81 protein-coding genes and 2 pseudogenes are annotated in these 90194 nt (G+C 67.4%); 54 read left to right on the forward strand and 29 right to left on the reverse strand.

The annotated features are described in order from the left end of the window. Positions 1–160 (forward strand): annotated as a pseudogene (locus GORHZ_RS31710) (isopenicillin N synthase family oxygenase); the annotation flags it as partial. A gap of 199 nt (positions 161–359) precedes the next feature. Next, entirely contained in the window at positions 360–584 is a 225-nt protein-coding gene (locus tag GORHZ_RS30925) for a hypothetical protein (RefSeq protein WP_157205232.1), read from the forward strand. Positions 585–1636: 1052 nt separating this feature from the next. On the opposite strand, the gene GORHZ_RS16775 is transcribed toward GORHZ_RS30925, so the two are convergent. Together GORHZ_RS16775 and GORHZ_RS16780 are read right to left on the reverse strand one after the other, a co-directional pair. Continuing rightward, positions 1637–2476 carry a hypothetical protein gene (locus GORHZ_RS16775; protein ID WP_157205233.1) on the reverse strand — a complete coding sequence of 280 codons (840 nt, stop codon included), beginning with the start codon at positions 2474–2476 and terminating at the stop codon, positions 1637–1639. Between the two features lie 326 nt (positions 2477–2802). Beyond that, entirely contained in the window at positions 2803–3369 is a 567-nt protein-coding gene (locus tag GORHZ_RS16780) for a hypothetical protein (protein ID WP_006334928.1), read from the reverse strand. Between the two features lie 936 nt (positions 3370–4305). Here GORHZ_RS16780 and GORHZ_RS16785 point away from each other — a divergent pair. Further along, positions 4306–5114 (forward strand): annotated as a pseudogene (locus GORHZ_RS16785) (pseudouridine synthase); the annotation flags it as partial. Positions 5115–5202: 88 nt separating this feature from the next. Here GORHZ_RS16785 and GORHZ_RS16790 read toward each other — a convergent pair. Continuing rightward, a complete protein-coding gene (locus GORHZ_RS16790; RefSeq protein ID WP_006334932.1) occupies positions 5203–7515 on the reverse strand; it encodes an ABC transporter permease in 2313 nt (770 codons plus the stop codon). After that, positions 7515–8207: an ABC transporter ATP-binding protein gene (locus GORHZ_RS16795; protein WP_006334933.1), complete on the reverse strand. Its 693-nt coding sequence runs from the start codon at positions 8205–8207 to the stop codon at positions 7515–7517. Before GORHZ_RS16795 ends, GORHZ_RS16790 begins: the two co-directional genes overlap by 1 nt. An 887-nt stretch (positions 8208–9094) precedes the next feature. On the opposite strand from GORHZ_RS16795, the gene GORHZ_RS16800 reads away from it, so the two are divergent. The 5 genes from GORHZ_RS16800 to GORHZ_RS16815 are packed head-to-tail and all read left to right on the forward strand — an operon-like array spanning position 9095 to position 11828. Further along, complete coding sequence (locus GORHZ_RS16800) at positions 9095–9382, forward strand: hypothetical protein (protein ID WP_006334934.1); 288 nt, start codon at positions 9095–9097, stop codon at positions 9380–9382. A gap of 1 nt (position 9383) precedes the next feature. Next, positions 9384–10322 carry an alpha/beta fold hydrolase gene (locus GORHZ_RS16805; protein WP_006334935.1) on the forward strand — a complete coding sequence of 313 codons (939 nt, stop codon included), beginning with the start codon at positions 9384–9386 and terminating at the stop codon, positions 10320–10322. Continuing rightward, entirely contained in the window at positions 10295–10465 is a 171-nt protein-coding gene (locus GORHZ_RS31715) for a hypothetical protein (RefSeq protein ID WP_006334936.1), read from the forward strand. Before GORHZ_RS16805 ends, GORHZ_RS31715 begins: the two co-directional genes overlap by 28 nt. Then, entirely contained in the window at positions 10462–10998 is a 537-nt protein-coding gene (locus tag GORHZ_RS16810) for a GNAT family N-acetyltransferase (protein WP_006334937.1), read from the forward strand. Before GORHZ_RS31715 ends, GORHZ_RS16810 begins: the two co-directional genes overlap by 4 nt. Next, complete coding sequence (locus tag GORHZ_RS16815) at positions 10995–11828, forward strand: esterase/lipase family protein (RefSeq protein ID WP_157205234.1); 834 nt, start codon at positions 10995–10997, stop codon at positions 11826–11828. Before GORHZ_RS16810 ends, GORHZ_RS16815 begins: the two co-directional genes overlap by 4 nt. A 95-nt stretch (positions 11829–11923) precedes the next feature. On the opposite strand, the gene GORHZ_RS16820 is transcribed toward GORHZ_RS16815, so the two are convergent. Beyond that, positions 11924–13102: an ROK family protein gene (locus tag GORHZ_RS16820; RefSeq protein ID WP_006334939.1), complete on the reverse strand. Its 1179-nt coding sequence runs from the start codon at positions 13100–13102 to the stop codon at positions 11924–11926. Positions 13103–13247: 145 nt separating this feature from the next. Here GORHZ_RS16820 and zwf point away from each other — a divergent pair, with 145 nt between their 5' ends. The 9 genes from zwf to GORHZ_RS16865 all read left to right on the forward strand — a co-directional run bounded on the left by zwf (position 13248) and on the right by GORHZ_RS16865 (position 24549). After that, the gene (gene zwf / locus GORHZ_RS16825; protein ID WP_006334940.1) at positions 13248–14726 is read left to right on the forward strand and encodes a glucose-6-phosphate dehydrogenase; all 1479 of its coding nucleotides are present in this window, start codon (positions 13248–13250) and stop codon (positions 14724–14726) included. Beyond that, entirely contained in the window at positions 14723–16555 is a 1833-nt protein-coding gene (gene edd / locus GORHZ_RS16830; protein WP_006334942.1) for a phosphogluconate dehydratase, read from the forward strand. Before zwf ends, edd begins: the two co-directional genes overlap by 4 nt. A gap of 31 nt (positions 16556–16586) precedes the next feature. After that, complete coding sequence (locus GORHZ_RS16835; RefSeq protein WP_006334944.1) at positions 16587–17198, forward strand: bifunctional 4-hydroxy-2-oxoglutarate aldolase/2-dehydro-3-deoxy-phosphogluconate aldolase; 612 nt, start codon at positions 16587–16589, stop codon at positions 17196–17198. Positions 17199–17428: 230 nt separating this feature from the next. Beyond that, positions 17429–18544 (forward strand): T6SS phospholipase effector Tle1-like catalytic domain-containing protein, encoded by a 1116-nt coding sequence (locus GORHZ_RS16840; protein WP_006334946.1) that lies wholly within the window; start codon positions 17429–17431, stop codon positions 18542–18544. A 324-nt stretch (positions 18545–18868) separates the two neighbouring features. Then, entirely contained in the window at positions 18869–19948 is a 1080-nt protein-coding gene (locus GORHZ_RS16845; RefSeq protein ID WP_006334947.1) for an SDR family oxidoreductase, read from the forward strand. 32 nt (positions 19949–19980) lie between these two features. Beyond that, positions 19981–22038: a DUF8754 domain-containing protein gene (locus GORHZ_RS16850; RefSeq protein ID WP_006334949.1), complete on the forward strand. Its 2058-nt coding sequence runs from the start codon at positions 19981–19983 to the stop codon at positions 22036–22038. 126 nt (positions 22039–22164) lie between these two features. Then, a complete protein-coding gene (locus tag GORHZ_RS16855) occupies positions 22165–23136 on the forward strand; it encodes a pirin family protein (RefSeq protein WP_006334956.1) in 972 nt (323 codons plus the stop codon). 2 nt (positions 23137–23138) lie between these two features. Next, positions 23139–23579, forward strand: coding sequence for a MarR family winged helix-turn-helix transcriptional regulator (locus GORHZ_RS16860; RefSeq protein WP_006334958.1), 441 nt, complete (start codon positions 23139–23141; stop codon positions 23577–23579). A 163-nt stretch (positions 23580–23742) separates the two neighbouring features. Further along, on the forward strand, positions 23743–24549 hold the full coding sequence (locus GORHZ_RS16865; RefSeq protein WP_006334960.1) for an alpha/beta fold hydrolase: 807 nt from the start codon (positions 23743–23745) through the stop codon (positions 24547–24549). A 70-nt stretch (positions 24550–24619) separates the two neighbouring features. Here GORHZ_RS16865 and GORHZ_RS16870 read toward each other — a convergent pair whose 3' ends face one another. The 3 genes from GORHZ_RS16870 to GORHZ_RS29545 all read right to left on the reverse strand — a co-directional run bounded on the left by GORHZ_RS16870 (position 24620) and on the right by GORHZ_RS29545 (position 27483). Beyond that, positions 24620–25201, reverse strand: coding sequence for a class F sortase (locus GORHZ_RS16870; RefSeq protein WP_006334962.1), 582 nt, complete (start codon positions 25199–25201; stop codon positions 24620–24622). 26 nt (positions 25202–25227) lie between these two features. Next, the gene (locus GORHZ_RS16875) at positions 25228–25878 is read right to left on the reverse strand and encodes a hypothetical protein (RefSeq protein ID WP_006334964.1); all 651 of its coding nucleotides are present in this window, start codon (positions 25876–25878) and stop codon (positions 25228–25230) included. 138 nt (positions 25879–26016) lie between these two features. After that, positions 26017–27483 carry an RNA polymerase sigma factor gene (locus GORHZ_RS29545; protein WP_169330679.1) on the reverse strand — a complete coding sequence of 489 codons (1467 nt, stop codon included), beginning with the start codon at positions 27481–27483 and terminating at the stop codon, positions 26017–26019. Between the two features lie 262 nt (positions 27484–27745). Between GORHZ_RS29545 and GORHZ_RS31720 the strand changes: the two genes are divergently transcribed. After that, positions 27746–27889, forward strand: a complete 144-nt coding sequence (locus GORHZ_RS31720; protein ID WP_245551448.1) for a hypothetical protein — start codon at positions 27746–27748, stop codon at positions 27887–27889. Further along, positions 27877–28122, forward strand: coding sequence for an SDR family oxidoreductase (locus tag GORHZ_RS30140; RefSeq protein WP_245551449.1), 246 nt, complete (start codon positions 27877–27879; stop codon positions 28120–28122). Before GORHZ_RS31720 ends, GORHZ_RS30140 begins: the two co-directional genes overlap by 13 nt. Positions 28123–28428: 306 nt before the next feature. Here GORHZ_RS30140 and GORHZ_RS16885 read toward each other — a convergent pair whose 3' ends face one another. Genes GORHZ_RS16885 through GORHZ_RS16905 form a run of 5 tightly spaced genes read right to left on the reverse strand, consistent with a single transcriptional unit; the run spans position 28429 to position 31766 of the window. Continuing rightward, positions 28429–28647 carry a ferredoxin gene (locus tag GORHZ_RS16885; protein WP_006334973.1) on the reverse strand — a complete coding sequence of 73 codons (219 nt, stop codon included), beginning with the start codon at positions 28645–28647 and terminating at the stop codon, positions 28429–28431. Continuing rightward, positions 28647–29906 (reverse strand): NADH-ubiquinone oxidoreductase-F iron-sulfur binding region domain-containing protein, encoded by a 1260-nt coding sequence (locus GORHZ_RS16890; RefSeq protein ID WP_006334974.1) that lies wholly within the window; start codon positions 29904–29906, stop codon positions 28647–28649. The genes GORHZ_RS16885 and GORHZ_RS16890 overlap by 1 nt, the downstream gene beginning before the upstream one ends. Beyond that, a complete protein-coding gene (locus GORHZ_RS16895) occupies positions 29903–30478 on the reverse strand; it encodes a ferric reductase-like transmembrane domain-containing protein (RefSeq protein ID WP_006334980.1) in 576 nt (191 codons plus the stop codon). Before GORHZ_RS16895 ends, GORHZ_RS16890 begins: the two co-directional genes overlap by 4 nt. Further along, positions 30475–31482: an FAD:protein FMN transferase gene (locus tag GORHZ_RS16900; RefSeq protein ID WP_083877334.1), complete on the reverse strand. Its 1008-nt coding sequence runs from the start codon at positions 31480–31482 to the stop codon at positions 30475–30477. The genes GORHZ_RS16895 and GORHZ_RS16900 overlap by 4 nt, the downstream gene beginning before the upstream one ends. A gap of 2 nt (positions 31483–31484) precedes the next feature. Then, positions 31485–31766: a hypothetical protein gene (locus GORHZ_RS16905; RefSeq protein ID WP_006334983.1), complete on the reverse strand. Its 282-nt coding sequence runs from the start codon at positions 31764–31766 to the stop codon at positions 31485–31487. A gap of 840 nt (positions 31767–32606) precedes the next feature. Between GORHZ_RS16905 and GORHZ_RS16910 the strand changes: the two genes are divergently transcribed. From GORHZ_RS16910 to GORHZ_RS16930, 5 genes are all read left to right on the forward strand, one after another. Then, positions 32607–33422, forward strand: coding sequence for an SDR family oxidoreductase (locus GORHZ_RS16910; RefSeq protein WP_040532346.1), 816 nt, complete (start codon positions 32607–32609; stop codon positions 33420–33422). Positions 33423–33463: 41 nt separating this feature from the next. After that, a complete protein-coding gene (locus GORHZ_RS16915; RefSeq protein WP_006334986.1) occupies positions 33464–34726 on the forward strand; it encodes an acyl-CoA dehydrogenase family protein in 1263 nt (420 codons plus the stop codon). Beyond that, on the forward strand, positions 34723–35775 hold the full coding sequence (locus GORHZ_RS16920; RefSeq protein WP_006334987.1) for a phosphotransferase family protein: 1053 nt from the start codon (positions 34723–34725) through the stop codon (positions 35773–35775). Before GORHZ_RS16915 ends, GORHZ_RS16920 begins: the two co-directional genes overlap by 4 nt. A 4-nt stretch (positions 35776–35779) precedes the next feature. Further along, entirely contained in the window at positions 35780–36415 is a 636-nt protein-coding gene (locus GORHZ_RS16925; protein WP_006334988.1) for a TetR/AcrR family transcriptional regulator, read from the forward strand. A 134-nt stretch (positions 36416–36549) separates the two neighbouring features. Then, the gene (locus tag GORHZ_RS16930) at positions 36550–39990 is read left to right on the forward strand and encodes a hypothetical protein (RefSeq protein ID WP_006334994.1); all 3441 of its coding nucleotides are present in this window, start codon (positions 36550–36552) and stop codon (positions 39988–39990) included. Between the two features lie 21 nt (positions 39991–40011). Here GORHZ_RS16930 and GORHZ_RS16935 read toward each other — a convergent pair whose 3' ends face one another. After that, positions 40012–41514: an AMP-binding protein gene (locus tag GORHZ_RS16935; protein ID WP_006334996.1), complete on the reverse strand. Its 1503-nt coding sequence runs from the start codon at positions 41512–41514 to the stop codon at positions 40012–40014. 14 nt (positions 41515–41528) lie between these two features. Continuing rightward, positions 41529–42488 carry a phosphotriesterase family protein gene (locus GORHZ_RS16940; protein ID WP_006334998.1) on the reverse strand — a complete coding sequence of 320 codons (960 nt, stop codon included), beginning with the start codon at positions 42486–42488 and terminating at the stop codon, positions 41529–41531. Positions 42489–42671: 183 nt separating this feature from the next. On the opposite strand from GORHZ_RS16940, the gene GORHZ_RS16945 reads away from it, so the two are divergent. Further along, positions 42672–43262, forward strand: coding sequence for a histidine phosphatase family protein (locus GORHZ_RS16945; protein ID WP_006335000.1), 591 nt, complete (start codon positions 42672–42674; stop codon positions 43260–43262). Between the two features lie 29 nt (positions 43263–43291). On the opposite strand, the gene GORHZ_RS16950 is transcribed toward GORHZ_RS16945, so the two are convergent. The 3 genes from GORHZ_RS16950 to GORHZ_RS16960 form a co-directional block, all read right to left on the reverse strand. Beyond that, positions 43292–43909, reverse strand: coding sequence for a GreA/GreB family elongation factor (locus tag GORHZ_RS16950; RefSeq protein WP_006335002.1), 618 nt, complete (start codon positions 43907–43909; stop codon positions 43292–43294). Between the two features lie 81 nt (positions 43910–43990). Continuing rightward, positions 43991–45070 (reverse strand): HNH endonuclease, encoded by a 1080-nt coding sequence (locus GORHZ_RS16955; protein WP_006335004.1) that lies wholly within the window; start codon positions 45068–45070, stop codon positions 43991–43993. A gap of 2 nt (positions 45071–45072) precedes the next feature. Further along, positions 45073–45708, reverse strand: coding sequence for a TetR/AcrR family transcriptional regulator (locus GORHZ_RS16960; RefSeq protein WP_006335006.1), 636 nt, complete (start codon positions 45706–45708; stop codon positions 45073–45075). A 106-nt stretch (positions 45709–45814) separates the two neighbouring features. Between GORHZ_RS16960 and GORHZ_RS16965 the strand changes: the two genes are divergently transcribed. The 10 genes from GORHZ_RS16965 to GORHZ_RS17010 all read left to right on the forward strand — a co-directional run bounded on the left by GORHZ_RS16965 (position 45815) and on the right by GORHZ_RS17010 (position 56595). Next, positions 45815–47236: an NAD(P)/FAD-dependent oxidoreductase gene (locus GORHZ_RS16965; protein WP_006335008.1), complete on the forward strand. Its 1422-nt coding sequence runs from the start codon at positions 45815–45817 to the stop codon at positions 47234–47236. A 131-nt stretch (positions 47237–47367) separates the two neighbouring features. Then, positions 47368–48624 (forward strand): lipase family protein, encoded by a 1257-nt coding sequence (locus GORHZ_RS16970; protein ID WP_006335010.1) that lies wholly within the window; start codon positions 47368–47370, stop codon positions 48622–48624. A 325-nt stretch (positions 48625–48949) separates the two neighbouring features. Continuing rightward, positions 48950–49474 (forward strand): MSMEG_0572/Sll0783 family nitrogen starvation response protein, encoded by a 525-nt coding sequence (locus GORHZ_RS16975; RefSeq protein WP_006335011.1) that lies wholly within the window; start codon positions 48950–48952, stop codon positions 49472–49474. Positions 49475–49512: 38 nt separating this feature from the next. Continuing rightward, entirely contained in the window at positions 49513–50412 is a 900-nt protein-coding gene (locus tag GORHZ_RS16980; protein ID WP_006335012.1) for a carbon-nitrogen hydrolase family protein, read from the forward strand. Then, positions 50405–50719, forward strand: coding sequence for an MSMEG_0570 family nitrogen starvation response protein (locus GORHZ_RS16985; protein WP_006335013.1), 315 nt, complete (start codon positions 50405–50407; stop codon positions 50717–50719). The genes GORHZ_RS16980 and GORHZ_RS16985 overlap by 8 nt, the downstream gene beginning before the upstream one ends. After that, positions 50716–52002, forward strand: coding sequence for an MSMEG_0569 family flavin-dependent oxidoreductase (locus GORHZ_RS16990; protein ID WP_006335028.1), 1287 nt, complete (start codon positions 50716–50718; stop codon positions 52000–52002). The genes GORHZ_RS16985 and GORHZ_RS16990 overlap by 4 nt, the downstream gene beginning before the upstream one ends. A 19-nt stretch (positions 52003–52021) precedes the next feature. Then, complete coding sequence (locus GORHZ_RS16995) at positions 52022–53077, forward strand: MSMEG_0568 family radical SAM protein (protein ID WP_006335031.1); 1056 nt, start codon at positions 52022–52024, stop codon at positions 53075–53077. 1 nt (position 53078) lies between these two features. Continuing rightward, positions 53079–54512, forward strand: coding sequence for an MSMEG_0567/sll0787 family protein (locus GORHZ_RS17000; RefSeq protein WP_006335033.1), 1434 nt, complete (start codon positions 53079–53081; stop codon positions 54510–54512). Between the two features lie 135 nt (positions 54513–54647). Further along, a complete protein-coding gene (locus GORHZ_RS17005; RefSeq protein WP_006335034.1) occupies positions 54648–55496 on the forward strand; it encodes a carbon-nitrogen hydrolase family protein in 849 nt (282 codons plus the stop codon). A 4-nt stretch (positions 55497–55500) separates the two neighbouring features. Further along, positions 55501–56595 (forward strand): MSMEG_0565 family glycosyltransferase, encoded by a 1095-nt coding sequence (locus tag GORHZ_RS17010; RefSeq protein ID WP_006335035.1) that lies wholly within the window; start codon positions 55501–55503, stop codon positions 56593–56595. 131 nt (positions 56596–56726) lie between these two features. On the opposite strand, the gene GORHZ_RS17015 is transcribed toward GORHZ_RS17010, so the two are convergent. Next, positions 56727–57917 carry an alkaline phosphatase family protein gene (locus tag GORHZ_RS17015; protein WP_040532336.1) on the reverse strand — a complete coding sequence of 397 codons (1191 nt, stop codon included), beginning with the start codon at positions 57915–57917 and terminating at the stop codon, positions 56727–56729. A gap of 74 nt (positions 57918–57991) precedes the next feature. Here GORHZ_RS17015 and GORHZ_RS17020 point away from each other — a divergent pair, with 74 nt between their 5' ends. Beyond that, entirely contained in the window at positions 57992–61471 is a 3480-nt protein-coding gene (locus GORHZ_RS17020; protein WP_006335037.1) for a DEAD/DEAH box helicase, read from the forward strand. A gap of 53 nt (positions 61472–61524) precedes the next feature. On the opposite strand, the gene GORHZ_RS17025 is transcribed toward GORHZ_RS17020, so the two are convergent. Continuing rightward, positions 61525–62004: a 5' nucleotidase, NT5C type gene (locus tag GORHZ_RS17025; RefSeq protein ID WP_006335038.1), complete on the reverse strand. Its 480-nt coding sequence runs from the start codon at positions 62002–62004 to the stop codon at positions 61525–61527. Between the two features lie 450 nt (positions 62005–62454). Between GORHZ_RS17025 and GORHZ_RS17030 the strand changes: the two genes are divergently transcribed. Beyond that, positions 62455–62958, forward strand: coding sequence for a nuclear transport factor 2 family protein (locus GORHZ_RS17030; protein ID WP_006335039.1), 504 nt, complete (start codon positions 62455–62457; stop codon positions 62956–62958). Positions 62959–62970: 12 nt separating this feature from the next. Here the strand turns inward: GORHZ_RS17030 and GORHZ_RS17035 are convergent, their stop codons facing one another. Further along, a complete protein-coding gene (locus tag GORHZ_RS17035) occupies positions 62971–64173 on the reverse strand; it encodes a DUF1295 domain-containing protein (protein ID WP_006335040.1) in 1203 nt (400 codons plus the stop codon). Positions 64174–64733: 560 nt separating this feature from the next. Between GORHZ_RS17035 and GORHZ_RS17050 the strand changes: the two genes are divergently transcribed. Next, complete coding sequence (locus GORHZ_RS17050; RefSeq protein WP_006335041.1) at positions 64734–65129, forward strand: VOC family protein; 396 nt, start codon at positions 64734–64736, stop codon at positions 65127–65129. Continuing rightward, positions 65126–65767, forward strand: coding sequence for a DUF3558 family protein (locus tag GORHZ_RS17055; RefSeq protein ID WP_006335042.1), 642 nt, complete (start codon positions 65126–65128; stop codon positions 65765–65767). The genes GORHZ_RS17050 and GORHZ_RS17055 overlap by 4 nt, the downstream gene beginning before the upstream one ends. A gap of 19 nt (positions 65768–65786) precedes the next feature. On the opposite strand, the gene GORHZ_RS17060 is transcribed toward GORHZ_RS17055, so the two are convergent. From GORHZ_RS17060 to GORHZ_RS17080, 5 genes are all read right to left on the reverse strand, one after another. Continuing rightward, a complete protein-coding gene (locus GORHZ_RS17060; protein ID WP_006335043.1) occupies positions 65787–67550 on the reverse strand; it encodes a SulP family inorganic anion transporter in 1764 nt (587 codons plus the stop codon). Positions 67551–67909: 359 nt separating this feature from the next. Continuing rightward, the gene (locus GORHZ_RS29550; protein WP_051998975.1) at positions 67910–68206 is read right to left on the reverse strand and encodes a hypothetical protein; all 297 of its coding nucleotides are present in this window, start codon (positions 68204–68206) and stop codon (positions 67910–67912) included. 47 nt (positions 68207–68253) lie between these two features. Next, on the reverse strand, positions 68254–69129 hold the full coding sequence (gene hypB / locus GORHZ_RS17070) for a hydrogenase nickel incorporation protein HypB (protein WP_006335045.1): 876 nt from the start codon (positions 69127–69129) through the stop codon (positions 68254–68256). A 2-nt stretch (positions 69130–69131) separates the two neighbouring features. Continuing rightward, on the reverse strand, positions 69132–69521 hold the full coding sequence (locus GORHZ_RS17075) for a hydrogenase maturation nickel metallochaperone HypA (RefSeq protein WP_006335046.1): 390 nt from the start codon (positions 69519–69521) through the stop codon (positions 69132–69134). Positions 69522–69525: 4 nt separating this feature from the next. Then, positions 69526–70581, reverse strand: a complete 1056-nt coding sequence (locus GORHZ_RS17080; protein ID WP_006335047.1) for an AraC family transcriptional regulator — start codon at positions 70579–70581, stop codon at positions 69526–69528. A gap of 180 nt (positions 70582–70761) precedes the next feature. Here GORHZ_RS17080 and GORHZ_RS17085 point away from each other — a divergent pair, with 180 nt between their 5' ends. Genes GORHZ_RS17085 through hypE form a run of 12 tightly spaced genes read left to right on the forward strand, consistent with a single transcriptional unit; the run spans position 70762 to position 83567 of the window. Beyond that, complete coding sequence (locus tag GORHZ_RS17085; RefSeq protein ID WP_006335049.1) at positions 70762–71376, forward strand: DUF1641 domain-containing protein; 615 nt, start codon at positions 70762–70764, stop codon at positions 71374–71376. After that, positions 71376–72347 carry an NADH-quinone oxidoreductase subunit B family protein gene (locus GORHZ_RS17090; RefSeq protein WP_006335050.1) on the forward strand — a complete coding sequence of 324 codons (972 nt, stop codon included), beginning with the start codon at positions 71376–71378 and terminating at the stop codon, positions 72345–72347. Before GORHZ_RS17085 ends, GORHZ_RS17090 begins: the two co-directional genes overlap by 1 nt. Positions 72348–72396: 49 nt before the next feature. After that, on the forward strand, positions 72397–74028 hold the full coding sequence (locus GORHZ_RS17095; protein ID WP_006335051.1) for a nickel-dependent hydrogenase large subunit: 1632 nt from the start codon (positions 72397–72399) through the stop codon (positions 74026–74028). Further along, positions 74028–74894: a hydrogenase maturation protease gene (locus GORHZ_RS17100; protein WP_006335052.1), complete on the forward strand. Its 867-nt coding sequence runs from the start codon at positions 74028–74030 to the stop codon at positions 74892–74894. Before GORHZ_RS17095 ends, GORHZ_RS17100 begins: the two co-directional genes overlap by 1 nt. Next, positions 74895–76232: a tetratricopeptide repeat protein gene (locus GORHZ_RS17105; protein WP_006335053.1), complete on the forward strand. Its 1338-nt coding sequence runs from the start codon at positions 74895–74897 to the stop codon at positions 76230–76232. It abuts the gene before it with no gap. A gap of 3 nt (positions 76233–76235) precedes the next feature. Further along, a complete protein-coding gene (locus tag GORHZ_RS17110; RefSeq protein ID WP_006335054.1) occupies positions 76236–76595 on the forward strand; it encodes a hypothetical protein in 360 nt (119 codons plus the stop codon). Next, positions 76595–77506, forward strand: a complete 912-nt coding sequence (locus GORHZ_RS17115; RefSeq protein WP_006335062.1) for a NifU family protein — start codon at positions 76595–76597, stop codon at positions 77504–77506. The genes GORHZ_RS17110 and GORHZ_RS17115 overlap by 1 nt, the downstream gene beginning before the upstream one ends. Beyond that, complete coding sequence (locus GORHZ_RS17120; protein WP_040532340.1) at positions 77485–78723, forward strand: NHL repeat-containing protein; 1239 nt, start codon at positions 77485–77487, stop codon at positions 78721–78723. The genes GORHZ_RS17115 and GORHZ_RS17120 overlap by 22 nt, the downstream gene beginning before the upstream one ends. After that, on the forward strand, positions 78720–81134 hold the full coding sequence (hypF, locus tag GORHZ_RS17125; RefSeq protein WP_006335068.1) for a carbamoyltransferase HypF: 2415 nt from the start codon (positions 78720–78722) through the stop codon (positions 81132–81134). The genes GORHZ_RS17120 and hypF overlap by 4 nt, the downstream gene beginning before the upstream one ends. 3 nt (positions 81135–81137) lie before the next feature. Continuing rightward, on the forward strand, positions 81138–81410 hold the full coding sequence (locus tag GORHZ_RS17130) for a HypC/HybG/HupF family hydrogenase formation chaperone (RefSeq protein WP_006335075.1): 273 nt from the start codon (positions 81138–81140) through the stop codon (positions 81408–81410). Continuing rightward, entirely contained in the window at positions 81407–82513 is a 1107-nt protein-coding gene (gene hypD, locus GORHZ_RS17135; protein ID WP_006335076.1) for a hydrogenase formation protein HypD, read from the forward strand. Before GORHZ_RS17130 ends, hypD begins: the two co-directional genes overlap by 4 nt. Continuing rightward, a complete protein-coding gene (gene hypE, locus GORHZ_RS17140; RefSeq protein WP_006335077.1) occupies positions 82506–83567 on the forward strand; it encodes a hydrogenase expression/formation protein HypE in 1062 nt (353 codons plus the stop codon). Before hypD ends, hypE begins: the two co-directional genes overlap by 8 nt. A gap of 4 nt (positions 83568–83571) precedes the next feature. On the opposite strand, the gene GORHZ_RS17145 is transcribed toward hypE, so the two are convergent. Further along, complete coding sequence (locus tag GORHZ_RS17145) at positions 83572–84288, reverse strand: GNAT family N-acetyltransferase (RefSeq protein ID WP_006335078.1); 717 nt, start codon at positions 84286–84288, stop codon at positions 83572–83574. A gap of 164 nt (positions 84289–84452) precedes the next feature. Between GORHZ_RS17145 and GORHZ_RS17150 the strand changes: the two genes are divergently transcribed. Further along, entirely contained in the window at positions 84453–84752 is a 300-nt protein-coding gene (locus GORHZ_RS17150) for an SHOCT domain-containing protein (protein WP_006335086.1), read from the forward strand. Positions 84753–84757: 5 nt separating this feature from the next. Beyond that, positions 84758–85447 carry a sulfocyanin-like copper-binding protein gene (locus GORHZ_RS17155; RefSeq protein ID WP_006335087.1) on the forward strand — a complete coding sequence of 230 codons (690 nt, stop codon included), beginning with the start codon at positions 84758–84760 and terminating at the stop codon, positions 85445–85447. A gap of 7 nt (positions 85448–85454) precedes the next feature. Here GORHZ_RS17155 and GORHZ_RS17160 read toward each other — a convergent pair whose 3' ends face one another. Then, positions 85455–86978: a wax ester/triacylglycerol synthase family O-acyltransferase gene (locus GORHZ_RS17160; RefSeq protein ID WP_006335089.1), complete on the reverse strand. Its 1524-nt coding sequence runs from the start codon at positions 86976–86978 to the stop codon at positions 85455–85457. 168 nt (positions 86979–87146) lie between these two features. On the opposite strand from GORHZ_RS17160, the gene GORHZ_RS17165 reads away from it, so the two are divergent. Continuing rightward, positions 87147–87896 (forward strand): esterase/lipase family protein, encoded by a 750-nt coding sequence (locus GORHZ_RS17165; RefSeq protein ID WP_006335091.1) that lies wholly within the window; start codon positions 87147–87149, stop codon positions 87894–87896. A gap of 91 nt (positions 87897–87987) precedes the next feature. Here GORHZ_RS17165 and GORHZ_RS17170 read toward each other — a convergent pair whose 3' ends face one another. Further along, positions 87988–90090 carry a 3-hydroxyacyl-CoA dehydrogenase NAD-binding domain-containing protein gene (locus GORHZ_RS17170; RefSeq protein ID WP_006335093.1) on the reverse strand — a complete coding sequence of 701 codons (2103 nt, stop codon included), beginning with the start codon at positions 90088–90090 and terminating at the stop codon, positions 87988–87990. Positions 90091–90194: the final 104 nt, after the last annotated feature.

The raw sequence follows: 90194 nt of genomic DNA on the forward strand, positions 1-90194 counted from the left end.
GCGGGCACCGCGGGCAGGGGAGTACCAAGGCCCGCGCTACAGCATCGCGTTCTTCGCCCAGGCCAACACCGACGCGATGATCGACAGCCCCAAGGGCAAGTACCCGTCCATCACCGCAGGGGACTACCTGACCCAACGAGTGACCGCGAACGCACTGTGACACAACAGTTCTCGAGCAGTCCCCGGAGTCGGTACACCGACTCCGGGGACTGCAGCACCAGCCACAGCGGAGCTCACAGGCCACGTCGCAGCCCACGGGTGAAGGCGGAGACGCGTGTCGCTGCGATGACCACCGTCGAGGTTCTCGAGCCACCGCGAGGGTTGTCACGTTCGCCCCGGCTGTGCGCAGCACCCCGCCGATGCTGATCGCCGTGATTTTGACGGAGAGCGCGATCGCCGTGAGTGGCATCTGCACGCCCTTGACCAGGCTCATGCCTTCGCCGCCGGTGGTCTGCGATGTCACGGTGCACGGTGAGAGCGCCCAGCGGTTTGCTGATCTGGCTGCCGATGGAGCCGCGGACGCACCGAAGCGCCGAGATCACGCGCCTAATCTCGCGCATCCGCCGGCAGATCGCTGGCCGTGACGTGACGATTCGCCGGGTCAAGGCGCACTCCGGTCACGGACTGAACGAAAACGGCTGACCGCCTCGCACCTCGCGATCGCCGCTCGACGCAACACGATCGCCGATGTACCCACGGCCACCCGCACCGTGACCGCCGGAGAACAGTGTCGCCGACCGGACCGTCACCACAATGCCGACAGCCCGACAGCAGGCCAATGACCGGGGACGTCGGCCCGCCTCCATCTACTGCATTATCACCGCTTCTACTTGACAGAAGGCGAACTTATCGGGCACGAGGTCCTGCACGGCCCGATGTCGGGGATTCTACGGACGTTTATGGGGCGGCTCCCAAACCGCCCGGGATCTGCTCATCCGGGCGCTGCGCTGAACCCCGGTCCAGTCCGGCCGGGGTGGCGGCGGCTGGCCCCTGCCGGGTGCCACTGCGGTGTTCTATACTGGTGTGGTCGCGGTGAAGAGCCGCGGAAGTGAGGCCGGGAGCCCGCACGTTTTGCGTGGTCGCCCGGTCTTTGCGCTGTCTACGAGACCTCGATCACCTCGATGACACCGTCGTCCGCGAGTTTGCGCCGGTGCCCGTGGCCCGACGGCCCACGCGAGGATGTCAGCCGCCCAGAGCAGCTCATGGGAGCGCGGTGTATCAATGACAACCTGGATGCGGTCGTGTATCCCGGCTTGGGCCAGGACTCCCACGACCGCAGTGTGGTCCTCTCGGTCCTGGGAGCAGGACTCGATAAGAATCCGAGTCGCCTTGAGCTCGATCGCTTTGGCGGCAAGGGTTTGCAGTAGTTCGGTGCGTACGTCGCGTTCGCGGCGGCCGCGGAGTGCACCAATGAACACGACAGCGGTCGTGATTGGCTGTTTGCGTAGGAACTCGGCGAGGATGCGATCGCGACTCTGTTTGCTCTCGGAATGCATGTGGACACGGTCGCGGTTGGCCGGTTTGAGCGCGCGTAACACCCGTCTGGATTGTGCGAGGTCGCCGGACGCCACGGCGGCGGCCACCAAGATGTAGTTTGCGCCGCGGGTCTCATCAACGAAGATCTCGACAGTGGACACTATCGATCTCCTCCCGGGGAGGCGACGCGTTTCTGGCCGTGTGACTTCGCGGTGCGCTGCAGCTCGGCACGATGGGACGTGCTGAACGGATCGCGCAGTGCGCGATGGTAGATCGGGCGCAGCACCCCCGCAGGAAGTCGAGCCGATCCCTTCCGCTGCACCTGTACGTCAAGCAGGCCAGCGGCACCAAGCTCTCCGTAGCCGCGCTCAGCGGTTCGTTCACTGATCCCATACCACCGCTGCGCCCGTTCGACCGCCATGCTGAACGTTGGCCGCTGTTTCGACTGTGTCTCTTTGAGAATGATCAGCAGCATTGTCTTACCGGGGAGATGGAGCCGGTCACTGTATCCCGCCGTCCAAAACTCATGGGGCAACGTGAAAAAGCCTTCCTTGACCGCGGCATTACTCCCAGGCCGGAACCATTCTGAGCCATCGGCGGATTCGTGCAGCGGCGCGATGACGGTCTTGGGGCCACTGCGTGAGCGTGTCACCAGCCGCATCTCCTCGAGCACCCGAAACGTCCGCGACACTGTCGAGGTACTGCAGGGCGTACGAGTGCTCAACAGATTCGCCCACGCACCCAACGGGAGCGGTTCCTCGGTGAGATGAATCGGCTGAAGTGCATACAGCAACAGCAATGCGTCCAGAGCGCGTTCCTGGCGAGACGTGACAAACTCGGCGAGCTTCGCGGACCGTGACGGTGCGTCGTCCTCCCGCTGCACGAGGACGTCGCGGATGGGGACGTAGCCGCGCTTGCTGTCGGCGAGTAGCTCGGCCACCGCCTCGGTGGGACTGGGCGCCTGCTGGTCCTGCAGGCCAGCAAATGGATCGAAACTCACGGCTCTGAAGGTAGCAGCCCAGCGTGACCATGCCTGCATGAAATTCGGCGGCAAATTGCTCTGTCAGGTGCCATCGTAGAACACTCAAATACCTACTAGAAACACCACTCTGAAACTTCTGTGAAACGTCGACCTAGAAGCGGCCGGCGACAGATCGACCCCCATCCCAACGCCCTGGGCAATGCGCCTTCAGGAACTCGTCGACGGTGTGTGGGGGTTCTGCGCGGGGGCGAAAGCGGCGAACCTGCCCTACGTTGGGAACCTGCCCTACGTGGACGGGGCCGCCATGGCCTGCCAACCACATCACCGGCACCGCGCCATTTCGCTCAGTGCGCCTGTTCGAGTTTGTCGAGAACTTCTGCGGCGACCTTGACCATGAGGTCGCAGAGACCGAGCAATGGCAACGCGCCCACCCCTGGAAGATCGATGGCTTCCGTATATCCGGCTAAGGCTTCGTAGTCCCATCGATTCGAGTGCGATCCATTCAATGGGCGTAACAGCCGCTTGGTCGCGACGACCGCGCCGTCAGTGAGGACAACGCCCTTCGCTGCGCCCATGAACGAGTGCGTAAGTGGCTCGCTAATCGGGTCGAACGTGACCTGCCCGCTGTAGTTGACGACATGAAAAGCGCGGTGTTTGTCGATGTTCGCGAGTTCGCTGAGGGCATGTATGGTCGCGTGGCGGGGGTTTCGGATGTTCTTCGCCGCAAATGGTTGAACCGACTCGATTGCATCCCGGAACTCTGCCGTAATCCACTGTTGAGCGGGAGGCTGGCCGCGCCAGCTGCTCCATTGGTGCTGGGTTTCGCACACAGGAAAACTCACTGCCTGCGCTTCACGAGGTGTGAGGTTCAACCGTGATGAGACGTGGAAGTAGATTGCGTGATCGAGCACAGCACGCAGATTGGTTTAGGACGTCCCCGAACACCACAGCCCAGCTCGCAGCGGGTGGTTCCTCTTTGACATGGACTCGAAGCTCGGCGATCACGGTTGATGAATCGAACGGATCATCGCGCTGCCGCATCGAGAAGCTGTAGACATCTTTGGCCCGGAAGTCCTCGACATCGGCATGAAGCTGGTCACGATGCGCACGCGCACGGTCGAGTTTGGCACGAGCGCTGGGAGCGAAGCTGGTCGATGACACAAACCGAGTATCGGTGGTTAGCTGCCGGCCACCTCGGGATCGACACCCCGAATCAGTGCCCGTCCGCTAACGCCGGTCGACGAAGTCGTTCCGCTGAGAACGAATGTGAGACCGAAGTGGACATCGAGCCCGGCTCTGGCGGCATGCTCTCAAATGAACGTCACCGAGTCTCAAATAGCCGGCTGGGCCATAGCGAAATGACGACCACAGCAGTTTATGGCCCGTTCGCGTCGTGGCCGACCGGCTGAAGACTACGGTGGAGGTCGGGGTCGGGGTTGATATAACGCGACGTTATCGGGCCCGGCGGTTCTTCTCGGTGTCACGATCCTCCCCATCCCGTCCCCGGGCTACGCACCCCAATCGCTCCCGACGGTACCCACCTTGTCTTGATCAGCGACGACCGTCGATTCGCGCTCTGCACAATCAACTTCCACTGCCGGGCGACCCCTGGCCGTCGCACATTCTCAGCCACGCCACCTGACGGCCAGGCATCCGCGCTTCGATCTGCGCCCCATGTGCGCGCACCCCCAACACACCCGGCGGGTGCGAACCTGGTGGCCGCCCCGCCTACGGCAAACGCCACGGCCATATCCGCCTCCACCCACCGCGGCGGCGATCCCCACTCATCTTGCTCTTGACCTGAGAGTGCCCCGACGACGCGACCCGGCCGGGCAATTGCTGGTGAGATGATGACACATATGCCCATGTCCGCACCGCTGCCCGTTAAGGAGAGCGTCGGACCGACGCGACTGCGCGTCCTGATGTCCGGGCCGTGGGCGACGATCGCCGAATACATGGTCGCGACGTTCGACCACCTGGACGCCGACGACCTCTACCCACGGTTCGACGCCGACGAGGTGGGGGGCGTCGACGGTAGCCCGATCGATCGCGCCACGGCACTGGGTGCAGACGAGTTCGTCTGGTATTACCGTGATCTGCGGGTGGAGGAGCCGATGCCGTTCGGCGAGGAGATCCTGCACCTCGACGACGATCTCGTGGTGATCGACAAGCCGCACTTCCTCCCGACCACCCCCGGCGGACGGTACTTGCGCGAGTCCGCGCTCGTGTGGTTGCGGATCTGCCTCGCCAATCCGGACCTTATGCCCATCCATCGCCTCGACGCGCGACCGCCGGCCTGGTGATGTTCTGGGCCCGTCCCGCGGCGCGCGGCGCATATCAATCGCTGTTCGAGAAACGGCGGGTCGCCAAGGTTTACGAGGCGGTGTCGGCGCGGCCGCCCGGGTGAGTTCCGGACGAACCGACGCTGGCCGGGCACGTCGTGCTCGTCGTCAACCGAAATCACATCGAGGTTCGCCGCGGCGAGTTGCGGGTCGTGGTCGACGACTCCCGGGAACCGAACTCCGTTACCGTGGTCGAGGTGCAAGGGGCCGGGGTGAGCGCCTCCGGACGTGCTGTGCTGCACACGATCCTGCGGCCGCACAGCGGACGGATGCGCCAGTTGCGCGTGCACCTGGCGGTTCTCGGCATCGGTATCAGATCCTGGGCGACTGTTTCGGGGTGCTGAGGCGGCAGAACATGAGCAACGCTCGGGCGGGATTCGTTCCGAGGTCAGCCGCGTTCGGCTATCCGATGAATCTGGCTCGGACGGTGGTGGCAATGTCGAGCCGCATCACTTGCCGGGTGGCGTAGAGCGCGGCCGCGACGGTCAGCACGAGGGCTGATGCGATGACGACGGTGAAGTCGGACGGTTCGGGGTGAACGCCTATGCGGAACCAGGCTTCGCCGATTCTGGCGGCGAGCGGCCAGGCCAGCAGCAGGCCGGCGGGGATGGCCAACGCCGCCGCGATCACGCCCTGCGCGAGGGCTTCCGTCACGAGGATCGTTGCGAGGCGCGCTCGACCGTAACCGAGCGCACGCAGAGTGGCGAACTCGGCCTGTCGGTCGAGCAGGGACAGAGCAAGGCTGGAGACCAGGAACAGGGCGCCGACGCCGAGACTGATGGCGAGCAGCACGTTGATGAGGCTGGTGAGCTCGCGCACCAGATTGTGCATGCCCGATCGGGCAGCGGCAAGGGTGGTGACGCGCGCGACCGCAGGAGAAGTGCTGAGGGTGCGGGTTGTCGCTTCCGGTGCGGTGAGGTACAGGGAGTTGGACTGACCGGGTAGCCCGAGCACGGCGGCGGCATCGGTGTAGGTCGCGTAGACCTGGGTGGCCGCGATAGTACGTGCGATCCCGCTGACGGTCATCTGCCGGGATCCCGTCGATGTGGTGAGCGTGACGGGTTGTCCTACACCCAGCTGCAGGGAGGAGGCGGTCTGTTCAGTGATCATGACTTGACTTGCCGCGGGTGGCAGCCCGGAGGTGAGCTGGGGCCGCTGCAGCTGCGGGACCGGGGGCAGCCCGACCACGATCGCATCCGCCTTGCGGTCGTGCGCCTGCAACAGCGCGGGTCCTGTCACGACGGGTTCGACGGCGGTGGCGCCGGCGTCGCGCGCCACTCTGGTCGCCGCGGCGGTGGTCATCGGGTGGGCGAGGTCTGCGGTCGCGGTCCATGCCTGACCCGCGAAGGACTGGTCGACTGTCTGGGTGGTGGAGCCGATCAGCACGTTCAGTGACGCGCCTAGCCCGATGGCCCCGGCGAGGCTGACCACGGTGGCCGCGGTGAGCAGTGGTCGGCGGGTCAGCGACCTGGTGGCATAGCCGACTTCTGGTCCTGCCGCACCGCTCGCCCCGGCCAGCCAGGGCGGCAGGGCGAATTGAACGGCGGGGTCCCCGCGCATGGCCTGTGTGGGCGCCAGCCGCATGAGCGTCCACGCGGGCAGCAGCGCCGAGGCGAGGGTCGCGCCGACCGCGACAGCGGCGACTTCGCCGAGCAGAGCGGGGCTGTACGTCGCCACAATGGTGGGAAACCCGACGGCCGCTGCATAGGTGTGGGCGACCACGACGGCGATGCCGATGGTCACAGAGATCGCGACCGCCGCCCCGGGTAGCGCCAGCACTGCAGCGGGCAGCAGCGCGGTCGCCAAGACGGTGCGTCGCCGGTAGCCGATGGCCAGGAGTGTGCCGAGTTCGCGTCGCTGGGCGTGCACGATGCGGCGCAGGCTCAGCCCGATGAGCAGGAAGCCGACCAGTGCGAAGACGCCGCCGATGACCGGGACGAACAGGCCGAAGCTGCGGAGGTCGGCATTGGTGAACCGCAGGCTGTACTGCTGGTCCCGGGGCGTGAGCTTGGCGACGGGCAGGCCGTCGGCGAGCGATTGCGCGCTGCCCGGAGGGATTGGGTGGGGTAGGTCGAGGATGAGGTCATTGACCTGCCCGCCGGTGGCGGTGACGTCTGCGAGCGCGTTCTTGGGAAGGAAGACGACCGCCAGCGAGCCGGGTTGGGGGATCAGGTATTCGGGGTTCGCAGTGGCCATCAGGTACTCGGGGGAACGGGCGAGCCCGCGCACCCGGACGGTGAGCGGGCGGCCGGCCAGGACGAGGTCGAGTGTGTCGCCGAGATGCAGGTCGGCGTGGCCGGCGTAATCCGCCTCGACGACTGCGCCGAGCGGGTCGGTGGGGTCGAGCCCTTGCCCGTCCGTGATCGCCAGACGGTTCAGGCGTGCCTGCGGGTCCATACCGACCACTTCGGCCGCAGTCTGATCAGCGCCGCGAGCGACAAGCCCGTCGATGATGAGCCGGGTCTCGGCAACCGTGGCCGATGCCGCACGCGCTCGTGTGATCAGGTCCTCCGCGGGAACGGTCCGGCTCAGCCGGACGTCCAGGTCGGCCAGTGCCTGCCCGTGGTAGAAGGCGTCGCGGCTGGCCTGCACGTCCTGCAGTGCGAGCGCGATCCCGCCGGCCGTGCCAATCCCGGCGCCGATGACCAAGATCAGCAGCAGCGCCCGGATGCGCATCGCAGCGACGTCGCGCATCGCCTTGCGCAGCAGCAGCATCACGGCTCCGTGACCGCCGTTACGTGCCCGTGTTCGAGGCGCACGGTTCGATCCGCCACGGCGCTCACCGTCGGGTTGTGGGTGACCAGCACGACGGAGACCTCGGTGTCCTCGGTGAGTTTGCGCAGTAGCCCCATCACTCGCGCTCCGGAGTCCTCGTCGAGGTTGCCGGTGGGTTCATCGGCGAGCACGAGTGCCGGACCTTTGGCCAGGCCGCGGGCGATCGCGACCCGCTGCTGCTCGCCGCCCGACAGCTGGGCGGGGAACTTGGCCGTGGCATCGGCGAGGCCCACGTTGTCCAGCATGTGGCGGGCTCGCTCGTCCGCGTCGTGCCGACCGACCCCGGCGACGGCGAGACCGGCTTTGACGTTCTCCAGCGCAGTCAATGTCGGCAAGAGATTGTAGAACTGGAAAACGAAGCCGATCGAGTGCGCCCGATAGGCTGTCAGCCGTCGACGGTCGGCAAGCATCAGATCCACACCGCACGAGCGCACCGCGCCTGCATCGGCGCTGTCGAGCGCCCCGATGATGTTCAGCAGCGTCGTCTTGCCGCACCCGGACGGGCCCGTGACCGCGACCAGTTCTCCGCTGGCGATGGTAAGCGTCACGCCGTCCAGCACGACCTGCTCCCGCTGTCCGGTTCGGTATGCCTTCCGTACCTGGTCCAGCACGACCAGCGGTTCACTGACCATCGCAGGCACTCCAGTCTTGCGCCGGTCGAGCCGGAGTCAGGCCACTTCGCGCAAACTCGACTGTGCACGAACCCACTCGATCGGTGAACACTTCCAGCACCGATTCAGGAATCCGGTGCAGCGCGGTCCAGACGTCACCCGGCTCCCCATACCGAGTCGGGCCGGGCCCGTACGGCCCGGGTACACCCCGGAACAAGTCGCGCACGAGTTCCCGAGCGAACGCCACAGCTGCACGCGGTGGCAGACACACCCGGGTTGCCTCACGAGCCGGCACGGTGATCCGTGACACACTGCCAGACTGCATCGAGTGATCGCTCACCCGCAATACCTCGGGTCCAGGCCGCCGACGGTGTGCTCACCGAGGGCGAGCTGATGTCGATCTCCGGGACCACGTCGCAGCAGCGACCTTCCTCGGACACGAAAGCTGGCGGACAGACCCGACAGCTCAGCCCGGCAAGCGCAATGCTCCGCTCGCGCAAGCCCGAATCAGCGAAGCAGCGTTTGCCAAGTATCGGGACCGTTGGGACCTACTCGACCATTCGACTGCCGACGCCCCCGTTCTCCTGGATGAGGAGTTGCTCAAGTGGATCAGCGTCGAGCGCGTTGGGCTGCCGACCGGACACCCCTGGCTTGCGAAAACGACGATCTGACTCCTTGAGTTCGGCACCGGCGCGTGGCGTTCCTGGCACCTGGCTGAAGCCCGTGTTAAGTGAATCATCGTTTCGTACCATTCGTGCGGAGTCGCTGCCGGAGCCGTGCTTGAGGTGAGAGCATGGGCACGACGCGGTAACAGGAGTCAGGCAGCAATCGTGACCGCGAGTGGTGTCTGATTTCAGGTGACGGGGCACCGGACTGCGGCGGTTACGACCAGACTGACAGGACGGATGATGGCTGTGCTCAACCTTCGGGGGCTATACGGCCAGCTGGAGATACGGTTTACCCCGGTGGTGGAGACGGTGGTGCATTCCGATGAACTCGCCGCCGCGACCAAGGTCATCGGCGTCGTGCGCGGGGGGATCGGTGCACGTGTGGACGCGGTGGCTGCGTCGCTGCTACACGCGGTGAACTTGCCGGCCGGTTCCGATGTCCGCAAGCTGCGGCGCCAGATCGGTGATCTGGACTACGAGGTTCGTCGACTGCGCCGTGACCTCATCGAGCGGTCCGAGGATAAGTGACATGCCCGCGATACCTGATCCCCGCAGTGCTCTCGATCGCGTCAAGCAGGAAATCGAGCGTAACGGGCTACGGGCCCGCAACGGCATCAAGATGGCTACCGGTGTCGGCACTCCACGTGTGGGTGTGACCCCACGCGACGCGGTGTGGCGCGACGGCCGGGCGCAGCTTTTTCGCTACCGCAACGACGACATCAAGCACCGCACACCGCTGATGATCGTGTTCAGCATCATCAGCAAGAGCTACATCCTCGACCTCACGCCCGGGAACAGCTTCATCGAACACCTGTTGAAGGCCGGCTTCGATGTGTACCTACTCGACTGGGGCGTGCCCGATGAACGAGACACGCGTAACCGGTTGGAGTACTACGCCGATGCTGCCATTCCGGCCGCGATTCGTGAGGTCTGTGCGCGTTCCCGCGTGGACGAGGTCAATGTGCTCGGCTACTGCTTCGGTGGCAACCTGACCTTGCTGCACGGGGCACACCACCCGGATGCACCGATCCGCAGTCACACCGTGGTGGCCTGCCCCGTCGACTACTCGGAGATACCGTTCCGCGGAGCACTCTACGAGTCGGATTCCGCCATCGACGATGCGATTGGCGAGGACGGCAATATCCCACCCAATGTCATGTACAGCGCGTTTCGCTCGTTGAAACCGACCTCCGAATTGACCGGATACGTGGATCTGCTGGACCGGTTGTGGAGTGACGAGTATGTGGCCGCCTACCAGGCCGTCAACGGGTGGGTCGCCGACCACATCCCGCTACCCGGGGAGGTGGCCCGGCAGATGCATTCCATGCTGGTTGCCGAGAATGCCTTCATCACCGACCGATTGATGCTGGGCGGGACCGCATCCATCTCTCCGATATCACCGTGCCGTTCCTGTCGGTCGTGGGTGAGAAGGACCACGTCGTGCCGCCGGCCTCCTCGACGCCATTGATGGATCTGGTCGGTTCGTCCCAGAAGACCGAATTGCTTCTCAAAGGCGGGCATATCGGCCTGGTGGTCGGGCGCACCGCTGCGAAAACGACGATTCCTACGATTATCGAGTTTCTGATCAAGCAGAGCGAGGCAGCCGAATGACCATTCGCCCGTTGACACCCGAGGACGCCGACGCATTGGCCCTCCTGTTCGGCGGCCTGTCCGAACACGACGTCACCGTCCTGCGTGAGGATGTGACCGATCCGGCATCGGCAGCCAGGCTCGCCCAAGAACCGGGTATGCGGTGGATCGACATCAACGAGGACGGCCGGATCGACGGCTACGCCGCGATGACCCGTCTACCCGGCTGGTCAGATCATGTGGGGGAGCTGCGGCTGGTGGTCGACAGCAAAGATCGCGGTGCCGGGGTGGGCCGTCGGTTGGTGCAGCACGCGCTTCGCGAAGGATTCCGCGCAGGACTCTCGAAGGTGGTGATCGAACTTGCCACCGATGAGGACCGGGTACTGGACATGTTCGGTTCGCTCGGTTTCACCGGTGAGGCCCTGCTGCGCGATCACATCCGCGACCGTGACGGCCGGCTCCGCGATCTGATCGTTCTTGCCCACCACGCGCAGGCCGGACTGGAAAATCTCGACGTCGTCGGCCTGACGGACGAACTCACGAACGGAGCATGATGAACATCACGGCAACGGATAGATTGTCCTCGGTCAAGCCGCCGCGTCGTCTACTGGCCTACACCGAGTACGCCCGATCCAGTTGGGAACTGGGCGCGCTCGCGTACACCTGGCCCACGCTGCTACACGCACCCTTGGGCGACCAACCTGTGCTGGTGCTACCCGGCCTGGGGACCTCGGGCCTGAGCACCGCACCGCTGCGGCACACCCTCCGCGCGCTCGGCCACTCCACCCACAGCTGGGGACTCGGCGTGAATATCGGGCCCAGCCGACGGATCTTGATCGGGATGCGGGCCAAAGTCGATGAGCTGGCAGATCAGTATGGCCAGCCGATAACGTTGATCGGTTGGAGTCTGGGCGGGATCTTCGCCCGCCGACTCACCCGCGAAAACCCCAGTCTCATACGACAGGTGATCACTCTGGGCAGTCCGTTCAAGTTGGTCGGACACGAGCAGAGCAACGCCTCGCCGCTGTATAGGGCGTTCTCGCACCGACACATCGAAGACCTCGACTTTCCGCTCGAACGCGCGGACGGGCCGTTGCCGGTTCCGGCGGTGGCGCTGTACAGCCGGCTCGACGGAGCGGTGCCGTGGCAGGTGTGCCGCGACCCCAATCCGACGGCCGAGAACATCGAGGTGCTGTGTAGCCACCTCGGCTTCGGGCACAGTCTGCCCTCACTGTGGGCTGTGGCCGACCGTCTCGCCACCGGTTTCGACAGCTCCGGGGCGCGCGCACCCTTCGTCCCACCGGCCTGGCTGCGGTACGCCTACCCATCAACGCCGGCCGTGGATAATGCGGCCCCGGCGCTCCGCCGCGTCGAGTCTGCGTGAGGCCCGTTCGTCAAGTGTGGTGATCGCCCGGTGGCCGGACGATCGGAACACTGCGTACGTGCAGATCACCCTCGCGTCGGTGGCTGCCGGCAGTCTCACGGGAGCGTGGCGTCGACGACGGCCGGGCTGAGAACGTGGTCGAGAATCAGTGCCGCGCAACCGATGACGCCGGCCTCGTCGCCGTGGGTGGAGGGCAGTATCTGCAGTTCACGGGTCGCCAGGGCGATGGCGTTGGCGTAGACGGTTTCCCGTAGCCCTGCGACGAGGATGTCGTAGGCCTTGGCCATGTCGCCCGCCAGCACCAGGGCCGCGGGGTTGAGCAGATTGACGGCGCCGCTGAGTACTTCGCCGATATGTCGCCCGCTTTCGCGGATGAGTTGGCGTGCGTGCGGATCACCGGCCAGTGCGAGGTCGACGAGTTCACGGATATGAGCGATGTCGCGGTCGTGTTCGCGCATCGCTCGCACCAGAGCCCAGCCCGAGGCGACGGTTTCCAGGCAACCGGTGTCCCCGCATCGGCATACCTTTCCGGCGGCCTCCGGGATCTTGGTGTGGCCGAATTGTCCTGCGCCGCCGACCGCTCCGCGCTGCAGCACTCCACCGGCGACGATGCCGGCGCCCAAACCGGTGGAGGCTTTGATGAGCAGCATGTCGTCGAATCGGTCGCGCTGCCCGCGTCGTTCCGAGAGCACGATGACGTTGGCATCGTTGTCGAGCCGTATCGGGGCGGTGGTGATCGACTGCAGGAAGGGCGTCAGTGGCACGCCATCCCACCCACTCATCGCCGGCGAATCGAGACTGCATACTCGGGCACTGTCGGCACTGCCCGGGATGCTGAGACCGACACCCCGGATCTCGTCGGGTCGCCGTCCGGCGTCCTCGAGTAGCGCCTCGAGGCGCTTGACGAGGTCGGGCATCAGTTCGTCGGGCCCCGTACCGATTTCTTGGTCGATGTCGACCGACGTCAGTACCTGACCCGACAGATTGCACACGGCGAGCTGGGTTCGACTCCGACCGATCGCGGCCGCCAGCACGACCCCGGCATCGGCGTTGAAGGCCAGCCGCGAGGGCGGTCGCCCCCCGGTCGACTCGGTGTCGGGGAGTTCGAGCACGAGTCCGGACGCCTGTAGGGCCGACAGCCGTGCCGTGACCGCTGTTCGAGACAGCCCGGTGACCCGGATGATATCGCTGCGGGTCGCCACGAGACCGTCGCGGACCAGCGCAAGCACGTCGCCGGCGGTCGCTGCCGCTTTTGTCGAGCGTGACATGCGCATAAGGGTCATTCAACCAAGCGGTGGTGGTGTCAACAACTTGCCACTCCTACTTTTGTAAACAGAAATACATAAGTTCGGTTGCCAGGACGCCGAACTACCCGTAGCGTTCCCCACGTCAGCCCCGACAACTTCAGGAGAAAAACCTATGTCGAGTGCGAATCCTGTCGCACCATGCGACTTCGTTGTCTTCGGCGGAACCGGCGACCTGGCCGTCCGCAAACTCCTCCCCGCTCTCTACCTGCGCGACCGCGACGGCCAACTGCCTGCCGAAACACGCATCATCGCGGCGTCGCGGGCCGGGCTCGACCACGTCGGCTACCGCGACAAAGTACGGGGAGAGCTGGGCCGATTCCTCGACGCCGACGCGTTGGACCCACTCACACTGGATCGATTTCTCGCGCGATTGCACTACGCGAGTGTCGATGCCGCCGCCCCCGACGAGTGGGATCAGCTCCTTCAGCTGTTGGACCAGCCGACAGACAGGGTGCGGGTCTACTACCTGGCCTGCGCACCGAACCTGTTCGGTCCCATCTCCCGGCATCTGGCCGCTCACAACCTCGTCGACGAGACCTGCAGAGTGGTCCTGGAAAAGCCCATCGGCCACGACCTGGCCTCCGCCCGCGACATCAACGATGCGGTGGGTTCGGTCTTCGACGAATCCCAGATCTTCCGGATCGACCACTATCTGGGCAAGGAGAGCGTGCAGAACCTCCTCGTCACCCGATTCGCCAACACGTTCCTCGAGCCACTGTGGAACTCCAGTTGGATCGACCACGTCCAGATCACCGTGGCCGAGTCCCTCGGGGTGGGCAGCCGCGCCGGGTACTACGACCAATCGGGCGCCCTGCGTGACATGGTGCAGAATCACCTGCTCCAGGTGCTGTGTCTGGTGGCGATGGAACCGCCCACCTGCATCGATCGCGAATCCGTCCGCGACGAGAAACTCAAAGTGTTGCAAGCGCTCAAACCGTTGAGTCACAACGACGTCGGCACCCTCGCCATCGCCGGGCAATACGTCGCCGGATTGGTCGACGGGGCGGCGGTACCCAGCTACCGAGACGACGCCGAGAACCCCGACAGCCTCACGGAGACCTTCGTTGCCCTGAAAGCCGAAGTGCGCAACTGGCGCTGGTCCGGAGTGCCGTTCTACCTGCGTACCGGTAAACGGATGGAGCACCGCAGCTCCGAAGTCGTCATCCAGTTCAAACCGGTTCCCCACCCGATGTTCCCCGGCAGCGACGGCGACGCCGAACCCAACAAGCTGGTCATCCAGCTGCAGCCGGAAGAAGGCATGCGCCTGTTCATGACGGCCAAGGAGCCCGGCCCCGGCGGCATCCGGCTCAAGCCGGTATCGCTGGACCTCAACTACGTCAACGCTTTCCAGCGCCGCTCCCCCGACGCCTACGAAAGGCTGCTGATGGACGTGGTGCGTGGCGATCCGACACTGTTCATGCGCCGCGATGAGGTCGAGGCGGCCTGGGCGTGGGTCGAACCGATGCTGGTGGCGTGGCGAGCGCAAGAGCGCGGCCCGCGTCGCTACCCCGCCGGCACCAACGGCCCGTTCGAGGCGACCACACTTCTCGAACGAGACGGTCGCACCTGGCACGAGGGGGCAGCTCTGTGACCACTATCCATCCAGCCCTGGCCGCGGTCACCGATCGCATCCGGACCCGCAGCGCCGAGTCCCGCGCCACCTACCTGCGCCACATCCGCGCCGCAGCCGACCGCGGTCCGGCCCGCAGTCGGCTGGCGTGTGCCAATCTCGCCCACGGCTTCGCCGCCACCGGCGCCCAGGACAAGGCAGCCATACGGGAACTGGTCAAACCGAACGTCGCGATCGTGTCGTCGTACAACGACATGCTGTCGGCACACGCACCGTTCGAGACCTTTCCCCACCAACTCAAACAGGCCGTCGTCCAGGCGGGTGGCATCGCACAGTTCGCCGGCGGCGTCCCGGCCATGTGCGATGGCATCACCCAGGGCCGCCACGGGATGCAGCTGTCGCTGTTCAGCCGGGACGTCATCGCCATGTCCACCGCGATCGCACTGTCACACGACATGTTCGACGCCGCACTGATGCTCGGTGTATGCGACAAGATCGTGCCCGGAATGCTCATCGGTGCACTGGCCTTCGGCCACCTGCCGACCGTGTTCGTTCCGGCCGGGCCGATGACATCGGGGCTGCCCAACAGCGAGAAGTCGCGCGTCCGCCAGCTCTACGCGGAGAACAAGGTCAGCCGCCAGGCGCTGCTGGATGCCGAGGCGGCGTCCTACCACGGCAACGGGACCTGCACGTTCTTCGGCACCGCCAACTCCAATCAGCTGCTGATGGAAGTCATGGGTCTGCACCTGCCGGGATCGAGCTTCGTCAATCCCGGCACCCCGTTGCGCAACGCCCTGACCTCTGCGGCCGGCGCGCAGGTCACCGAGCTCACCGCACTCGGCGACCACTACACCCCGGTCGGGGAAATGATCGACGAACGCGCCATCGTCAACGGCGTCGTCGCGCTGCTGGCCACCGGCGGCTCGACCAATCACACCATGCACCTGGTCGCCATCGCCCAGGCCGCCGGCATCGACCTGCGATGGGAAGACATCTCCGACCTGTCGGCCACCGTGCCGCTGCTGGCACGCATCTATCCCAATGGCAGCGCCGACGTGAACCACTTTCACGCCGCCGGCGGTCTCGGCTTCACCATCACCACGCTGCTCGAGGCCGGATTGCTCCACGAGGACGTCGCCACCGTGGTCGGGCAAGGGCTGCACCGCTACACCGAGGAACCGGTCCTCACCGACGGCACCGTCGAGTGGCGCGAGGGCACCGCCGTCAGCCATGACACGACAGTGCTGCGCGGCACCGACGACCCGTTCGCCAAAGATGGCGGATTGAAAACCCTCACCGGCAATCTCGGCTCGTGCGTGATCAAGACCTCCGCCGTCGCCGACGAGCACCGAGTGATCACCGCACGCGCGGCGGTCTTCGACGACCAAGCCGACTTCCTCTCCGCGTTCGACGCCGGTGACCTCGACCGGGATCTCGTCGCCGTCGTCCGATACCAGGGGCCACGTGCCACCGGGATGCCCGAGCTGCACAAACTCACTCCCGCGCTCGGGGTCCTCCAGGACCGCGGCCGGCGGGTGGCCCTGGTGACCGACGGCAGGATGTCGGGCGCCTCGGGCAAGGTCCCCGCGGCCATCCATCTCACTCCCGAAGCCGCCGCGGGCGGGCCACTGGCCAGAGTCCGTGACGGAGACATGATCACCGTCGACGCCACCACGGGCACCCTGACGCTACACGTCCCCGACGACGAACTCGCCGCACGGACCGCCACCGGCCGAGCCCTCTCGACCCCCGAGATGGTCGGAACCGGACGCGAGCTCTTCGCCAGCATGCGGGCGGCCGTCGGACCCGCCGATCGGGGCGCCAGCATCTTCCCCACCTACGTCGCCTGAGAACCGTCGCTTGAGAACCCAGGAGAACACCATGAGCAAATCGCTACTGAACTTGTCCCCGGTCATCCCCGTCGTCGTCATCGACCACGTCGAGGACGCCGTGCCGGTCGCCCAGGCGCTGGTCGCGGGCGGAATACCGATCATCGAACTGACCCTGCGTACGCCGGTGGCACTGTCGGCGATCGAGCGGATCGCCGGCGAGGTGCCTGAGATCTACGTCGGCGCAGGCACCATCGTGGACGCCGACCAAGCCAAACGCGCCGCCGAAGCCGGCGCCCAGTTCCTGGTCTCCCCGGGCAGCACACCCACGCTGCTGTCGGCGATGACCGACACCGGACTCCCACACCTGCCCGGCGTGTCCACGGTCTCCGAGGTCCTGACGGCGATGGAGTCCGGCTACACCGAACTCAAGTTCTTCCCCGCCGAGTTCGCCGGCGGCGTCGACTACCTGAAGGCGATTCGTGGTCCGATCCCCGACGCCCGGTTCTGTCCCACGGGCGGCATCACCCCCGCACTCGCCCCCCGCTACCTCGAACTGCCCAACGTCGGTTGCGTGGGCGGCTCCTGGATCACGCCCAAAGACGCTGTCACAAGCAAGAACTGGGCGCGCATATCGGAGCTGGCCGCTGCGGCCGTGGCATAGGACAGTTCACAGGCCGGTGGGCACCCTGCTGCTGGGCTGGCTCGAAGCCGTTAGCACCTGTGCCCCAACGAGTTTTGTGAGCGGCACCGTCTGGGAGCGTCGTCCCGGACCAGCACACTGTCGCGCTGGCTTGAGATAGTCCGTCGGTTGTTCGCTCGACGCGAGTCGGTGGGTTGCTTCGGTATTATCTGCAGGTCAAGGGGGCCATGCCGAGCAGAGAGCCGAGCGCAATGCCCAAGCGTCTAGTCGTATGCTGTGACGGAACCTGGAACACTTTCGGTCAGAAGAACCCGACCAATGTGGTCAAGATCGGCAAAGCGGTGAGAGTCGGTGTCCGCGACGGTGTCGAACAGCCGAAGCCGCTCTACGTCGCCGGTGTCGGTACCAAGTGGTGGGAAAAGATCGGCGGTGGCGCAGCGGGATTCGGCCTATCCAAGAACCTCAAGGAGGGGTACCAAGACATCGTTGGCGTGTTCGAGCCGGGTGATGAGATCTTCCTGTTCGGGTTCAGTCGGGGCGCTTACACCGCGCGAAGCCTTGCGGGTTTCATCCGTAACTGTGGAATCCTCAAGCGAGAGCATCGGAATCGACTTGAAGAGGGCTTCGCCCTCTACCGGGACCGGACGGACGAGACCAAGCCTGATGCGCAGAAGTCGATCGAGTTTCGTGCGAAGTACTCGCACGAGAGCGGTATCCGGTTCATCGGCGTGTGGGACACGGTCGGGTCACTCGGGATTCCGATCAAAGGCCGTCTGGCGGATAAAGTCAATCAGCGCTGGGCATTTCACGACGTCAAGCTGAGCAACAGTGTCGAAGCCGCCTACCACGCTCTCGCCATCGACGAGAAACGCGGTCCATTCGAACCGACCCTGTGGAAACCAATGCCCGGCCGGAAGGAGACCCAATCTCTCGAGCAGGTGTGGTTCTCCGGAGTCCACTGCAACGTCGGCGGTGGTTACGCGTCGAGTGAACTCAGCGACATTCCGCTGATCTGGATGATGCAGCAGGCGCGGAATCATGGACTCGTTCTCGCCGACGATCCTGACGAGACGTTGCCGGCTTCCGGGTCGAGAGCGACGCCGCTGGTGATTGCCGACGTTGTCGCGGGCTACCTCGCAAAGACGAACGCCTTCGCCAAACTCGACGAATCGCGGAAAGGTTTGTACAAACTCCTCGATCTGGTCCATCGACCATTGGGAGCCACCGACGTGGCGAGCGAGCATGCGGCGTCGAGCGCAATCCGGCGCCTTGAGATCGACCCCACCTACCGGCCGACGAAGCTCGTCGAATACCGAGACCGCAAGGGCGCCGTGCGGGCCGTCGACTATCGCCCCAAAGAGGACTGATCGACCCGGAGGGTCGTCGCCGGCATTGCTGGCTCATCCACTGCTCTGCGTCGATGGTGAACCCGGCGTCGCGGAGTCGGTCGTACGCGTCGCCCATGGCCACCGCCCGTCGTCGGCACACCCGCCCGCTTGGGATTCGTATTCGTGCACCGGTTCCTCATCCGGCTCGGGAAGCACAGTCACACCACCCGACCCGCAGAAAGGGTCGAAGGTCCCACCACCGGATGCCAAGAAGGCCGATCCCAACCGGTGCTCGCCGCAATAGAGTTGCAGGTAGCGGCGCTGCACAGGATGCCGCACGGCTTGGCGAGGAGGCGGCTGACCATGTCGACGGTGTTGATGACGGGATTCCCCGGCTTTCTGGGATCGGCGCTGCTGCCGCGGGTGCTCGCCCGACGGCCCGGGTCGACGATGCTGTGCGTGGTCCAGGATCGTCACCTCGCCACCGCGCGCGACCGGCTCGCCGGGATCGAGAAGGCTCACCCCGACGTCGCCGGGCGCACGGAACTCGTCGTGGGCGACATCACCGTGCCCGACCTCGGCCTCGGCTCGAATGCCGCGACAGACATCGACGAGGTGTGGCATCTCGCCGCCGTGTACGACCTGGCGGTACCGCTCGAAATCGCCCAGAAGGTGAACGTCGAGGGCACCGCGAACGTCATCGCTTTCTGCCGGTCGCTCAGCGGTCTGCGCCGACTGCAGTACGTCAGTACCTGCTATGTCAGCGGCCGCTACGACGGGGAGTTCGGCGAGGACGACCTCGACGTCGGCCAGGAGTTCTACAACCACTACGAATCCACCAAGTTCGAGGCGGAGAAACTGGTCCGCGCCGCGATGGCGGACGGATTGCCGGCAACGATCTACCGTCCTGGCATCGTCGTCGGCGACTCGACCACTGGTGAGACGCAGAAATACGACGGACCGTACTTCGTCGCGGAGTTCCTGCGCCGCCAGCGGCTACCCATTGCGGTGCTGCCGTCCGTCGACGCGACGGTGCGGACCTCGCTCGTGCCGCGCGACTTCGTGATCGAGGCGATGGACGAGTTGTCGGTGCACGAGTCCACCCTCGGCCATACCTACGCGCTCACCGACCCCGACCCGCCGACCGGGCTCGAGGTCGCGGAGATCTTCGCGCACCACCTCGGCAAGCGACTGGTCTTCGTCCCGGTGCCGCTGGGTGTCGTGCGGAGCGCCCTCGGCAATGTCCCAGGCATGCAGTGGGCGCTCGGCATGCCCGCCGAGACGATCGACTACTTCTCCACCCGGACGACATACTCCGCGAAGAACACCGTCGCCGAACTCGAGGGAACCGGCGTCGAATGCCCACGGTTCGCCGACTACGCCGACCGGCTGCTCGACTTCATGATCGCGCACCCCGACATCGGCTCGGCCGCCATGGTCTGACGTCATCGCCACCCTCACAGGATCGAAAGAACATGGTCGCCACCACCTCTGGACTCATCGCCAACGTCAGCCTCGCGTCGTCGCACTACGACTACGACGTGACCGAGACGTTCCTGCACCACACCTTCCGCATCGTCCGGCAGGGCACCGACGGCAACCTCGCCGACGCCGAGGCGTTGGCCCGGTCGTGGCAGGAGCGCGGCGCCACCGTGGTCGCGGTGACCGGAATCCGGGAGGCGCGTGCGGCGGGCCTCTACGACGGTGACCTCGCCGCCGTCAAGAAGGTCAAGCGCGCGGTGACCGATGCGCGCGTGACTGACGGTCACCGGCTGCGGGATGTCCTGCAGGAGTGGGCTATTCGACACGTCCAGTCCGAGATGCCCGGGTTCTTCGACAATGCCCGCGTCGCGGTGCTCGGTGGGGTCAACCACGACCGCACGGTGCGTATCCTGCGCGAGTTCACCGACAACATGACCATCGCCGACCCGCTGCTGCGCTTCGACATCCCGGCTCGGCTTGACGCGTTCCCCGCCCTGTCGATGACCGCGGACGTCGGGATGATGCCGTTGCAGCTGCTGCCTGATCAGATCAAGTCCCACATCGGGATTCCCCAGTTCGTTCACAACCGCCTGATGGCGCGCTCCGCCGCCCGGGAAGCCGATGTCGTGGTGGCCACCTATGAGGAGCTGACCGGCTTCGGCCTCGAGGATCTCGCCGGCAAGACCCTGGTGACGTCATCGATCGACGAGGAACGGCTCGCCGAACTTGCCTCGCGCGGTGTGGACATGGTGATCGACGCGACGCCGCAGCCGTTCGCGGTCACCGTCAACGCCGGCGTCCTCGAGGCGCTGATGATCGCCTCGGTTCCCGAGTCTGCCGTGCTCACGAACGACGATCTGCTCGAGATGATCACGTCTGCCGGCATCGAGCCCCGGATTCTGTTTCCGAACGGCCCGAAACGCAAGAGCCGGTTCGCGTTCGTCATCCACCCGCTCTCGCAGGAGTTCTTCAAGAAGGTGCAGCCGCTGCGGACGATCACCGACGTGACGCCCGCCGTGGTGACCGACACGATCGAGAAGATGCTCGCCTACGCGCCGCCGTTCGTCTACAGCCACATCACGGGGATCGTCTCCCCGACCGGGGCCGAGGCCGAGGGCTGGCTGATCAGCGTCGGCGGCACGCCGAAGGAACTCATGGCGCACAGTCCCGAGTTCACCTACGCGCGGTTGCTCGCGGCCGCGGAAACGGCGAAGAAGCTCGGCGCGCAGATCATGGGTCTCGGTGCGTTCACCAAGGTCGTCGGGGACGCCGGCGTCACCGTCGCGATGAAGGCGCCGCTGCCGATCACCACCGGAAACAGCTACAGCGCCTCGGGTGCGTTGTGGGCCGCCCACGACGCGCTCGACCGCCTCGACCTCGCCGAACGCGACGACGAAGGACGGATGCAGGGTAAGGCGATGGTCGTCGGCGCGACCGGATCCATCGGGTCGGTGTGCGCGCGCCTGCTGGCGCTGGCCTCCGACGAACTCTGGCTCGTCTCACCGGAATCGGCGAAGCTGCTCGAGCTCAAGAGCGATATCGAGCACGACCACCCGCGCGCCAAGATCCACGTCGCCGCGACACCGGACGCGCAACTGCCCGATATGGACCTGATCGTCACCGCGACCTCCGGAGCGGGCAAGCGTGTGCTCGACATCATGGCGGTCAAACCGGGCTGCATCATCACCGACGTCGCCCGGCCCCTGGACCTGCCGCCCGAGGACGTCGCCAAACGCCCCGACGTACTCGTCATCGAATCGGGCGAGATCGAACTGCCCGGCAAGGACGTGCACCTCGGTGACATCGGGCTGCCACCCCACGTGGCGTATGCGTGCCTCGCCGAAACCGTCGCGCTCGCGCTCGAGGGCCGCTACGAGACCTTCACCGTCGGCCGGAACATCAGCTGGGAGAAGGTCAAGGAGATCTACCAGATCGGGCTCAAGCATGGCATGAAGCTGGCGGCGATCTCCGGCGTCAACGGGGTGTTCACCGACGAGGACATCGCGCGGGTCCGGGAGTTGGCGCTCGAGCGGCGGGCGGCCCTCGACTGAATCGCAGCCGAGCGATCCCGTCACCGACCCGGATCGGTGGTGGCATCGTCGTGCCGGGAATAGCCTCGTTGCAGATCCCGTTGAGCGTCATATAGCTCAAAATTGAGCTACCGAGAGGAGTTCGCCATGCCCGCCGTGACCGCCGACACCTTGACCCTGCCCCGAGTGCGCGCCGCAGCGCCCGAGGACACCGAACGCCCGGTGAAATCGGTGACCACCGGCCCCCGCGGCTTCGAGGGCGAGGGCTTCCCGGTGGTGCGGGCGTTTGCCGGGGTCTCCACCGCCGACCTCGACCCCTTCGTCCACATGGACCAGATGGGTGAGGTCGACTACCCGCCCGGGGAGCCGAAGGGCACTCCCTGGCATCCGCACCGCGGGTTCGAGACGGTCACCTACATCATCGACGGCCGCTTCCAGCACCAGGACTCCACCGGCGGCGGCGGACTCATCGAGAACGGTGCCACCCAGTGGATGACCGCGGGTGCCGGAATCCTGCACATCGAGACGCCGCCGGCCGAGCTCGTCGAGTCCGGCGGGCTCTTCCACGGCATCCAGCTCTGGGTGAACCTGCCCGCCGCCGACAAGTTCCTGGCACCGAAGTACCAGAATCTCGAAGGCGGGCAGGCTGGTCTGGTGACCACCGACGACGGTGGTGCGCTGATCCGCATCGTCGCCGGCGACATCGACGGTCACACCGGGCCGGGCTCCACGCACACGCCGATCACCTTTGCCCACACCACCGTCGCGCCCGGCGCACGGATGTCCATCCCGTGGCGCCAGGACTTCAACGCGCTCGTCTACGTGTTGTCGGGCCGCGGCACGGTCGGCGCCGAACAGCGGCCCATCCGGCAGGGGCAGCTCGCCGTCTTCGGTTCCGGTGACCGGATCACCGTGACCGCCGATTCCGGACAGGACTCCAACCGCCCGGCGCTGGAATTGCTCGTCTTGGGTGGCCGGCCGATCCGTGAACCGGTGGTGCAGTACGGGCCGTTCGTGATGAACACCCGACAGCAACTCGTCGAGGCGATCGAGGACTACCAGGCCGGTCGCCTCGGTGTCATCCCGCCGGATGCGCTGATGCCACACACCGTCCGCTGATCGTGCCCACCGATCCCCGGATGGCGGCGTGGCGTCCGTTCGTCGAGACGACCGCGCGACTGCAGACCCTGCTCGACGCCGAGTTGCGTGCGGCGGTGGGAATGTCGATGTCCGACTACAACATTCTGCTGATCCTGCACGAGGCGAGCGGGAATCGTCTGCGGATGCGTGACCTCGCCGACCACATGATCTTCTCGACGTCGCGGCTGTCGTATCAGATCGACACGATGGCCCGGAAAGGCTGGCTGTGCCGCGAACGGGCGCCCGAAGACCGACGCGGCAACTACGCCGTGCTGACCGACGCAGGCCGTGAGGCCTTCGCGGCGGCGGCCCGCATCCACGCCGACAGCGTGCAGCGACACTTCCTCGACGCCATTTCGGCCGATGACGGAAAAGCGCTACGTCACATCATGATCCGTTTGTCCGAGCACCTGGATGCGTGATCGCGACGGTACATCCGACCCGAGCGGGACCACACCGTGGCCGAAGCCCGTAAGGACTCGACGAGGACACGGTTCGTGAGGCCGATGACGAATGCGGCGACCGACGAACCTCGACAGCGCCCGAGGGCAGTGGGACCATTGAGGGACGCCCATGGAGGTCGCGATGCGCAAGGAACCATTCGGTCCACGCCACATCGACACACCGGACGGCACCAGGATAGCCGTCTGGAATGCAGGTGCGGGACCACCCCTGTTACTGGTGCACGGGTCCATGTCCGACCATCACCGCTGGCGGATCACCGAGTACCTCGCAAAGCACCGCACGGTGTACCTGATGGACCGGCGCGGACATGGCGGCAGTACGGACGGCCCCGACTGGTCCCCGGATCGTGAGGTCGACGACGTCGTCGCGGTGACCGACGCCCTGGCCAAACACGCGGCCGGCCCGGTCGATGTGCTCGGTCACTCGCTCGGCGGCTACCTGGCGCTGCGCGCCGCCGCCCACACACCGAACGTGCGCAAGCTGGTGCTCTACGAACCGGCGATCGTCGAGTCGCCGCAGCCGGCGAAGTTGGTGGCCCGGATGCAGTCGGCCGTCGACGCGGGCCGCTATGAGGACACCGTGGAACTGATGCTGCGCGAGGTCCTGCACATGCCGGAGAAGGAGATCACCGCGCTGAAGGCGCAGCCGAGCTGGACGGCGCGGGTGGCCACCGCCCCGACGTTGCCACGGGAGGAGAGTGTTGCCCTGGTCCTGGCGCCGGGAGAGGCGGCGGCCGTGCGAGCACCGACGCTGCTGATCCGCGGCGGCGACAGCCCGATGTTCCTGCAACAGGCGATCGACCGGGCCGCCGGGTCGATCCCCAACTCGCATGTGGTGACCCTCGAGGGTCAGCAACACATCGCCGATCAGACCGATCCCGAGACGTTTGCGGCCGTGGTCCTCGAATTCCTGGTCGGACCGCGATGAGCCGGGGCATCGGACAGATGCCCCGGCTCACCGTAGAGGGAATCGTTATTCAGTTGTGGCGCTCCTCCTTTCAGCTGAGCAATGATGCGTAGACCAGGTAGTTGTCCTGGGTGGCCCGACCGTCGACGACGAAGCAGGTGACCAGGATCAGCCGACCGGGCACCGCGCGCCAGACCTCGTCGTAGTGGTCAAGGTTGTGCTTGTCGTAGGTCGCGGTGGCGTCGACCCGGTAGACCCGGGTCCCGGCGGTCGTGTCCAACCGGATCTGCGCTCCCGGCTGCACCCGGTGTAGGGGACTGAACACTCCGTCACCGTTGTGGATCGCGTGTCCGGCCAGATAGACGGTGTCCTCCGAACCGGGCGCGCCGCGTTCGGTCCACCACCAGGCGTCCTTCTCGGTCGGCGGGTCGATCTCGTCCCCGCTCCCGACGATGGGCTTCACTGCCGCGTCGATCTGCACCGACGGCACCCGCACGTGGATCGGATCGCCGATCGCCGCAGTCCGCTCGGAAGACGGTTGGGTCGAGCCGGACAGGATCTGGGCAGGCTTCACCGACGACCCGTCGCTCCGGCCGCACCCGGTGAGCAGCAGCAGCACTCCGGCCGCGGCGAGCAGGATCGCGAGCGCTGTGGCAATTCCGCGTGACTTCATGGCTTCTCCCGACGATGACCGGTCGTTCACTTGATGGGCCGACGGAACACCGCGACCGCCGTACCGCCGGCGATGATCAGGCCGATCCCGCCGCCGACCAGACCGGCGCCGGCGACCGACTGCTCGTCCCCGGTGTCGAAGGTGGGACGATCCGACGACACGGGCTCGGGATCCTCGGTCTCCGGAAGAGGCGTCGTCGTCTGATCGCAGGTGTCGTCGGCCTCGCACGGCGGGCAGATGCCCGTACCCTCCTCGACGTCACACAGCACGACCGGGCAGTCGGGGTCTTCCTCCGGGTCGCACGGTGGGGTCGGGCAGTCGGGATCCACCTCCGGATCGCACGGTGGGGTCGGGCAGGTGTTGGTGACCTCGCACGGGTCCACGGGCGGTTCGTCGTCGTCGGTGCCCAAGTCGCCCGGACCGCCGTGACCGGGGTCCACCGGGTCGGCGGGCGGAGGTAGGAAGTCATCGGGATTCGCCGGATCGGGATCGGGCGGCGGCGGCAGGATGTCCCCGGGGTCCGCCGGCGGCGGGGTGACGGTGCCGACGCTGAGGCCCGGCTCGAATTGCCGGGCGGGACTCTCGGCGAGAGCGATACCGGCGCCGGGGCCGATGAGTGCGGCGGCGACGGCGGTTCCCAGAAGGATGTTTCGTGCGGTGTGGATGGCGATGTTCATGGCTGGCTCCTGTGGTCCTGTTGGCCGAGCTGTTTCGGCCTTCAGAGGTAGGAGTCAGCCGCACCCGGAGGTGCAACAACTTCTGTGAAAGAAATCGAGAAAAGCGCGAAGTCGCAGGTCAAGGCCGCCCGAAGGTGGTCAGTTGACTCGCGGTGGCGTCGGGGATGTGATCGGAGCGCACGCCGGCAGACAGCTGCGGAGTCCCGGATCGAACGGCGGCACCCGAGGATCGGGTAGGACGGGATCAGGCAGGACGGGGTCGGGCAGGACGGGATCGGGCGGCGCGGGATCGGGCACCTGCGGTGGCGACACCGGTGGCGTCGGCTCCTCGGGCACGGGTTCGGAGATCACCGGCTCCTCGGGCACGGGCTGCTCGGAGACAGGTTCCTCGGGCGACACCGGGTCCCCCACCGTCGGTGGCGTTCCCGGAACGACGAGTTCGGGTGTCGTCGCGATGCCGGGTGGCTCGATCAGCGGGGGCGCGGTGGTCGTCGACGAACTCGACGGGGTGGACAGCGTCGTCGACGCATCATCGACGACGGGTTCAGGTAACGGGTCGCTGCCGCCGACGGTGAGGGCTGCCGCCGCCAGCACTCCACCCGCCACCACCAGCGCCACAATCGCCGCGGTCGCCCACATCCACCAGCGGTGCCCCGCACGCTCGGCGGTCGGGTAATCCCAGGCCGCCCGCCCGCCGATCACCGTCGGCGAGGCGTCGGCGTGTTCGGGCTGCGGCTCGCCGCCCGCGGTGACCGGTTGCGGAACCATCGTGGCGGCCCGGGCGTCCCCGGCGTGCTGGGAGTACGCGACCAGCACCGGCTCGGCGTCGCTGAGCACGCGGTCGCGCAGCACGATCGGTGCCGCGATCAGCGGGAGCGCCACCAGAATCGCCGCGGGCGTGAACCGCCTGCGTCGTTCCCCTGTGCACACCGCGCAGCTGTCGACATGCTTGGCGATGCGTTTGCGCCACAACGGTGTGAAGACACCATCCCAGTGGCCGAGCAACTCGGTGAGCTCGTCGCAACCCTCGCCACCCGCACGGGCAACCAGCAACGTACCGAGGCTGCGTTCCAATGCTTTTCGGCTACGCGACGTCAACGCCGTCACGTGGGAGGGTTTCACCCCGAGGACCGCGGAGATCTCCGCGTTGTCCAGGTCGTGACGCAGACTGAGCTCGACGATCTCGCGGTCCTTCGGCGAGAGCCCATCGAGCGCAGAGCGCACCAACTCCTGCACCTCCCGACGATGGAGATCGTCGTCGGGGTCGTCACCGGCGGCCTGGTCGTGCCAGTCCTCGAACGCCGTCTCCCGCTTGTCCCCGCGCAGCATCCGCAGGCATTCCGAACGGACGATCGCGTACAGCCACGGACGCAGCCGTGACGGGTCGCGCAGCTGATCGATGCGGGCGACGGCCACCAGGAAACTGTCGTGGGTGACGTCGGCGGCCCGCTCGCGACTGCGCACCATCGAATACGCGAAGGTATGCAGCGCGGGCCCGTAGCGGTCGTAGGCGGTGGCGAGGGCATCCATGTCGCCGCCGCGCAGCGCCGCAACGATCACATGGTCCGGCGGGTGGTTGCCACCGGTGTCGAGTGGTGCGGACATCGCGGTCTCCTGGGACTCGTATCCGTGCAGGTCATGGTAGTCGGCATCCGCATACCGGCCAACGACGGCGCACGCCATCGCCGCCCGCTATCGGGGTGCTCACCTACCGGAGTCACGAGAACGGCTGGATGCAACAACTTTTCGGCAGAGAGTTCGGCTGCCGTGCGAAAACGAGCGGGTCATCTACTCGATCGACGCGTCCGCACGGTTCCCGAGAGTCCGAGGCCGTCGATGTGATCGGACGCCGAGCGATGATCGACGAATGCCACGCACCAGCTTGTTCGACCTGATGCAGCGACGCGCCCTGTTGCCGAGCGGCTTCGAGCGCGTGCTCACCGGTCGCGGCCGCGACATCACGGCCTCACAATTGTGGTCACCAGTGCGTCGTCGGGGATGGGTCGAGTAGCCGCGCGTGCGCTCGCATCGCGCGGTGCTCACGTCATCGGGGTGGCTCGCCGCGGGAGTGAATTGCGTTGGCTGGCACAGGACGTATCAGCGCACGATGCAGCTGAACTACTCCACCGCTGTGACCTGATTCGGAAACCGTCACAAGAGGAGATCGTACACCGCGTTGAGAATGTTACGAATGAACTCTGCGATCACAATCAACATGGGAACCTCCCTTCGGCTCGCGGTTGATCGTGTCTTTTGAGTCTAGGGCATGTCTCCCAATTCCCTTTGCGGGTCTTGGCGGCTCGTTGGCCCTCTGGCGGCGTTGTCGTCGGTCACGATAGCTGCCGCTATCGCTCCCTCCTCCGCCTTGCCAGAGAACCAACGACTCCGCCAATACCTTGCAGAAGAATTGGGAGACACGCCCTAGTGGCGTGGCTCGGAAATAGGTGACTGGTCTCCTGCGTCCGATAGGCGGCTGGCTGCGTTGCCGTCGGTCAGAATGCGCCGCTATCGCCAACTTTTCGGCGCCGGGGGGAAGAAGCCGCGAGTCATCTACTCGATCGACAACGCCTGCAGGGGACATACGCTGACCGCGCGGCCGGCATGTGCCCGATCCCCCGGGGCGATGACCGGCTCGCGGGTACCGTCGAGCGGCACCGGATAGCCCCATTGATCGCGGGTCACGGTATGGGGGAGAAGCTCGGCGCACAGGCCACGGCCGTCGCAGCGGGTCCAGTCGACGTGCAGGTGCGGTGCGGTGCGGGTGGTCATCAGCGGTGTCCTCTTCCTCGTGCGATACACCGGCCGCGGGCGTGGGCGTCGACGTCGCGGGCGAACACCCGCAGCGCCGAGCGGACCATCCGCGCGGTCCCGTCTGGATGGCTGCACGCTCCGCGTTGGTCGATCGTCGCGGCCAGCCGGGCCACCGTGTTTGCGCGGGCCGGACCACCGATGACCAGCAGATCGTGGGTGGCGTCGGCGAGGGCGGGCAACCCGAACATGCACGGGCCGCACTGTCCGGCGCTTTCGCCGGCGAGGTGATCGACGATCCCCGCAGTGACCGCGAGCCCGCATTCGTTGCGCCGCAGATAACGGATGATGCCGGCGCCCGGTGCGGCACCGACGGTGCCCAGCGACGCCTGCGACAGCGCCAACGACCCGATCCGGCCCGGATGAACCCAGGTGCCGTGGAAGCCACCGACGAGAACACCGGACACCACGTCGGGCGGCAGGTCCTCCACCATCGACAGGATCGTGGCGAGTGGGGTTCCCAGCGGAGTCTCGACGACGCCGTGGATGCCCGTTGCGCCGCTGAGGGTGACGATCATCGTGCCCGGCTCGTCCGGGGTCCCCGCCGATCTGAACCAGTCCGACCCGAAGCGGGCGATCGTTGCGAGATGGGCCAGGGTTTCCACGTTCTGCACGACCGTCGGCCGGCCACGCAGTCCCGAGACCGCTAGTGGTTGGCGCCGGTCGCGGGGAATCCCGACGCCGCCGTCGAGGCGATCGACCACGGCGGATGCCTCACCGTCGACGAAGCGGTCGCCGCTGCCGACGACGGTCACCTCGGTCTTATCCCATCCGGTGGCGACGCGGTGGCCGACGATCGCTTCCAGGCGTTCGACGAGGGCGGGTGGTGTGTACAGGTAGCAGGTGGTGGCACCGACCGCCCGCGCGGCGGCGGTGAGTCCGTCGAGGACGAGATGGGGAGACCCGGTGAGCAGCGCGATGTCCTTGCGGCTCAGGGGCTCTCCCTCGGCGCCGTTGGCGACGGCGACCGGCCGACGACGTCGGGTCGCCGCCTCGCGGGTGACCGCGAGTTTGCGTCCGACCGGAAACGCCGCTCCGCCACGGCCGGTCAGTCCCGCGGCGGTCGCCACGTCGATGAGGGAGCCGTCGGTGACCGGCAGCGGGCCGTAGATCTCGTGATGGCGGGCGAGGTCGTCGCCGGCGCCGGTCAGGAGCCGATGTCGCGTCGAGGTCATGATCGAGGGTGGTGGGGGAGGGGCGATGCGTTCGGTGCTGGTCATCGAGGGATCGCCTTTCCGACGGGTTGCATGCGTGTCTGCTGGTATTCGGCGAAATCCGTGCGGAGCCGAACCGTCACCGCTGCGCCGACGACGAGTGCGCACACGGCGCACACCGTGATCATCCACAGCTGCCCGACGTCGGTGCCGCTGCCCAGCGTGTGGACGAACGCCAGTGGCCAGAGCGCATAGGTGGCCCAATGCAGGGCTCGGAACGTGTTGGGGCCCAGACGGTTGCGTAGCAGGCTCGACACGATGACCACGATGAGCAGGTCGAGCGCCAGGGTGCCCAGACCGACCCACAGCCCGCGATACGCCGATCCGAACGGCAGGATCGCGTCGATCAGATTCACCTGCGCGTACGGGTCGATGATCATCGTGCCGACGTGGAGTGCCACGAGCAGCGTCGAGGTCAGCGCGGCGAACTGGTGCACCGACTGCACCGCGAACCTCGGCAGCCCGAACAGGGTGCGACCGGATCGGGTGGCGATGCCGAGCGCCACCGTGATCGTCAGCAAGAGCAGGGCGGTGATCCCGGTGCCGCGTCCCAGCGCCCACAATGCCTCGTTGATCATGCCGCGGCCTCGCTTTCGTTCGGCCAGCCGCCCAGGGTCACGACCGTGCGGTCGCGCCCGACGAGACGGGCGGGTAGACCGGTCTCGGCCAGCCACCGATGTCCCGCCGCACCTTTCACGATGCATCCGGTGGTCACGATGTTCGCCTCGACGCAGCGGGCCGCGACCGCGGTGACGGTGCGCCAGTGCGCGGGCGCCGGGCGGCCGGTGGCGGGATCGATGATGTGATGGTGTTCGGCTCCCGAGCGGTCCCGCCACCGCCGGTGCAGGGTGCTCGAGGTGGCGATCGCGCCCTCGCCCAGGATCGCGATCTGGGTCGCCGGTTCCCCGGGCCCGTCGTCGACGAGGATCTGCCAGCCGCCGTCGGGGGTGACGCCGCGGGCACTGATATCGCCACCCAGGTTCACCAGGACCCCGCATCCGAGGGCGTCGGCGACGGTGTCGGCGGCGCGATCGGCGGCGAAGGCCTTGGCGGTGGCACCGAGGTCGAGCAGGACGCCCTCGGGAACGGTGAGCATGTCACCGTGGCGGCGGATCATCCCCGCGTGTGCTCGTCGCGCGACGAAGCTGGGGCGGCCGACGGGGGAGGTGGTTGTGCCCGTGCGGAGGGCGTCGATGTCGCGGTCGTATCCCAGTAGCACGAGATGGTGTCCGACGGCGGGGTCGACCGCACCGCCGGAGAGCCGGGCTGCGTCGAGTGCGGTGTCGACCAGCGCGGCGAGGGTCGGGGAGATCCGTGTGGGTCGCCCGGCCCGGATCGACGGCGAATACAGTTCGGCGTCGTCACGAAACCGGCTGCATGCCCGGTCGACGTCGGCGAGCACCCGTTCGACGAGGATCTTCGCGGCGCCGGCATCGCCGGGCCGGGTGACGGTGACGGCGGCGTCCATACCCCAGACCCGCCAGGTGACGGTGGTGGTGTCGCTGGTGTGGGAGGGATGCGTGGTGTCGGAGGGCTGCGTGGTGTCGGAAGGCTGCGTGACGTCGCGAGGATTGGCGGTCATCATCAGCTCCCGCTGCTTTGACCGTGTGAGGAACCGAAGCCGGGCGAAACGGCCGGCGCCTGGTTATTCCACCCCTGAAAGGTGCCGCCCGAGTCGTCCGATGACGACTCGCCGTATTCCGCGGACCCGTCGGAACCCGTGGTGGTCACCGAGCCACCCGTCGTGCTGTGGTGTGTGTCGGCGTATGCGAGCGCCGACGTCGTGCCGACCACGGCAATCGCGCCGATGCCCAGGGCAACCGTCGCACCCTGCATGCGTCGGAACCCGGCGGTGCGTGTGTCCATGCTGTCTACCTTCGGTCGATCGTCGGAGTGTTCTCCGACTCGACTTCCAGCATCCGCAGCATGACTGTGAGATCGCTGAAGCCCAGCTACGAATCAGCCCTTGACGACAGCAGATCGGCGTGGGTGGCTCACCAGAGGAAGTTGTGCACCGCGCTGAGAATGTTGAAGACGAACTCTCCGATCAGTATCAACATGGGGCACCTCCCTTCGGCCATCGGGTCGATCCTGTCGTATGAGTGTAGTCCCGATCACAGGGCACGGCGACGTGATTAACCCGTTCAATCGACCCGCACAACGCACCTGTCGGGCTTGGAAGTGCTTGTGCAGCAGTATTTTCCGAACATAGGTCAAACGAACGAACGCGGCACCGCGCCGGGCCGTCGGCACATGCCGAACGGACCGCGGCCGCAGTGCCGCGTCTGATCGAGCTCGAGGTCAAGCGATGCCGTCCGGCCATCCACGCCGACGTCCGGGCGGAGAGGGGTTACTCGCTTGACAAATCGGACCGCTGGAGACCGGACTCACCAGAGGAAGCCCGCAACTGCGCCGAGAATTCCCTGGACCAACTGGGCAATAGCGTAAAACATGTGCAACCTCCCTCCGACGTGGTCGTGAGCCGATGTCGGGTGTCGCCACCCGCCCCATCGGGTCTCGCGATTGGGTTTTGGGGCGGCCGCCGTAACGGATCACGAGACCACCCGGTTAGGACATCGCCGCGTGTCAGACCCGCGTTACACGTCGCCGAGACTTTTTCGAGATCGGATCCCACCCAATCTCTTGAACTTGAAGGCGGATTCAAGTACGTTCGTGACAATTGATCCGCGACAGAGGGACGTGCTGATGCAGCTCGAGGGCAAAGTGGCCATCGTGACCGGAGGCGCCGGCGGTATCGGCGCCGCGCTCGCCACCGCACTCACGGAGAATGGTGCGCGGGTCGTCCTCACCGACATCGACAACACCTCCCTCGGGGCGATCGCCGCGCAGATCGAGACCACGTCCCCCGGAGCGGTCGCGTCGATCGCCGGCGACGCGTCCTCGGTCGATCACATCGAGGCCACCATCGACCTTGCCGAATCCCGGTTCGGGCCGGTCGATATGTACTTCGCCAACGCCGGCATCATGGGCGCGCCCTACCTGGCCCCCGACGATGCCTGGGCGACGACCATCGACGTCAACCTCATGGCCCACGTCCGCGCGGCCCGACGACTCGTTCCCGAGTGGATCGAGCGCGGCGGCGGCTACTTCGTCTCCACCGCGTCGGCCGCCGGGCTCCTCACCCAGATCGGATCGGCCACCTACTCGGTCACCAAGCACGCGGCCGTCGGCTTCGCCGAGTGGCTCAATGTCACCTACGGCGACCAGGGCGTGCGGGTGAGCTGCCTGTGCCCGATGGGTGTCGACACCAAACTCCTGCGGCCCGACGCGAGTCCTCACGAGGACGCGATGATCATGCAGCGTGCCGTCGAGACCGCCGGGAAGGTCCTGACCCCCGACGAGGTCGCCGAGATCGTGATGGCCGCCGTCGACGACGAGCGGTTCCTCATCCTCCCGCATCCGGAGGTGCTGGACATGTACCGGCAGAAGGGCGCCGACTATGACCGCTGGCTGCACGGTATGCGTCGCTATCAACGCAGCCTCACCGACTCCGCGTCGTGAGACGCGAAAGCACCCTTGACCGCAGACAGAAGGAGACACAGATGGATCTGCTCAACCCGTCCGCACGCAGCGAGTCCTATCGCGCCCGGCTGCTCGAGTTCATGGACGCCCACGTCTACCCGAACGAGGCGGTCTACGACCAGCAGATGCGGGAGTCGGCGGACCCGCACGCGACCCCGCCGATCCTGATCGAACTCAAGGCGAAGGCCAAGGAGGCGGGCCTGTGGAATCTCTTCCACCCGCACCCCGAGTGGGGTCCGGGCCTGTCGAACCTCGAATACGCCCCGCTCGCCGAGATCATGGGTCGCGTCGTATGGGCGTCGGAGGTGTTCAACTGCAACGCCCCCGACACCGGCAACATGGAGGTGCTCACCCTCTTCGGCACCGACGAGCACAAGGAGCGCTACCTCAAGCCGCTTCTCAACGGTGAGATCGCCTCGGCGTTCGCGATGACCGAACCCGCCGTCGCCAGCTCCGATGCCACCAACGTCGAACTGTCCATGGTCAAAGACGGTGACGAATACGTCCTGAACGGGCGCAAATGGTTCGCGTCCAACGCGGTCCGCCCGGACTGCAAGGTGCTCATCGTGATGGGCAAGACCGATCCGAGCGCCCCCACCCACCGACAGCAGTCGATGATGGTGGTCGCACCCGACGCCCCCGGCCTGACCATCGTGCGCAACCTGCCGGTGTTCGGTTACGTCGACCGCGAGAGCCACGGCGAGCTGATCTTCGACAACGTGCGGGTTCCCGCGAAGGACGTGCTCTCCGGCGAAGGCGAGGGATTCGCCATCGCGCAGGCCCGTCTCGGGCCCGGCCGCATCCACCACTGCATGCGCACCATCGGTATGGCCGAGCGCGCACTGGAACTCATGTGTGCCCGCGCGACGCAGCGGGTCACCTTCGGTCAGCCGCTCGCCGACCGCGCGAACATCCAGGACTGGATCGCCGAGGCACGCATCGACATCGAGATGGTGCGCCTGCTCACGCTCAAGGCCGCCGCCATGATGGACACCGTCGGCAACAAGGCCGCCGCCACCGAGATCGCCGCCATCAAGGTCGCCGCGCCCAACATCGCGCTGAAGATCATCGACCGGGCGATCCAGGTGCACGGCGGCGGCGGTGTCACCGACGACTTCCCGCTCGCGATGGCGTACGCGCACATTCGCACGCTGCGGCTGGCCGACGGTCCCGACGAAGTGCACAAGCGGGCCATCGCGCGTCGTGAGCTGCGGCCGTACCGCAGCGGCGCCGTGCCGGAGACCGTCGCCGGCGTCTCGGATCAGGCGCTCGTGTCCCGATGAACGACACGGCAGCGGCGTCGGGAGTGGTCCTCCCGGACACCGACATGTCGGCGCTGCGGGTGTGGCTGGGCGCGGTGGGCATCGAGCCGCGCGGCGAGATCACCGGTGCCCGTATCGGGTTCGGTCAGTCCAACCTGACCTACGTCATGTCCGACGAGGCGGGGGCGCGGTGGGTGCTGCGCCGCCCGCCCGTCGGACACCTGCTGGCCTCCGCCCACGACGTCGCCCGCGAGGCCCGCATCCTGTCGGCGCTTGCCGACACCGACGTCCCGGTGCCACGCATCTATGGGGTGTGTCGCGACGACACGGTGAGTCCGGTGCCGATCGTCGCGATGGAGTACGTCGACGGCACGGTGCTGTCGGACCGTCGGGCCGCGGAGCCCCTTCCGCTCGAGACCCGGCACGCGGTCGGCATCTGGATGACCGACACCCTCGCGCGCATCCACACCGTCGATCTCGACGCCGTCGGGTTGTCGGACCTCGCCAGCCACAAGCCGTACGCGCCGCGTCAGCTCAAGCGGTGGAGCACGCAGTGGGAGCAGTCCAAGACCCGCGAGATCCCCGAACTCGACGCGCTGACCAGGCGTCTGGCGGCCACCATGCCCGAACAGCATGAGACGACGCTGGTGCACGGAGACTTCCACCTGCGCAACGTCATGATCGATCCCGCGTCGGGGGCGGTCACCGCGGCGCTGGACTGGGAACTGTCCACGCTCGGTGATCCGCTCGCCGACATCGGCTCCACGCTCGCCTACTGGCCGGAGCCGACCGACGCGGTGCTGCTCGGCGAGCCGGTGGAGGTCATGGACGGCTTCTGTGATCGTGGCGAGCTGGCGCGGGCCTATCTGCAACGCACCGGGCGCGACCCGCAGGCATTGAAGTACTGGCATGCGCTGGGACTGTGGAAGGTGGCGATCATCGCCGAGGGCGTGTTGCGCCGCGCCCGGGACAATCCCGCCAATCGTGCCGCCGCCGGCGTCCCGACCCCGGCACATGTCGACGATTTCGTCGCACGTGCGGTCGCGGTCGCCGACGACGCGGGACTATAGGACGATGCCCCGCGAATCCGTCGACTCGACCAAGACGCCCGTCACCGCGCGCGGCGAACGCACCCGCGCCGCGCTGGTGGCGGCCGCCCGGACGGTGTTCGAGCGTGATGGATTCACCGATTCCCGGCTCACCGACATCACCGCGGAGGCCGGCTGCGCGACCGGGTCGTTCTACACCTACTTCGACAGCAAGGAGGAGATCCTCGACGCGGTGCTCGCCGCGGCGCAGGAGGACATGCTGCATCCGGGGCTGCCACATGTGGAAGCCGAGTTCTCCGACGACCCGGCCGCGGTGATCGAGGCCTCCAACCGGGCCTACTTCGAGGCCTATCGGCGTAACGCCCAACTGATGCTGGTGCGCGAACAGGTCGCCGGCATCAGCCCCGAGTTCCGCGAGATCCGGCGTCGACGGGGCCAGGTCTTCGTCGAACGCAACGCGCGCCGGATCCGCGAGCTGCAGGAACGCGGGCTGGCCGACCCCGACCTCGATCCGCTCGGGGCTGCCGCCGCATTGTCGGGGATGGTGTCGCGGATGGCCTACAGCGCTTTCGCCCTCGGCGACGACGTCGACATCGACGACTTGGTGTTCACCGCCACCCGACTCTGGGTCAACGGCATCGGGTTGCGCCGACCGGCCTGACGCCGGCACGCGGTGTGTCCCGTTGCCGGGTTCACTCATTCCCGGGCTTGTCGTTCACTCGGTCTGTCATTCACTGTGTGTAACCGTGCCGCGAAGTCTTTCGGCACCCGAATCCGGCTGCCAGAATTCGGTGCATGGCCACCGGGAATCCCCCACCGGTGCGGTCACCGCACGGTGGTGGCGAAAGCTCGTCGACTCTGAAGTGGACGAGTCGATACCTCTGGTGGCTGGCCCTGTTCATCGGCGTCGGTGCCTATATCGCGATGACCGAGGTCGACCGGATCATCGGTCGTAGCACCACGACTGGGGACCACGCGACGATTCGCGGAGTCGTCGGCCCCTCCGCGCTCGCCAACATCGACGGATGGTCGGCCTGGCGGGACGGGCCCGAGGCGATCTCGCAGATCCACGGCATCGTCGCTGCATTGATCGTCGCTCTTGCGGTGTGTGAGTTCGTGTTCGTCGTCTGCATCACCTATCTGCTCGCCCGGATAATCGTGACGGCGACATCGTCACCGGACCAGGCCGGCTACAGCCGCATCGCGGCCGGTTCGGTGGGAGTGTTCGCCGCCGCCGCACTCCTCGAGATCCTGCTGCTCGTCATCGCCTCCCGATTCGTCGCCCACGACGACACCGCGCACGGCTTGCACGTCGCGATCGCCGTCGTCGCGACATGCAAGTGGTTGGCCGTGGTCGCGGTGATACTCGCTGTCGCGCGGAACGACTTCTTCCGGCGTGTGGTTGTGCGCTCGGTCAAGAAGCAGGCCGAGTGCGTGTGGATTCAGCGGTTGTCGGTTGTCGTCGTCGTCCTGCTCGCGGTGATGAGCCTGCTCCCGGCCTCGGGAGCGCTCGACCAGATCCCCGATGCCCAACGACGTTGGCTGGGCACCGATTTCCGGTGGTCGTCGGCGCTGGTGATCCTGGTCGCCTACGGTGTCATCGCGGCCGGACTGTTCTTCATCGGGTCCTGGCGCGCCAACCTCGTCGGGATCAGGGTCAAGGACCACGGCATCCGCAACCGGTCTCCGGCGATGCTGTGGTTGTGGCTCATCGCCCCGACCGGTGTGCTCGTCGCCGCGATCGCGCTGCGCTGGCGGCACGGAGATCTCGTGGATGCCAACGTGGTGGCCTTCTTCGTGTTGTTCTTCGCCACGATAGCGGTCACCTCGGCCCTGATCCGGCTCGTCGAGCTGACGGGCCAGGAGGGTGCTGGACACCACGGCGTCATCGCTGCGGTCATCTCGGTCCCGATCCGGCTCGTCGAACTGTCGCTCGATGGTGATGTTCCACGGCGCCGCGTCATCAGCGCCATCGGCGTGGCGGTGTGGGGCGTGGCGCTGTCGGTGACGGCGATCGTGGTTGCGTGGTCGGGCGCCGAGCCGCGGTGGCGGGTCCTCGTGATGGTGATCCCGACGGTCATCGTGATCGCCGGGCCGGTCTACACGTTCTTCGCGATGCGGCACGAGGTCCGGGTGCAGGCCCGCGCGCGTGCCACCACGATCACCGGGAGCGATGTGCAGATCGTCGGAAACATCTGTGTCATCTTGTTTCTCGGGTTCGGCGCCCTCGGACTGATCCGAGCTTTCGCCGGACCGATCGCGCTCGACGCGGCCGTCGGGGGTGAGGCGGTGGCACCCCAGCGTGCGCAGGTGGCGTTCGGCGTCGCGGTGGTGTTCCTGATGGGTGTCTCCGCGCTCGCGGCGATCGCGTTGCGTCTGGACCCGTTCGCGGCCGGCTCCGACCGCGAGCCGTCGCACGCCATGATCCGTTTGGCACGGCGACTGCAACGAGCGCTCGCCGACGACGGTGCCCGACGCAAACTGCTCGTGGTTCTCGGCGTGCTCGTCGTCATCCCACTCGCGGCCTACGCCATCGCGCCGAGCGGAACCGCGAGCGCGTTCGGCATCATGGGCACCGTCACATTCGTCATCGGGGTGTGGCCGCTGTTGCTCGGTGTCATTATCGTCGGAATCCAATACCGAAGGCCACCAGAGATCTTCGCGGTCCTGTCGATGGAGGCCGCGCCGATCCTGTCGTTGGCGCTGGTGTTGATGGTCGTCGTCACCCTCACCGGGGGCGATCCCGATCTCCACCGGATCCACGCGCGCGACTATCAGGCCATGGCCGCTGGGGACACCCGCGCGGACCTCGATGCCGCGTTCACCGCGTGGGTCAACACCAACACCGACTGCGCCTACCAGATCGGGGCCGACGGGCAATCCGTTTCGGCGCGGCCCCTGGTTCTCGTCGCCGCGAGTGGTGGCGGCATCCGTGCCGCGGTGTGGACCGCGAACTCCATGGCGACGATGATGCGCAGCGCCGACGGCCCGGCGGGCAACGGGATCTGTGGCAGCGCAGCCAATTTCCTGTCCAGCGGAGTCAGTGGTGGCTCGGTCGGACTTGCCCTGGCCCGCGCCGAGACGGCCGACTCGGGCGATCCCTCCGACCCGAGCGGCGTCGCGAAGGCCGCCGACGAGATCCGGTCGGCGGCCACCACCCTCACCGATCCGCAGGCGCTGGCCGCCGGGCTGTCGTCGACGGTCGTCGGGGACACCGTGGCCAGCGCCACCGGGCTGCGCGCCCAGCGCCACGACGGTGCTCTCACCTGGAATGACCGGGCCGCGTTGATCGAAGACGGTTGGGAACACCAGATTCCCGCGCTGCGGGAGGACTACCAGTGGAGCCGGACCGGCGCTCCCACCGGAGCGCTGGTCTTCAACTCCACGTCGACCGGCGTGCACTGCCGGATGCTGATCAGCCAGCTGCGGCTCGGCGTGACGGCCCCGCAGACTCTGGGTGAGGACACCGACATCTCCGACTGTGTCACCGCAACCGGACAGCCCGCCATCTCAGTCGATTTCGCGGACGTGTTCCACGGCTGCGTGCCGACGATGTCGTGGGCGACCGCCGCGATGCTGTCGGCACGGTTCCCCTATGTCACGCCGTCGGGCCGGATCTTCGCGCCCGCCACCCAGCACACTGCGAACCCGGAGTGCCACGACAATTCGTGGCAGCTCATCGACGGGGGCTACGCCGACTCCACCGGCCTGGGCACCGTCGCCGACATCGCACCGGAGCTGGCGCAGATCATCGCGCGGCACAATGCTTCGGCGGGCGGCGACGTGCCCTACGTGATCCCGTATGTCGTCTATCTCGACGACGAGCCGCAGGTCGCCCGCCCGGTCGGGGCGCCCGGGGCGACCCCGGAGGCTCTGGTGCCGGTGGTCGGGCGCGCCGCGCAGAAAGCACTGGCCGGTAAGGAGAGCTGGGTGCAGCGCATCACCAACGCGTTCGACGAGGTGTGCGTGAATGCCGTCGCCGGCTCGTGTGAGGCCACCCGGGCCGCCCTGCGGTCACGGATGGACCGGACCGACGGTGAGACCACCTACGACGGGTCGGTCATCACCGTGGCACCCCGGCTGGTCCCGTCGGTCGAGGTGCCGCTCGGGTGGACGCTCTCGAGGCGCACCGTCGAGGCCCTGCGCCGGGCCGCCGGCACCGACCTGTGCACCACCGGCGATCCCGACCGCAGCCTCGGATTCGACACCCTCGCGGCCCTCGTCTGCCACCGATGAGTCGGCCCCGCGCACAGACGATCAGTGGGCGACGGTCCGCAACACCTCCCGGTCGATCGCCCGCTTGAGGATCTTGCCGGTGGCACCCTTCGGCAAGGCGTCCACGAACGCAACGATGCGCGGTACCTTGTAGGCACTCAAGCGCTCCTTGGCCCACTCCCGCAACGCATCCGGATCGATCTCCGCGCCGGATCGCGGCGCGATGACCGCCGCGATCTCCTCACCGTAGTGTTCGTCGGGAACACCCACCACCGCGGCCTCCACGATGTCGGGATGCTCGTAGAGCACCTCCTCGACCTCCCGTGGATAGACGTTGTAGCCGCCGCGGATGATGAGATCCTTCACCCGGTCGACGATGCGCACATTTCCCGCCACATCCATCGAGCCGAGGTCACCGGTCTTGAACCAGCCGTCGACGAGTTCGGCCGCCGTCGCGTCGGGCCGATTCCAATAGCCCTTCATCACCGTCGGGCCCTTGATGAAGATCTCGCCGACGACATCGGTCGCGACGACGCCACCATCAGGGTCACGGACCTCGACCTGCGTACCGGGCAGGGCCGGACCGACCGTGCCGACGACCGGAACGCCGTTCATGTCGTGGAAGGTTGCCGCACCGGCCGTCTCGGTCAGCCCGTAGCCCTCGAGGATCTTGCAGCCGAATTTCGTCTCGAACGCGCGGATCACCTCGGCCGGCAGCGCCGCACCACCCGAACCGGCCAGCCGCAGCGCGGTGAAGTCCTCCGGCGAGTACCCGTCGGCCACCTGCAGCATCGCGTTCCACATCGTCGGCACCCCACACGCGATGGTGATCTGTTCGTCGCGCAGCATATCGAGAAACGCGGTGGGGGAGAACGGACTCAGCAACGACAGACTGCACCCCTGCGACAACGCCGAGTTCATCACGATGGCCTGCCCGAACACGTGGAACAGCGGTAGCGCGGTGGCCCACCGGTCATCCGGCGTCACCTGCATCAGCTGCCGGAACGCGACCGGGCAGGCGTTGATGTTGGCCACCGTCAACTCCGCGCCCTTGGGTCTCCCCGTGGTGCCCGAGGTGTACAGGATCACCGAGATGGCGTCGTCGGCGCGGTCGACATAGGCCGGGATCGGCGCGTGATCGTCGGGCGTCTCGTGGAAGGGACGGATCTCGACGAAGGGCAGATCGGCGGATTGCGCACTGCGACGCGGATTCTCCGCGCACTCGTGCCAGGCGACGACCAGGGTCGTCCCGGAATCGTCGATCACGTAGTCGATCTCCGGCGACGTCGACATCACATTCATGGTGATGGTCGTCGCGCCGATCGTCTGCAGGGCGTAGTAGGCGATGACGAACTCGGCGACCGACGGGGCGATCAGGAGCACACGATCACCCTCGATCACGCCGCGCTCGGCAAACCCGGTGGCCGAATGGGCAATTCGGTCGCGAAGTTCGCCATAGGAGAGTTGCCGTCCGGCACTGCGGACGGCGACACGTTCCGGGGATTGTTCTGCGGTGGACCAGATCCCCGCGACAGTGTTGGCCATGGAGGTTCCTTCCGTCACTCGAAATACCGACGTGGAACATCGACGAGCATCGTATCGATGTCCTTGTCGCTGACACCGCGCTCGCGCAGAGCGGGCAGGACGTCCTCACTGATGTGGCGGTAGTTCCATTTCGGCACCGCCACAAGCTTGGCCTCCGGATCGAACCAGTCGATGAAGCAGGACGCGTCGTGGGCGAGTCCCATCCGATCCGCATAACCCCGCTCGCACAGCGCGGCAACGGTGTTGATGCGGTCCTCGAACGGCAACAGCACGTCGAGGCCGAAGCGATCCATGCCCAGGATCGACCCGGCGTCGGCGAGCTGCATCAGGTAATCGAGGTCCGTCGAATCACCGGAATGGCCGATGACCACCTTGGTCAGGTCCACACCCTCCTCGGCGAGGATCTTCTGTGCGACCAGACCCGACTGGGTGTGCGGATTGGTGTGCACGGTGATCGGTGCCCCGGTCTGCACATGCGCCTGTCCGACGGCCCGCATCACGCGCTCCACGCCCGGCGTCAGACCCTGTTCCTCGATCGCGCACTTGAGGAACGCGGCCTTGACACCGGTGTCGGCGATGCCCTCGGTGAGATCCCGGACGAAGAACGTCACGAGGGGCTCGGGTACGTCGAACAGCAGGCCCGGACCCGTGTAGTGGAACTGGAACGGGATGTCGTTGTAGGTGTAGAGGCCGGTGGCGACGACGAGCTTGAGGTCGATCTGCTCGGCGATCCGCTGGATGCGCGGAATGTAGCGGCCGAGACCGAGCACCGTCGGATCGAGGATGGTGTCGATCCCGAGGCTCTTCAGCTCCCGCAGGTCGCGGACCGCTTCGGCGATCTTCTCCTCCTCGTCCCAGTCGTACTGGTAGTTCTCGCGGTACTCCTCGCCGAGGACGAAGACATGTTCGTGGACGAGGACGTTGCCGAGATCGGCGGAGTCGACGGGTCCGGTGACGGTATTGACGGTGCTCATTCTGGTCCTTCACAAATCGGTCGCAATGTGGTCCAGGTCACTTGCAGCCGCCACTGTATTTGGGTATGAGTTCAAGTTCAAGTCTTGCGCGGACCGTGCACGACCCTTCTCCCGTTGCGGGCATGCGGTCGAGACCGTCACCCCAGGACTCGTGCCCCCGACCCCATGCGGTGAACTGGATGCATGGAACTGCTGCTCATCCGCCATGCCCAACCGTTCCGGCTGTCCGATCCCAACGGGGCAGACCCGGATCTCACGCTCGAAGGTGAGGAACAGGCAAAGCTCCTGGCGAAGGCGCTCGCCGACGGGCGCTACGGGCAGGTCGGGCACCTCGTCAGCAGCCCGATGCGCCGGGCCGCACAGACCGCGGGCTTCGTGCGTGACGCATTGGCCCTGGACCTCGCGCTCGATGAGCGGCTCGTCGAGCTCAACCACGGTTGGACGGTCTATGGCGCCTCGCACAATTACACCGACCGGCGCCTGGCCTTCGACGACATGAACAACGGGCGCCTCGGCGACAACGTCTTCGATCCGTTGCTCTTCCGCAGTCGGGTGGTCGAGGGTATCGAGTCGGTCGCCGAACGCGACGACGATACGGTGATCGCCGTCGTGTGCCACGGTGGTGTCATCAACGCCTACCTATCCCACATCCTCGGCGCACCCAAGATCTTCTTCGCCGATCCCTTCTACACCTCGGTGTCCCGGGTGCTGGCCCTCCCGGACGGGTATCGACAGGTGCTGTCCCTCAACGAGATCGACCACCTGCGGCCCTGAGGCCGGGGGGCCGATGCAGGCGACGGATCTCACCCGATCCGCACGATCGTCACCACCACCTCCCGGCCGTCGTGGTTGCGGTAGCGGATCGTCTGCCCCGGATGCTTGCCCAGCAGGGCCTGGCCCAGAGGGGATCTCGTCGAGCACTGGTTCGCCCGCAGGGCCCTGTCCCGGACGATCTCCAGCCGATCCGCGTCGCGCGTGTCCCCGCCGAAGTACACGTCGACGACGAGCCCGGGTGCGACGATGTGTCTTCCCAGGATGGAGTGGATCGTCGCCAGGGGTCGTCGCGCGGAGAGTTCGGTGAGTTCCCGGGCGAGTTCCCGACCGCGCTCGGTGGCCGCGCCGCGTCGCTCCACCGCGCTGTACAGCCCCTCGCTCTCGTCCGGGTCTGCCGCACGGCGTTCGGCGATGATCTCCCGGTCGAGCTCGTGGATGGACGCGGTGAGTCGGGTCAGCGCCCGCTCGAGTGCCCAGATGCGTGCATTGTCCGGAGACGAGTCCCACCGGGCCGGTGCGCGCCGGCCGTGAGATGCGAGTTGCTCGGTTCGCAGGGTCGTCACCTCGCCCAGGCGTTCGCGCCAGTGGTCGATGCCCGTGCCCTGTCCCGTGACGCCGTTCTGAGGTGCGCTGTGTCCGGTGGTCATCCTCGCCTTCCATCATCGATCCTGATGGCAGCAGGCTAGAACACGTGTCCGACAATTCGGACACATCGAACCGAACCCGGCTCAGGAACCGGGCCACACGAAGTCGATGCGCGACAGTGTCAGGATCTGGTTGCGCGCCAGCCAGACCGGGCTCCCCGCCGGCTGTGTCGCGTAGAGCCCGTGAGCCGCCGACACGACGCGGTCGAACTGGCTGGGCCAGTCGATCGAATCCGCGAGCTCGTCGAGGACGACTCGGCCACGGCCCAGGGCACGCCGCACATGGGTGTGGTCGGGAAGGAGATCGGATTTCGACGAGTTGCACGATTGGCACGACAGCACCAGATTCGACATACCGTCGAGTCCCACCCGCGACCACGGCAGTACATGATCGACATGGCGTTCGGTCCGCAGCCGAGCGTCGCAGTAAAAGCACGATGATCCGAAGGCCTCGGCCAGAATCGCACCCGGGCGCTGGAGCGAGATCCGATCCGTACCGAACAGGTGGAACGCGAGATCTGGGCCCTCGTCGAGCAACCCCCGGTTCATCCGGCGAACGTCATCGACCCACGCGAGCTGGAAGGCCGGCTTGAGCAATGGTGCCAACCGGGCCAGTGTGGTGCCGACACCTCCGAAGAGGTGGAATCGGTTGTCGTGCTGGGCAATCACTTGGGCCGAATCGGTGCCCATCCAGGAGTCGTCGTAGAGGAATCTCTCACTGCCGGTGTGGCGTCCGACGTTCTGCAGCAGCTTCAGCGGATAGCGAACCAGCTTGTGCTTCACCGTTGTGCGCGCCTGGAGGTAGGCATCGGGCGCCTGACGTTGGGCGACCTCCAGCGGCACGCGGCGCCGCGGTGTCTCGGTCGCCTCGCGCAGTCCGGTGACCGCCCTGAACACCACGCCGCGACCGTCATTGGACTGCCGTAATACGTGACCGTCGAGCGGCCGTAGCTGCCGCCAGTAGAGGTCCATCACCCGATGGGAGAGGTCGTCGAGGTCGATGGCGACGGGCTCGTCCGGATCGTCGGGCACCGACTCGACGGCAATGTCGAGCAGGGCGACCATCACCGCGAGCTTGTAGGTGGCCGTGCGCTGTCCGCTCTCGAGTACCGCGACGAGTCGCTGGCCGAGCGCCAACGGGTCGGAGGGTCCCGGCGGCGTCACCCTCACTCGGCGCCCGCGGTGATCGTCAACCAGATCGTGCGGGACAGCGCGGCGATCAGCTCATCGTCGGATGTGTCGGTTCGCGGGTGCAGGACATGTTGTGTCACAGTTCGTTCCACCATCCAGGTGAGCCCGGCGATGGAGGCGGAGGTGACCGAATCATCGACCCTTCCGGCCGCTCGCCACTCGTCGACACGACCCGATGCGAAATCGATGAACTCGTCGATGCGGCCGAACCAGAACCCGGCGACGTCCGCGTCATAGGCCGCGGCCTCTCCGAGCGCCCGCATCAGCGGCCAGTGCTTGCGGAACTCGGCGACCATGTCCCCGATGGCGCGGGCCACGCCGGCGACCCCGGCGTCCAGCGATGCGTCGTCGGCGAACCAGGAGGTCGGTGCCGCGAAGAACTCCGCCGATCCGACCTCCGCGACCTCGATCAGCACCTGGCTCTTGTTGGGGAAGTACTGGTAGAAGTTCGTGCGCGACATCCCGGATTGCTCGGCGATGCGCTGTACCGGCAATTCCGTGAACCGTTCGCCCGTCGCGAGCAACTCCTCGACGGCACCGAGAACCCGCTCGGTGACCTCGAGTCGATGTTCGCGGGCCTGCGCCGCCTGCGACCTGGTCACCGAAGCCATGCCGACGATGCTACGCGCCGCCCTTGACACCCACGTTGTACAGGCATAACGTCCTGTCTGACACGGTGTCGGACTGCGTGTCAGGGGTCGGCCGGGAGGAGCGGGTATGAGCTCAGCCGTCGAGCAGTTCGACACCGTCATCATCGGTGGGCGGTGCGCCGGTTCGGCCACCGCCATCGCCCTGTGCCAGCGGGGGCTGCGTGTGCTGGTCATCGATGCTGCACACTTTCCGTCCGACACGCTGTCCACGCACCTGCTGTGGCCGTCCACGCTGGCCGAGGTCGCGGCGCTCGGCGCGCTACCGGCCGTCGAGGCGGCCGGAGCGCCGCGGCTGCCGCTTGCTGAGGCGATCCTCGACGACATCGGCTGGCGGACAGGGTATTCGACGGTCTCCGGGATCGACTACGCGATGTGTCTGCGTCGTACCCACCTCGACGCTGCGCTCGTCCGCACGGCCATCGACGCCGGCGCCGAGGTCCGCGAACGGTGTCGTGCGACCGGCCTGGTCTGGTACGACGGTCGTGTGGTCGGGGTCCGCTATACCGACGATGACGATGTCGAGCACGAGGTCCGCGCGCCGATCGTCGTCGGGGCCGACGGTCGCAAGAGTTTCGTCGCCGAACAGGTGGGCGCCCGTACCCCGAGTCTCACCTCCACGAGTGGCCGCTCCTGTTACTACGCCTACTGGTCGGATGCCCGAACCGACTTGCGCCACATCGCCACCCAGTGGCGGGTCGGCCGCCTGCTCGGCGTCGCATTCCCGTGCGACGGCGGCGACCTGTTGTGCCTGCTGCAGCCGCCGACCGACCTCGACGACGAGTTCCGGGGACGCCGCGCCCAGGACGCCTACCTGCGCGGCATCGAGGCGATCCCGGGCCTGGCCCGTCGGCTCGACGGATGCGAACTGGTCTCCCGGGTGCGGTCCTGCACGGGGATCGAATCGTATTTCCGCCAGTCGTCGGGACCGGGTTGGGCGCTTCCCGGCGACGCGGGCCACTTCAAGGACCCGGTCACCGCGCAGGGCATCCGCGATGCGCTGCGCTACGGACGGTTGCTCGGTGAGGCCCTCGCACCGTGCCTGGGAGCCAGAAACGGTGTCGATCCCGACGCCGTGGATCGCGCCACCGAGCAGTGGGCCACCGACCGCGAACGCGACTGCATCGACATCTACCAGTGGACGAACTTCCTCGCCTCCGCGATGCCACCGTCACCGCTCGAATACGAGCTCTACCACCTCGCGCGACGGGACCCGGAGGTCGCCGGGGTCTTCGCCGACATCTACAACCGGGTTCAGCCGCCGGCCGCGATGATGCCGCCCCGCACGCTCGTCGGAGCGCTGACCCGGGCACTGCGGCGACCGGATTCCTCCGCCCGCGACGTCCTCGCCGACCTGCGCTTCCAGCAGCGGCGGATGCTCGGGGACTGGCGGGAGAAGCGGCGTTTGCTGCGGTCGGCCGACGAGATCGACGCGCCACTGCTCGGTGATGACGTCGAGGACGAGGATCGGGCAGCCCTTCTCGGGGTCTAGACGCACCTGCCGGGGGCCCGGAATGTCCTGACAACGTTCGTTGTTATATTTCTCTGAAGTGATCATTTGAGGTGGTGAAGATCGCGCTCATCGTTGTGCGCGAACACCGATGATCGCGTGCGGAGGTTTTGATGACGGCGAACGCGACACAGGTGTCGGTGACCCCGGCGGCAATAGGTCCTGTCCTGCCCGCGGAGGATCGGTTCTACGCAGCCCCGGCGGGCGTTGACGTGCTCGCGCCGGGTGAGATCATCCGCAGCCGCCAGGTCGATCTGAAGACCAACTGGGCGTCCCACCACCGCTCCGACGCCTGGCAGCTCCTCTACCGGTCGACCGACCTGCATGGCGAACCCAGCGTTGCGGCCACGACGATCGTGCTGCCCCGCAAGCGCACGGACGGTCCACTGCGGCTGTTGTCGTTCCAGTCGGCCATCGACGCCGTGACGACGTGCTGCTTCCCCTCCTACGCCCTGCAGACCGGAGCCCAGTCGGCGCACACCATCGTGCCGATGGAGTTCCTCGTCGTCCGGCGCGCGCTCGCCAAGGGGTGGGCGGTGTCCATCCCGGACCACGAGGGCATGCTCGGCGCGTGGGGTGCGCCCCGCGAACCCGGCTACCGCACGCTCGACGGTATCCGCGCGGCGATGGCCTTCGACGAGACCGACTTCTCGGCCGAGACACCCATCGGCCTCTGGGGCTACTCCGGCGGCGGGATGGCCACGGCCTGGGCGGCCGAGATGGCACCCTCCTACGCACCGGAGCTCGACATCGTCGGTGCGGTACTCGGCTCACCCGTGGGTGACATGAAATCGGCGCTGTTGCGCCTCAACGGCGGTCTGCACGCCGGCCTGCCGGTCATGGCGATTGCCGGGCTGCGGCGCGTCTATCCCGAACTCGACAAGGTGATCGTCGAACACGCCACCGACCACGGCCGAGAGAACCTCGCCGAGATCGAGAACCTGCCGACACTGCAGGCGATCCGACGGTTCGCTCACCACGACATCGGGAAATACCTCGACATGCCGCTCGCCGACGTGCTCGAACTGCCCGAGATGGTCGAGATGATGCGCGACCTCGAACTCGGCCACACCGCACCCACAGTGCCGCTGCTTGTGGTGCAGGCCGTGCACGACGAGATCATCAGCGTCGCCGACGTGGACCGGCAGGTCGAGCGCTACCGAGCCGGCGGAACACGGGTCACCTATGTGCGCGATCAGCTCAGTGAACACTATTCGCTGTTGCCGCTGTCCGGGCCGTTGGCGGTCGGCTGGCTGACCGACCGGTTCGAGGGCCGTCCGCAACAGGGCCGCGACCTCACGGCGATCGCCGGGCAGCGCAACCCGCGCGACCAGATCGCCCGACTGCGTCGGCGTCTGTCCGTGGCGTAACCCCAGGCACGGCACAAGACAAACGCGCACAAGACAAACGCGCACCCGCTCGGTTCGCGCGCAGGTTTGACGTGCGCGTTCACCAAACGGGTGGGCGTTTGCGCGACGCCGGCGCCCGACCGCTCCATGTTACAGAGATCGGGCGCTCAATTATTCCGCGCGTAACCACCACGTAATACGCTGGGCGTGAACTGAATGTCGTAGCCGAGCAGGGCTACTCACCTCGATCCACCGGATCGACCATATCGTTCGAGGCAACGTCGCCCCACCCTCAGCACCTGTTCCGGCGGGCCTGTGCCCGTCGCAGACATTCCAGGAGACCTCCGTGCCCTCATTCGACGACGCCATCACCGAGAACATCGCCAAGTCCCTCGCCGAGATCCCGCATCCGTCACTTCCCAAGGGCTCCAACATCTACGGCGGCACCAAGATCTTCCCCGACTACCAAGCCGAAGACGGCGAAACGTACTTCACACTGGTGCACGGCATCGCCCACGAATCGTCGGTCTCCTTCGTGGCGGTCCTGCAGGCCACCCGCGCGCTGCGCAAGGGCTTCGAATCCGCCATCTACTTCTACGGTCCCGGGGCCATCAACTGCCTTGCAACCCGCGGCTTTCCGAAGACGGGTGACTCCGGTTTCCCCGGCGAACAGAACATCAACGACTCGCTGGAGACCTTCATCTCCGAGGGCGGCACCGTCTTCTGCTGCCGCTTCGGACTCGCTCTGCACGGCGGCCGCGAGGAGGACCTCATCGAGGGCGTGATCCCGGCCCACCCGCTCGACGTGCAGGACGCGATCATCCACTACGCCCGCAAGGGCGCGATCATCAACTCGACCTACATGGTCTGACCCGCTGCAGCACAGACGATTCCACAGCGAGGCACACCATGACCAGAATCGCCGCGGTCGCGGCCAACTTCACCCGCGACCTCGAACAGAACTACGCGACCATCGCCGAATATGTGACCCGCGCCCGGGAGGACGGCGTCGAGTTCCTCGTCTTCCCGGAGGCGGCCATCGGCGGCTACCTGTCGTCGCTGGGCAACCACGGCGACACGGTGAAGAACACGACCCGTTCGCTGCCACCTGCCATCCGGCTCGACGGACCGGAAATCCAACGCGTGCAGTCGATCATCGGCGACATGCTCATCGCGATTGGGTTCTGCGAACTCGCGCAGGACGGTGAGACCCGCTACAACGCGGCCGCCGTCCTCGACGGCACGCAGATCTACGGCAGCTACCGCAAGGTGCACCAGCCGCTCGGGGAGAACATGTCGTACTCCTCGGGCACCGAGTACGGGGTCTACGACACCCCCGTCGGCCGCGTCGGCCTCCAGATCTGTTATGACAAGGCCTTTCCCGAGGCCGCGCGGGTGATGGCGCTCGACGGCGCCGAGATCATCGCCAGCCTCTCGGCGTGGCCCGCCGCGCGCACCGCCACCGCCGAGAACCTGCAGGAGGATCGCTGGACCTACCGGTTCAACCTGTTCGACACCGCCCGCGCCCTCGACAATCAGGTCTTCTGGGTGGCGTCCAACCAGTCCGGCACCTTCGGGTCGTTGCGCTACGTCGGCAACGCCAAAATCGTCGACCCGGGCGGTAACGTGCTGGCCACCACGCTGCTCGAGTCCGGGATGGCCGTGGCCGACATCGACATCCCCGCCACCTTCACCGCGATGCGCGGCGGCATGTTCCACTTGCGCGACCGCCGCCCCGACGCCTACGGTGCGCTCACCGAGCTCGACGCCACCGGGACCGGCAGATGGCGGGATCTCGCCCATGCCTGAGATGACGTTCACCGTCCGATGGCCCGACGGCGCTGTGCAGGAGTGCTATTCGCCGAGCCTGGTCATGCACGATCACCTCGACGTCGGCGGGTGCTACACCGTCGACGACTTCCGCTCCCGCGCCACCACCGCCCTCGACGAGGCCGCCGAACGGGTCCGCGCGAAGTTCGGCTTCGCCTGCACGTCAGCCGCCGCGACCGCCGACGACATCAAGAACACCGCAACGCGATACGACGCAGGGGCCCTCGTCGAGGTCCTCGCGATGCACCCACCCCTACCCACCGCATCCCCACTGGAGACATCATGAGCGCCACCGCTCATACCCCCCACATCCCGGTCGTCATCGTCGGTGCCGGACAGGCCGGACTCTCGGTCAGCTGGTATCTGGGCCGCGCCGGCATCGAGCACGTCGTGATCGAATCGAAGACCCCGACCCACGCCTGGGCCGATTCACGCTGGGACAACTTCACCCTGGTCACCCCGAACTGGCACTGCCGACTACCCGGATACGTCTACGAGGGTCCGGATCCCGACGGGTTCATGACCCGCGACGAGGTCGTGGAGTGGCTCGACGGGTGGCTGGACACCTTCACACCCCCGGTGCGCGAGCACACCACCGTCACCCGGCTGCGCCGGCCGAACGACACCGGGTTCGAACTCACCCTGAACTCCGACGCCGGTGAGGAACTGATCACCTGCGATCAGGTCGTCATCGCGACGGGCGGCTATCCGCTGCCGGTGATCCCGCCGTTCGCCTCGTCGTTGAATCCGGCTGTCACCCAGATCCATTCGGAGGAGTACTTCAACCCCGAGCAACTGCCCGACGGAGCTGTGCTAGTCGTCGGGTCCGGACAATCGGGCACGCAGATCGCCGAAGACCTGCACCTCGCCGGCAGACAGGTCCACCTCGCCATCGGCAATGCACCCCGCGTCGCGCGGTTCTACCGGGGCCGCGACTGCATGACCTGGCTCGCGGAAATGGGTCTCTACGACACCCCCGCGCAACAGTATCCGGGCGGGAAGGCCGCGCAGGAGAAGACCAACCACTACGTCACCGGCCGCGACGGCGGACGCGACGTCGATCTGCGGCAGTTCGCTCGTGAAGGGATGCGCCTCTACGGCACGCTGACCGACGGCAAGGACGCCACGCTGCGGTTCGTCGAAAGCCTCACCGCGGCCCTGGACAAGGCCGACGCGGTCTACAACTCGATCTGCGCCGACATCGACCGCCACATCGAGGCCAACGCCATCGACGCCCCGCCGCCGTCCCGCTATGACCCGGTCTGGCGACCGGATTCCGATCCGACGGATCTCGACCTGGCCGCGGCGGGCATCACCAGCATCATCTGGGCGATCGGCTTCCGCCCCGACTACCGCTGGATCGAGGCGAGCGCCTTCGACGGCGGCGGTCGTCCCATGCAGACCCGCGGCGTCACCCAGGTCCCGGGGCTGAGCTTCATCGGCCTGCCCTGGATGCACACCTGGGGATCGGGCCGATTCCTCGGCATCGACCGCGACGCCCGCCACATCGCCGACACCGTCGTCGACGCCCTCGGAGAGTCCCGGCTGCGGCTCGCCGCCGCCCAGTGAGCGTGAAGAGAGTACCGACATGACGGTTTCCACCCGGGTCGACCTGGCCCTCCTCGGCATCCGCGGCACACCCCCGGTCAACCGGACCGGGGGAGCGGGCCCCACCGACGACGGCCACCTGATCGTCGACGGCCTCAACGCGGCGATCCCGCGGAACCCGAACAGCCCGTTCGTGTTCGACGGCGACCGCGTGCTCTACGACGGCGTCGACTCCGGCCTCGACATCGCCACCATCGGTCGGCCCCGCTTCTACGACCTCACCACCGACGACGGCACCCCGTTCGAGAAGATCGCGAAACTGCACGGCGCCAACGTGCTCGCCACCACCGTCGTGCAGACCTGCATCCGCTACGACGAGGATCAGCGCTGCCGGTTCTGCTCCATCGAGGAGTCGTTGCGCTCGGGGTCTACGATCGCCGTCAAACGCCCCGAGCAACTCGCCGCCGTCGCCCGCGCCGCCGTCGACCTCGATGGCATCACCCAGATGGTCATGACCACCGGAACATCGGCCGGAAGGGACCGGGGAGCACGACATCTCGCACGCTGCGTACGTGCCGTGAAAGCCGCCGTACCCGACCTGCCGATCCAGGTGCAGTGCGAACCGCCCGCGGACCTGGCCACGATCACCGAGCTGCGTGAGGCCGGCGCGGACGCCATCGGCATCCACGTCGAATCCCTCGACGACGACGTCCGCCGCCGCTGGATGCCCGGCAAATCGGCGGTCCCGCTCGACGAGTACCGCGCCGCATGGGCGGAGGCGGTGCGCGTCTTCGGCCGCAACCAGGTGTCCACCTACCTGCTCGTCGGTCTCGGTGAGAACCCCGACGAGATGATCTGTGGCGCAAAAGAACTCGCCGACATGGGCGTCTATCCGTTCATCGTGCCGTTCCGGCCGCACGCCGGCACCCTGGCCGTCGACGTCGACCGCGCGTCCGCACCGGAACCCGCGATCGTGGAGAAGGTCAGCCGCGAGGTCGCCGCCCACCTGCGGCTGATCGGTATGGCCGGTTCCGACCAGCGCGCCGGCTGCGCCGCCTGCGGGGCATGTTCGGTCCTGCAGAACGTGGGAGGCTGACATGCTCGACGGCACCGCCCTCAATACGCCGGCGATGGGCCGCGCCCGCCGGGATCTGTCGATCCTCGCGGGCACCCCGGTCGCGCCGCCGTTCCTGATCCGGATCGCCGACGACGCCCCCGCACTGAGCGCGTACCGCGCGTTGCGGCACCACGAGTTCGTCGAGAGGCAGGACCTGTTCGACGGCACCGACCACGACGACGCCGACGACGACCCGCGCACCGTCGTCCTCGTCGCCACCGCCCCCGACGGCACGGTGATCGGCGGTGTTCGGCTGGCCGCGAACTGCGCCGACGACATCGGCTGGTGGTCGGGGAGCCGGCTCGTCGTCGCCGACGTCGCCCACGCCACCGGCATCGGCGCCGCCCTGGTCCGCGCCGCCTGCGCACACGTCGAATCCGCCGGGGTTCTGCGCTTCGACGCCACCGTGCAGGACCGGCACGCACCGATGTTCCTCGGTCTGGGTTGGCAGGACCGCGGTGCCGGTCCGACCATCCGAGGCCGTGCGCACCGTCGGATGTTGTGGCCGATCCACCAGATCCAGCGCACCGCGGATGCCACCAAGGCGCTGCTCGCCGAGGTCCTCGCACCCCTGGGAGCACAACCAGGTGGATTGGGCCCCAGCGGATTCCGCGGCGACGACGGTGCGCCGGTACCCGAATCCGACATCATCGCTGCCTGCGACGCCATCATCCCGTCGATGGTGGAACGCGACCCCGAATGGGCCGGCTGGTGTTCGATCCTGGTCAACATGAACGACCTGAGCGCGATGGGCGCCCGGCCACTCGGTTTCCTCGACGCGGTGGGCGCTCCGACCCGCTCGCAGCTGACCCGAATCGTCCGCGGCATCTCGGCGGCCGCGCAGGCCTGGCGGACCCCGGTCCTCGGCGGCCACACCCAGGTGGGCGTGCCGTCGGCGTTGTCGGTCACCGCACTGGGCCGCACCGAGAAACCCATCGCCGCCGGGGCCGGGCGCGTCGGCGACACCGTGTCCCTGATCGCCGACCTCGGCGGAGGATGGCGACCCGGCTATCACGGCCGCCAGTGGGACTCCACCAGCAGCCGATCGGCCGACGAACTCACGCGGATGGCCGCACTGCCGGCCGAGCTACGGCCCGCCGCCGCCAAGGACGTGAGCATGGCCGGTATCGCCGGCACCCTCGGCATGCTCGCCGAGGCGTCGGGCACCGGCGCGGAACTCGACGTCACCGCCATCCCGCGACCGGTCGACGCGGCAATGGGTAGCTGGCTCACATGTTTTCCCGGCTACGCCATGCTGATGGCCGACCGCCGGCCGATCCCGCCAGGTCCCGCCCCCACCGCCGGCGCCGCGTGCGGGCGGCTCACCACCGAACCCGGGGTGCGGCTGCGCTGGCCCGACGGTGAGGTCACCACCGCGGTCGCCTCCACCGTCACCGGTCTGGGAGCCGCATGACGCCACCGCACACCAGGCGTGGGCCGCGTACTGAAGATGGCCCCGTGAGGACGCTCCGAGGGGATATCCCCTCGGACCGCACCCACGGGGCCATTTTCAGTCAGCCCCCCACCCCCGTCAGTAGAGTGCAGTGACATGACCACGGTCACGCTCGGGGCACTCGCGGCCCATTTCGGACGGGACGTGGAGCGCGGTCTGTCCAAGGCGCTCGGCATCATCGAGGCCGCCAGGCGCGACGGCGTCGAACTGCTGGTGTTCCCCGACGCCTCGATCGGCGGTTACATCGGCGACCTGCGCGCCCCGGACCCCGACGAGCTGCCGCCGCCGCTGGATCCTCACGGCCCCGAGCTGGCCGCCATCGCCGCGGCCGCCGGCGACATGACGGTCTGCATCGGCTACACCGAGGCCGCCGACGACAAGCGGTACAACGCCGCGGTCTGCCTATCCGGCGACGGCATCCTCGGCACCCACCGCAAGGTCCACCAACCCGCCGGTGAGGGCCTCGCCTATGCCGCCGGTAATGCGTTCCGCGCCTTCGACACCCCCGTCGGCCGCATCGGCATGCTCATCGACTACGACAAGACCTTCCCCGAATCCGCCCGCACGCTCGCCCTCGATGGCGCGCGGATTATTGCGGCCCTGTCCGCGTGGCCGGCCAGCGTCACCGACCGCGCCGCCCGACTGCCCGCCGACCGGCAGTCGCGGCTGTTCGATCTCTACGACTGCGCCCGCGCCGCAGAGAATCAGGTGTTCGTGGTGTCGTCGAACCTCACCGGCGTCACCGGGTCGCTGCGCTTCCTCGGGCAGGCCAAGGTGGTCAGCCCCGGCGGCGAGATCCTCGCCACCACCCGCTCCAAGGGCGGCATGGCCACCGTCACCGTCGACGTCGACGCTGAGATCGCACGCGCTCGAAGGGTTCTCGACCATCTCGCCGAACTGCGCCCGGATGCCTACCACGCCGAACAGACCGTGCCGAAAGGGTGAGAGCATGCGTATCGCCCTGTTGACGTACTCCACCAAACCCCGCGGCGGTGTCGTGCACACCCTCAACCTCGCCGAGGCGCTGAGCAGACTCGGCGCCGACGTCACCGTGTGGAGCCTCGCCCGCGGCGGCGACGACGGGTTCTTCCGCACCGTCGATCCTGCTGTGACCCAACGACTCATCCCATTCGCCGACGTCGACGACGAGACCATCACCGAACGCATCATCCGCTCCATCGACACCCTGCGCGCCGGGTTCACCCCCGACAACTACGACATCGTGCACGCCCAGGACTGCATCAGCGCCAACGCCGTTGGCACCTGCATCCGCACCATCCACCACCTCGATGCGTTCACCACCCCGATCCTGGTGGAGTGCCACGAGAAGGCCGTCGTCAATCCCTATGCGCGGATCTGTGTGTCACGCGCCGTCGCCGACGAGGTGCACGCGGGCTGGGGACTGACACCGGCAGTCATCCCCAACGGGGTCGACTATCAACGCTTCGCCGACGCCGCGGAGAGCCCCGACGCCGACGCCGCACGGCAGGAGTGGCGGGATCGGCTGGGGCGTTACATTCTTGCGGTCGGTGGCATCGAACCCCGCAAGGGCAGCATCGACCTCCTCAAGGCGTATGCGTTTGTGCGGCAGACTGATCCGGACCTCAAGCTGGTGTTCGCGGGCGGTGAGACCCTGTTCGACTATCGGGACTACCGTACCGAATTCGAGCGCCGCCAGGCCGAACTCGGCGTCGAACCGATCGTCCTCGGCGCCGTCGACGACGACATGCTCCCCGCCCTGGTCGCCGCGGCCGAGGTGTTCGCGTTCCCCTCCACCAAGGAGGGATTCGGGCTCGCCGCGATGGAAGCGCTGGCCGCCGGACGGCCCGTCGTCGCCCGCGAGCTGCCCATCCTGCGCGAGGTGTTCGGCAACACCGTCACCTACGCCGCCGACGTACCCGCCCTCGCCGCGCAACTGCTCGCCGCCCGCACCCCCGACCCGACACGCCGCGACGACGGCCGCGCCCTGGCCCGCTCGCTCACCTGGGACGCCGCTGCCCGCGCGCACCTGGACTTCTACCGCATCCACCCGCTGCCCCGGTGAGCGGCCGCACCGGTCGCGCCAAACGCGCACCCGTTCGGTTCACGCGCACCCGTCACGTTCACGCGATTGTCGCGACGTGCGCGTGAACGAACCGGGTGCGCGTTTGCGTGCCGGCGCTGCCGACCCCGCGTTCACCCCTGCTCGACCAGCACCGGCACCAGTTGCTCCGCCGCGGTCCACGCACCGTGATGGCCCAACATCTCGGTCTCCAGTTGAGGTTCAGACAGCGTGCGGGTGAGGATCGCCGCCCCGCGCGCCACGGCCACCACATCGCCGATCCGTTCCGCGACCACATCGGTGACCTCGGGGCCGAACCACTGTTCGTCGAGCACCTGCTCGCGTGGCGCCACATGCGCATCGTCGTCGAGGATGGCGCGCCACGCCTGTAGCACGTCGTCGCGCGCCCCGGGCCGCGTGTACACTTCACGGGCCCTCATCTCCCCGGCGACCGCCTGGACACCGGTGAGCATCCCGTCGATGGTGTCGATGTCAAACCGCATGTCCGCCTGGATCATTCCGTGATCCCCGGTCACCACGAGCGCGGCATGTTGTGGTAGGTCGGTGATCAGATCGGCGACGAGTTGGTCGGCCAATTGCAGCGTCTGGAGCCACGGCTCCGAACCCGGGCCGGCCAGATGACCGGTCAGGTCGAGGTCGGGCCAGTAGGCGTAGACGAAACGGTGCCGGCGGGTGCGCGGCGCCAGCACCTCGGTGACCCCGTTGACGACCTCGCGCGGGGTCGTCGCGCCGATGTAGAGCCCCTTCGCCTGGAACGCGGCTCGGCTGAATCCCGAACCGCGATATGCCGCCGGCATCACATACGCGATCTCCACTCCGCGCGAGTCCATCGCCGCGAGCGTGCCCCCGATCGGCTGAATATCCTCGGGCACATACGTTTCCAGCGCTGACGCACCGTCTGAGCGGTCCAGGGTCCACCGCAAGGCGTTGAGGGTGTGGGGATCGGGACCCTCGGTCGCGGTGCGGTCGGTGCGGAACGAGTACCCGATGATCCCGTGGGCACCGCAGTGTGTGCCCGCCATCAGGCTGGTGATGCTGGTCGCGGTGGTGGCCGGGAACCCGGCGCGGATCGGCGCCGTCCGCATCGAGGCCAGGGTCGGGGCGAAGGCGGCGTGTGCGTCGAGGAGATCGGCTCCGAGCCCGTCGATCAGCAGCAGGACCACGTCCTTGTCCGGCGGGATCGGCACCGTCGGAGAACGATGACCCTCCAGGGCGCGGTCGATCGCGGGCAGGACATCGGCGAGGGTGGCATACGAGCCCCACTGGCGGGGGTGGAGTTCGGCCGACGATGGACTCACAGACATCCAGGTTAGCCGCAATCTGTGGACAACATCGCGTCGTTCCCGATGCTCGGGTATGAAGCCCTTAGCCTGGGAACATGGCTCAATACCAGCCGCTCGATCTGATCGAGGACGACCTTGTCGGCGACTTCGACCGAGGAACCCTCTCGCGCGGCTCCGCGTACGCCGCCGAGGGCCGGGTCATCGGCATGTCGTGGTCGGAGGACGAACTGACCCTCGCCGGGGTCTGCCGCGGATCGGGCCGGCACATCTATCAGACCACCGCCAGCTTCGCGGCGCGCGGCCGGACGCGGGAGCTGCTTGGTTCGGATTGCAGCTGTCCGGTCGGCGAGATGTGCAAACACGGGGCGGCATTGCTGCTGGCCGCAGGCGACTACTTCACCGACACCTACGCCGACGACGACAGCTACGACGACGATGACGGTTACTACGACGACGATTACTACGACGGCGACGAGGTCGACTACAACGAGGACTACGGCGGACCCACGAGGCCGTTGTCGATCGCGTCGGTCACCCGGCTCCCCACCCCGTGGCGCACCGCCCTGGGAGCGTTCGTCACACCGGAACCCACTCCCACCGCCGCGCCGGCGCCCATCGGCATCATGGTCGAACTGCCCGAACCCGCCTACCACTCCATACCGCCGTCCCCGGTGTTGCGGCTGGTCACACGTGGGAAACGCGACAACTGGGTACGGACCGGCATCAGTTGGCGCGGCATCGAGCAACTGTCGCATTTCGGCTCCACCTTCGACCCGGGCAGGTTCGACCCCGGCCACCTCGAGGCCGTCAAGGGGATCGTGCGCGTCGCCCGCGACACCGGCAGCAGCATCCATTCCGACACCCTGCCGCTGGCGGCGGGCCCGCCCGACATCTGGACCTGGTTGGCCGCGGCCCGCGACGCCGGCGTCGCTCTGCTCGCGCACCAGTCGACCGGAGCCACCTCCGTCGACCTCTTCGACGGTTCCCGCATGGCGTTTCACATCACCCGCGCCGAACAGGGCGCACTCGTCACGCCGACCATCCAGGTCGACCACGACGAGTGGCAACACACCCCCGTCGGGCTGATCGGTTACCGCAACCCGCACGGCGCCTACTCCGTGTCCGGTGACCTGCTGCTGATGGGGCCGTTCGAGGGGCCGCCGAACCACAACGCCTTCGTGGACCTCGTCTCGAGCGGCGGTGTGCTCGTCCCCGATGAGGACCTCGACGAGTTCGCCGCCGAAATGTTACCGTCGCTGACCGCATCCGCCCCGGTCGCCATCGCCGACGACGCCATCCCCACCCCGACGATCGAGGGACCCGCGCCGCTGCTCACCGTGCGGATGACCGACGACGGGTCGCAGGTGTCGTGGACCATCCGCTACCTCATCAACGGCCGACGCCGGATCTTCAAGGAGCACGAAGCCGTAGGCGCCAGCCGTATTCGCGACGCCGCCGCAGAGGAGCAGGTCTGGAAGGCGGCTCGGCCGGCGATGGAACTCATCGCCCGCCGGTGCTCACGCTGGCAGGAGCAGGCCACCCGATACGTCAACCAGTATCACCGCGTGGGCATCCCGATCGACAACGACATCGACGCCGTCATCGCCGACGACACCACCGACGCTGTGAGCCGCGCCGGTATCGAGCTGCTGCGCAAGACCTTCACCTTCTCCCTCGTCGACACCGCGGTCCTGCTCGGTGAACTCCTGCCCGAACTCGGCAGCGACATCGACGTCGAGATCGTCGGCGACCGCCTCGATTTCCGGCCCGCACAGCAGGATCCGCAGATCTCCTTCGACGAGGAGGGAGATACCGGCAACGACTGGTTCAACCTGCACATCACCGTCGACGTCGACGGCCATCGCGTTCCGCTCGGCGAGATCGTCCGCGACATCGCGCTCGGTGCCACCCACCTGCTGTTGCCCGACGGCACCTACTTCTCCCTCGACACCCCCGAACTGCAGCGACTCGCGCGGATCATCGACGAAGCCAAGGCGCTCGGAGAACTCGAGAACGGCCTCGTCCGACGCGACACCTACAACGCCACCATGTGGGAGGAACTGCTCAGCCTCGGCGTGGTCGGGGAGCAACTCGCCGACTGGCAGTCGCGGCTGCAGCGGTTGTCCACGGCCACCATCCCGGCGCCGAGCGGACCGCCCGCCGGGCTGCACGCCGATCTGCGCGACTACCAGGCCGACGGCCTCGACTGGCTGAGATTCCTGTGGAAGAACAGGATCGGCGGGATCCTCGCCGACGACATGGGCCTCGGCAAGACCGTGCAGGCGCTCGCGCTGATCGCCGAGGCCGCGGCCGAAACCCCGTCGGGCAGCTTCCTGGTCATCGCGCCGACCAGCGTCGTCGGAAACTGGGTGAGCGAGGCCGAGAAGTTCCTGCCCGGGACGAGGGCGGTCGCGGTGACCGCCACCGAGTCCAAGAGCGGGGTGAGCTTCGCCGAGACGGTCGGCGACGCCCAGATCGTCGTCACCTCCTACACCCTGCTGCGGCTCGAGTTCGAGAAGATCAACCAATTCCGTTGGACCGGAGTGATCTTCGACGAGGCGCAGTTCGTGAAGAACCACAACAGCAAGACCCACCAGTGCGCACGCCGCGTCGGTGCCGAGATGAAACTCGCGATCACCGGCACGCCGATGGAGAACAACCTGATGGAGCTGTGGTCGCTGCTGTCGCTGACCGCACCCGGACTGTTCCCGTCGCCGAAGACCTTCGGCGAGTTCTTCCGGCGGCCCATCGAGTCCGGTCAACACCCGGAGCGTCTCGGCCTGCTGCGGCGGCGCATCAAGCCGGTCATGTTGCGGCGCACCAAGGATCAGGTGGTCTCCGACCTACCGGCCAAGCAGGAGCAGGTGCTCGCACTCGAACTCGCCCCGAAACACGACAAGATCTATCAGACGCGCCTCAACCGGGAGCGGCAAAAGGTGCTCGGTCTGCTGGGGGACTGGGACGAGAACCGCTTCGCGATCTTCCGGTCGCTGACGATGCTGCGGCAGCTCAGCCTGCACGCCGGCCTGGTCGACGAGGAGCACCGCGCGGTCGCGTCGGCCAAGGTCGACCATCTCGCCGAGCAACTCCCGGAACTCATCGCCGAGGGGCATGCATCGCTGGTGTTCAGCCAGTTCACCGGATTCCTCGGGTTGATCCGGGAACGCCTCGAGGACATGGGTATCGCCTACAGCTATCTCGACGGCTCGATGAATGCCAAGCAACGTGCGGCGGCGATCGAGGAGTTCACCGGTGGGTCGTCGAAGGTGTTCCTGATCAGCCTCAAGGCCGGCGGATTCGGGTTGAATCTCACCGAGGCCGATTACTGCTTCGTCTGCGACCCGTGGTGGAATCCGGCCGCCGAAGCGCAGGCGGTTGACCGTGCTCACCGCATCGGCCAGACCCGACCGGTGACCGTGTACCGGCTGGTGTCCGCGGGCACCATCGAGGAGAAGGTCGTTGCGCTGCAGGACAAGAAGCGCGCGCTGTTCGACGCCGTCATCGACGACGGCGATTTGTTCGGCACCGTGATCAGTCCCGACGACATCCGCGAACTCATCGGCGACGGTGATTAAGCGTCGAACGGTTCCACGGTCACGAATCCCGTCGAATTCGTCTTCGGATCGAATCAGTCGGCGAGTGGCCGCATGTGTTCGACAACCTGTTCCCAGGTCTCGAAGCCTTCCTGACCGAAGTGGATGTGGGCGCCCTCGAACTCGTCGACGCCGCGTCCGGTGCGGTCGTCGATGATGAAGGCGCCCGAGTTGAGGTTCTTGTGGTGCGACAGAATCAGCCGTTTGTAGGCGGGTGAGCCCTCCTCGGAGCCGAGGTACTTCTTGACCCAGAGCAGCTTGTCCACCCATGCCGTGGGGTTGTCCCAGGGGGCGGTGGACAGGATGTAGGTGTCGAAGAGTCCGGCGAGTTCGCGGTAGGCCTCGACCGCGCCGGGGTTCGGATCCATCAGCAGGAAGATGCCGGGCGCGTCGTCGTAGTGGCCCTCGTAGTTGGCCTGCAACTCGGGTGCTAAACGGTCGATCCCGGACTGGAAGTCGACGAGTGTGTTGTCCATGTCGACGTAGAGAACCTTCTTCTTCGGTTCGTCGGTCACCGGTTCTTCCTCCTGGTTTCACGTGGAACGGCCGTGCCAGAAGTCTCTCACGTGGCCGTTCTGTGGCGACGGCCTCCATGCCCTGCGGTACGGAGTGTCGCGGCAAATGCATCTGACCAGATGACGCGTTGGTATCGGCGGGTGACAGCATCCTCGCAGCGACGGTCGATCGTCCGCCAAGGATGGGGAGTCATTGTTGTTCGTGTCAGAGAGATTCCGGCTCCTCCGGAATGACCTCGAGTGAAGGAGATTGCACCATGGCGACCAAGAAGCAGACCGCACAGACCCCCGCCCACAAGCGTCGTCGCGTCCACCGCTGGGACCCGCGGACCCGTCGCTGGATCTGGGAATGGAAGTGAGCTGACGCCCGCTCTCACCAGGTACCGGATACCCCGCCGCAGACCGCCGAGATCACCTTCTCGGCGGTCTGCGGCGTCCTATGGTGGAGTGATGAGGTCATCCGACGATGCTGGCCGCCGTCTCGACGCGCTCGATCAGATCGAGGCGATCAAACGGCTCAAGCATCGCTACTGGCGGGCCTGCGACGCCAAGGATCCGGTGACCTTCCGCGCATCCTTCATCAAGTCAGGCGCCCGTATAGACTACGGCCTGCTCGGCACCTTCGACGACGCCGACGCGTTGACCGAGGTCTTCTGTCAGGTCGCACTGCTCACCGTCGACGGCAGCTACGTCATCTTCGATATGCACCACGGACTGCACCCCGACATCACCCTCACCTCCGGCACCACCGCAACCGGCCGCTGGACCCTACAGTTCCGGCAGATCAACCTGCTCGACTGGACCGAGACGCTCATGACCGGCGACTACGACGACGCCTACGTCGTCGAGGAGGGGGAGTGGAAGATGTCGGCCTGCATCTTCACCGAGCGCTGGTCGTTGCGCCGTCCGCTCGGTGACGGTGCCGAACTGCATCCCGGCACCTTCGTCACGTAGTGGTCAGCCGAATCACCCCCGCGGCGGCCACGGGACGAGCATCGAGGTCCTGTGCTGATAGTCGGCATACGCCGCGTACTTCGACGCCGAGATGGACTCGGTGAACTTCGTCGACCCGACGAACAGCAGGCTCAGCAGCAGCGCACCGGCGATGGTCGGGTTGATCGCGCCACCCCAGAACCCGAGGCCTGATGACACCGCGGCCACCGCGCCCAGGCAGTAGACCATCCACCACTGAGCCTGCTCGCAGAAGAAGTTCGGATGGCGGCTGTAGCGAAACAGGCCGGTCGTCAGGAAACCTGGCTCGAGCATGCCGCCTGCCCGTTGTTTGGCCGCATGAAAATTCCACTGCTGCTGGTCGGCGATGGCCTCACCGACCAGAAACATCGCAAACAGCAGTGCGAACACGACGTCCCAGATCGTCAGTGTCGTCGGATGCGCCCACGCCGTGTAGGCGGGCATCGCGATGAGGACCAGCAGCGCGTTCTGGTAGAGCACGATGAAGAACAGATTGAACAGCCGGAACTGGCTGGGTGACATACGTTCTCGCAGCACGGCCCAGCGGTAGTCCTCGACGCCGGCGTAGCCGCCCTTGCGGGCGAAGTTGAAGGTCAGCCGAATGCCCCACACCGTCACCAGGATCGACATCAACACCAGCCGTCCCGCGTCGCGGCCGTCGCTGACCGCGGCGATCGCGAAGACCCACACATAGACGACCGGCACGATCGACCACAGCCGGTCCACCCACGGCGTGTCTCCGGTGATCTCCGAGGCCACCCAGCAGAAGACACACGCCACCGCGGCGATGGCAAGGACGATCCATACCGGTTCCATACTCCGAGAGTAGGGACTATGCGAGTCGATCGTGCGCACTCCAGCGTTGATCGTGCATACCCCAGCGTCGAGCGTGCGCGCCGCAGTGTCGAGCGTGCGCACCGCAACGTCGAGCGTGCGCAGCACTGCGTTGATCGTGCGCGCCGCAGCGTTGATCGTGCGCTCCGCAGTGTCGAGCGTGCGCACCGCAGCGTCGATCGTGCGCGCCGCAGTGTCGAGCGTGCGCGCCGGGTGCGGATGGTCGCCGCGCTTGGCGGATTCACAGCGGTTGGTCGTGACCGTGGCGTGCCGGTAGCGGGGCACAGCCGTGGTGGACGCCGTGCGTTCTGCGGAACGCTGTGCGGTGGCAAACGTTCCGCGGAGCGCCGTGCGTGCGTCCACGCTGATCGTGCGTACCCCAGCGTCGATCGTGCACACCCTGTTGCGGATAATGATTGTCGGGCGTTCCACGGAACACGTTGCGGTACGGCGCCTGTCGTTCAGGGCGTGGGCATCGGCGTTCCGCGGAACGCAACTCAAGACCCGCGAACTGACTGCCGAGACAGAGGAGACCGAGCCGGTCGCCGAATAGAACGTTCCGCGGAATGCAGTGCGCCCAGAACGTTCCGCGGAACGCACCCGCCCGTTCCGCCGAACGCCAGTGCAGTCAGACGTTCCGCGGAACGCGGCGCGCCCCGACTTCAGCCGAACGCAGTCCGCCCAGACGTTCCGCCGAACGCAGTCCACCCCGACGTTCCGCCGAACGCAGTCCACCCCGACGTTCCGCCGAACGCAGTCCACCCCGACGTTCCGCCGAACGCCGGCGCACCGAGACGTTCCGCGGAACGCCGACCCGCACCAAGCGCCCCACACGATCAGCAGCCCTCTATCGGCCGCGGTCGAGAGCGTCACCAGAACCCGAGTGCGCCGGAGACGGTGTCGTGAGCGGTAGCGTCGCATCTATGTTGGATCATGTCGCCCTCCAATGCGCCGACGTCGCCGCCGCGGCCGAGTTCTACACCACAGTCTTCGCGCCGCTCGGCGTCCACGAGGCGATGCGCTACGACAACGACGGTCTGGTCGTCGGCCTCGCCGGACCGGACGGCTTCCCGAAGCTGTGGCTCGGTCCACTCGTCGACCACGGAGACCGCCCCATCCATCTCGCCCTGACCGCACCGAGCCGCACAGCGGTCGACGACGTGTTCGCGGCCGCGCAGTCGTGGGGAACCGAGATCCTGCACGAACCCCGGCTATGGCCCGAGTATCACCCCGGCTACTACGGCGTCTTCTTCCGCGATCCCGACGGCAACAACGTCGAGGCCGTCCATCACGGATTCGATGTAGGAGCGGTCCCGTGACGCCTCCGGGCCCGCCTCGCTCGGGCGGCCCGCCCCACTCGGGCGGGCCGCGACGGTCGTGGCGTCCGTGGTCGGTGGCGCTGGCCGCCACGATTGCGGTGGGGCTGCTCGCGAGTGTCGTGGTGTTGGCTCGTGCGCAATCGAGTTCGGACGAATCGTCGGCTGGGCCGGAGGGCACGATGACGGTGCCGGCGAGCGAAAGTCAGATGGCCCAGGAGGGTTTGTGGGATCCGCACGATGTGCCGGACTCGGCGATCCACGCATTGGGTGGAGATCCGACGAGACCGCGATGCAATTTCGTGGAGAACGTGAGGGAATGCGCGTGGGACGCGCACGACGCGCAGGGTGGCCGGTACAGCCTCTACGTTTGGCTGTCGACGTCGTCGTTGGTCGAATTGAACAACCGCACCGATTTTGCGGCGAAGTCACCGACAACTGTCGGGGCGCGGCCGGCTCTGAGGTATCACCTGGCGGGTGACAGCTTCGACAATCGGTGCATGATCTCGTGGGGCACATCGTTCGGCACGACGTCCGCGGGTATCGAGCAGTTGGACACCGACCGTGACGACCAGCCAGTCGACACGTGCGCCCTGGCAGTGGCGTGGGCAGAGGAACTCGTCACCTCGACGCCGGGGTAGACGACCTCGGCAGGGCCGATCATCGATCCTCGCCGTCCAGCGGTGGCGTCGGCGAGATGTCGCTGCGCCACTGGCCGGTGATCTCGTCGATCTTGGCACCGGTCGTGGGTGCGAAGCGGGAATCGTCGAATCGCGGTTGGCCATCGCGCATCAGGTTGTACTTGGCGAGCTGATCGCGCACCGGATCCTTGAGTTCGGCCAGGATGAGTGTGATGTCGTGCGCGAGTAGGTAATCGTCGAGTTCGACGAGTTCGTCGACGGCGGTGGCGTCGATACCGACGATGGGTTCGGCCGCCAGGATGACTGTGTGGAGGGTGCGCCCGGCTTTGCGTGCCTCGCGGACCTTGCCCTTGACATAGTTGTCGAAGATCGTGCCGTTGGCGAAGAACAGTGGCGCGTCGAACCTGACGATCAGCACGCCCTCGATGTGTTCGGCCTCGGGGTAGCGGGTGATGTCGTGGTAGCCGCGGACTCCCGGTACGCGGCCCAGTTCGGTCCGGTAGGGCCGCCACGCCAGGTTGATGAACGCCACGAATGACAGCCCGATGGCGACGACGATGCCCTGCAGCACACCCAGGAAGACGACGCCGAGAAAGGACGCGATCGCGAGTGAACCCTCCACCCAGTTCACCCGGAAGAGCGCGCCGACCCCGCTGAAGGTCACCAGCGAGGTGGCCGCCGCGATCACCACCGCAGCCAGGGCCGCCGAGGGCAGATAGGCGGTGACGCCCGGCGCGAGGAACAGGAACACCACGATCAGCAACGCCCCTACGACGGAGGTCAGTTGAGTTCGCGCACCCGACGATTCGGCGACCGGGGTGCGTGACGACGATGCCGACACGGCGAAACCGCTGGTGAATCCATTGGCGATGTTCACGAGGCCGATGGCCGCCATCTCCTGGCTGCCGTTGACCGTGTAGCCGCCGCGGGCGGCGAAGGTCCGCGACAGCACGCTCGTGTCGGCGAACGCGATGAGCGCGATGCCGACCGCCGGCCCGATCAGCTGCACGACGTCGCCCCAGTCGACACCGGTCAGATCCATCGTCGGGAGTCCCTGCGGCATGGCCCCGACCACGGGTACCTCGTCGGTCAGCCCGAACGCCGACACCACGATGATCGGAATGACCACGGCGAACAGTACGCCTGGAATCGATCTACGCCACCACCGGATAACCAGGATCACGGCGAGGCAGGACGCGCCGATCGTCGTCGGCAGCCATTGCACCTCGCCGCCCGCGATTCCCTGCGCGATGTCGACGATCTCGTCGATGGGTGTCTCGCCCTCGATGCTGAAGCCGAAGATCTTCGGCAGCTGGCTGAGCACGACGACGAGCGCGATGCCGTTGAGGTAGCCGATGCGGATCGGTTTGGAGAGCAGGTCGGTGACGAATCCCAGCCGGAGCAGACCCGCGACCAGCAGCACGATGCCGACCTCGATGGACAGCACGGCCGCCAACGCCACGCGTTCGCTGTCGAGCGCGGCCAGCGGAATGATGGCGGCGGCGATGATGGGCGCGAGGGAGGAGTCGGGGCCGAGGACCAGGATGCGGGACGGCCCGACGACCGCGTAGACGAGCAGCGGCACGATCGTCGCGTACAGACCGGTGACCGGCGGCAGGCCGGAGACCTCGGCATATCCCATGCCGGCGGGGATCAGCAGCGCGGTCAGCACGATGCCGGCGACCAGGTCACCGCGCAGCCAGGAGCGCTCATAGCTACGCAGCACCGTCAGACCGGGTAGGAAGCGACCCATGCGGGACAGCTCTTTCGTGTCGTCGGGCATGGGGTGATTATTGCGCGATGGTCACGGGGCCCGCGGTCTGTTCGAGCGTCGCTTCCCGTCGACCGTGCTCAGAATTCCGTCGAGTGGGCAGAGAATCTCCTCGACCGTGCGCCGGGGCCGAGTCGCCGTGCTGTCGCATGGGCGAGGTCGACGGTGATGTGCGAGTTGTAGCCGGGCATCGCGACCCGCTGTCCGTCACCCGACAATCCGCGGCCAGGTCGAAGTAGCGTTGCCAGTGCGGCGGTAGGGCCCCACCGGTGAACTCGGCATGGATCGCGCGGAGGAACCGAGCAAGCCCAGACTGATCACCGATGCCCACGCCGGATGTTCGAATACCGCGGGATGGTTCTGCATCGGCATCACCGCATCCCGTTCGTTACGGCGAGGCCGAGCGGGAACAGTCCACGCCGATCCTTTTGTGCCACCAGAGTATTGGTCACCGCCCAGAGCCGTGCGACGTGCTGGCGCAGCCGTTGGAGCGCAGGCTGCGGAGGTTCACCGGCGATGTCGGAGGCCGAGTCGATCGAAGCGACGTCGGCCCCCGACAGGGGAGTGCCGCACGCGACGTTCGGGGCCGCCGACGCGGTGACCGCGGGTGCCACAGCGAACACGACCGCCCCCACGACGACGGTCAGGAGAATGTGAGGTGATGCCATTGGCCGAGAGAGTAAGGTCCCGGGGTCGTCGGACCGGGTCATGTCCGCTATATCGGTCTCGCGCCGCCCGTCGTGGCGAACGCCCGCAACCAGTCCAGCCACTCCGACAGGCCCTCGCCGGACTTGGCGCTCAGTGCGATCACCCGCGCGGCCGGATTCACCTGGGCGATCGCGGCGCGGTAGGCGTCGAGATCCACGTCCAGATACGGCACTAGGTCGATCTTGTTGAGCAGCACCAGATCGACCGACCGGAACATCACGGGATACTTCAGCGGTTTGTCCTCGCCCTCGGTGACCGAGTACACCATCGCCTTCGCGTGCTCGCCGACGTCGAATTCGGCCGGACAGACCAGGTTTCCGACGTTCTCGATCAGCACCAGGTCCAGGTCGGCGAGGTCGAGGCCCTGCAGCGCCCGGTTGACCATCGGCGCGTCGAGGTGACACTCACCGCCGAACCCGTTGTTGGTGTTCAACAACGAGATCTGCGCCCCCTTGCCCTGCAGGCGGGCGGCATCGAGGTCGGTGGCGATGTCGCCCTCGATGATGCCGATCGGGATGTCGCCGCCCAGCGCGTCGAGGGTCGCGGCGACGATGCTGGTCTTCCCCGACCCGGGTGAACTCATCAGGTTCAGCACCCGCGCGCCGTTGGCCTTGAAGATCTCGCGGTTGATGTCGGCGCGGCGATCGTTCTCGGTGAAGATGGCCTCGAGCACGTCGACACGTTCGGAACCCGTGTCGTACGAGCTCAGATCCCCGAACTCACTGGAGGCCACATCGTCGACCGCACGCGCCGTCGCGGTCAGCCCGGACAGGTCGTAGGTGTCTTCGTGGCTGTGCGCATCAGAACCCGCCGCATGCGAATGCGTGGTCCCGTCGGCGTGGGTGTGCGTGTGGTCGTCGTCGTGGCGATGGAAACGGCCCATGGTCAAGCTCTTTCCGGGGTGGTCGCAGCAGAGGACGAAGCAGCGGAGGGGGAAGCAGAACGGACATCGATGGACGTGATCAGGAATTCTTCCCCGCCGACCACCGAAACCTCGGAGCTCCCGCAGACGGGGCAGCTGGTTGAATACCGCGACTCGATGTCAGACGTCACCGAGCACGACGCGCAGGACACCGATGCCGGCACCGGGTCGATCTCCAGCCGCGCACCGTCGAACCCCTCCTGCGCGGCGACGAGGTCCCAGCAGAACGTCAGCGTCTCCGGAATCACCTGTCGCAGCGCCCCGATGCGCACGTGGATCACCGACACCTCGCGGTCCGCGGCGTGCGGGCGCACCACTCCGGCAATCGCGTGACACAGCGACAGTTCGTGCACCGTTTCACCTCCGCAGCGTCTGCGACGGGGCCTCGCCGAAGCGTTCCCGGTAGGCGGCGGCGAAGTTGCCGAGGTGGGTGAAACCCCAGTTCAGCGCGACGTCGGAGACGGTGACCCCGTCGGTGGGCAGCGAATCGGCGAGGGTGTCGTGCACGCGGTCGAGCCGGCAGTTGCGGATGTAGGCCGACGGCGTGGTGTGCAGTTCCTCGCGGAACCCCTGCTGCAGCGACCGCTCGCTCACGCCGGCCGCCTCCACGACGTCGGCCATGGCGATGCGTTCGGCGAGATGCCCGTCGATGTAGTCGATCGCCTTGCGCACAGTCCGCCGGGCCACCGGATGCGGTTGCGCGACCAGATCGTCACGGTAGGTCGAGGGCTGCACATACAGCAGCGTGGACACCAACAGTTCCTCCACCGCCCCCACACCCACACCCTGGTGCAGCAGCGACGCCGAATAGAAGAGTTCGGTGGTCAGCAGCTGCACCGCACTGTGCCAGCGTGACGCGGCGTCGCCGGTGAGGTCGAAGCCGGGGCCGAACCGGATGGGATCGTGCACCGCCCGCCCACGCAGCCGCGACAGGTACGCGTTGGTGCGGATCGCGCCGAACAGCAGCACCAGCAGCGTGGAGTCGATCCCCGGCACCCCTTGTAGCTGATCACCCGGGTTGGAGACCATCGCATGCGTTGCCGACGTCGTGACCGCCTCCCCGTTGACGCGCCAGTCGGTCGAGCCGCTCATCTGCATGTAGACGCCGTAGTGGTCGCCGTGCCGCGGGATGTGAAGCTCGGCGGCCGCGAGGTCGAGATAGAGCAGCGAGATGTCGCGGGTCCGGACGCCGTGCACGACGGCATGAAACGCGTGGTCGCCGCTGATCGTCACGTCGATCGTGTCGACGCCGAAGATGCGCGGCAGCTCCTGGCGGGCGGCGGCGAGGTCGTCGGTGTCGAGGATCGGCCGGTGTTCGAGCGCCGGCGGCACACCGCGCGGACGCACCCGACGCTGTACCGGATTGCTCGTGCGGAGTGCGTTGACGCGGCGCGGATTGTGCAGAACCGACATCGCACCTCCTTCGGGTATCCATTGTGCGGGCTTTCGCGCGATGGACAAGGAGTTTGCGGGATTTGGACAACCGCTGCGGATTCGCGATTGTGAAGCCTCGTCGCGCGGTACTACGGTTCGTGTGATCGGGGTCTCATTTCCGGATACCCACGGTGCACCAGGCCCCTTTATGGAGGATCCATGACCACAGTGGTGTCCCTGGTGAACGACGACGCCGACGCCGCCGAGCAGCGTCGTAAGGCCCTCGCGGACCGCATGGCCGAACCCGAGGTCGCCGATGCGCTGCTCTCGCTCCTCGACCACGCCGACCTGCTCGCCGTCCTCGTCGAGGGTCTCGACGGTCTCCTCCAGCGCGGCGACGATCTGTCCAACACGCTCGTCGACGCGCTGACCGAGCTGCGCGCCACCGTCGAGGCCGACGACAGCCCGTTCGCCGCGGTCGACCTCACCGAGATCGGCCGCACCCTGCGCACCGCGATGGAACTCGCCGCCGACGTGACCCCCGCGCTCGGCACGCTCAAGGACTCCGGGGTGTTCTCCCCGGACACCGTCGGCGCCGTCGGACGTCTCGGCGGCGCGTTGGCGTCGGCGGACGTCGCCTACCGGGCGGGACGAACGCCGACGACCATGCGCGGCGTGCTCGGCGGTCTGCGCGACAAGCAGGTTCGGGCCGGGCTCGGCTATCTCGTCGGTGTCGCGAAGGCGCTGGGGGCGTCCTCGTCCCAGCCGCCACCGGGCCTGAACTCGGATGCCGGTCGATCCCATTCACCTCAGGCAAGCGAAGGAGTGCGCTGATGGCATCGGTGCTGTGGTTCCAGGGCGGCGCATGTTCGGGCAACACCATGTCCTTCCTCAATGCCGAGGAACCGAGCGTCGTCGACCTGATCGTCGACTTCGGTCTCGAGGTGCTGTGGCATCCGTCGCTGGGTCTCGAACTCGGTGACCAGGCGCAGAAGATCTTCCGCGACTGCGCATCCGGGGAACGGCCACTGGACATCTTCGTGTTCGAGGGCACCGTCATCGAGGGCCCCGACGGCAGTGGCCGCTACGACATGTTCGCCGAACGCCCGATGAAGGACTGGGTCACCGAACTGGCCAACGCCGCGTCGGTGGTCGTCGCCATCGGCGACTGCGCCTGCTGGGGCGGCATCCCGGCCACCGAACCCAACCCCAGCGACTCCACGGGCATGCAGTTCCACAAACGCAACCGCGGTGGATTCCTGGGCGCGGACTGGAAGTCGAAGTCGGGCCTGCCGATCATCAACATCCCGGGCTGCCCGGCCCACCCGGACTGGATCACCCAGATCCTCGTGGCGCTCGCGACCGGGCGCGCCGGCGACATCGAACTCGACGAATTACATCGTCCGCAAACGTTTTTCAAGTCCTTCACGCAGACCGGCTGCACCCGGGTGCAGTTCTTCGACTACAAGCAGTCGACGATGGCGTTCGGCGAGGGCACCCGCACCGGCTGCCTGTTCTACGAATTCGGTTGCCGCGGACCGATGACACACTCGCCGTGCAACCGCATCCTGTGGAACCGGCAGTCGTCGAAGACCCGCGCCGGCATGCCGTGTACCGGGTGCACCGAACCCGAGTTCCCGTTCTTCGATCTCGCGCCGGGCACCGTGTTCAAAACCCAGAAGGTCAGCGGCACCATCCCGAAGGAGGTACCCGAGGGAACCGACCATCTCACCTACATGGCGCAGGCGGCTGCGGCCCGGGTCGCCGCCCCGAGATGGAGCAAAGAGGACATGTTCGTCGTCTGAGCACCGGCCCCACCCCCGTCCACCTCCGACCGATGCCGAGAAGGGCACCATGACAACAACTTCCGAACCGCAGGTCTCCATCGACCTCTTCGTCAGCCCGCTCGGCCGGGTCGAGGGCGACCTCGACGTCCGGGTGCACATCGACGACGGTGTGGTGACGTCGGCATGGACACAGGCCGCGATGTTCCGCGGCTTCGAGATGATCCTGCGCGGCAAGGACCCGCAGGCCGGGCTCATCGTCACCCCGCGGATCTGCGGTATCTGCGGTGGTAGCCACCTGTACAAGGCGTCCTATGCCCTCGACACCGCCTGGCAGACGACGATGCCGCACAACGCCACCCTGATCCGCAACATCGGGCAGGCCTGCGAAACCCTGCAGAGCATCCCGCGCTACTTCTACGCCCTGTTCGCCATCGACCTCACCCACCCCAAGTACTCCGGGTCGGAGCTCTACGAGGAGGCATGCCGCCGGTTCACCATCTACACCGGCACCAGTTATCAACCGGGCGTGGTGCTGTCGGGAAAGCCGGTCGAGGTGTACGCGATCTTCGGTGGGCAGTGGCCGCATTCGTCGTTCATGGTGCCCGGCGGCGTGATGTGCGCACCCACGCTGGCCGACGTCACCCGCTCCATCGCGATCCTCGAGCACTGGAAGGACAACTGGCTCGAGAAGCACTGGCTCGGCTGCAGCGTCGACCGCTGGCTGGAGAACAAGACCTGGGAGGACGTGCTCGCCTGGGTGGAAGAGGACGCCGCGCACTACAACTCCGATTGTGGCTTCTTCATCCGCTACTGCCTCGACGTCGGCCTCGACAAGTACGGCGCCGGTGTCGGCAACTACCTTGCGACCGGCACCTACTTCGAGCCGTCACTCTACGAACAGCCCACCGTCGAGGGCCGGAATGCGGCGCTGATCAACCGATCCGGCGTCTACGTCGCCGGCCAGTACCACGAGTTCGATCACCTCAAGGTCGCCGAGGACGTGACGCACTCCTTCTACAACGGCAGCCGGGCACTGCATCCGTGGGAAGGGGAGACCGACCCGATCGACCCGGAGAAGGGCAAGTCGGCCGGCAAGTACTCCTTCGCCAAGTCACCGCGCTACGACGTGTTCGGCACCGGCACCGGCATCCCGCTGGAGGCCGGACCGCTCGCCCGCCGGATCGCGGCGTCGGCACCCGGTGCGGGACCCCATCAGGACGACGACCCGCTGTTCAAGAACCTGATCGACACGATCGGCCCGAGCGTCTTCGTCCGCCAGCTCGCCCGCATGCACGAGGCACCCAAGTACTACAAGTGGGCACGCGGCTGGCTCGACGAGATCGACCTGCAGGAGAGTTTCTACAGCAAGCCCGTGGAACCGGAGTCGGGCAAGGGATTCGGGTCCACCGAGGCCGCACGCGGTGCGCTGTCGGACTGGATCGTCCTGGACAAGGGCAAGATCGCCAACTATCAGGTGGTCACCCCGACCGCCTGGAACATCGGCCCGCGCGACAAGGACGGCGTGCTCGGCCCGATCGAGCAGGCACTGGTCGGCACCCCGATCCACGACATCAACGATCCCGTCGAACTCGGTCACGTCGCCCGGTCCTTCGACTCGTGCCTGGTGTGCACCGTGCACGCTTACGACGCGAAGACCGGCAAGGAGATGTCGAAGTTCGTGGTGAACTCGATGCTCTGATGCCGCCATCGACAGCATCGGATCACACAACCCCGGCGCGGAACTCCGCCCCCAGCGACCTGCTGGCCGATGACCCCAACCCACCCGAGCCGGTCGACCTCGTCGTGGTCGGCTGCGGCAACCTGCTGCGCGGCGACGATGCGCTGGGCCCCTTGGTGATCCGCTGGCTCTGGGACCGCCGCGGGCTGCACGACGGGGTGCGGCTCGTCGACGGTGGCACCGCCGGCATGGATGTGGCGTTCGCGTTGCGGGGTGCGCAGCGGGTGATCATCGTCGACGCCGCCAACACCGGTTCGGAGCCCGGCACCGTGTTCCGGTTGCCGGGCGAGCAGCTCGGTGACATCGGCCCCGATCCCGGGGTGCACACCCACTCCTTCCGGTGGGATCACGCGCTCGGCTTCGCCCGCTGGATGCTCGGGGACATGTGCCCGACCGACATCACCGTGTACCTCGTCGAGGTCGAGAGCCTGATCCCGGCCGACGCACTGACCCCGCGGGTGCAGGCCGCGGCCGAGCGCGTCGTCACGATGATCACCGACAGCTACCCGCGCGCCGGCGACCTCGACGACCCGTACGCCGAGATCACCGGCGACGGCGGCCTGCACCTCGACGCCGACGTCGCCGCCCGGTTCTTCCCCGCCGACTCGGTCGCCGCCCGCTGCGACGGCGACGACCTGGTGCTCTACCCGCTACACTCCACCGCCGCGGGTGGTCTGCTCCTCAAACAGCGGAACGCGGCCGGCGACCGCGCCACCCTCATCCACCACGTCTTCGACGATGCCGAACGTGCCCTCCCGGTGGGACGTTTCCCGCTACGGTGGGACGACGACAGCAAGACGGCACGTCTTCGGGTGGGAGATCAGTAGATGGCGAGAGTTCAGATTCTCACCGGCGACGACGCGCTCGAGCCGCACCTGCCGCGGACCGCGACGCCTCCACCACCGACGACGTCACCCGATCCTCCCGTCGACGTTCAGCCGATCGGCGTCTTCGCCTATCCGGCCGGGTTGCTGGTCATCCTCGGCGACGACTTCGTCTCTCTGCGTGCACAATTGGTGTCCGGCCACCGACCGGTGTCGTGGCCGCCGGAGCTGGCCGGCGTCGGCGCCGCCTACGCGGGGCAGTTCGACCAGGCCGTCGAACTCCTCGACGCGCGGGCCCAGACCACCGATCATCCGCTCGACTGGCTCAACCTCGCCGCCCTCGCCCCCGAACGCGTCGACCTCGAACGCCTCCGGCGGCGGATAGACCCAGCGTGGGCAAGCTACGCGCAACTGGTCCTCGCTCACCTCGGCCAGGCCGAGATCCCCGCCATCGACCTCGCCGCCCCCGCCGAGGTCCGAGCGCTGGTCGCCGCCGCGCTGGCCACCGAGGCCGACGACCCCGCCGAGGTCGTCGGGCTGCTGGACATCGCCGCCGACGACTCCGACGACTCCCCCGCGCTGCACGCACTGATCCTCGCCGCCCGTGCCGACGCCCTGCGACAGTGCGGACGCGGCACCGACGCGATCACCGATCTGCGCACGGCCCTCGAGTTCCTGGCCGACACCGACCTGCGGGTCGCCCGCGCCGAGATGCATCTCGCGCTCGGGCAACTACTGCACGAACACGCCGCCGAGACAGATGCGCCGCTCGCGGATGCCGCCGCCCAGTTTCAATCCTGTCTGCAGGCCATCGAATCCGTGGAGGCGCCGCTCACCTGGGCGGCCGCACACGTCGACCTCGCCGCGGTCTACCTGACGATGCCGATGCTGCGTGCCTCCGACCAGCTGCGGGTCGCTGTCGCCACCCAGTCGCTGCGCAAGGCGTTGCGCGTCTACACCCGCGACGATCACCCCGCCGAATGGGCGGCCACCAGCGTCAACCTCGCCAACGCGCTGGTCTACGCGCCCAGCGGACATCAGCAGGACAACCTCGTGGAGGCGGTCAACCTGTACGGCGAGGTGCTTGCGACCCGCGACCCCGACCGCGATCCGCTCGGCTACGGCCGCGTGCTCGCCAACCAGGGCAACGTGCTGGCCCACCTCGGGATGTTCGCCGACGCCACCGCCGCCCTGCACGAGGCCCGCTACCTCTTCGAGACCGCCGGCGCAGACGACATGGTCCGCGCTGTGCGCGGCGTGCTCGACGAGATCGCCCGCACCCAGGCCCTCAACACAGCGCTTGACAGTGCGCCCGACATTCCGGCCGAGGCGGAGGGCTGAGCCGTGGACAACTTCGCGCGCATGCAGTTCGACCTGCTGATGGCGACGGCCGCCGAGTCCTTCGCCGAACGCATCGTGCAACGCTGCGGCGGGGGAGACGCGGCCCTCGAACGGCTCGCCGCCGACCCCGACGGCGACGGAATCTGGTTGTCGCAGTTCGTCGACTCGGTGTTCGCCGACAACTGCCTCGATGACCCGGCCGGCTCCTGTTTCGTGCTCGAGGCGCTGAGCCGCCGGCCGGTCGAGATCAACCTGTCCGGCACCGTCGCCGACGTGCTGGCCACCGCGGCGCGGATGGCGTTCGCGGACCTGTTGCGAAACAAGGTGACCGAGGCCATGCACAAGGCACAGAGGTACGGCTGATGACCACACAGCAGGAACGTCCCACCACCCCGGCGGCCCACGACAAACAGGCTCCCGGCATGGAGGACCTGGCCCGGGCCGTCGACGATGCCGCCGCCAAGGTCGCCGACCTCCCACCCGAACACCGCGACGTCGCCGAACAGCTGCGCGGCGCTCTCGACAACCTGAACAAGGCCGCACTCACCACCATCGTGCGCGCGCTGCGCGACGACGACCGCGGCCGCGAATTGCTCTTCGACATCGTCGACGACCCGGTGGTGCGGCTGGCGCTGATGGTGCACGGCATCATCCGGCCCGACCCGCTCACCGCCGCGCGGCAGGCCGTGGTCGCGGTGGAACCGATGATCGGCGCCCACGGCGGCGGCGTCGAGGTCGTGCGGGTCGACGAGCGCGTCGCCTACGTCCGGCTGTCCGGGGCGTGCGACGGCTGCTCGATGTCGGAGCAGACCTTGCGGGACACGGTGACCGAGGCGATCGTGTCAGCGGTGCCCGCGATCGATGCGGTGGAACTCGTCGAGCCGGAACCGCAGACGCCGGCCGCGTTCATCCCGTTGGGGGACATCACCGTTCGTGCCTCGGACACCGGGTGGATCGACGCCGCGGCCGTCGGGGAGATCCCGCGCGGTGAGCTCGTCGCGCGGACCCTGACCGATCCGTATGGTGCCAGTGAGGACATCATCGTCGTGAACCTGGAGGGCACGCTCACCGCGTTCCTGAATGTCTGTGCCCATCAAGGACTTCCGCTCGACGACGCGCTCATCGACGAACGCGAGGGCACCCTGACCTGCCCGTGGCATGCATTGTGTTACGACGCGACCGACGGTGAGTGCATGAGCCTGCCGGGTGCCGCGCTCGAGCAGCGGCCGGTACGTGTGGACGGGGACCGGGTATGGGTGCGGCTACACGGGTGACCCGCACCGTCTCGGTGCGGGCGCAGCGTCCGGGTGCGACACCCTCCCCGGCCGCCGCAGCAGACGCGCGCGGGTGGCGGGCCGGCACCTGGCTGGGCGCACCCGCACCAGGCGGGCTCGCGTTGCCGTCCGCGACGCCCGCCGCCGACACTCTGTACGCTCCGCGCGGCGTCTGGTTCGACGACGACCTCCTCGTGGTCGCCGACACCGGCAACCACCGGGTGCTGATCTGGCACGGGCCGCCGACCGGCGATCACCGACCCGCCGACGTGCTGCTGGGGCAGTCGAGTTGGGCGGAGGACACCGCGAACGACGGTGGCACCGGCTCCGAGAACGGGCTGCAACTACCGACCGGGGTGCTCGTTCACTACGGCGCGCTCATCGTCTGCGACGCCTGGAATCACCGCATCCTGATCTGGCACGACATCCCCACCACCTCCCGGCCCGCCGACCTCGTTCTCGGACAGTCCGATCGGACCGGTGTCGAGCCCAACCGCGGCGGCGCTCCCGATGCCACCAGCTTCTACTGGCCGTTCGGGGTCGGGATCGTCGACGACGGGTTCTGGGTTGCCGACACCGGCAACCGCCGCGTCCTCGGCTGGCTCGACGGCATCCCCACCGGCCCCGACCAGCCCGCCGACGTCGTCCTCGGGCAGCCCGATGCTACAGCGCGCGAGGAGAACCGCGGAGGCCCCGCCGGACCGTGCTCCTTCCGCTGGCCACACGCCATCGCCGACCTCGCCGGCACTCTGCTCGTTGCCGACGCCGGTAACCACCGCATCCTCGGTTGGAGCACCCCTCTGCTCCCTGAGGAGCGAGCTTGCGAGCGTCGCGAAGGGACCGACGCCGACCTCGTCCTCGGGCAGCCCGACTTCCACACCGCCACCGAATTCCCCTACGCCCCGCAAACCGCGCACGGCCTGCGATTCCCCTACGCGCTCACCGTCGCCGGCGGCGAACTCGCGGTGGCCGACACCGCCAACAACCGCATCCTGCTGTGGGACCAACCCGGCTGGTCCGACGCCGCGCACGCGGGCGTCGTCGGCGACGCCGACGGGGTGCTCGCGCAGCCGAGCACGGCCGCCAACGGAGAGAACCGGTGGGACGCCGTCGACCGCGACACCCTCTGCTGGCCCTACGGCATCCACCGGCACGGCAACCGGATGGCCATCGCCGACTCCGGCAACAACCGCGTCGTCGTCTGGGAGCGAGGATGACCGTACGCATGCAGGTGGAGGTCACCGGCGTCGTCCAGGGCGTCGGTTTCCGGCCCGCGGTCGCCCGGATCGCCGCCCGACGCGGCCTGACCGGCAGCGTCAGCAACGAATCCGGGGTGGTACGTTGCGAATTCGAGGGCGCCGCCGACGCCGTGGCCGCCGCGATCGCCGAGGTCGGTGCAGGTCCGACCCCGCTGTCCCGGGTCGATGCCGTGGTCACCGCAGAACTCCAGTGCCGCAACGACTCCGGATTCGTGATCGCCACCAGCCGCGCGGGCGGCGCGGCGCGCACCATCATTCCGTCCGACGTCGCCACCTGCCCGAACTGTCTGGCCGAACTACACGACCCCGGCAACCGCCGGTACGGGCACCCGTTCATCACCTGCACCGACTGCGGCCCCCGCTACACCGTCATCACCGACCTGCCGTATGACCGTGACGCCACCACGATGGCCGCTTTCACCATGTGCGAGGCGTGCCGGCGCGAGTACACCGATCCCACCGATCGCCGCTACCACGCCGAGACGATCGCCTGTCCTGACTGCGGCCCACGCCTGGAGTTCCGCGGCATCGCCGGCCGCCCCGTCCCCGGCCACATGCCGGGCGACGACCCGATCACCGCCGCCGCCACCGCACTGTGCGCAGGGAAGATCGTGGCGATCAAGGGTATCGGCGGCTACCACCTGGCCTGCCGCGCCGACCTCGATGAACCCGTCGAACTCCTGCGCAGCCGGAAGGGCCGCCCGGACAAGCCGTTCGCCATCATGGTCGGCGGCCTCGACGAGGCCGCCCGGCTCGTCGAACTCGACCACGCCGCTCGCCAAGCCCTCGCCGCACCGACCGCGCCGGTCGTCATCGCACCGCGGAATGCCGGGAGCCGGGCCGCCGGGAGCCTGGCCGCCGATGCCGTCGCACCCCGCCTCGCCGACCTCGGGGTGATGATCGCCTACACCCCGATCCACCACCTGCTGTTCGACCGGCTCGGGCCCCTGCCCCTGGTGATGACATCGGCCAACACCAGCGGCTCACCGATCCTGTTCCGCGACAGTGACATCGACGATCGTCTCGACGGGATCGCGGACGCCGTGCTCACCCATGACCGGCGGATCGTCGTGCCCTGCGAGGATTCCGTCGTCCGAGTAGACGGGGACACTACAGACGGGGACACTACAGACGGGGACACTACAGACGGGGACACTGCCGACGGGGCCGCGATCATCCCGATCCGCCGATCCCGGGGCTATGCGCCCATGCCGGTCACCGGCGTCGCATCACCGGTCCCGCTCGTCGCCACCGGGGGCGACCTCAAGACGACGTTCTGCCTCCTCGGCCGCGACGGACACGCACACATGTCCTCGCACCTCGGCGATATGTCCGACCCGCGGACCCAGCGGTCGTTCACCGACGCCCTCGACCATCTGCAGCAGATGACGGCCGTCACCGCCGCTGCGATCGCCTGCGACATGCACCCGCGCTACGCCACCACCGCCTGGGCGCACCGCGCAGCCGGCGGACGCGAGGTCATCGAGGTCCAGCATCACCACGCGCATGCGGTGTCGCTGCTGGCCGAACACGGACTGCTCGGCACCCCCGCCGTGGTGCTGACCTTCGACGGCACCGGCTACGGCACCGATGGCGTCGTCTGGGGCGGCGAGTTCCTCGCCCTGGGCACCGACCCGAGCGTGTTCACCCGTGTCGCCCACCTGGCGGAATTCGCCCTACCCGGCGGCGAGAACGCGGTCCGCGAACCGTCCCGCATCGCCCTGGACCTGCTGTGGCGCAGCGGCATCGGTGGCCTCGACGACCTGCACCCCGCCACGACGGTCGGCGACCTGGGCCTGCGCATCATCGCCCAGCAACGCGCGAAAGGCCTCGGCTGCCCGACCACCACCAGCATGGGCCGCCTGTTCGACGGAGTATCGGCGCTGCTCGGGATCTGCGCACACGTCACCTACGAGGGGCAGGCCGCCATCGAACTCGAGGCCTGCGCCCGCCACGGTGTCCCCGACTCCGCAGCCCTCGACCGCATGGCCATCGACCAGGAACCGACCCCGGGCACCCTCGACCATCGCCACATCATCGCCCACCTGTCCGCCGGACTCCGCGCCGGCCGCGGCCGCGCCGACCTGGCGGCGACATTCCAGCAGTGGGTCATCGACGCATCGGTGCGTGTCGCCACCGACGCCGCCCACACACTGGGCATCAACACGGTCGGCCTGACCGGAGGCGTCTTCGCGAACACCGCCCTACGTCGTGGCATCGGCGCGACACTGGAACAACGGGGATTGTGGGTCCTCACTCATGCGACCGTGCCGCCGAACGACGGAGGTCTGGCACTCGGGCAGGCGTGTGTGGCCGCGGCCACCCTCGCCGCACGTGCCGAACGGCCGACCAGCCGAGGAGAGGAGTAGCCCATGTGTCTGGGAATTCCCGGGCGGGTGACGCACATCTGGGAGGAGGCGGGCACCCGGATGTCGACGGTGGACTTCTCCGGCGTCAGCAAGACCGTGTGCCTGGCCTATCTGCCCGACATGGAGGTCGGCGAATACACCATCGTGCACGCCGGTTTCGCCATCACCCGCCTCGACGAGGCCTCCGCGCAGGAGACGCTGCAGATGTTCGCCGACCTCGGCATCCTCGACGAGGAACTCGGGTCCGAGCCGCTCGAAGAGGGCCGATCGGCATGAAGTACCTCGACGAGTTCCGCGACCCGGTCGCCGCCCACGCTCTGGTGGAGCAGATCCGCGACCGCGCCACCCGGCAGTGGACCCTGATGGAAGTGTGTGGCGGACAGACCCATTCGATCATCCGCAACGGCATCGACCAGCTCCTCGACGGTGTCGTCGAGTTCATCCACGGCCCCGGCTGCCCGGTGTGCGTGACCCCGCTGGAGGTCATCGACCGGGCGTTGACGATCGCCGCCCGCGACGAGGTGATCTTCTGTTCCTTCGGCGACATGCTGCGCGTCCCCGGCAGCCGCGAGGACCTGTTCTCCGTGCGCGCCCGCGGCGGCGATGTGCGTGTGGTCTATTCGCCACTCGACGCGGTACGCATCGCCGCCGACAACCCCGACAAGGAGGTCGTCTTCTTCGGCGTCGGGTTCGAGACCACCGCCCCGGCCAACGCCATGTCGGTGCTGCACGCCCAACGACTCGGGCTGGTCAACTTCTCCATGCTGGTCTCCCACGTCCTGGTGCCGCCGGCGATGACCGCGATCCTGTCGTCACCGACCAACCGGGTGCAGGGTTTCCTCGCCGCCGGCCACGTGTGCTCGGTGATGGGCACCGACCAGTACGGCCCCCTTGTCGAGCGATACCGCGTGCCGATCGTCGTGACCGGATTCGAACCGCTCGATCTGCTCGAAGGGGTACGGCAGGCCGTCGACCTCCTGGAAACCGGCACCCCGGAACTGCGCAACGCCTACCCGCGTGCGGTGAGCGCGGCCGGGAACACCGTCGCCCAGCAGACCCTGGCCGATGTGTTCACCGTCGTCGACCGGCAGTGGCGGGGGATCGGGATGATCCCGCAATCCGGCTGGGCACTGTCCAAGAGGTACGCCGCCTTCGACGCCGAAATCCGATTCGGCGTCGGGCATCTCGAAGTATCCGAGTCGGCCGACTGTCACGCCGGTGAGGTCCTGCAGGGCATGCTGAAACCCAACGAGTGCCCCGCGTTCGGCAAGACCTGCACCCCGCGGAATCCGTTGGGCGCCACCATGGTGTCCAGCGAGGGTGCGTGCGCCGCCTACTATCACTTCCGCCGGCTCACCATCGGAGCCGGTCATGTCTGACCAGCCGACGATCGCCGACCCCGAATCCTGGTCCTGCCCGCTACCCTTGCGCGACACCGAACGGATCGTGCTCGGTCACGGCGGCGGTGGCGTGCTGTCGGAGGAACTGATCGAGAACCTCTTCGTCCCCGCGTTCGGTGGGCGGTCGGGCGCGGCGCGCGATTCGGTGTCACTCGCGGTCGACGCCGGCCGTATCGCATTCACCACCGATTCCTATGTGGTGCAGCCACTTTTCTTTCCCGGCGGGAGCATCGGAGAGCTCGCGGTCAACGGAACCGTCAACGACCTCGCCTGCAGCGGCGCGATGCCGTTGGCGCTCAGCGCCGGCTTCATCCTCGAGGAGGGTCTCGAGCTGTTGGTGCTCGGCCGGGTGGCGCAGACGATGGGTGCCGCCGCCAGGAAGGCCGGTGTGCGGATCGAGACCGGCGACACCAAGGTCGTCGAGCGCGGATCGGCCGACCAGCTGTTCATCAACACCTCCGGTATCGGAGTGATCCCCGACGGCGTCGACGTGCACCCCGAACGCATCCACCCCGGCGACCATGTGATCGTATCCGGGCCGGTCGGCGAACACGGCGTCGCGATCCTCAGTGTCCGGGAGGGCATCGACTTCGGCTCCACCGTCGAAACAGACAGCGCTGCACTGTGTTTCCTGGTACAGGACGCACTCGCCGCCGGTGACGTACACGCGCTGCGTGACCCGACCCGCGGCGGGGTGGTCGCCGCGGTCACCGAACTCGCCCGCGGCGCCGGGGTCGGGATCGAGCTCGACGAATCCGCCATCCCGGTGCCCGAGGCGGTGGCGTCGGCGTGTGGATTCCTCGGTCTCGACCCGCTGCAGATCGCCAACGAGGGCAAGATGATCGCCGTTGTCGCGCCGGAGCATTCCGACGCGGTGGTTGCCGCCATGCGTGCCCGCCCCGAAGGAGCCGGTGCGACGGTGATCGGCCGGGCCGTCGACGACCATCACGGCATGGTGGTGGGCCGCACCGCCTTCGGCACCACGCGGGTCATCGAACGGGACCTGGGGGAGCAGCTGCCGCGGATCTGCTGAGGGTCTATCGGTCCGGAGCGGTGAACACCTGGAACATGACCCGCCGACTCAGCTCGAAGCCCATCGCCTCGTAGAGCCGGATGGCTCCGACGTTGTCGCCCGCCGCGTGCAGGAACGGTGTCTCGCCGTGCCCCCGGATACCGTGTGCGACGGCCCGTACCAGCCGGCTGCCCAGACCCTGACCCCGAAAATCCGGGTCGGTGCAGACCGCGCTGATCTCGGTCCAGCCGGGCAGGCGAAGACGTTCCCCGGCCATCGCGATCAGCCGGCCGTCGCGCCGGATACCGAGGTAGGTGCCGAGCTCGATGGTGCGCGGCCGGAACGGGCCGGGTTCGGTGCGCCGCACCAGTTCCGTCATCTCGGGGACGTCGGCCGCGGTGAGCTCGATCGCCTCGTCGTCGGGTGCGGCGTCGACGGCACGGTCGACCATCTGGACACCGGGTATCGACATCACCACACCCCACCCGTCGGGCGGGGTGACGGCCACGACCGGCAGAAAGATCGAGTGGCCGGGCCCGACGAGCACGGCCGCCGCGGCCCAGTCCTCGGCGGTGGGATCGTCCGGCAACGCCGCCATCGGGCACACGTCGGGGTGGTAGCGCACCGCGTTGCCGCGGCCCTCGGCGAAGGAGGCGTGCGGACCGACCAGGGCCGCGAGGGCGGGATTGCCCAGGATGGCCTGGTCGGGTGCGGGCGACGTCGGGTCCGAGTCACCGATCATGCTGCTGACCACCCTGACGACGATATCGGTAGCGAATCGGACAAACGTTGCGTACCCGTCGTCGCAGGTCAAGGGATAGACCAACGTCCCTCGACAGAGCCGCATACCGAGTGCACGCTGGAATCACAGGGTTCTACCGGATGACGGGAGAAGGGGTTGCGGCGATGAGGTACGACGACCACATGTGGGGCAACAACTGGGGCTGGGGCGACTGGATCCTGATGACCGGCCTGATGGTGGTGTTCTGGGCAGTCGTGATCACCGCAATCGTCCTGGCCGTCCGCTATCTGACCGGTCCGCGCCACGCCGGAGGAGCCCAGCCGCCCGGCCCCCAGGCACCCGGCTCCCAGCCACCCCCCGGGCAGCCCCGGGCCGAGGAAGTGCTGTCCGAACGGTTCGCGCGCGGCGAGATCGACGAGGACGAGTACCGGCAGCGCATGACGGCGCTGCGGGAACACCGTTGACCGCGATGAGTTCGCACCGTCTGCGAACCATCCTGGCCATCGTGACCGCGGCGCTGGTGCTGGGTGTCGGCACCACCGCGGTCATCTACGCCGTCCGGCCCGACAACACGGCGCCGCAGACCTTCAACGGTCAATATCCGGGCGGAGCCTATGGTCCCGGCATGATGGGCCCGGGCCGGAATGGTTATCCCGACACGTCGTCGTCGTGCAGTGCCCCGGATCTGCCCGGCACCGTCGTCGATGTCACGCTCACCGACATGGGCGGCATGATGGGTCCGCGCGGCAACGGCGGCTACGGTCCGGCGCAGGGCCGGTTGGAGTGGCCGAACCTGGGCATCATGGGCCGGCCGGGCATGATGCGTATCGCCGTCGCGCCGGCCTCGGTGCCCGCCGGGGAGGTCAGCTTCCGTGTGCTCAATTCCGGTTGGCTGCCACACGAATTGGTGGTGCTTCCGCTCTCCGAGAACCAACAGCCCGGGCAGCGTACGGTCGGCTCCGACGGCAAGATCGACGAGGCCGGCAGTCTGGGCGAGGCATCGCTCAGCTGCGGCGCCGGCGAAGGGGACGGAATCGCGTCCGGATCGACCGGCTGGACCACGATCACCCTGCCGGCCGGACGCTACGAACTGGTCTGCAACATCGCGGGTCACTACGGCGCGGGTATGTACGCGGAGTTGGACGTGACCAACCCGTAGTCGGCGGTTACCGGGTCTGGACCGGCTGCTTTTTCCTTGGCCGGGACACGGCGTCAACGATCACTTCGGCATCGCCGCTCTTGTCGCTGACCGGGGCTTCGACTGCCCGCACGGCCTTCGCCGGCACGGCCTTCTGCGGGGCCGGGAGTGTCTCGACGGCCTCCATCAGCGTCGTCAACGCTGCCGGGAGCGCGTCGGCAAGGTCCCAGAGATTGTCGACGAGGTCGGGGCAGGTCATCAGGGAGATGTCGAAGGTGTCGACGTGGCTGTCGAGCGTGATGTTGAGGCCGGCACCGTGCGGGAAGAAGCCGAATCCGAACTGTCCGACCAACAGGGCTCCGGTGCAGTAGAGCGGTTCCCGTGACCCGGGGACGTTCGAGATCCCCAGATTGAACGGCATGGGCACGAAGTTGTTCATCCGGGTCAGGCCGACGAGAGCGGCGCCGATGCCGACCGCGATCGGCGGCAACAGGGAGGCGATCTTCTCGGTGAGGTCGGCGGGTGCTTCGCCGATCGCCTTCTTCTGCCGTTCCATGTCGGCGGCGACGAGCCGCAGAACCTCCAGCGGGTCGTCGAGATGCACCGGGAGGGCGGCCAGGACCGCCGTCACCTGGTTGCTGTCGGTGCTCTCGGTGGCGGCTCGGGTGGATACCGGTACACCGGCGATCACCGATTTGTCGGGCAGCTCGTCGCGCTGGGTCAACCAGTCGCGCAGCGCGATCGCGCATATTGCGAGGACGACGTCGTTGATCGTGGTCCCGGTGGCCTTGCTCACGCCGCGGACCGCGGCGAAGTCGAGGTGCGTATAGGCAAGGGAGCGGTTCGGGGAGATCGCCTGATTGAACGAGAGCCGCGGCACCGTGCGGACGGGGGCCGGGCCACTGCCGATGAAGGCCTTCACGACTCGGGGTAGCAGCCCCAGAATGTCGCGTTCGACGCTGATGAGGGTTCGGGCCGTACCGACGGTATCGCCGATACCGCGTCGCAGCATCTCCCACGCCGACGGTACCGAGTCCGGGGGCCAGATCGCCGGTGGCCCGATCTCGACGTCGTCGGGGTCGAGGCTGTTGAGGGTCTGGGTGATGGCGACTCCGGTCGCACCGTCGACCGCGGCGTGGTGCATCTTCAGCGCGTGGGCAACGCGCCCACCTTCGAGTCCGGTGAGCACGTGGAGTTCCCACTGTGGCCGGTTCCGGTCGAGGCCGCGTTCACTGATGTCGGTCAAGGCGGCGGTGAGCTCCATGCGTCCGCCCGGGGCCTCGATCTGCCGGGAGAAGACATGCGCATCGATGTCGAAGTCGGGGTCGTCGATCCAGTAGGGAAGGGTGAACGATCCGGGAACGTTGACGAGCCGCCGGTGGAACGCCGGGATCTTGTCGAGCTTGCTGAGGAGCAGTCGCTTGGCGTGGTCTTCGTCGAAATCGTGCGGACTCGTCGACGGGTCGTAGATCGATACCGCGACGACGTGAGCATGGACCTCGTGGGTCTCCATCCCGAGAAATGCGGCGTCGATGCCACCGAGCCTGCGCATAATACCTCTCCCAATCACCACAACTGATCGGCGGGGCGATCGAGTGGACTAGAACTGAAACTGACGTTAGATTTAGTATTGCATAGCCGTCCCGCTCATGTCACCCCCCGCCCGCCACGGGCGAGTGTGATGTGCATCGGCGGACTGCACAGACGAAAAGGAGCGACAGTGTCCCAACCGACCAGTCCCAACAAGCCCGACGGTGCCCGTACCCCAACGCTGTGGGAGGCCCGCCGGGAACTGCGGGCACCCCTCGAGCTCGCCACATCAGTTGTGCAGACCCGGTTCCTGCGCGGCTGGCCTCGCGGTGACGGCCACCCCGTCGTCGTCGTGCCGGGGTTCATGGCCGGTCCCGAGTCCACCGCCTTTCTGCGGCGACACCTGCGTCGACTCAACTATCGGGTGTACGACTGGCAACTCGGCCGGAACCGTGCGATCACACCCGCGCGGACTGCGGCCCTCGGGAGGTTCATGGCCGACCTGCACGAACGCTACGGGCAACGGGTGAGCGTCATCGGCTGGAGCGCCGGCGGCGTCTACGCCCGGGAGATGGGCCACACCTTCCCCGACCACACCCGTATGGTCATCACTCTCGCGAGTCCGTTCAACGAGCACCTGCCGACGACACCGGCCTGGAAGTTGTACCAGCTGGTCAATCGAGGCGCGACCTTCGAAGAGCTCTTCACGGAGGAGGCGGTGCAGCGTCGGGCCGAACCGCTGCCGGTACCCACGACCAGCGTCTACTCGCGCTCCGACGGGGTCGTCGCCTGGCAGTCATGCGTGTCCGCGCCCGCGCCTCTCAACGAGAGCGTCGAGGTCACCGGTACGCATATGGGCATGATTCATCACATCGACACACTGCGTGTCGTCGCCGACCGCCTCGCCCAGCGCGAAGGCGACTGGGCGCCGTACCGCTGACGCACCGCGGCGCACCGCTGGTGCGGTAACGAAAGAGTTTGGGACGCCGGGTCTGAACCCGGCGTCCCAAACCGTCAGTAACAGCGTGGGATCACACGCGCTCTGCGACCTGATCGCTCAGGTGGCTACCGGGTGTTCCGGGCCGGTCCCGCCGGGTCTCGTCGGTGAATCGACCGTTGACCTCGGCCAATCGCGGCAAGGTGTCGCCGACCGGGAATGCCTTGCCGTCGAATGCCTGGCACCGTGCCAGCACCGCTGCGGCTCCCTGACGATCGATCCAATGGAACGGCCCGCCGAGTGCGCGCGGGAACCCGATCCCGAGCACTGCCGCGAGATCACCGTCGTCGGGGTGGCACAGGGTCGCGTCGTCCCAGCAGAGCAGAGACTCGGTGACGAACGCGAGCAGCAGTCGTTCCCCGGCGACACCCGCAGGAACCGAGGCACCGGCCGGTGCCGCGACCGCGACGACGTCCGGGTTGATTCCGGCCCGTCGGCCATCCTGGTAGCTGTAGAAGCCCTGGCCGAACCGCTTGCCGCGCACGCCCGCCTCGAGTAGCCGGTTGGCGAGGTCCTTGATGGCCGGTACGTCGACTCGGTCGGTCAACACGCGTTCGGCGACCTGGACGATGCTGGCGTCCATCACCAGCTGCAGCGTCACCTCGTCAGACGCCTGCAGGGGGCCGACGGGGAAACCGACCTCGCGTGCCTCCTTCTCGATCAGCGCCGGATCGGCACCGTCGGCGAGCAGGCGCAGACCCTCGAGCAGCCAACGTGCGTACACGCGTGAGGTGAAGAAGCCGGGATAGTCGGCCACCACCACCGGAAGCTTGCCGAGCGCCCGGGCGATCGCACCGGCGCGGTCGACCGAGGCCGCGGCGGTGCCGTCGTGCGGCACGAGCTCGACGAGCGGCATCTTCTCGACCGGCGAGAAGAAGTGCGTCCCGAGGAAGCGTTCGGGACGCGACACCGAGTCGGCGAGACCGGCAATCGGGATGGCCGAGGTGTTCGTGGTGATGAGGGTGTCCGGCCCCACCTGCGCATCCACCTGGGCGAGTGTGTCGCGCTTGAGTTCGGGCGATTCGAACACCGCCTCCACAACCGCGTCCGCATCGGCGAACCCGGCCCAGTCGGTGGTGCCCGACCATGCGGCGCGCGTGTCGTCCGAGCCGGCCTTCGCGGCGCGGTCGCGCGCCTCGGCGATGCGGCCTTCGTCGATGTCGCGGACGATGGCGTTGATGCCGTGGCTGACCGCCGTCGCGGCGATGCCGGCGCCCATCTGTCCGGCACCGACCACGGCCATCGTGGTGGGGCGCAGCGACGTGCCACGGAAACGACGCTTGGCGTCGGTCTCCACGTGGAACATGTGGATCAGCGCCGCACTCTCGTCTCCGCGCAACAGCCGAAGGAAGGATTCGCGTTCGGCGGCCAGACCCGCGGACCGACCGACGGTGAGGCCCGTGCTGACAAGGTGCACCAGGGCGGCGGCAGCACCCGCGCTCGGTGGCCGCCGCACGGCCGCGGCAGCCGCCTCGACCTCGGTCGCCACCTTCGGATCCGGAGTGGGGTGCGGCCGGGGGGTGGTCTGTCCGGTGCTCGCGATCTCGATCGCGGTCGCGAGCAGGCTGTCCGCATCGACGATGTCGTCGGCGAGTCCCGCCGCGACCGCCTTCTCGGCCGACAGCGTACGGCCCGCGACCATCATCTCGATGGCGACGGTGGGTTCGACCCGTCGCAGGATCAATTGCGTACCACCGCCACCCGGGATCAGCCCGAGAGTGGACTCCGGCAGACCGAGACGAGCCGACGGCGTGACGAGGATGGTGCTCGCCCCTAGTGCGATCTCGAGTGCACCGCCGAGCGCGTACCCGTCGATGGCGGCCACGATCGGCTTGGGGGAGTCGGCCATCCGCTCCATCAGGGCATGTGTACGGACCAGGAAGTCCGTCGTACCGGGATCATTCGCCAACTCAGGCAGCGATTTCAGATCGGCGCCGGCGCCGAAAGCGCCGGGCTTCCCCGAGGTGAGCACGATGCCGCGGACGTCGTCATCGGTCAGCATCGTGTCGAGAATTGCCGCGAGTTCGTCGATCACGGATGCGTCGACGACGTTCATCGTCCGGTCGGGAACGTCGAGACGCAGCACGGCCACGCCATCCTGCCGGGTCACGGCGAAATTGCGGTTCTGGGTGTGCATAGGATTTTCTCCTCAGTGGGGGGACTGTGTACTGGATCCGTTGAAGCTCAGCTGAATTCCGCACGCACCGACTCGGTGTGTGCACCGAGCTCCGGCCCGGGGGT

Origin of the sequence: Gordonia rhizosphera NBRC 16068 (genome assembly GCF_000298195.1) — a bacterium.
GTDB lineage: Bacteria > Actinomycetota > Actinomycetes > Mycobacteriales > Mycobacteriaceae > Gordonia > Gordonia rhizosphera.

Coding starts and splice junctions, on each gene's coding strand:
- GORHZ_RS16840 (WP_006334946.1), top strand. CDS start 17,429: ATGCCCAAGCGTCTAGTCGTATGCTGTGACGGAACCTGGAACACTTTC.
- GORHZ_RS16915 (WP_006334986.1), top strand. CDS start 33,464: ATGGATCTGCTCAACCCGTCCGCACGCAGCGAGTCCTATCGCGCCCGG.
- GORHZ_RS17160 (WP_006335089.1), bottom strand. CDS start 86,978: ATGCGCAGGCTCGGTGGCATCGACGCCGCATTTCTCGGGATGGAGACC.
- GORHZ_RS17005 (WP_006335034.1), top strand. CDS start 54,648: ATGACCACGGTCACGCTCGGGGCACTCGCGGCCCATTTCGGACGGGAC.
- GORHZ_RS16980 (WP_006335012.1), top strand. CDS start 49,513: ATGACCAGAATCGCCGCGGTCGCGGCCAACTTCACCCGCGACCTCGAA.
- GORHZ_RS16790 (WP_006334932.1), bottom strand. CDS start 7,515: ATGCTGCTGCTGCGCAAGGCGATGCGCGACGTCGCTGCGATGCGCATC.
- GORHZ_RS16970 (WP_006335010.1), top strand. CDS start 47,368: ATGACGGCGAACGCGACACAGGTGTCGGTGACCCCGGCGGCAATAGGT.
- GORHZ_RS16895 (WP_006334980.1), bottom strand. CDS start 30,478: ATGATCAACGAGGCATTGTGGGCGCTGGGACGCGGCACCGGGATCACC.
- GORHZ_RS17090 (WP_006335050.1), top strand. CDS start 71,376: ATGGCATCGGTGCTGTGGTTCCAGGGCGGCGCATGTTCGGGCAACACC.
- GORHZ_RS16950 (WP_006335002.1), bottom strand. CDS start 43,909: ATGACCACCGGACACAGCGCACCTCAGAACGGCGTCACGGGACAGGGC.
- GORHZ_RS16865 (WP_006334960.1), top strand. CDS start 23,743: ATGCGCAAGGAACCATTCGGTCCACGCCACATCGACACACCGGACGGC.
- GORHZ_RS16925 (WP_006334988.1), top strand. CDS start 35,780: ATGCCCCGCGAATCCGTCGACTCGACCAAGACGCCCGTCACCGCGCGC.
- GORHZ_RS30925 (WP_157205232.1), top strand. CDS start 360: ATGCTGATCGCCGTGATTTTGACGGAGAGCGCGATCGCCGTGAGTGGC.
- GORHZ_RS17100 (WP_006335052.1), top strand. CDS start 74,028: ATGCCGCCATCGACAGCATCGGATCACACAACCCCGGCGCGGAACTCC.
- GORHZ_RS17050 (WP_006335041.1), top strand. CDS start 64,734: ATGTTGGATCATGTCGCCCTCCAATGCGCCGACGTCGCCGCCGCGGCC.
- GORHZ_RS30140 (WP_245551449.1), top strand. CDS start 27,877: ATGGGTCGAGTAGCCGCGCGTGCGCTCGCATCGCGCGGTGCTCACGTC.
- GORHZ_RS17170 (WP_006335093.1), bottom strand. CDS start 90,090: ATGCACACCCAGAACCGCAATTTCGCCGTGACCCGGCAGGATGGCGTG.
- GORHZ_RS16930 (WP_006334994.1), top strand. CDS start 36,550: ATGGCCACCGGGAATCCCCCACCGGTGCGGTCACCGCACGGTGGTGGC.
- GORHZ_RS16965 (WP_006335008.1), top strand. CDS start 45,815: ATGAGCTCAGCCGTCGAGCAGTTCGACACCGTCATCATCGGTGGGCGG.
- GORHZ_RS17150 (WP_006335086.1), top strand. CDS start 84,453: ATGAGGTACGACGACCACATGTGGGGCAACAACTGGGGCTGGGGCGAC.
- GORHZ_RS16805 (WP_006334935.1), top strand. CDS start 9,384: ATGCCCGCGATACCTGATCCCCGCAGTGCTCTCGATCGCGTCAAGCAG.
- GORHZ_RS17155 (WP_006335087.1), top strand. CDS start 84,758: ATGAGTTCGCACCGTCTGCGAACCATCCTGGCCATCGTGACCGCGGCG.
- hypF (WP_006335068.1), top strand. CDS start 78,720: ATGACCGTACGCATGCAGGTGGAGGTCACCGGCGTCGTCCAGGGCGTC.
- GORHZ_RS16870 (WP_006334962.1), bottom strand. CDS start 25,201: ATGAAGTCACGCGGAATTGCCACAGCGCTCGCGATCCTGCTCGCCGCG.
- GORHZ_RS29550 (WP_051998975.1), bottom strand. CDS start 68,206: ATGGCATCACCTCACATTCTCCTGACCGTCGTCGTGGGGGCGGTCGTG.
- GORHZ_RS17010 (WP_006335035.1), top strand. CDS start 55,501: ATGCGTATCGCCCTGTTGACGTACTCCACCAAACCCCGCGGCGGTGTC.
- zwf (WP_006334940.1), top strand. CDS start 13,248: ATGTCGAGTGCGAATCCTGTCGCACCATGCGACTTCGTTGTCTTCGGC.
- GORHZ_RS16845 (WP_006334947.1), top strand. CDS start 18,869: ATGTCGACGGTGTTGATGACGGGATTCCCCGGCTTTCTGGGATCGGCG.
- GORHZ_RS17080 (WP_006335047.1), bottom strand. CDS start 70,581: ATGTCGGTTCTGCACAATCCGCGCCGCGTCAACGCACTCCGCACGAGC.
- GORHZ_RS16995 (WP_006335031.1), top strand. CDS start 52,022: ATGACGGTTTCCACCCGGGTCGACCTGGCCCTCCTCGGCATCCGCGGC.
- GORHZ_RS29545 (WP_169330679.1), bottom strand. CDS start 27,483: ATGTCCGCACCACTCGACACCGGTGGCAACCACCCGCCGGACCATGTG.
- GORHZ_RS17095 (WP_006335051.1), top strand. CDS start 72,397: ATGACAACAACTTCCGAACCGCAGGTCTCCATCGACCTCTTCGTCAGC.
- GORHZ_RS16940 (WP_006334998.1), bottom strand. CDS start 42,488: ATGAGCACCGTCAATACCGTCACCGGACCCGTCGACTCCGCCGATCTC.
- GORHZ_RS16815 (WP_157205234.1), top strand. CDS start 10,995: ATGATGAACATCACGGCAACGGATAGATTGTCCTCGGTCAAGCCGCCG.
- GORHZ_RS16820 (WP_006334939.1), bottom strand. CDS start 13,102: ATGCGCATGTCACGCTCGACAAAAGCGGCAGCGACCGCCGGCGACGTG.
- hypD (WP_006335076.1), top strand. CDS start 81,407: ATGAAGTACCTCGACGAGTTCCGCGACCCGGTCGCCGCCCACGCTCTG.
- GORHZ_RS16945 (WP_006335000.1), top strand. CDS start 42,672: ATGGAACTGCTGCTCATCCGCCATGCCCAACCGTTCCGGCTGTCCGAT.
- GORHZ_RS16935 (WP_006334996.1), bottom strand. CDS start 41,514: ATGGCCAACACTGTCGCGGGGATCTGGTCCACCGCAGAACAATCCCCG.
- GORHZ_RS17145 (WP_006335078.1), bottom strand. CDS start 84,288: ATGATCGGTGACTCGGACCCGACGTCGCCCGCACCCGACCAGGCCATC.
- GORHZ_RS16810 (WP_006334937.1), top strand. CDS start 10,462: ATGACCATTCGCCCGTTGACACCCGAGGACGCCGACGCATTGGCCCTC.
- GORHZ_RS16795 (WP_006334933.1), bottom strand. CDS start 8,207: ATGGTCAGTGAACCGCTGGTCGTGCTGGACCAGGTACGGAAGGCATAC.
- GORHZ_RS17020 (WP_006335037.1), top strand. CDS start 57,992: ATGGCTCAATACCAGCCGCTCGATCTGATCGAGGACGACCTTGTCGGC.
- GORHZ_RS17115 (WP_006335062.1), top strand. CDS start 76,595: ATGACCACACAGCAGGAACGTCCCACCACCCCGGCGGCCCACGACAAA.
- GORHZ_RS16920 (WP_006334987.1), top strand. CDS start 34,723: ATGAACGACACGGCAGCGGCGTCGGGAGTGGTCCTCCCGGACACCGAC.
- hypB (WP_006335045.1), bottom strand. CDS start 69,129: ATGGGCCGTTTCCATCGCCACGACGACGACCACACGCACACCCACGCC.
- GORHZ_RS16800 (WP_006334934.1), top strand. CDS start 9,095: ATGGCTGTGCTCAACCTTCGGGGGCTATACGGCCAGCTGGAGATACGG.
- GORHZ_RS17000 (WP_006335033.1), top strand. CDS start 53,079: ATGCTCGACGGCACCGCCCTCAATACGCCGGCGATGGGCCGCGCCCGC.
- GORHZ_RS16835 (WP_006334944.1), top strand. CDS start 16,587: ATGAGCAAATCGCTACTGAACTTGTCCCCGGTCATCCCCGTCGTCGTC.
- GORHZ_RS16985 (WP_006335013.1), top strand. CDS start 50,405: ATGCCTGAGATGACGTTCACCGTCCGATGGCCCGACGGCGCTGTGCAG.
- GORHZ_RS17105 (WP_006335053.1), top strand. CDS start 74,895: ATGGCGAGAGTTCAGATTCTCACCGGCGACGACGCGCTCGAGCCGCAC.
- GORHZ_RS16990 (WP_006335028.1), top strand. CDS start 50,716: ATGAGCGCCACCGCTCATACCCCCCACATCCCGGTCGTCATCGTCGGT.
- GORHZ_RS16885 (WP_006334973.1), bottom strand. CDS start 28,647: ATGACCACCCGCACCGCACCGCACCTGCACGTCGACTGGACCCGCTGC.
- GORHZ_RS17015 (WP_040532336.1), bottom strand. CDS start 57,917: ATGTCTGTGAGTCCATCGTCGGCCGAACTCCACCCCCGCCAGTGGGGC.
- GORHZ_RS17030 (WP_006335039.1), top strand. CDS start 62,455: ATGAGGTCATCCGACGATGCTGGCCGCCGTCTCGACGCGCTCGATCAG.
- GORHZ_RS16900 (WP_083877334.1), bottom strand. CDS start 31,482: ATGACCGCCAATCCTCGCGACGTCACGCAGCCTTCCGACACCACGCAG.
- GORHZ_RS16855 (WP_006334956.1), top strand. CDS start 22,165: ATGCCCGCCGTGACCGCCGACACCTTGACCCTGCCCCGAGTGCGCGCC.
- GORHZ_RS17120 (WP_040532340.1), top strand. CDS start 77,485: ATGGGTGCGGCTACACGGGTGACCCGCACCGTCTCGGTGCGGGCGCAG.
- GORHZ_RS16875 (WP_006334964.1), bottom strand. CDS start 25,878: ATGAACATCGCCATCCACACCGCACGAAACATCCTTCTGGGAACCGCC.
- GORHZ_RS17130 (WP_006335075.1), top strand. CDS start 81,138: ATGTGTCTGGGAATTCCCGGGCGGGTGACGCACATCTGGGAGGAGGCG.
- GORHZ_RS16960 (WP_006335006.1), bottom strand. CDS start 45,708: ATGGCTTCGGTGACCAGGTCGCAGGCGGCGCAGGCCCGCGAACATCGA.
- GORHZ_RS16890 (WP_006334974.1), bottom strand. CDS start 29,906: ATGACCAGCACCGAACGCATCGCCCCTCCCCCACCACCCTCGATCATG.
- GORHZ_RS31720 (WP_245551448.1), top strand. CDS start 27,746: ATGCCACGCACCAGCTTGTTCGACCTGATGCAGCGACGCGCCCTGTTG.
- GORHZ_RS17060 (WP_006335043.1), bottom strand. CDS start 67,550: ATGCCCGACGACACGAAAGAGCTGTCCCGCATGGGTCGCTTCCTACCC.
- hypE (WP_006335077.1), top strand. CDS start 82,506: ATGTCTGACCAGCCGACGATCGCCGACCCCGAATCCTGGTCCTGCCCG.
- GORHZ_RS16910 (WP_040532346.1), top strand. CDS start 32,607: ATGCAGCTCGAGGGCAAAGTGGCCATCGTGACCGGAGGCGCCGGCGGT.
- GORHZ_RS16850 (WP_006334949.1), top strand. CDS start 19,981: ATGGTCGCCACCACCTCTGGACTCATCGCCAACGTCAGCCTCGCGTCG.
- GORHZ_RS16905 (WP_006334983.1), bottom strand. CDS start 31,766: ATGGACACACGCACCGCCGGGTTCCGACGCATGCAGGGTGCGACGGTT.
- GORHZ_RS17085 (WP_006335049.1), top strand. CDS start 70,762: ATGACCACAGTGGTGTCCCTGGTGAACGACGACGCCGACGCCGCCGAG.